We start from the raw sequence: 106708 nt of genomic DNA, 5'->3' as shown, positions 1-106708 counted from the left end.
AACTACTAAACTAAATTTTAATTTATCTTTCTATTCACCTATATAATATCAAGTAATTGTGAAGAGATACACTTAACGAACAGATGCGTTAGTTCAATAAGAAAAACGATCTTCAACAATCGGGCGCTTTAATGGAGGAAATATCATAGAAATGATCAAACTTTTTTATAAAAGAATGATTCAATAAAATATATTAAGAGCGTGATTTGATTAATCTTTTTTCAAAACACGCTCTTTCTTTTTGCTTGTTTATCAAGGCTATTAGTATTAATTTGATCAATCTTTATTCTAAAGCTATAATTGGGCTCTTTTTATATTTACTTATAGTGCAAAATAACTCATAAAGTGACAGACGGGATTGTAATAAGAAAGGTATTGCATTCCCAAAACCTATTGTTTTGGCAGGCCTCAGTGTCGGTATACTACATAGTTACTATACAATGATATTTAGGAAAAAAAGCGATATATAACAAACTATATCTTCATAACAGGTCATTCTATGTGCTATTTTTAAATGCTCCGGAAACATACAAAAAGACAACTCATCCTATTTTAGAATGAGTCGTCTGAAATTTTCACGTTCCTAAAAAATGAGGGGGGTTTTAGGCGCGTAATCATGAATTAGCAAACTTCTGGAGAAAAGTAGCTAAAGTTCATCCTCTCTACACTGTTTTGTAGAGGAGGAATAATCTTTATATGATAATGATAATCATTATCAACTTGGTTGTCAACAATAATCAAATAATTTTTTTATCTTCATTCAGTCAAAGTCTCCCACCTCCCAAATTCTTTCTGAATCAGAGCGCGAATATACGCCCTACCAACGGGTTGCAGCTATTGGATATTCTCTTGGGGATATTTTGTCACTGGGCATCCAACCAATTGGCGTCGATACAGAAATTATAATCACTGTCTCTTACAATAATTTATACCTTCAGATGGGAACCCTACTTCGAAGGGTACTTCTTGTGAAAGACATTTTGATACTGTTCTTTTTAAAGAAATGCCTGAAGCATCTGTAAATATTAGAAAAAAGTTATTGTTTAATGAGATAGAAGGATTAAATTATATAACTTCTGATGGAAATATTCTTCGTCCTTACCCTGATATAGATATTAACTACCATCAGACTGTTAGTCCTGATAGACAGTTTATTTCTTTTACTCCTTTAAAGGCACTGAAAAAGAATTTAGAGGTAGATATGCAATTTATGATGTTGAAACAAAAGAAACGGTAGCAGGCTGAAATACTTATATGCCAATGTCTCCAACTTACAAGGAACACTTACGATAAAGAAGGATAAATTTAGAGCCAGAAAAATAGCAAAAAGGTTGTGGGTGCTTTAGTACCTAGGGAATCTGTTAGGGTATCCGAATGGTGGATAGCCAAACGATGGATTCCTAAATGGAGGATAACCATACGAAGGATAGCCAGAAGGCATCCTGAAAACCATCATAGAAAAATTACATGTGCTATGTATCAAAAGCGACAGCGATTATTGCTTTCAAAAAGAAGTTAATTGAAACCACTCCAAATGAATATCTTTTCCTTCGAAATATACAAACTTTATATTGAAATCTTTGAAATGTAAGAATTGTAAAAATATTCATAATATCTTATTATAGTACTGTAAATGCTTTGATTGAAAAGTGAGGAGGATGAAGGTGCTAAGAGCTTTAAAAGTAGGTCTAGTTATTGAGCGAGCGAATCGGAAAAACTTAGTCGCACTAGTCGCTGTTGTTATTATCGTTTTTGGCTTTATGTTTTATATAAATGCACAAGCCGTTGGTAATCAAATTGTCGAGAAAAAGGGTGATTATTATTCAGCACAAGCTATACTTTCAAAGTTTCAAGTTAAAGATGCTTTAGAAACAGGAGACGGAAGCGACTTATATAAAAATTTAGTTAAACAAAAAAGCAATATTGCTTTACAAATAGCTGCATTAACGATGGACAAACAATCTATGTATTATGAGACTTCACTTCAACTCGCACAATTAAGACAAGAGGCATTCGAATTAGAAGGATATGAAAATGTTGCAGGATTATTACCTTCTAAATTGCAAAATTCTATGGACTATCTTTATTTTAAGAGGATGATTGATGAGGGAAAGGATACAATATCCGATTTATTTCAGTACATGCCGTTTTTATTATTTTTCTTTGTACACGTTGGAGCAGGGTGGTACATATTTATTAGCTTCCATACAAGTTCTATTTTACTTGATGACTTTGAGCATTCTAGTATAATTCAGGGCTTTCCTGTCCGATTTGATCACTATATTTTATCTAAATGCATTATTGCTTTTTTATCCATAGTTACAAGCATTTTGCTCATTTTTATTTGTGCAATTCCATTGTGGATCATAAATGGACTTGGAAACCCATTAGAGCCTGTAGGGATATATGTAGGAAATGCCACATTAATATCTACGATTCAATATATTGCTATGAGCGTTGGTTATATGATGGTAATTTCAATTTTTGTAATGCTGTTGTCGATTATTTTAAATGTGTTATTAAAAAATATGTATTTAACATTATTTGTACACTTTATTCTATTCTTTTTACCGATGATTTTTCCATCTCTTATTAGTTTAATCCCCTATAACCCTTTTAATTTCATGAACTTCAATGATATTTTACGAGGCTTACCGGTAGATTTAGCGAAGCCTGTTGATATTACTATGAGTTTAGGCTTAATCATCATATGTATAAGTATTATTTTAATGTTATTCGTTATTAAAACATTTTTCACAACAGGAAAAATCAGTAGGGCATAGGGGAGGTATTATAAGCATGTGGAGTTATTTTAAATTTGAATTCAAGCAGTTTTTTACGAATAAAAAAAACTTAGCAATATATATTTTGCTTGCTTTTGCAACCTTTTTTTATGTATTTAAAATAGCGCCAACTTACAATCCGATTGAAAGTGTTGATTATGAAGAAATTGAGGCGCGCTATTTAACACGTCAGGAATTTTTAGATCATATGGAGGGACAAGATTTAAATGATGTTCATCCTTCCGTTATTTATGCTATTGAAATATTTAAGGAAATAAACCCTATAGATAAAAAAAGATTAGATGCATTAGATGAGGGAAGTTTTAAAAAATATGCAGATTTAACTCGCGACTGGTACTACTTTACGAATTCGATTACATATAGAAATGAGGCATTTTCATATAACTCAAAGTATTTTATAAAAAATAACAAGTATGCAGAAGATGATGCCTTCTACGCCTATTTAGAGCAGGCTGTCCGTTATGATACTTATTCGAAAGCAGATTATGAGTTATCATTGGAAATTTTTGAACAACGTACAGCTCTTCAAACGTTCGAACGCTTATTAAAGGGAGTACTTCCAATTATTTTAATTGTCTGTGTACTTCTTTTATCAATTGATATTGTTAAAAAAGATCAACGTCATCAATCTATTTTAAAGGGATTTCCAATTAGTGATTGGAAACAGCTACTTGTGAAAATGTTAGTTGCACTACTAGGTAGCATGGTATTATTTGTTCCGCTTATAGTTGGCATCTGTATTATAGGCTTACAATCCGGTTTTGGGAATTTCAATTTACCATCTCCTGTGTATGCAGCTCATCTCGATTGGCGTGTGAAAGGTAAATTTGAAATGATGATATTAGGTACGTTTTTAGAACAATCCATAATTTTGCTTTTTACCTGGTTTATCGTCATTATCAACGTTGTGCTATTATGCAGTATTATATTCCGCAGTGAGATGGTAAATTTCGTTGTTGGCTTGCTCCTTATTTTTGGCGAGAATTTTTATTCCAGCCGTTACGTCGGCTATTTTTGGGACGTTCAATACTATCCGACATCTTACATTCAAGTAGGTCAAATTATTTCAAAAAGGCGAAATTTTTATTATATGAACGATCATTTAGATTTTATTTTAGGATTCCAGCTGTTACTTGGACTAGCAGGGGTTGTCATTTTTTTAATGATACTTATTTCATTGAATAGGCGATATAAGCTAATTAAATAGGAGGGGTAAAGGTGATTGAGCTTCAAAATATTACCGTGCAATTTGGGGGAAATAAAGTGTTAAATGATATTTCAATGACATTTGAGCAAGGTCAAATGATCGGGCTTGTTGCACCAAATGGAACGGGAAAATCCACATTTATGAATGTGTTAATGAATTATGTGAAACCTATGAAAGGAAAGGTAGTATTTAAGGATGGTCTAAGTTACTCGAATAAATCAAATGAAGTAAAAATTCATAAATTCGTGTCGATGATGCCAGACCAAAGTGACTTGTATAATCACTTAAGTGGGCGCGAGCATTTAAAAATGTTTGCAACAATGTGGCAATCCGATTTAAAACTGATTGATGAAACAATCGAAGCATTAAATATGGGGCATTATGTGAATAAAAAAACCGGCACGTATTCACTTGGTATGCGCCAACGTCTATGCTTTGCAATGCAAATTGTCACAAATACGGAAATTATGATGATGGACGAAGTAATGAACGGACTTGACCCAAATAATGTAGAAATTATTTCGAAAATATTATTAAAGAAAAAGGCGGAAGGTAAGATTATTATTATTGCCTCCCATTTACTTGATAATTTAGAGAAATATGCAGACCGAATTTTCTTATTTAATAAAGGAAAGCTAGTTGATACCAATCAAGTAATAGAAGGTTTTAGTCAAGCGCATATTAAAACTATTCGAGTAAAAAACATGGAGGATAATACTAAAAAACAACTCCGAGAGCTATTTCCAAATATAAAACTTCAAACACTTACAAACGGAATGTCACTAATTCATTTACCAAGTTCTGAGGCAAGTTTATTAAGTACGCTTACATCTTTTTTAGTTGAGAGAAATGTGGTGGATTTTGCATTTGGTAAAGTTACATTAAATGATTTGTATTCAATATATTATCATGAAGATAGAAATGAGACAGTTAGTTAAAAAAGGACAACCACTTAAAATATTATGACCACGAAGGAGGGGTACAATGAACATGACCAAATCGGAACCGGAGTTCACTATCATCCGCACCCTGAATGCCAGCCGCGAGCTCGTGTGGGGTGATGGAAACATCCGATGGCATTAAAGAAGTTTACGAAACAAATTATAAGGATGCCAAAAAAATAATTAACCATACAGATGCACATAACAACACCACTACTTTTGTACAAGATTTGTCTGGAAATATTACAGCATCTATAAATGGAGAACGCAATGAAACAAAGTATTCCTAAAATTTAAAGAATGAACTTGAAACTGTTGTCGATCCAAAACAGCAACAAACTTCTTACGAATATGATGGCAACGGTAATTTGAAAAAGATAACAAATGCAAGAGGGTTCGTAACAGACTTTAAGTACAATGGGAAAAATCAAATTACGGAAGAGAAAATCACCCCCTACTTGTAGAAATATGTTTGAGGCTGGTTGGGACTTAGATCTCGTATAACAAGCGAAGCTATAATACTAATTGGAGGTATAGGGGTTACTGGTGAATGCGCTGTAGGAGGAGAAAAAATGAACCCAGTAGTGGGTATTGATGTAGCTAAAGATGATCATTGGGGTAATTATAGTTGTTGTGAGTCTAGTTACCTTTTTTATTACAAATCTATTTGTCAGACTCTTAATTTCGAAGGAAGTTCAAGGGATTGCGATTATGAAAAGCCTTGGTTTTGCAAATGGGATGATTCGATTTCCGTGAAATCCAACAAGACGCACAAGAGGCAAAATTAAATATCTGGTCACATGATAATTACTTCCAAAAAGATGAATTTCACCCGGAAGTATTAAATTAAATTGATTAAACTATTTGCGAAAGATTACTCTATACTTTTCATTGATTTAAACGGTCTCCTTTTAAAGGACACTTTAAATTAGGCAAGCCCAAGAAGTTGCTGTCTGTATTTTGCAGACAGTATCTTTTTTTATTGCTCTATTTAGGACAATGATTATATAAAATAGACAATCCTTCACTTCTCGCTTAACCACCACATTCCATAACTTTTCATATTCGTTGTACAGTTTTCGCAATGAGACCTCAATTGCCCAAATTCTTTCCACCTTTTGTATTTATTGAAATGAACTTAGGGAGTGCACTTAAAACATATAAAAACTATAAGTATTTATTATGTTTTAAGTGGAATTTTCAGATAATTTAGTTTCGTAGGGGAAAAGTAACAAACGATTGAAAATTAGCTTGTAATAAGAGATATCAAGGAAAGTTAATTTTCAAATTATGTTTTAATAAAAACAAATAGTGATTTTGATTATTAGGAAATAGTCGTTACAATTTGAATACTCAGAAATAATGACTATATACCTGTTTTATGGGTGTATATGTTCGAAGAAAAGTTCTAAAGTTTATACATTAATAGAATTAACCTAATAGATCTATATTCCTGATATTAACTTTGATGATGTTATTAGTTTCAACGCTTTGTGGGATTAGAACTGTGAAATTACGGCATAATTCTATATATAAGTTGTATAAACTCGCTTATTGGAAACTATATGTAAATAGTTAGCATTACGCTGACAGAAATGTTAGTTGAAGACTTTGGGGTGAAACTATGTATAATTTTTTAGATCGTTCTACTTTACAAAAAGTACAAGTCCTACACCATATTTTTAATGAAAAACGATATTTTTCAAGTTTTGAATTAGCTCAAGATATGCAGTTGTCGGAAAGAACCATTTTGAAAATATTATCGGAGATTTCTTTAGACTTACAAATAATAACAGATTCTGCTTGCATAAAGGCAAAAACATCAAAGTATTATTTATTGGATTACAAAGATCATTTTTCTATTAAAACAGTAGAGCGACATTATTTGCAAAATTCATTAACATATAAAGCTTGTGATGAGATTTTTCATAATACATTTGATGATATTACTTCTTTCTCATTAAAGCACTTTACAAGTATGGCCTCTATGTATCGACGTATAAATAAAATTAAACCTCTACTTATACAATTTCAGTTAAAGTATACATCCCAACAGATGGTGACGCTTGAGGGGAATGAAAAACAATTTCGCTATTTTTACTATTTGTTTTATTGGAATTCGTGTTGGGGAGAAGTATGGCCATTTACACGAATTACCCGAGAGGACATTCTAAAAGTACTGAAGGAAGTGAATTTAGAACTTCCAGAATCGGTAATATATTGGCTCGCCATTTGTTTAACACGAGCTAAATTAGGTTTCTTAATTGACAATGATCCAATGTACACTACTTTTACAAAACATCATTATCATTATGACAATTATTCAAAAGCAGTCAGGCTAATATTTAAAGAACTAACAAATTTATCTGCTGAAGAGATTGAATTAGAATTGATGTTTTCATTTAATTTTATCAGTTGTTTAAAACATTATGATAAAAAAGATAAAGCAGTAAGTCTTATGATGAACTTTGCTCAGCACCATAATCAGGAATTGTTTGTGCAAGCAACTTTGTATTGGATAGAAACATTTATGGATCATTTTTCTATTGTCTTAAATGTAGAAGAATATGGCGTGTTATTTGTGAATTTACTTCATCTCCATTATTATATGATGATTTTTTCTGGACCGCTCTACTTGTTTAAAGAAGACCTTTATAAGAAGAGGTTTGAAATGCATGAAACTGATCAAATAGAAATTATGAATCAGTTTTATGAACGTCTTTTGGAAAATGAAGAATTCTCCATTATTTTTAAACGGCAGGATACTTTGATAGGAAGGTATCACAAATTATTAAAACAATCCATTGATGTTATGAATAGAGATGCCATTAAAATTGAAGTTGTTTCCATGTTAAATGACATTCCATATTTATTCGATCAGATTAAGCGAGTTTTTGTACATGTTGAGTTGTGCCCAAAAGATGAAGAGGCAGAGTTAATTATTACAGATTGTTTATATATGAATATTAATAAAGATACACAAGGAATATTTGTATGGAATTCTGTTCCCAAGAAAAGTGATTATGAAAGGTTAGGAAAAAGACTACAGGAAATTTATTTCAAAAAAAACCAGGTATCAAATAAACTTTTAAAAACTTTAATAAGTGAAATATAATAGCATGCATTTGAATTCCCTTATATTGATTAATAATAACTGATTAATAGATTTTCTATTGAAAACGCTTAAATTTATATATATGAGAGAAGAGAGAAGTAACCAATTAGGGATAGTTAAAAAAAGTATTAGGTTGGTACGAAGATATGTGGCCTTTGATGATACTTAATGAACCTTTAAAGCGAGTGCAGCGAAATGAATGTTATTCAAATTTAACAACATCTTAAATGAAAAAAACACGAAAACGCAATAACAATGCTTACGAATTAAACGAAGGATGAGGGCGCATATGATTAAAAGAAAAATTCCAGATGAGCTAACCTATTACTTAAAACTGGGTGACGCAGTTGTAATTACAGATGATAATCAAATAATTTTAGAGGTCAATAATCAATACGAAATTATCACAGGTCATAAGAGAGAATCTATTATTGGAACAACAGCTGAATTTTTAAACTCTAATATGAAGCCGATTATTTTATATAAGTCATTAAAAAATGCATTAAAGAATGGTAAATCCTGGTCTGGAGTGTTGGTAGATATAAAAAAAACATCAGAATTATGGTATTCTTTTATAACGATGACGCCCATTAAAGTACATGAACAGGTTTATTATGTAGGAATTACCCGAATTGCCGAACAGCTCGTAGTAGAAGAAAACAATCGAGCAAAGGAGGAACAAAAAGATTTATTTAAAGTGTTAGCAATATCAAGTGAAATACGTGACATAGGTATTGTAGAACATCTTTTAAGAGTACAAAAATTAACAGAGAAACTAGTGTTAGCCCTTAATGAAGAGCGAAAGAACAGCTTGCCAGTTGAGTATATTGATAAAATTATTTATTATAGTATATTGCATGATATTGGAAAATCAGGTATTCCCGAATCAGTACTTTATAAACCTGGGCCACTTACATTCTATGAGCGCAAAATAATAGAAATGCATCCACTTATCGGGATTGAAGTACTACATAAAATATCTGATGTAATGAATTATAATCTTTTTGAGAATATGGAAATAGCGAGTAACATTATTAAATATCATCATGAGAAATGGGATGGTACTGGATATCCTGAAGGACTTAAGGGAGAAGCTATTCCATTAGAAGCGAGAATAATAGCCATAGTAGATGTATATGATGCTTTAGTTAGTAAAAGATCTTATAAGGAGTCTTGGTCTAAAGAAGAAGCTTTGACATATTTGAACGAACAAAAGGGCATTCACTTTGAACCATCCTTAGTAGATGCTTTCATAAAAGTGATTGATAAATCTTAATGATTTGGAAAAATCATAGGAAATGCACATGTATCTGTCATTCGTATTCCAAAGCCTATTACCTTGTCTGCAAAAAGGTAATAGGCTTTTTTGCGGACAATAAATTAGATGGATAAACCCATTGATTGCCACTACGGGTAAACGTTTTCCGTGAGCGGGGCTGAACCACTTTCCTCGTCACTTCCAGTCAAGGTCTCGACTGCTCCGCTGGCGTCGCGTCCTCCACTCCACCCAATGTTGAGTCAGATGAAGAGCCATCATTGAACAAAATATTTTTTTACTCATATTATACTGAAACATGGTTAATCAGTTTTGAGGAGGTTGCAAATGCATTGGATCACCATCATTTTTATAGGTATTGCTGCTAATCTAGATAATTTAGGAATTGGTCTTGCTTATGGTGTAAAAAAGATGAAAATTCCAGTCCTATCAAACGCAGTTATTGCCGTTATGTCAATGATTGTCACATACGTTGCAGTAACAGCAGGAAGCACAGTAATTGAGTATATCTCAGCACATACGGCAAATCTTTTGGGAAGTCTTTTGTTATGTGTAATTGGGATATGGACGTTATTGTCCAATCGCTTTTCTAAAAAGGGGATAATGAGTAGTTCTGAATTGTTTGATGATGATAAAAATTATGTTATTACATTTAGGGAAGCCATTACACTCGGATTCGTCTTATCAGCCAATTGTTTAGCGGGGGGAATTGCAATTGGAGCGAATGGCATTTCAGCTATATGGACAGTTATATCTATTGGTACTTTCTCATTTTTATCAGTCGCAATTGGTAGTCATTGTGGATCTTTACTAACAAAAACATTCATAGGAAAGTATTCGACAGCAATTTCTGGATGGCTATTAATTATGATTGGTATTTTTGAGATATTTGCTAAATAGCTTTGTTTTCGTCTTGTTAATAGATTTATTAAAATAAAGAAGATGTTACTTTGAGATAACTTTAACTGTAATACCGTACATGTACATTGTGGATTCAACTCCACAAAATCAGGTTAAGAAGTGATTTTGTACATAGCTTCTTCGTTAAAGGTATTTACATAAAAAGAGCGCATGCAGAGACTTTTTGTAGTGCGCCTTTTTTGATTGGAGGAAATTTTGACATATTAAGGTCGATTTTGGTTTAGTAGTTGACAGACACTGGTATCAACGATTATTCTTGGAAATAACAATTGTAATTGAGAATGATTTTCGTTTAAGTGAAATTGCTTTCATGAATAACGTTGTGAATATAATTTATTTCAATTATAATGATTGATGGAAAATAGATAAAAATTTTCCATTATTAATAGAGGAGGCATGCAACTCATGAAGAAGATAATGATGTTGGTCATGCTAGTCAGTATGTTTGTATTTAATTTAGCTTTACCTCAAGCATCTGCTCAACTAGCTGATGGCACACATTCTGTAAAATATCAGGTGAATAAACCAGAAAGTAGCTCTGCGTCCATTGCGAATGATTATTTCGTAAAGCCTGCAAAGGTAACTGTGAAAAATGGGACAGCCACTGTACAAATTACCTTGAAAAATAGTGCATGGATTACTAAATTCCAACCACCTGGTGGTGCTTCTGTTGTAAGCGAAGATAAATCAGCTGACACTCGTGTTGTACAATTTACAGTAAAAGATTTAACAAAACCGGTAGTTACATCTATGAAAATTGATATCGATGATATTAATTATCACCATGAATATAGCGTTTCATTAGTATTCGATGCAGCGTCAACAGGAAGTTCGACTGTAACGCAAGCACACGATACTAAATCACCAACGCCGACTACAACCGAAAGTCAAGTGTCTAATCCTCAGACAAGCGATGCTACACCTTATTTATTCATCGTCGCTTTACTAGGATCAGCATTTTTACTTTATAGAAATAAACTACAAACAAAATCGGAGGATTTATAATGGCTAAAAAACGTCAATCACGCGCAACAAAAATCGTACTAGCTTCACTACTAGCTGCATCACTTTCAGTACCATCTTTTGCATCTGCACAAGCAGCTGATGTAACAACAGTGAACACTGAAGTGAAGGCAGAAACAACTAAATCAGAGAAAGCTGATACTACAGTAAATTTCCAAATTTTTAAACCTGGTACAACAGAAGCACAACCTGCTATTAGCTCTCATCTTGTAACGGAAGGTACAATGGTTGAGAAAAATGGGAAATTCGAGGCGAAATTAACAGTAACAGCGAAATCTGCACCGATGATTGCAGGCATACAAACAAAACAAGGCGATAAGTATGCAGATGCTACAGAAGTGAAAAATGCAGATGGCACAATTACATACAGTTTTCCAGTTGTAGCTGGTGAAGTACTATCAGCAAAAATTCATGTAGTTGCAGATACACCTAAAGGTAAAATGGATACATGGTATGACTTTGATTTGAAAGCAGTTGAAAATAAAGAAACAACAACTACTGAAGTGGTAGAAGAAAAGAAAGAAGAAACAACTGAAGTGGTAACAGATAAAGAAGCAACTGAAACTACTGAAAAAACAGAAGTGACAGATGAAGACGTAGAAGTATATGAAGGAAAAGTAACTGTTTATAAAGACGGCACTAAAGAAGAGTCAAAAATGAAAGATTACATTGACTCTACAGTAGCAGTAGCTAAAGCAGACGGCACATATGTTGTAGGTATGTTTTTCCCTAAAGGTCAATATGTTCAATCATTTAAAGTTGATGGTCAGGACGCTGAATTAGACGAGGAAGAAACAGGTACAGATGAGCGCCTTTACTTGTTTGAAGTAAAAGACATTAAAGCACTTACAACGGCAGAAATTCATATTATTGTAAATGAAGCTGGTGTGAAATATGATTCAGTTCACAAAGTTCAATTTAAATTTGACGTAAATTTTGACCAACCTGTAACAGAAGAAACGACTGTTGATAATCCATTCAAAGATATCGACAACAATGAAAACAAAGATGCAATCTTAAATTTACTTGCTTATGACATTATCGTAGCGCAAGATAAATTTAATCCGAACAATAGTTTAACTCGTGCGCAATTTGCATTAATGATTGCACGTACTTTAGAACTAGAAGCTACTGAAGTTGCTGGCTTCCAAGATATTAAAGGTATTGAAGCAGAAAATGCAATTAATGCCCTTGCTGAATATGGCATTGTTGAAACACGTGATAAATTCAATCCAAATGGAACATTAACACGTCAACAAGGCGCTTTAATGATCTACCGCGCAATTCAAGCTATTGAAGGCGAATTAAAAGTTGACATTTCATTGCCTTATGCTGACGCATCAACAATTGCTAATGATGAAGCGAAAGAAGCATTCTCATTACTAAACAAAGAAGGCATTATGACTGGTTCTGTTGCAAAAGATGGTAAAACTTACATCAATGCAAACAAACCATTAACGCGTGGACAAATGGCGAAAATACTAAATAATTCTTTACATTTCTTCTATGAATTTGAGGAATCACAATAAGCATTAAAATAGTAACTTCCTTTCTCACACAGTGAGGAAGGAAGTTACTATTGCTTCTAAAGAAAAATGGGGGAATTTCCTTGATGAAAATAAATAGAAAAAACTTTCTTTTGTTTGCGTTCAGTGCTGTTTTTTTAGCTTTTCTCCCTCAATTTGTTTGGATGCATGTACAAGCCGAAGAAAAGGCCATAGAAAATGGATCTTATCAAGTTGAACTAAGTTTTCCATCCATTGATGGAGTGGAACAAAGTCGTTTTTTCAGTAAAGAAGCAACACTTATTGTCGAGAATGGACACTATACTTTAGCTTTGTCGATAGAAAATAACAATAGCCTGACGAATTTACATATTGAACAAAGCGAAAGAACGCTTCCTTTCAAATTAGAGAGTACTGAAAATTTAGTTCAGTTTGATGGCATAGATTTAACGCAACCGATTTTTGTAAAGGGTTTAATGGCCCTTCCATTTGGAGAAGATAACCGTCCTTTTACCCAAGAGCTTCTAGTAAAAGTAGCGTCTATTAAACCAATAGAGATACAAAGTGAAGAGTCCATATTAGTTAATGAGGTAGAACAAAACTTACCAAATGACATAGCTGAAAAAGAATGGACAATGAACTATGTCCTTCTTGTGGATGGCAAAAAAGAGAGCTCAATTATGAATACATATGTAAAGCCAGTGGCAAAGATGATAGAAAAAGAAGGGAAAATCTTTGCGCAGATGTCGATAGAAAAATCGGCTTGGATAACAGGTTTAACGGTAGAGCGACAAGGGGAGCAAGTGGCACCGAAGCTTATCTCTCTTATAGACAATATGCGAATTATTGAATTTGAAATTGAGGATTTAGAGCAGCCACTAAGAATGTGGGTAAAGGTTGATATTGCGGAGCTTGACTATCATCATCAATATTTCGTAAATCTAAAATTTGACCAACTACAGGTCGATAAATTTTTAAACAAACCACAAGCGGAATCTTCAGAACAGATAGACATAGTGAAGCCCCCAGTCATTGTTAAAGAGAAAGTTAAGAGTACACCGGGTAAATTGACAGATGAGTCTGTGACAAAACCACCCCTACTAGCGCCATCATCAGTTCAACCTACCCCTACTGTACCAAAGGAAGAACTGTTAGCTTTTGACCGGACACTTGATGCAAATACTGCAGGAGATGCTGAAGATGAACCAAATGAAGCTGAAGTCAAAAAGGAATCAGCTACTAAAACGGTAGTGATGGACAGAAATACAACCCAGCAACTTGCTCAATTAGATAAGGTGAAAATGGCCTTGCTCATCATTATTTGTATTTTATCAGGGTGGTTACTTGTTCGCCGCATCAAAAATTCTAAAAAAGAAGCAACTCAACAGAAATAAGTAGGAGATGACAATATGCAAAAAAAGTGGAAAGCGCTCATGCTCTTCATGGCACTCATGACATTATTCTTAATTACTGGTTGTAGTGGTGGAGATGACCAAGACAAAACAAAGGAAACTGCTGAAAAAATAAAAACAACTACACAAAGCGAAAATCGTATTATTGCAGGCACAGTTGTCGTTGCGGACATTTTAGATAAGCTAGAGTTGGACGCGATTGCTGTGCCAGAAACTGAAAAAGTATTAGCTTCACGCTTTGATGGTTTACCGACTATCGGCAATGCAATGGAACCTGATATGGAAATTGTGAAATCTTTGAATCCAACAGATGTATTATCAGTTTCAACGTTAGAATACGATTTACAAGATAAATTCAAACAATTAAAGATTCCCGTAAACTTTTTAAATTTTCAAAGTGTAGATGCGATGCTTAGTGAGATTAAATCATTAGGCGAACGCTATGACCGTTCAGCTCAAGCTGAAGAATTAGTCACGGACTTACAAAAAAATATTGAAGCTGTGCAAAGTGTTGCGGCCAACAATGAGGGCCCTCGTGTATTAATTTTACTTGGTATTCCTGGAAGTTATTTAGTAGCAACTGAAAATTCTTATGCTGGAGACCTTGTGAAACGTGCGGGGGGGATTAATGTTATGGAAGGACAGGATGCAGAGTATTTATCTTCAAATACAGAATACCTGCATAATAGTAATCCAGATATTATTTTACGCCTTTCTCATGGTATGCCCGACGAGGTTGTAAAAATGTTTGACGAAGAATTTAAAACAAATGATATATGGAAGCATTTTGACGCAGTGAAAAATGACAAAGTATATGATTTGGAGGAAGAATTATTCGGAACAACAGCTTCATTACAGGTGCCACAAGCTTTAGGACAGCTGGTGGAGATCTTCTATCGTTAACAGCAACTAGAAATTGCCGCTCGTATCACAAGCTAAGCCTTGTATAGAGCGCTTTTCTTATATTTAAAGTTAAGCGTGAGTTTGACAAGAAAAAGGGAAATCGATATGACAAAAAAAATAGTAAGTTTTTCTATTGTAATAGTGTTGTTGCTTGTCACAGTGGTATATGCGGCGACAACTGGTAGCATTAAAATGGGCTTTTTTGCTTTTATAGGAGCATTATTTGAAACAGATAATAGCCAAATGGAGGCAATTCGTGATTTGCGCTTCCCTCGCATTATTGTTGCGCTATTTGCCGGGGCGGCTCTTTCGGTTGCAGGTGTGCTTTTGCAATCGGTAATGCGTAATCCATTAGCAGATGCTGGCGTTATTGGCATATCTTCTGGTGCAGCATTCGTCCAGTTATTCATTATTTCATTTTTCCCGGCATTATTTTTTGTGACGCCTGTTTTAGCGTTTATGGGTGGGGCCATGGCCTGTGCACTTGTTTTTGCCTTGTCATGGAAGTCAGGCTTGAGTCCACTGAAATTGATTTTAGTGGGGATTGCTATTAATGCAATGTTTACTGGTTTAACGGAGGCGTTTATAAGCTTAGGTGGCTCACTAAATACATCGGCTTCTAGTGTCATCGGTTCGAATTTAACCATGCGCACTTGGAAAGATGTCTCGACAATTGTCACTTACGGTACAGTGGGATTGGTTGGTGCCTTGGCGTTATATAGTTGGTGTAATCTTCTTGTCCTACAGGATAAAACAGCAAAAAGTTTAGGCTTCAACGTTGCACGCGCTCGATTACTTATAGCAGCCGTTGCCGTACTATTATCAGCTGTTTCAGTTGTCGTGGCAGGCGTTATTTCGTTTGTCGGCTTGTTAGTGCCACATATTGCCCGGCGTTTAGTAGGTTACGATCATAAGGTGCTTATCCCATTTACCGCATTAGCAGGAGCATTATTAATTTTAGTGGCAGATACGATTGGTCGTACTATTGTTGCACCACTTGAAATTCCTGCCTCCACCATTATGGCAATTATCGGTGGACCATTCTTAATATTCCTACTACGAAAAGAGTGACGAAACATGAAAATACAAGATATTATCGTATCTCATGATAATCGCCGAAATCATTTAGACGGTGTGACGACGGCCATTCAAAAGGGCAAAATAACAACAATTATCGGCCCAAATGGTTGTGGGAAGTCTACTTTGTTAAGTGTAATGTCCCGCAATAACTTGCCAAAATCAGGCCATGTATCATTAGAAAATAAAGATGTAGTGCATTATAAGTCAAAAGAGTTTGCAAAAAAGTTGGCGATTGTCTACCAGCAAAATGATGTACCCAAGGATTTAACCATTGAAAAGTTAGTGAGCTTTGGACGTCTACCACACAACTCGATGTTAAAGCGCAATCAGGAGAAAGATGCGAAGGTAATTGACTGGGCACTGGCTTGTACAAATTTACTGGAGAAGCGTGACAATGATTTAGATGCGCTCTCGGGAGGAGAACGTCAACGTGTATGGATTGCGATGGCGTTAGCACAGCAATCTGAAATTTTGTGTTTAGATGAACCAACGACGTACTTAGATATTTATTATCAAATTGAGCTATTGGAGCTTGTCAAAACATTAAACGAAAAGTATGGCATAACGATTGTTATGGTACTTCATGATATTAACCAAGCGATTCGCTATAGTGACCATATTATTCTGATGAACGCTGGTCATATTGTGGCTGAAGGAGTGCCGCGTGACGTTATTACTAAAGAAGTCATAAAAGAGGTATATGGAGTCGAAGCCATCTTCAATGAGGATGAACAACTGGGGCTTTATATGGTACCTCTGGGGATTTAAGTTGGTGGAATGATGAAAAAAAAGATATCTAAGCTATTAACATTTTTATATTTAGCCATATTTTTATATTCGGGCTTTGCACTTGCGAAGTATGTTTATACGTATTACGAGACGTCGAAATCACTTAAGGAAGTACAAAGTATTTATGAAGAAACTTTGGAGACCATTGAAAAACAAGCTGATGTTTCGTTAACTTCGACAGAAGATTTAATGAAATACACGGTACGCCCACAATTTAATGAATTATTAGCTGTAAATGATGGCATTGTTGGTTGGATTTCTGTGGATAATACGAAACTTAATAATCCAATTTTGCAAGCAGACAATAATGATTTTTATTTGAATCATAATTTTAAAAATCGTGAAAGTCGTGCGGGAAGTGTCTTTATGGATTATCGTAATGATGCACTCGATATGAGCCGTAATACTATTTTGTATGGGCATGCTATGAAGAATGGTACAATGTTTGGCAGTCTGAAAAATTATTTAAACCAAGATTATGCCGACGCACATCGTACGATTTATTTGGATACGCTTTATGAAGGATATGATATTGAAGTTTTTGCAGCATATGAAACAACAATTGATTTTTATTACATTGAAACAGAATTTAAGAGCAATGAGAGCTTTTTCCAATTTATAGAGCAGGTCCAAGCGCGTTCTACAATTGATATGAATATAGAAATTGGACCAGATGATAAAATCCTTACACTATCTACGTGTAAAGATTCCGTAATGAGCGACGATCATCGCTTTGTTGTTCAAGGAAAGCTAGTAAAGAGATAATGCTCGTAAGTCTGAAAAATATTCTTTTTTGCTTTAAGTGATAAGGAGTTGTCTCAAATAAATTTTTTTGAGATAACTCCTTTTATAATTATCATGAACAATCAGGACAAACTAACGAAAGAATAAGGGGGAAGGAAATCAAATTCATTGTGTAAAAATAATTACTTGACGTAATGTATTTATTAATATATAGTAAGTTACATAAAGTAATCAATTACTTTTGGTAACTATAATAAGTCATCATAGAAATACATCTAAAGTAACTGCAAATGTTTAACCTTTTTAGTAAAGGGTAACATAAAAAAAGTAGTTACTTCATATTTTAACATATATCTCGAAATCGAGATAAAAACAATTCATTGGAGGAATTCACAAATGGCAAAATGGAACATTGATTTAGGACACTCAGCAATTAACTTTCAAGTAAAACACATGATGGTCTCAAAAGTAAAAGGTGTATTTGATACTTACTCAGCACATATCGAAGCAGCGGATCTTGCAGATTTAACTACTGCAAATATTAGCTTTAGTATTGATGCGACAAGTATCAACACGCGTAGCGAAGACCGTGACAATCACTTAAAAGCAGAAGATTTCTTTGATGCAGAAAAATATCCAAACATTACGTTTAAATCGACTAGCATTACTAAAAAATCCGATGATACGTATAACCTTACAGGTGATTTAACGATTAAAGATGTAACAAAATCGGTAACATTCAATACAGAGTTTAATGGTAAAGGTACAAATCCATGGGGCCAAGAGGTTTATGGTTTCGAGGCAGAAACGACAATCAATCGTGAAGAGTTTGGTTTATCATGGAACGCAGCCTTAGAAACAGGTGGCGTACTCGTTGGGAAAGACATTAAAATCACAGTAGAACTTGAAGTAAATCCTGCTTAACTATGCAGACGTAGCTGTGCTCGGGAACTATATTCTCGTGCACAGTTTTTTTGTAAATGATAAAGTTTATATTTTGTAAGAATAATCCAAAAAATAAGTTGTTTGCATATTTTTAGTGAGTTATGCATATAAAACATCATATTGTTTTTGGGGGCGATGGGATGAATGTATTAGTGACAGGTGGTTATGGCTTTATTGGCAGTGCTGTGGCAAGGCGTTTCTTTGAGGAAGGTGCGAATATTTATATTATTGATAATTTAAGTACCGGGCATTTAAGAAATATAAACTTTGAGCACAAATCTTATCTATTAAATGTGGAAGATGAGGTTTGTGAGCATTTCTTTAAGGAAGTGGCATTTGATGTCGTGATTCACTGTGCAGCACAAACGAGTGTCCAAAGATCAATGCAAGAGCCTGTGAAGGATATTTTAACGAACATAGTAGGGCTTAGCCAGATGCTCTTTTTGTCGTCAAAATATAAGGTAAAGCATTTTGTTTTTGCCTCGTCTGCTGCTGTGTATGGTGATAGTCACTATCCTCCACTTGATGAAAGCGATATAAGCGAACCTGTCTCTATGTATGGTTTAAACAAAAGCATCGGTGAAACGTATTGTGAAAAGTGGCAGCGTGATTATCATTTACCTACACTAATTTATCGTTTTGCCAATGTATTTGGTCCTAGCCAATCCATGCAGGGAGAAGCGGCTGTCATCCCAAGTATGTTAAAAAGCAGTATAGAAGGCAAGCCTTTTACCATCTATGGTAATGGTGAACAGTCTCGAGATTTCATTTACGTTGATGATATTGCAGATGCCATTTATGCGGGTGTAAAGGTTGGGCTCAATGGCACATATAACGTATCAACAAATGAAGCATGGTCGATTCATCAGGTTATTTTATTATTACAGCATTTGAATCATCCTTTAGAAATTCAATATGCGCCTGCAAGAGATGGTGATATAGAGCACTCTTTTTTAAATAATGAAAAACTGGCGAAAGCAATTGGATGGAGACCGAAGATTTCCTTTGCTGAAGGCATTGAACGAACATTACAGGCATTACAGAATGAAAAAATAGTTGAAATTTAACTGTATTGAATAGCATTTTCACAGTTCTGCTGAGCTACTAGTGGAAGCTAGCTATTCGATACAAAAAATATCTACCAAAGGGGAGATGCTTCAGCTTGACGACAAAAGGTATTCGGAATGATCACATGCCGAATACCTTTTGATATTTTATCAGAAATAGTAATACCAAATAGCCACTATTCATGACAGTAGTACGCTACGAGTAACTAATGGATAGAAAAAATTAAAACCAATAGCAGTTTTTCGTCATCCTATCCATCACCTTCACCTCAATCATTTATAGACGTACACTAGTTGATTGGAGCGCAGGCGGCGACTTCTGCGGGAATAACATGGGCTGAAGACCCCGTAGGAGCGTAGCGACGAGGAGACTGAAGCCATGCCCACGAAAAGCGTCGGCCGTAGCGGAAATCAACGGATTTATATAGAGACTTCTATTTTTAAAAAAAGACTGAAGACAAACTCAATGTTTTGAGTTCGTCTTCAGTCTGAAGTATCTACTCCTTAGGAGTGGAAGCTTTTTGGGTTGCTATTTATTCGCTACTAATTTCGGTTTCTGCAACTTTTTTTACACGTTCTATAAATTCTACTACTACCTTGTCCGTAGCAAATAATAAAAATAATTTTACAAACCATTTTAACGGGCGATTAGTTACAGTATATGTAAAAGAAGTTTCTTTTTCATTTATTTTATCTAATTCATAAAAAGCCGTGATTTCAAACATATTTGCAAGTGTAAAACCTATTTTCATCTTTTTGTTATCAGGTGTATTTGTATATTCTAAAGTTTCTACATCATATTCTTCTATGCGCTTACCTTCTTTATATTTTTGGCGATATACACTACCAACCACTTCTTCTGTTATTTTAACAGGCTTGTTTTCAACTACTTGAGGCATAATCTTTTGCATTTCAGCTAAAGAACCGTCAAGAAATTTCCAGACATGTTCGATTGGGGCATTTATTTCAATACTTTTTGTCCAGGCTTTCATCGAAAAACACCTCGAGTTTCTATAATTAAAAAATTATTCATTTTAATAATACCCTATAAATCTTGTCTTCAAACAAAATAATGAAAGCTATTTTTAAACAGACTTATCATGTAAACGTACAAAACATTTGTAAAGTAATAAATCTATTTGAGCGTTAATAACTTTAACTAAAGGGCCATACTTTTAAAGGGCCATACTTTGGTAGTTAAAGTTATTTATCTAGTGATGCTATGCATACGCATTGTATGAATAATTACGTTACGTAAAATATCTTTGGTATATTGTATAATTAATGTTAATGGAATGTTGGGGAATTGATTGAACGGAGGCTATTTCATGCTAGTAGATTTTAGAGTGAAAAATTGTTTAAGCTATAAAGATGAGACATTATTCTCAATGATAGCAGGCAGTCGAATTCGAAAATTGAAGGATACACATACGATGAAAATCGAGTCATTACGTCTGGTGAAAAGTGCTTTTATATTTGGACCAAACGGTAGTGGAAAATCGAATCTATTCGCAGCTATTAAAGTTTTACGTTCGTTGTTGTTTAACTTTGAAAATTTAAATAATGTTAAACAGCTTCGTTTGCCATATCAGCCTTTTAAGCTAGGTGGATATCAAGGGACACCCACAGAATTTATGATTTCGTTATTAATAGACGATTCTCTTTATGATTATGAAGTACAATATAACGCAGAGCAGGTATTGTTTGAGCGTCTTATAAAAACATCGAAAATGAAAAAAGAGGAGCTATTTGTAAGAACGTGGGATGGCACGGAATACTCGTATGAAACTGCACAAAGTACGTCACTTGAGCTGACAAAATATACACGCAATAATACTGCCTTTTTATCGGTGCTAAATGTATTTAATGATACCGATGCAACGAAAATTTTTGATTGGTTTTTACATAAAATCTTATTTTTAGATGAAGCACATCGTTTATCGAGTCATCCGCTCATTCGTAAGCTGGAGGAGGAGCCATTTAAGGGAGAGGTCATAAAGCTACTAAAAATTGCAGACTTTTCTATTCAAGATGTGACAGCGAGACGTGTTGAGCGCAGAGAAAAGAATACAATTGGTTATGAATTTGATACGCCAGAAATTATTCAAGAAGTGGATATTGATTTACATTATTTATCGTTTGATGAAGCAGGTACACCATTGGGCACAGAAATAATTAACTGGACCATGGATTCAAAAGGGACTGTACGTATGCTTCATTTGGCATGTGTCATAGTCGATGCATACAATAAAGGGAAGACAATTTTTATAGATGAATTTGATACGGCTTTTCATGTGTCGATTTGCGAATTTTTAATGGCTATTATGAACAGCAAGCGCAATAAATGCAATCAATTTGTTGTGACGAGTCATGAAATCGATTTATTGGACCAACCACTACGCTCCGATCAAATTTGGTTTATCAATAAAAGTTTTAAAAATGAATCTGAATTGTATTCCTTATTCGATTTTGCTGATTTGCAGAAAAAACGAGGGGATATCTCGTACGCAAAGCGTTATTTAAAGGGAGAATTTGGCGCAACACCCGTTATAAATGAATACTTATCAAATCAATATTTAAGTGAATTGGAGGTATCTGAGCAGTGAGAGTACGTCAACAAGGAAATCGAACACTACGTAAAACAATCTTAATTTATTGTGAGGGTGAAACGGAGCGTATTTATTTTGAACAAATGCGTATTCTAAAGCGCTCAAAAATGGTGAGTGTCAAAATTAAAAATGTTAAGCGCTCCGCTATCAAGCTTGCACAGCATGCTTTTCGAGATTCAAGCTACCAATATTTTGACGAAGTATGGATTGTTTTTGATAAGGATGATTTAACAGAAAAACAGTTAGAGGAAGTCAATGTGTTCTGTGAGGAAAAAAATATTCATATCGCCTATACAAACGAAGCTTTTGAACTGTGGCTCCTGCTACACTTTGAAGAAGTCGATGTGAAAGCAAAATATCCGCGTGCTGTATTAAATGATAAAATGGAACTACATCTTGGTGTGGCTCGCTATTTCCGTCATAAAGCTGACGAGAAAATCATTGCTCCTATAGCGCTACGTCATGAGGTTGCTATAAAGAATTGTACAGATATGATGGCGCTTCGAAAAACAGAAAGTCGTGACAATCCTTATTGCAACATACATGAAATGATCCAATACATATTCTAAAAAAGTACAGCAAGTTTTCTGTCCATAGACGGCAAGCTTGCTTTTTTTTATTGAAATTAAGTTGTAATTTTAAACTGAATATAATAAAGTCGCAAAAATAAAGAAAAATACGTACTATTATCAACTTCAAACAAGGAAGTTTTAACAAATGTCTTCCTAACTTTCGGTGATGAATCTGCTGAAGGGAGAACCTGGGTTTTTGCTGAAAATTGGATGTGGGTCTTTTCCAGGTCAGTATTTCGTATTGCTCATCCTGTCGATTAACAACTTATCTTCCACCTCTAAATAATCCTCAGAATCCATTAACAAATGTGGATAAATAATTTATTTTAAATAAATTTTTAGTATTTGGGAATAAATAATATCAGAAAGCCATGACAATTGAATTGTACATATGACACGTCTTGAACCTATAACTGATAGAAAAGTGTATTTTGTATTCGTTATTCTTTGCGATTAGCTAGCTTGCCTTTTCTTTCTAAACACATTACAATGAAGTTAAGTTAATAAAAGGTTTGAGCGATTGAGAGACCATTAAAAACATATGTACATTTGTACATGTGATTTTAATGGTCTCTTTTTTTCGGTCCAAATAAGGAGGAAATTCATTATGAGCACAGCTTCAGCAATACAACGTCAACAAACAATTGAAGAATTACAAAGTAAAGAATACGATTTATTGGTTATCGGTGGTGGTATTACAGGTTGTGGTATTGCGTTTGATGCAATTGCCCGCGGATTATCTGTAGCGTTAGTTGAAATGCAAGACTTCGCCGCTGGTACTTCTAGTCGCTCGACAAAATTAGTACATGGTGGGCTTCGTTATTTAAAACAATTTGAAATAAAAGAGGTTGCAGAGTTAGGAAAAGAGCGTGCAATCGTTTATGAAAATGGACCTCATGTAACAACTCCTGTTTGGATGCTACTTCCATTCCATAAAGGAGGCACATTCGGCAAATTTTCAACGAATATTGGCTTACGAGTATATGATTTTTTAGCAGGTGTTAAACGTTCTGAGCGTCGCTATATGTTAAATGCCGCAAAAACAATTGAAAAAGAACCTTTAGTCAAAGCTGAGGATTTACGTGGCGGTGGTGTATATGTAGAATATCGTACAGATGATGCACGTCTGACAGTCGAAGTTGCCAAAGCTGCCATCGAAAAAGGCGCTACACTCATTAACTATACAAAGGCAGAAGGCTTTTTATACAATGACCAAAAGAAAATTAATGGAATCGTAGCACAAGATTTGATTGCCCAAAACACATTTAATATTCGTGCTAAAAAAGTTGTTAATGCCGCTGGTCCATGGGTAGACGATGTTCGTGATATCGAAGGGAAAGAAAATGGTAAACATTTAATTTTATCAAAAGGTGTGCACATCGTTTTTGATGAATCCAAATTCCCATTACACCAAGCTGTCTATTTTGATACGCCTGATGGTCGCATGGTGTTTGCGATTCCTCGAGATGGGAAAACATATGTTGGAACGACAGATACATTTTATCAAGGCGATGCACGTGAAATGAATATCCATCAAGAAGATCGTGATTATATTATGAAGGCAATTCATTTCATGTTTCCAAAAGTTAATGTCACTGATGAAGATATCGAATCCAGCTGGGCAGGTGTTCGTCCATTAATTCATGAGGAAGGTAAAAATCCATCTGAAATTTCTCGTAAGGATGAAGTATGGGAATCTCCTTCAGGTCTTGTGACAATTGCTGGTGGTAAATTAACAGGTTATCGTAAAATGGCTGAAACAGTCTTAAATAAGATTGCGCAAGATTTAGAGCAACAATTTGGCATTACATCTAAACCATGTCATACAAAACATATTCATATTTCTGGTGGAGATATTGGTGGCTCGAAAAACTTACATGACTTCGTATCTAAACGAACAAAAATGGGCGTTGATATCGGATTATCAGAAGATGAGGCAAAATATTTAGCCCATCATTACGGTTCTAATGTGGACACTGTTTTTGAATACGCTAAACAACAGCATCCTGTTTTACCACAAGGGCTATATGCTCAGTTGCAGTATGGTATTCATCATGAAATGGTTGTTCTTCCAAATGACTTTATGATTCGTCGTACAGCATATATGTTCTTTAATATCGCCCTTGTGAAACAGTATAAAGAAGCGGTATTAGATGAAATGTCAAAACAATTACATTGGTCTACTGAGCAACGCACGCAATATGAAAAAGATATAAATATAGAAATAACAAGAGCTACAACTGCATTATAATAAAAATGAGGAGCTGTCCTAAAAGTAAGTATATATAAAGGTGAAAACCCGCGTAGAAGACTCCAGTGAAATGTATTTACGGCTCCTACCTTGCCCGCGGAAAGCAAAGCGGATTTTTACCATATACAAATATGCCTGATTTCGTATGAAGGGCTTTTAAGACAGCCCAACTTTTTAACTAAAGGGGTAACCAAATGAATTTTAATAATCAACATATTATTCCCGCTGCACGTACAGTAAAGCAATTTGATGAAGTATTAAATAGTCGATTCGAATACATTGTTCTATTAGAAGTGCATATTAGTTTGCTTATTTCGATAAAGCGAGAGGCAGATCGTAACGGAAAAAAATTAATTATTCATGCAGATTTAATTCATGGTTTAAAAACGGATAATTTTGCAGCTGATTTTTTATGTAATGATATTCGTCCAGCCGGTATTATTTCCACTCGATCCAATATGTTAATAAAAGCAAAATCTCGTGGGATTATCGCTATTCAGCGTGTCTTTTTAATTGATACGATCGCGCTTGAAAAAAGTTTTACAATGATTGAATCAGCGAAGCCAGATTTTATTGAATTGTTACCGGGTATTATTCCTTCAATGATTTCAGAAGTACACCAGCGTACAAAAATCCCTGTTATTACAGGAGGACTAGTCCGCACTGTTGAAAGCATGGATGAAGCGTTACAAGCTGGAGCAGTAGCTATTACGACATCAAATAAAAATTTGTGGGAAAATTTCAAAAAATAGGTTGACTATGTATGTTATTTTCTCTACAATGTACGTAAGTTCATAAGCGCGTGGTTAGGAAAAGGAACCCACATTTATTCATCTGCATTTCAGCGTGCAGTTTGTTTAAGTGTGGGTTTATTTTTTTACTAGGTGCACTATAACAAAGGGGGCTTGTTGTATGTCTACATTTACAGCTGAACTTGTCGGCACGATGATTCTTATTTTATTCGGTGGCGGCGTTGTTGCTGGTGTATCACTGCACAAATCGAAAGGTTTTGGCGGTGGATGGGTAGTGATTACATTCGCTTGGGGTCTAGCTGTGGCCATGGCTGCATATGCTGTTGGTGGTATTAGTGGTGCTCATTTAAACCCTGCTTTAACAATCGCACTTGCTACAATTGGTAATTTCCAATGGGCAGACGTGCCTGCTTACATTGCTGCACAATTGATTGGTGCATTTTTAGGTGCGGTGCTCGTTTATTTTATGTATTTACCACATTGGAAAGGTACGAAAGATCCGGAAGCAAAATTGGCTGTATTTTCTACAATGCCTGCCATTAAACATCCATTATCAAATTTAATTTCAGAAATGATTGGTACATTTATACTTGTTTTAGGTATTCTAGCATTAGGCACAAATACAATTACTGATGGCTTAAATCCATTTCTAGTTGGTATGCTAATTGTAGTCATCGGTATGGCATTAGGAGGACCTACTGGTTATGCAATTAACCCTGCACGTGACTTAGGTCCACGTATTGCTCATTTTTTCTTACCAATCCCAGGTAAACGTGACTCAGGATGGTCCTATGCATGGGTTCCTGTTGTTGGTCCAATTATAGGTGGTACATTTGGTGCTCTATTTTTTCAACAAATTTTTGAGGGGAAAAATAGTATCGCATTTTGGCTATTAGCTATTATCGTTTCTATTATTTTTATCAGTGCTCAAATGACAGTGAAAAATATTCGAAGTGAAGAGTAATAAAAAATTATTTGGAGGTTTGTCCGATGTCAGAAAAAAAATATATTTTAGCCTTAGACCAAGGTACAACAAGCTCACGCGCTATTTTGTTTAATGAAAAAGGAAGCATTCTCCATATTGCACAACAAGAATTCCAACAATATTTCCCACAATCTGGATGGGTTGAACATCATGCAGAAGAAATTTGGTCTTCCATTCTTTCTTGTATCGCTACAGTACTTTCTGAAAAAAATATTGATTCAAATCAAATTGCTGGGATCGGTATTACAAACCAACGTGAGACAACAGTTGTTTGGGATAAAAATACAGGTAAACCAATTTATAATGCGATTGTATGGCAATCACGCCAAACGAACGCAATTTGTGAAGAATTGAAAGAAAGCGGTTACAATGACTTATTCCGTGATAAGACAGGTTTATTAATCGACGCATACTTCTCAGGTACAAAAGTAAAATGGATTTTAGACAATGTTGAAGGTGCTCGTGAAAAAGCAGAAGCAGGAGATTTATTATTCGGTACAATTGATACGTGGTTAATATGGAAGTTGACAGGTGGTAAAGTACATGTAACGGATTATTCAAATGCTTCTCGTACATTAATGTATAACATTTATGATTTAAAATGGGATGAAGAATTATTAAACATTTTAGGCGTCCCTGCATCTATGCTTCCAGAGGTTCGCCCTTCTTCAGAATTATATGGTTATACGGAGGAAGCGCTGTTCTTCGGCTCTGCTGTTCCGATTGCAGGAGCTGCGGGTGATCAACAAGCTGCTCTATTCGGTCAGGCTTGCTTTGAAGAAGGCATGGTTAAAAACACGTATGGTACGGGCTGTTTTATGTTGATGAACACAGGTGAAAAGGCAGTAAAATCAGAAAATGGCTTATTAACTACGCTTGCTTGGGGCTTAAATGGCAAGGTGACTTATGCTTTAGAAGGAAGCATTTTCGTAGCTGGTTCTGCTATTCAATGGTTACGCGATGGCTTACGAATGTTCCGCTCCGCTTCTGAATCCGAGCAATATGCTGCACGAGTGGATTCGACTGATGGCGTTTATGTAGTTCCTGCATTCGTTGGTCTAGGGACACCTTATTGGGATTCTGATGTACGAGGCGCTGTCTTCGGTTTAACTCGCGGTACATCTAAAGAACATTTTGTACGTGCAACGCTAGAATCGTTAGCTTATCAAACAAAAGACGTACTCGGTGCAATGGAAGCAGATGCAAATATTCCACTTGCGAAATTACGTGTAGATGGTGGTGCTGTTGCAAACGATTTCTTAATGCAATTCCAATCAGATTTATTAAATGTTCCTGTTGATCGTCCGGTCATTAACGAAACAACAGCTTTAGGTGCTGCTTATTTAGCAGGTTTAGCAGTTGGCTTCTGGAAATCAACGGATGAAATTAGTGAGTATTGGAATTTGGATCGTCAATTCACACCTAATATGGATGACTCACATCGTGAAGAAATTTATGCAGGCTGGAAAAAAGCTGTAGCAGCTGCTCAAACATTTAAATAATATTAGTTGGATTTAAAAGATAGCTGAATAGTGATGAAAATAACCTTGATAGGCTAATTTGAAGCGAACCCCGATTGTTAGACAAAATCTAACTTTTTGAGATCACTTCTTTTGCCAATCAAGGTTTTATTTCCTGTTTACACGACTTTTTGGCGGACTTCTATGTCGATACCACCATTTTTTGACGGTCTTCTCCTAGCGCCAAGTTTGTATGAAAAATTGAAATGATTGTGTCATTCTTTCAGCAATGCTTTTGAAGCATGTTTATTCTAGAGAATCATATAGTGTGTATAGAGCGTAATTAGTACTGGTACGAAAGGGGATTGCGTGGATAGATCTTGGTCAAATCAGGGCAAAGATGTAGATGGTAATGCAAAGGATAAGCAGCTAGAGCAGTTTCGTATCAATAATGATGGAAAAAAGATGAACACCAATCAAGGAATTAAAGTTTCAAATGATGAAGATTCATTAAAGGCCGGTGTACGTGGCCCAACGATCATGGAGGATTTTCACTTTCGGGAGAAAATGACACATTTCGATCATGAGCGCATACCAGAACGAGTTGTGCATGCAAGGGGCTTTGCGGCACATGGAGAATTTGAACTGTATGAGTCCATGAAAGAGTATACCAGAGCAAACTTTTTGCAAGACCCAAGTAAGAAAACACCCGTATTTGTAAGATTCTCTACTGTGGTTGGCAGCTTAGGTTCTATGGATACCGCTAGAGATGTTCGAGGGTTTGCAACGAAATTTTACACAGAAGAGGGAAATTATGATTTAGTCGGCAATAATATACCTGTGTTTTTTATCCAGGACGCCATTAAGTTTCCTGATTTGATTCATGCAGTAAAACCCGAGCCACACAATGAAATGCCGCAAGCAGCCTCCGCTCATGATACATTTTGGGATTTTGTTGCGAACAATCAAGAAATAGCCCATATGATTATGTGGCATATGTCCGATCGAACGATTCCTAGAAGTTTTCGTATGATGGAGGGCTTTGGCGTTCATACTTTCCGTTTCGTGAATGACAGAGGGAAGTCAAGATTTGTGAAATTCCATTGGAAACCAGTGTTAGGTGTGCATTCACTCGTTTGGGATGAAGCACAAATCATTGGGGGCAAAGATGCTGATTTTCAACGACGTGATTTATGGGAATCCATTGAAATTGGTGATTATCCAGAATATGAACTTGGTGTACAGATGATTGAGAAAGAAGAAGAATTTAAGTTTGATTTTGATATTTTAGATGCAACAAAGCTTTGGCCAGAAGAGTTGGTGCCTGTTAAAAAAATTGGCAAAATGACATTGAATCGCAATGTGGACAATGTTTTTGCAGAAACAGAACAAGTAGCCTTCCACCCAGGGAATGTTGTGCCAGGCATTGACTTTACGAACGATCCCCTTTTACAGGGACGGTTATTTTCTTATATAGATACACAGCTCATTCGTCTAGGCGGTCCAAACTTTGCAGAAATCCCGATAAACAGACCGATTTGCCCAATTCATAACAATCAGCGCAATGGCTTTAGCCGACAAACCATTAATCTAGGGAAAGTGAGTTATCATAAAAATTCACTGGCAGATAATACGCCTTCAACATCTACCGAGAAAGAGGGTGGCTTTGTCCATTATGAAGAGAAGGTTGAGGGACGTATTACACGAGCCCGCAGTAAGTCCTTTGATGACCACTTCTCACAAGCAAGGCTATTTTGGAATAGTATGTCACCCCCTGAAAAGCAGCATATTATTGATGCCTTTAGCTTCGAGGTAGGCAAAGTGAAAAGTAAATCAGTTCGGCAACAGGTTGTGGATATGTTCGTCCACGTCGATAAAGCGATGGCGACGACTGTAGCTGATAATATTGGTGTCAATCGACCAACTGGCGAACAATCGAAAGTCTCAGCTTCATCACCTGCACTTAGTCAGGCAAATACAATAAAATTACCGCAAACACTGAAAGTTGGTGTACTAATTGGTGATGGATTTGATGCTAATGAAGTGGGAGAGGTGCTGAAATATTTAACTAGGCAGGGTGTTCGATATAGCATAATCTCTGACAGGCTGGGTGTAGTTACAGGTAGTAACGGCGTTCAGTTAATGGCAAGCGAAACATTTATCACAACGGATGCGGTGTTATTTGACTCGTTATATGTTGTAGGCGTAAGAGCGGACAATCAGGCAAAATTTAATACACATATTGTGAATTATATCAATGAAGCATATCGTCATTATAAACCGATTGGTATTGCCGCATCGGGTATGACATTTTTTAATATGTCTAATGCTAATGTAGGACCGGGCATTGTCATGGCAACTGGCAACACTGAATTCGCTAAAAAATTTGTAGCAGCTATTGCACAGCAACGTTTTTGGCAGAGAAATATCTATTAACTCATTATGGCGTTATCATTTCTTAACTTACAAAGAGTGATGACTAAAAAGAATGATTCTATCGCGATCCTATCATAAATTTAGATAATGTTATTAAGCTATCAGAAATAGGATAAAAGGGACTATTCGACACTGAACAGTCCCTTTTATCATTTTAACGATCTAAGCAAAACAGTATAATAGTAAATCTTCCCTATGAGTCTCTACCCATTTCGTATATACTTAGATGGACTATATTTTGAGAAAGGGACCAATATAATGCAATATGTTAGGAAATTATTTTTTTATATGGCGACGCTCATCTTTTTTGTAGCCATTTCAGACCAGGCTTTGGCTGCCAAGTCGACGAATTTTTATGAGTCTAGTAATGCTAAAGGTGTTACGGTCATTAACTATCATTCGTTTGGAGATTACAAAGAAGTTGCCAACATTAATATTACAGCGAAGCTATTTCGTGAGCAATTAAAGATGCTAAAGGATAGTGGCTATACAACTATTACTGAAGAGCAGTTAATTGCTTATTTACAGGGGCACGGTCGTATTCCTGAGAAATCGGTATTTCTAACGATTGACGATGGATATGAAAGTGTTTATAAGATTGCTTACCCTATTTTAAAGGAAATGGGCATGCAAGCAACATTATTCGTTATTGTCAACGATGTGGAAGCGGGCTTAAGAAAAGGTGTACCCATGTTGAACTGGCAACAAATAAAGGAAATGTCAGACTCGCAAATTATTCAAATAGGTAATCATACATATGATTTACATTGGCGTGGCAACAAAGATGCGCCAAAGCACGAGGCAATGATACTAAATGTAACGAAAGATGGAAAGGCGCTTACAAATGAGGAACGTCAACGTTACATTCTTGAGGATGTGACAAAAGCACATCAATTAATAGAAAAACATACAGGGAAGGCACCTACTTCCTTTGCCTATCCATATGGTGTGTATGATCGAATTGCAGAGAAAGCTGTAAAGGAAGCTGGCTATCTGATCGACTATTCAACACAGGGCGGTTTTAATAAGTTCGGTGATGGCACGGTGCATATTAAAAGAATTGATTCGAGTAATCGTGTAAGCGCACACGACTTAAAAAAGATTTTAGAAAAATATCAGAAACAAGCAGAGCAGCATTATAATAATCGAGATATACAGGTTGAAGCACAAGTAACATCGAACAAAGTAGCACTTAAAGCGTGGCTGAAAAGTGATATGAAAAATGGGACACTTCAGGCAAAAGAAACTCGATTTGAGCTCTATAAAATGATTAAGGGTGAACGTCAACTTCAGCGTAATTTTGGCAGTTATCTTGTCACGGCGAGTAACAAGTCACGGGTCATGTCCACAGAAGAGAACGTAACAGATTACGAAGCAGGTGGCTATTCCGTTAAGACAATTATTACAAAGCAGGACGGAAGTAAAGAGGTTTTTTGGATTAATTTTAATCGATAACCTAGAAAGTGAAAGGTCTCTTATTTTTCTTTTTAAGGAGGATGAGAGACCTTTCTTGCGCCTATTGCTAATGTTCTGAATCGAAATTTGCATTACAAGTGATGATATAACGCCCTTTTGGAAAATAATCATCGGTGTTTGCTTGGATAAATGGTGTCCCATTGCATTCAAATTTTGGAAATGTTAAGGTGGGTGAAGAGGTGAATGTAGTGGAAAAGTTTGATATAGCAATTATTGGCGCAGGTCCAGGGGGATATGTGTCAGCCATCCATGCAGCTAAAAGTGGCATGAAGGTCGCTTTAGTAGAACGTGGTAAAGTAGGAGGTGCTTGCTATAATGTTGGCTGTATTCCGTCCAAAATTTTATTAGAGCATAGCAAGCTTGTACAAGAAATTAAACGTGGCAATGCGTGGGGCATTGAGACGAATACAGTGAATGTGAACTTTCCGCGCTTGATGCAACGGAAAGATATTGTCATTGATGAGCTATTAGTGAATATTGAGCATTTTATTGAAAGCAATCATATAACATTTTATCGAGGCGAGGCAACTGTTGCGAAGGATTTAACGTTAACTGTTGGAGTAGATACGTTTGTAGCGAAAGATATTATTGTAGCAACAGGCAGTAAGCCATTTGTACCACCGTTTAAAGGCTTAGAAACGTCTACATACTATACAACAGATACTTTTTTTGATATGAAAGAGTTACCAGAGCAGTTAACCATTATCGGCGGTGGTGTAATTGCGGTTGAGATGGCATTTAGCCTCGCACCACTTGGAACGAAAGTAACAATGCTCAATCATAGCGAAGATATTTTACAAACGGAAGAATCAGATGCACGACCTATTATTCGCGAAAAGATGAAAAAGCTAGGTATTGAGCTAGTGACAGATTTCCGATTTGAGCACTTCTATGGCAATGAAGTTCATACATCTAAAGGAATTTATACATACGAAAATTTATTATTTGCAACGGGGCGTCGTCCAAATACAGAAATTGCACAGCAATTAGGACTTGATTTTGATGGGCATTTAATTGCTGTGAACGAGCACCTTGAGACAAGTCAGCCACATATTTACGCCATTGGTGACTTAGTTGGTGGTTACCAGCTAGCACACGCTGCAAGTGCGGAAGGCATTCATGTCATTGAGCATATTTTAGGAAAAACACCTGCATTGATTGACCAAGCACTAATCCCTCGCTGTGTCTATACACATCCTGAGATTGCTACATTTGGTTTGTTAGAGGAGCAAGTTGACGGTGCATATACTGTAACAAAATTGCCAATTCGCACAAATGCAAAAGCGTTGATGGAAGGTAATACTGAAGGTTTTGTAAAGCTAGTGGCAACAAAAGAGGGTGGAGACATTCTAGGCGCATGTGTAGTTGCAGATGGTGCAACAGAAATGCTCAATGCAATTTTAGTTACAAAAAATGCAGGAGGGACAGCACAAAACTTAGCTGAGATGATTTTCCCACACCCAACAGTATCTGAGCATATCGGTGATGCAGCGAAGGCTATATATAAAAAAGCGATTCATCAATAAATAACAGGAGGTTGTCTTAAAAGTCAGTAGTGAATGACTTTTGGGACAGCCTTTTTTGATTTTATGCTTCAAGTGGAAAGATGAGCACGAGTGAAGGAAGTGGACGAACAACTGACCGTAAAAGCCAGATTGGTTCAATTACAAGGAGTGGGGATGAAGAAAACCCCACTCCTTGAAGTTTCACTTTATCCCGCGTTAACGGTCAGTAAGCCGCCCACCTAAAGTTGAAAGAAAGAATGAGCCTAGGCGGACGAGCAACTGTCCGTAAAAGCCCGATTGGTTCAACTAACAAGGAATGGGGATGAAGAAAACCCCACTCCTTGAAGTTTCACTTCACACTTTATTATGTGATGTTATATTTCGCCAGTATCATTTGAAATTTTCTGAAAACCTATTGACTTTATAGGGTATTGTGTTAAATTAAATTTATAAGAATACTTGGTATTTGGATAAAAAACAAGCTGTCTAGACAACTAGAGGCTTCTATTTTACACAGAGGATAGTCAACTGTGAAAATAGAAGCCTCTTTTTTTGGTATAGGAGGAAAGAACAACAATGAAATTAGGATTTTGGCTGCCGATTTTCGGTGGATGGTTACGGAATATAGAAGATGAAAATATGCCAGCAACATTTGATTATGCCAAACAGGTTATTCAAACAGGTGAAAAGCTCGGTTTTGATGTCACTTTAATTGCGGAGCTATATTTAAGTGATATTAAAGGTTTTCATCGTTCGTGATACAGAAGAAGAAGCACAGGCTGAGCTAACTCGTATTACAAATGTACAGGATGCAGCAGGCTATGTAGGCTTTAAGTAAATCAAAGCTTGAACAAGAAATTACATTGAAGGATTATTCAGTATCCAACCGAGGCTTACGTCCAAATTTAGTTGGGACACCACAGCAAGTTGCTGAGCGGATTTTAGCTTACGAGGCTGTAGGCGTAAACTTATTATTACTACAATTTTCACCACAGTTAGCGGAAATGGAACGTTTTGCAAGGGATGTAATGCCTTTAGTTAAAACCAAAAGAGCCCATTTTACAGTGAGGAGCGACAACATGACGGCAAAAATCTATATACTTCATGAAAATGATGATTGGACAATACATTTGATTAAGCGTTTAAAGGAGCAAAACCTCCCTTTTGAAACTTGGCATCTAGCGGAAGGCGTACTGGAGTTATCGGCAGAGCCGCCAGAAGGAATATTCTACAGTCGGATGAGTGCCTCTGCTCATACTCGGGGGCATGCGTTCGCACCTGAATTCACAGCAGCTGTGCTTGCTTGGCTAGAATTCCATGGTCGCACCGTTATTAATGGTAGTCTGGCGTTACAATTAGAAATTAGTAAGGTTAATCAGTATACAGCGCTTGAAGCTGCAGGAATTCAAACACCAAAAACGATTGCAACAGTCGGTAAAAATCAGCTAGTAGAAGCGGCTGAAAAAATTGGGACAGCATCGTTCATTACAAAGCATAATCGAGCAGGCAAGGGGTTTGGCGTACAATTATTTCACTCAGTAGAAGCACTCAAAGCTTATGCACATAGCTCTTCGTTTGAAGCGCCTGTAGATGGCATTACTCTAGTACAGCAATATATCAAGGCACCTGAGTCCTACATTACACGCTGTGAATTTGTCGGTGGTAAATTTTTATATGCTGTACGTGTTGATACATCAGAGGGCTTTGAGCTTTGCCCAGCTGAAACTTGTCAAATAGGTGATACCTATTGCCCGATAGGAGATTCTGTTAAGCAAAAACCAAAGTTCCATATTGTGAATGATTTCCCGAATGAGCTAATTGAGCGCTATGAAGCGTTTTTGACTCGAAATAAAGTACGTGTGGCAGGCATTGAATCAATTATTGATGAGGATGGCCATGTTTTTACGTATGACGTGAATACAAATACAAATTATAATGCCGATGCCGAAAAGGCAGCCAATCAATACGGTATGTTAGCTGTTGCAAATTATTTAGGCGCAACATTACATCAATATGAAAAATCATTACAAATGTTTTAAGGACGACGTTCAAAATATCTCTAATTCAAGTCGTTTTAGGAGTTAGGCAAGTAATTAGAAAAAATAACGAGTACAAATACAGTCATATAGGGAGTGGCGAAGATGACAAAAGTAGTGATTATTAATGGCAGTAATACAAGAGATTCACGTGTTACGGCAGTGCATGAAAAAGTAGAGCTCTTTTTCAAAAAACAAGGAACTGCGGTTCATGCCAATTATGTGCACGAATTACCGACAGCAGATTTAATCAAGGCCAATTTTGCCAGTGAGGCTATTATTGCGGAAAATAACCAAGTTGAGGAAGCGGATATTGTCGTGATCTTAACACCGATTTATAAAGCCTCTTACACGGGCATTTTAAAAACCTATTTGGATTTATTACCTCAAAAAGCGTTGGAAGGTAAATCGGTATTACCAATAGCGGTGGGTGGCTCAATCGGACATTTGCTTGCGTTAGAATATGCCCTTAAGCCGGTGTTAGCCGTATTAGGTGCTACAGATATTGCCCATTCGGTATTTATTGTTGACAAGCAAATTATTCGATTAGAAGATGGTGGGTTTGCGATGGAGGAAGAAGCTATTAAACGGCTAGATGTCGAATTAAACAAATTACAGCCGATTGTATCTGTAAATTAAAAAGGCTCTATCCAACTATAGCATAAATAGGCGTCTTGATGATTAACGACAAAAGAACAGCTAGACGGGGCATTCGCGAGGGATCACTTAATAAAGTGAAACTTCAATTAGAGGGGGTTTTCTCCATTCCCCACTGATTTGCGGGATAAAGTTTATTAAATAAAAATAATAGCGCATCATAGGAGGCAATATCCCATGATGCGCTACATATTAATTTGCTTCAGTTTCGTCCAGTAAAGTGTCCTTGTCCACGGTAGTTGAAGAAAGGTATAGGAAAGCTTCATCTTGCAATAACAATATTTTCTCTTCGCAAATACCATGCGCTAATGGTCCTGAAAAAATGGATTCCCACCAAGTTCCTGTTGTTGTTGTCATATCTACGCCCCCGTTTCAATTCTTTCATATGTAATTGTATATTTCCCGACATCAAAAAAGTAAAACATACCCTACACAACTTCAATTTTAAATCTTTACTCCACCACCACCAACTTCAGAAAGAGGATTTTTGGACCTCGATGTTGTATCGTATAGACAATGATAGTTTGTTTCAAAAAAACAAAACTATGTATGCCATTATAAAAAAAAGGGGTGTTTTTTATGAATTTTACGACGCAAGATGTTGAAAATATGATTGCAGAGCAACGCATATTTTACTTCTCTCGCGCGACGAAAGAAGTGAAGTTTCGAAAAAATCAATTAATGAAATTAAAAAAGACCATTTTAAAATATGAAAAAGATGTATTAAACGCATTATATTTAGATTTACGAAAAAGTGAATTTGAGGCATATGCAACAGAGGTTGGCATTGTTCTCGATAGCATTTCTTATATGGTGAAGCATGTGGAAGAATGGATGAAGCCAGAAGCTGTCAAAACCCCAATCCAATATCAAATGGGGAAAAGCTTTATTGTTCGAGAGCCATATGGTGTGACATTAATTATTGGACCTTATAATTATCCATTTCAACTCGTGATGGAGCCACTAATTGGCGCAATTATTGGTGGAAATACAGCCATAGTAAAGCCATCTGAAACATCAGTGCATACCGCAGCAATAATTAAAAAAATAATAGAAGAAACATTTGAGTCCTCATATATTCGTGTTGTGGAAGGCGAAAAGGAAGAAGTGACTGCACTTATTCATGCCTCATTTGATTATATTTTTTTTACAGGAAGCGTAGCAGTTGGGAAAGTAGTTGCAAGAGCAACTGCTGAGCGTTTAACGCCTATAGCACTTGAACTTGGTGGAAAAAGTCCAGCGATAGTGGATCAAACAGCGAATTTAGAAGTAGCTGCGAAAAGATTAGCATGGGGAAAATTCACAAATACGGGTCAAACATGTGTAGCACCGGATTATGTGCTCGTTCATAAAGATGTCTATGAACGATTTATGAAATTGTTAAAAGCTACGATTCGATCTTACTATGGGAAAAATGCTCTTAAAAGCCCTGATTATGGGCGTATTGTCAGCACTAGACAATTTGATCGCTTGCATCAGATTTTAGCGGAAGAGCGTGATGTGATTACGTATGGTGGTAGGTCAGATCGCGATGATTTATATATTGAACCAACGATTATTGAACAGGTAAAGTGGTCAAGCCCTTCGATGCAGGATGAACTATTTGGACCGATTTTACCCGTGATGATGTATGATGATTTAGGTCTTGCTATTCATCAAATTCGTCAATTACCTAAGCCATTAGCGGCTTATTTTTTCTCTGAGCATGAGAAAGCCATCCAATATTTTCTTGAAGAGCTGCCATTTGGCGGCGGCTGTATAAACGATACGATTACACATGTTGGAAATCTCCATTTGCCTTTTGGTGGCGTTGGTCCTTCAGGAGTAAAAGCCTATCACGGTAAGGCGAGTTTTGAAAATTTTACACACCCAAAATCAATCTTAAAAAAATCATCGAAGCTCGAAACGAATGTTCTTTTTCCCCCCTATAAACAAAAGGTTAAGCTTGTCCGTACCATTATGAAATAATGTGAATTGGGGGTGTCAGGTTAATGTCCTGAGACACCTCCATTTGTTAAATTTTTAATGTTGCCCAGCATTTTATCTTACTTTCAATGGTAAACTCACCATGATGCTACCCTCAGTAAAAGGTTCATAAATATGTCTTATTAACGGTTAAAGCATCCTAATACGATTGTTTTTGATTGAATCCACAATTAAGATTTCTTCATTTTTTCTACAGGAAATAAAAATTTCTCCTCATTTCATTGTCATTTTTGATGATATTTATCAATTCATGTTGCGAATAGCCACTATTATAGATGATTTGGCGTTGTCGATAAATGGCGATTTTTGATAAGAAAGGCAAAATTCAATATATTATTAAAATGGTAGCGTTTTCATCAAAAAAACGTATCGTGAAGCATTTCATTTCTAGGTGAATAAGTAGTAAAATAAATTCATTAGAATGTGGGGGTATTCAGTTTGTCATTTTTTGTCGAAAAAACATCAGGTGATGAATTGAGTGTTGAGATTGATTGGAGGACTATGAAATGTATGCAGAGGAATTGTTAAGTGCATTACCTTTGAAAAAAATTATCGGAGAGCTACCAGACCAAGTCAGTGATATTGTGATTGATTCTCGTAGTGTGCAACCCAATAGTATGTTTGTTTGCATTAAAGGCTACACAGTAGACGGTCATGACTATGCAGAGAAGGCTGTAGAGGGTGGCGCTACGATTGTGTTAACAGAACGTGAATTACCATTAGCGAATTCCATTGCACAAGTTATTGTTAAAGATACGGAACGCGCAGTTGGCTTACTAGCGGCTAAGTTTTTTGATTATCCATCCAAGGATATAACAATGATTGGTGTAACAGGAACAAACGGTAAAACATCAGTAACGGGTATAATTCAAAATATCATGCATGGTATAGGCGAGAAGTCTGCCTTATCTGGAACAATTGGCTTTAATTTGAATGGCATTTTATATGAATCTGCAAATACTACGAGCGATGCATTATCGACGCAACAAATGATTTTCCGTGCAAAAATGGAGGGCTGTCGTTTAATGACAATGGAAGTCTCTTCGCATGGTTTAGCACTTGGGCGTTTAGCTGGTGTCGATTATGACGTAGCTATTTTTACGAATCTTACACATGATCATCTTGATTTCCACGGTACGATGGAGGAATATGGCCACGCAAAAGGCTTATTATTTTCTCAACTTGGACAAGATTTAGAAAAGAATAAATATGTGGTGTTGAATGCTGATGATGCTTGGTCTGAGCGCTATGCAGCGATGACACCTTTTCCCGTATGGACATATGGTTTGAAAAATGAAACAGCCGATTTTCATGCCATTAACTGTCAGTATCATGACTATATGACTTCTTTTGACGTGGTTATGCCTGAAGGTACATTCCCTGTCAAAATGCAATTACTTGGAGAGTTCAATATTTACAATGTACTTGCAGCAATGATCGCTTTTTATGGCCGCGGCTACTCAATGGATACAATTATTGAGCAAATTGAACAACTACCGCCCGTTAAAGGACGAATGGAAAAAGTTTGTTCAGATTTACCAGTACAAATTTTTGTCGATTACGCCCATACACCTGATGCGATCGAAAAAGCGATTGCAGCGGCTGAGCCTTATAAAAAAGGGAAGTTGATTTTCTTGGTTGGTACAGGAGGTAATCGAGATAAGTCAAAACGTCCAGCAATGGCAGAGAAAGCATCTGCAGCAGATTATGTTATTTTAACGACTGATGACCCTCGCTTTGAGGATTACGATAGCATTACTGGAGATCTTGCAAAAGGAATGCTACATAAGAATTACGCATGTATCGGTGATCGTGCTGAAGCAGTCCGTCATGCAATTGCAGTAGCTGAACCAGGGGATATGATTATCTTTGCTGGTAAAGGTCATGAAGATTATCAAATTATTGAAAACACAAAATTTCCACATAGCGATGCTGAAATCGCTGTAGAGGCAGGACGTTTGAAATTTGTCTAATTTTATTTAGTTCAGATTGAGTGGGTAGAGGACTTCTATTATTTTGTTAACGCCTTTGAATTTTTTGAGAAACCTTTTAGTTAGTGACTAAGAGGTTTTCTTTTTTGGGGAATTCATGTAAAAAGGTTGTACGAAAGGCAAGTCTTCTTTTATTATTAGTAAGTATGAAAAAAGGAGAATGACGAGATGACTTCAAATTTAGAAAAAGATATATTAGCAAGACGAACGTTCGCCATCATTAGTCACCCGGATGCTGGGAAAACGACGATTACAGAAAAACTTTTATTATTTGGTGGTGCGATTCGAGACGCTGGGACGGTAAAAGGTAAAAAATCAGGAAAATTTGCAACATCTGACTGGATGGAAATCGAAAAGCAACGTGGGATTTCGGTAACATCTTCAGTCATGCAATTCGACTATAGCGGTTCACGAGTGAATATTTTGGACACACCAGGGCACCAAGATTTCTCAGAGGATACGTATCGTACTTTAATGGCAGTGGACAGTGCTGTCATGGTTGTCGATGCAGCAAAAGGGATAGAGGCCCAAACATTAAAACTATTTAAAGTTTGTAAAATGCGTGGTATTCCGATTTTTACCTTTATCAATAAATTGGACCGTCAAGGTAAAGAGCCACTTGAGTTGATTGAAGAGCTTGAAGAAGTACTTGGCATTCATGCTTACCCTATGAACTGGCCGATTGGTATGGGGAAAGAGTTCCTCGGTATATATGATCGTTATAATAAGCGCATCGAGCAGTTCCGTACAGAAGAGGGAGAACGATTCCTACCAATCGATGACAAAGGCGCTCTAGCTGTAGATCACCCGATGAAAGTCACTTCCTATTACTCTCAAGCAATGGACGATATCATGCTACTTAATGAAGCGGGGAATGAATATTCGGAAGAAAAAATTCGACGTGGAGAATTAACACCTGTATTCTTCGGTTCAGCCTTAACGAACTTCGGTGTACAAACATTCCTTGAAACGTATTTACAGTTTGCTCCAACACCACAACCTCGTATCACTGAGGATGAACAATTTATTGATCCGGTGGAGTATGAGGATTTTTCGGGCTTCATTTTCAAAATTCAAGCCAATATGAATCCTGCACACCGTGATCGCATCGCCTTCGTTCGTATCGTATCTGGTAAGTTTGAACGTGGTATGAATATGACTTTGTCGCGTACAGGTAAATCGTTCAAAGTGACACAGTCTACACAATTCTTAGCGGATGACCGTGAAACAGTTGACGAAGCAGTAGCAGGAGATATCATTGGTTTGTATGATACAGGTACTTATCAAATTGGTGACACTGTTGTAGGCGGTAAGAAAACATTCCAATTTGAAAAATTACCACAGTTCACACCAGAGTTATTTGTCCGTGTGACGGCGAAAAATGTCATGAAATCTAAGCAATTCCATAAAGGTATTCTACAATTAGTGCAAGAAGGTGCTATTCAATACTATAAAACGTTGCATACAGAAGAAGTTATTCTTGGTGCAGTCGGTCAATTACAATTTGAGGTATTTGAGCACCGCATGAAAAATGAATATAATGTTGAAGTAAAAATGGAGCCGATTGGTTCAAAAATTGCACGCTGGATTGAAAACGAGGAAGAAGTCAAAGAATCAATGTCATCAGGTCGTTCTATGCTTGTAAAAGATCGCTTTGACAATTATGTATTCTTATTTGAAAATGAATTTGCTATGCGCTGGTTCGCTGATAAAAACGAGCACATTAAATTGTATAGTCTATTGTAAAATAACAACACGAATCGACATTTAAGCGATTCGTGTTTTTTTACAAGGAAAAAAGGAGATATGTGTAGAATATATACAGTATTAGGAAAAAAACGACTGTCATTCAAAAAGAATGAAGGGAAAAGTAAAAATTTAATTACCTGGAAGTGTTTCCTAAATGATACATATTAAATGCTGGCTTCACACCTTGTGGCATGTGAGACACTACTTAATTTTGTTAGCTATTTAATTGAGAGGGAGAGAATAAAGAATACCTCCGTTAATTTAAATTACCCTTTATAAAAGATTCTCCTTTTCGGCAATCATAAGAAGGAAGAGAAGAAAAAGGAGTTTATACAGCATGAATATAAGTAATTTTTCAATTAAAAGGCCCGTTTTCACTATCGTTACGATGTTGCTCGTTATTATTTTAGGTGGCGTATCATTACTAAAAATACCGATAACCTTAATTCCTGAGTTGAATCCACCTATTGGTGTCGTCGTCACAACTTATCCTGGCGCAAGTCCAACAGAGGTGAACGAGAAAATAACCAAGCCATTAGAAACAACGTTGGCTACCTTACCAGGTATAAAGAAAATTCAGTCCACTTCACAGGAAGGATCGAATTTAATTGTTCTAGAGTTTAATTGGTCAACAAATATAGAGGATGTTCAGCTAGATATTTTGCAACGTATTGATATGACTCCACTACCAAATGATGCAGAGAAACCAAGCTTCTTAAAATTTGACCCATCGCAATTTCCAATAATCCAGCTATCTTTGCGTGCTGAAAATGACAAAGTAGACGTGCGGCTTTTAGCGGATGCTTTGGAAAAAGAGCTGCGCCGTACAGAAGGTGTTGCCAGTGTAAACGTCTCTGGAAAGCTAGTAGAGGAAGTCCAAGTTACATTGGATGAAACGAAGCTGAAAGACAAGGGTTTAACACAGTCCGATATTATCCAAATCATTCAAATGAATAATATTTCACTTCCAGGAGAACCGGTGTCAACAGTTGATGGAAAGATGCTGACGACACGAATTATTAGTACATTAACATCACCGGAAATGATTGCTGATTTAATCGTTTCGGTGAATCCAATAGACGGTCAATCATTAACAGTAGGAGATGTCGCTACCGTTGAACGGACGGAGCAAAAATCCATAACAGAAACACGCGCTAATAACCATCCAGCTGTATTGATGTCGGTTCTACAAGAATCGGGAGCTAATACTGCTGAAGTATCTAAAGCCTTTCAGCAGGCATTAGCTGATCTACTTGCCACAGAGCAATATAGTGATGTAGTGGCTGATGTATTAGTAGACCAAGGTAATTATGTGGATGCAGCAATTGGCAATATTAGTACTTCTCTCCTCGTAGGTGGCTTATTTGCAATGCTTGTTTTGTTTGTCTTTTTACGTGGTGTGAAAAGTCCGATTATTATTGGTATTGCTATTCCATATTCGGTTATTGTGACATTTGTTTTAATGTTTTTTGCCGATTTCTCACTTAATATTATGACGTTAGGAGCATTAGCTCTCGGTATTGGGATGTTGGTTGATAATGCCATCGTCGTAATCGAAAATATTGAACGCCATTTAGGTCTTGGCAAAGAGTCAGTAGAAGCAGCTAAACAAGGCACGAAGGAAGTTGCTTTAGCGATAACTGCATCAACACTGACGACAATAGCTGTCTTCATTCCAGTAATGTTTATAGAAGGCTTAATTGGGCAAATTTTTACGGAATTTGCTCTTACGATTTCCTTTAGCTTAATTGCCTCATTGACGGTTGCACTAACGGTCGTGCCGATGTTGGCAAGTCGTCTTTTAAAAATGAAAATCAAAAATATCAATGAGCTTCGTAAAGAATCATCATTTTATCAGCGTTACAAGGCATCGGTTGTATGGGTATTGCATCACCGAATACTTGTGCTAATGACGACAATTCTTCTTTTTGCCATTGCGCTGTTCGGCTTAATGAAAATTGGTACCGAGTTTTTACCAGCAACGGATGAAGGATTTGCATCGGTCAATGTGAATCTTGAAAAAGGTGCTGCTGTATCAGAAACAGAAAAGGTTGTTGCTAAAATCGAGCATCGATTGAAAGAAGAGCAAGATGTTGATGTATACGTTAGCTTAATTGGGGGGACGCAACAATCACAATCTCGAGGACAGACAAGTGCCAACCAAGCAGAAATGTATGTGAAACTGGTGCCACTAGCAAATCGAAAACGATCAATTTTTGAATTTGTTGAAGAGGTTGAACATGATCTGAAAAATGAACTTGGAGAACAGGTGGACATCACCTTTAATGTTTCAACGACTTCAGGTTCATCACCGAATACATTAACGTTCAGGTTAACGGATTCGAATGAGCAACGTCTTCATGAGGCAGTTGAAAAAGTACAGAAGGAGCTCTTGAAAATTGAGCCGGTCACAAATGTTATGACTGATTTAGATAATACGGTACAAGAAATTCAAATCGAAGTGGACCGTGAAAAGGCAAAGGATTACGGCTTTTTACCAGCACAAATTGCCCAAACAGTTAATCAAATGACAAAAGGTCAATTTACGTCGCAAATGATTGCAGAAGATGGAGCCGTATTATCAATCTTTACAGGCTTTGGACAGGCTTTTAATGGCAGTATCGAATCTTTAAAGGCAATGCAACTGCGTTCACCTGCTGGGCTATTTGTCAAACTAGAGGATATTGCATCTGTTGCGGTACAGGAAGGGCCAATATCAATCCGCCGTTCCGATCAAGCGGCTGCCGTTGCATTTTTTGTTGACTATGAAACGAAGGAATCACTAGGAAGCATTTCAGACAAAGTTGATGTAGCTCTTGACAAAGCGAGCTTACCTTCTGAAACTCAAATTGTCTTTAGTGGTGATCGAGAGCTTTATGATAGTGCCATCGATGATATGCTCTTAGCTGTTGCACTTGCTGTGGTGCTTGTCTATATCGTTATGGCTGCGCAATTTGAATCGTTTAAATATCCGTTCGTCATCATGTTCACTGTACCTTTGATGATTATTGGTGTTGCGATTGCGATGTTTGCTACAAACACGCTAATCGGTGTGACTTCTGTTATAGGTATCTTAGTCCTTGTTGGTATTGTAGTGAATAACGGAATTGTGCTTGTAGACTATATCAATCAGCAAAAGGAACAAGGGATGGCCCCTTATGAGGCTATTTTACTTGCTACACAAGATCGCCTTCGCCCAATTTTAATGACTGCACTTACAACTATTCTAGGATTGCTTCCACTTGCATTTGGCATTGGTGAAGGAGCAGAGCTGAATCAGCCAATGGGAATCGCCGTTATTGGTGGCCTCGTGACATCCACCTTGCTGACATTATACATTGTGCCGATTGTTTATAGCTTACTCGATAAAGAAACAAGAAAAATGCAGTAGAGATATGGGGGAAATGGGAGATGGGTGTTCATTTTTTTACAGGTTTTCCAGGGTTTATCTCAAGTCAGTTAATTCGTGAATTATTTCGGAAAAATAAAACACAGGAAGTCATTACGATTGTCCTAGCAGGTGAATTACTAAAAGCAGAAATAGAAAAAAATAACATACTAGCGGAGTTTCCGAATTGCTCAATTCGGATTGTAGAAGGTGATATAACGCTCCCCAATATAGGTCTAGAAAATCAACAAGTACAGGAAATTTTACCTCAAATTGAAGTGATGTGGCATTTAGCGGCAATTTATGATTTAGCAGTGCCCCGCGATATAGCTTGGAAGGTGAATGTGCATGGAACTGCAATGGTCAATGATTTTGTGCGCATGCTACCGAATTTAAAGCGTTATATGTACTTTAGTACAGCGTATGTGGCTGGCTTGCGTGAAGGTGTTTTACGTGAGAATGAGCTTATTCGTCCACGTGCATTTAAAAATTATTATGAGGAAACAAAGTATGAGGCTGAACATCGTGTGGAAGATTTAAAGTCGGAGGTTCCTCTAACAATTATTCGTCCTGGTATTGTACGAGGGCATTCTGAAACAGGAAAAACAATCAAATTTGATGGGCCGTATTTCTTTTTAAATATGGTTGATAAATTAAAATGTTTGCCATTCATTCCGTATATCGGAGATTCAAATTCAACGATAAATGTCGTACCGATAGATTATATTTTAAAGGCCTCTATATTTATAATGGATGAAAAAAGTGCCGAAGGGAAAACACTGCATTTGACAGACCCTACTCCTCATCCTGTACAGGAAGTATATCGAACAATGGTAAAACTATTGACCAATCACTACCCAAAGGGGCGCTTACCGCTGATTTTTGCAAAAAAATCGTTGCAAGTCCCATTCATTCGAAAAAAATTAGGGGTTGAGCAAGAAACCTTAGATTATTTAACATGGAATGCGATGTTTGATACAACAGAAGCGGTTGCTATTTTACAAAAAGGTGGTATAACATGTCCTGACTTTATACAGACTATGCCAATGATGGTTAATTTTTATTTAGTGCATAAAGAAGATGAAAGCTATCAAATACAGATTAAATAAGGCATAGATATTTTTGTCAGTAATAAATGATAGTGCTATAATAACATTACAGAAGAAAATTCCTTTGACATTTGTCAAAGGGGAGTAGCTAGCAGATGCGAGCGATGTATCTGGTTTCACATCCGTCAAAAACGGTGAAAACCATCGGGTGTGAGAGCATATGACTTAAGTGAAGATATAAAACCCACAATAGTGGAGATTTATGCACTAAAAGCGAAGTAACAGTTATAATTTGCTTAGCAAGGGAGGTGTCTCAAAGTCATTTGAGACACCTCCTTCTGTGCGGTGGGCATAGTGAATAGTACAATGGATGAACGAGGTGGTCGACAACTGACCGTAAAAGTCCGATTGGTTCAACTACCAATCCGTGGGGGAAGACCTCCCACGAATTGGAGTTTCACTTATCCTATTTGGCATATCAGGTAGCCTCCTTTTCTTTTGCGCGTGTAGTGATTGTAAATTATTTGGGGTATATAAAGCTTTAAGGAGGCACATTGAATGGAAGCAATATTATTACAATATGGCTGGGTACTCATTGTACTAGTAGTATTAGAAGGATTATTAGCAGCAGACAATGCAGTTGTGATGGCTGTAATGGTTAAACACTTACCACATGAACAACAAAAAAAAGCATTATTTTACGGACTATTTGGGGCATTAATTTTCCGATTCGCTGCTCTGTTTGTTATTACAGTATTAGTGAATTATTGGCAAATCCAAGCAATTGGGGCAGCCTATTTACTATTCATGTCCGCAAAAAATATTTATGACTTGAAAAAGCACAAAGATGAGCCTGAGCAAGAATATGAGGGAAAACCTAAAAAAAAGGGCTCTGGCTTTTGGATGACTGTTGTTAAAGTAGAATTAGCAGATATAGCTTTTGCAATTGATTCAATGCTAGCTGCCGTTGCTATTGCAGTGACATTGCCGCATCTAGGTGATTTTGATATAGGAGGCATCAATGGCGGGCAATTTAGTGTCATGTTACTTGGAGGCTTTATTGGGGTCATTATGATGCGTTTTGCAGCACAATGGTTTGTTAAAGTCTTAAATGACTATCCTTCACTTGAAACGGCAGCATTTTTAATCGTCGGCTGGGTAGGAGTGAAGCTTGTTGTATTAACATTAGCACATAAAAATGTGGGGATATTACCTGCAGAATTCCCACACTCAACTGCATGGGAATTAACCTTCTGGATTGTTTTAATAGCAATAGCATTAGGCGGATACTTAATTGGAGTGCGAAATAAAAAAACGAACTAAATAATTTTTCGAGGTTGTCCCAAAATTAAAAACAATAAGCTTAGAGGTATCCTATTATGTTATTTTTTGATACAAGGTAAAATCCGCGTAGACTCCTGTGAATCGTTTAACGACGAAAGCGGAGGGTCAACGGAGCGACAGCAGCAAATGTTCTATGTGGCGAAAGTGAAGCGGATTTTAACTATATAGGAAGACGGGCATTATTGTTTAAAGTACTTTGGGACAGCCCCTTTCTTTTTATTCCTATTTTTTCTATACTAATATCAAGTTTGGCATCAAGAGGTGGAAGGGGTTGGTGAAGTGCCGTGGAAAAAATCATCGAATAAACTCGTGACACCGTTTCAGGTACTTGTTTCTTATTATTTTATAGCAATAGCGATTTCCTTCCTGTTATTAAGACTCCCCGGTGTGCATAAAGAGGGTGTGGAGGTCTCACTATTAGATAGTTTATTTACAGCTGTGAGTGCTGTTAGCGTGACAGGACTGACGACTGTTAATATATCAGCGACCTACACAACATTCGGTCTAGTCATGGTGCTTGTCATTTTGCAGCTAGGTGCGATTGGCATAATGTCACTCGGTACATTTGTTTGGTTGCTCGTTGGAAAAAAAATTGGTATGCGTGAGCGTCAACTGATTATGATTGACCATAATCAGTACAATCTATCAGGTGTTGTCCAGCTTATTCGGGAAATATTGAAAATCTTAATTGGTATTGAATTAGTAGGAGCTATTATCCTAACGGCACACTTTACGAATTATTTCGATACATTTGAGGAGGCACTTATTCACGGTGTCTTTGCCTCTATTTCTGCTACTACGAACGGTGGCTTTGATATTACAGGGATGAGTTTGCAGCCATTTCATAATGACTACTTTGTGCAGCTGGTAACGATGGTGCTGATTGTTTGTGGAGCAATCGGATTCCCAGTGTTGATTGAAGTGAAAACGTTTTTACTCAATAGACATGCAAACTTCCGATTCAGTTTATTTACCAAAATTACGACCTCGACATATGCGATTTTATTTGTTGTAGGTGCACTTGTTATTTTACTGCTTGAGTCATTCCACTCCTTTAAGGGAATGCCTTGGCATGAGGCTATTTTTTCAGCAATGTATCATTCTGTTTCGACTCGTTCGGCAGGGCTTACCACGTATGATGTAACAACCTTTAGTGAAGCCACTGATATATTCATGAGCTTTTTAATGTTTATTGGTTCTTCTCCAAGCTCAGTTGGAGGTGGGATACGGACAACGACTTTTGCTATCGCTATTTTATTCTTAATCACGTTTGCAAGAGGGAGAGAAGATATTCAAGTATTTGGACGTGAAATCCATCTAATTGATGTTTTTCGCTCGTTTGTTGTTATTTTATTGGCCTGCTTCATGGTATTAACTGCTACAATTATTTTACTGATTACGGAGCCGCACGCGACACTCATTCAAATTATCTTTGAAATTACATCGGCGTTCGGAACATGTGGGATGTCCTTAGGAATTACTTCAGATTTATCGGTAATCGGTAAATTTATTATTATTATTTTAATGTTTATTGGTCGAGTCGGTTTAATATCTTTCCTTTATACACTCGGTGGTGGTGGAAGAGCAAAAAAATCAAGCTATCACTATCCAAAGGAAAGAGTCATTATTGGGTAAGAAGCCTAAATCATCGGTATAAAAGGTTTTTGCGGGGGGTGTATTCTTGAATTGCCCCCCTTTTTGCCCCTTAAAGGTTAGTTTTTAAGGTAAACTTCGAATTTTTTAAGAATTTCTTTCGTGTTCAGGTGTAAGGTGCAAGTAAGTGTTAACCGTAATGTCTATATTTTTATGGCCCAATCTTGTACTTACAGTTTTAATATCTACTCCAGCTTCTAAGTTTTTAATTATTTCATTTTCTTATTTCTAATTTAATCCATTAATTAAGTCGTCCTCTATAGTCATCGTCCGATAACTAGATTTTGATTTTGGCGGACCTAAACCTTTTGAAGTACGTTGCCGATTAACTGTAAGGGTTTTGTTTTCAAAATCAATATCTGACCAAAATAAACCTAATAACTCGCCACTACGTAATCCTTGATGAGGCAAAGTTATTACCATTCCACGTTTGAAAATATCTTCATCTTCATTTTTAATTGCAGTTAATAACTGTTTAACCCCATGTTTGTTTAAAAATACTTCCTCTTCTTTTGAAATTTGTATACCTCTTAATAAATTTTTCTCCAATTTATCAGGTTCTACAGCGCTGTTAATTATTGCTATATTTCACCGTAAATCCCGTCTACAGTGTGTTTTTTGCATAACCGTTTTCAAATAACAATTCGTTAATAAATAATCCGAAAGAATCAAAAGACTATAAATCATTCGTGAGATTAGTAGCCTCACAAGTAGGACCAGATGAACTTTTTACGGCAGAAATAAGATTGAGCAATAATGTTTATCGCAAGATACCTAAATCATTCAGCAAAAAGAACATCAGCAAGCTGGAAATGGCGCGTTACGACCTACAACTAAGCCAAGAAGGCATAGACAATCTAGTAAAAGGCATTAAAGACGGTCTGAGTAAGGTAATTCGGCATGACGATAGCCAAGTAACAGCGTTGATTGCTCGTAAGTTTTATTCAGATAATCCGTGAGCAGAGGTAACAATAGAATGGGGTGCTTAGAGGATGCATGCAAGGAAGTTAAACAACAGCGAGCAAAAAAGATTAATTAGCATAACCGCACATCTTCTCCTTTGATTGCAAGGGCTGCCAGAAACGAAAAGCTTATGATCCAACTAAAAAATGCAGAGGCTGCAAGACATATAGGCAGTTAAGAAGCATTGGAAAAGAGCTTGAACAGATTAGTAAATTGCGTAGGTGGGGGAAATAACAAAAAATACCTCGAGTACAAAAAATACTCGAGGTATCACAGAAGATTGACGAACAATTTTTTGAACTTTTTTTTTGTGAATTATAGATAAAAATATAACATAATTCAATCGTTAATCTGCTGCTTTCCACATATTTTGTTCAAATTATAATATTTTAAAATCTAAAATAATAGTTAAAATATATAATTTGTGAATAGAATTACTTATTTAAAGTATAATTTGCTAAATAATGTGTCTTTATCTAAAATTTATCTTATGGGAAAACACAAAAATATCCTACCAGGATATTTCCTAAAACTATAAGTTTATGGAGGTGTTAAAAATGTAATATATGTGAAGGTGAGTAATTATAGTATTTTTGAAAACAGCTACTATGTTTCTCATAAATTATTTAAAACAATTAAAATCTAATAATAATGGCATCTGTATCTCCTATTCAAGTTGTACATAATAATATTCTTCACTTATTTTATATATTTTAAATGACTGTGCAGATTATGGGGATTCCGATTTTTTACTAAGTCACTAGACTAAGAGTTAGTTTAAGCATTATAAAAGAACAAGTTTCTTCTTAATTATGTAGCTCCTTCATGGGCAACTATTAAAAAGATTGTATCAATTATGTCGGTTGTTATGAGTATCAAACAAGGCCACAATATAAATGCTTTTGTTGTGATTTGACATATTCACTTCATCTAAAAGTAGATGAATGGTAGTTTTTGTGAATAAAACGTGAAGGAGATAGTAATTATGGTGATATTAAAAAGTAAGAACGTAATAGCAAGTATGTGTGTTTTGTTTACAGTGCTTTTTTCTTCGGTCGGTGCCCATCAAACTTCTCTTGCAGCTTCTGAACGAGATAATATAAATTTATCAGAATGGATGAGAGAAATACCTAATTCTAACACATTAGCGGAAATTTCTATCCCAGGAACTCATGATAGTGGCACTTTCAGACTGGAAGACCCTATAAAATCAGTATGGGCAAAAACTCAAGAAAATGACTTTCGCTATCAAATGGATCACGGTGTTAGATTCTTTGACATCAGAGGACGTGTAACTGATGATAATACAATTGTTCTACATCATGGACCTATTTATCTTTATGTAACCCTCCAACAATTTATTAATGAAGCTAAAGAGTTTTTAAAAAGTCATCCGAGTGAAACAATTATAATGTCTCTAAAAGAAGAGTATGAATCCATGCCAGGAGCGAAAGAGTCATTTGCTAAAACCTTTGAAAATATGTATTTTGGGGATTCCATTTTCTTGAAGACAGAAGGGAATATAACTTTAGGGGATTCTCGTGGGAAAATTGTACTCTTAAGAAGATATTCCGGTAGTACGATGACTGGTGGATTTAAAAATTTTGGGTGGAAAGATAATGCAACATTTACTTCTACGACAAATGGTAATGTGAAAATAACGGTACAAGATAAATATAATGTGAACTATGAGGAGAAGAAAGCAGCAATTGATAGTATGCTAAAAGAGACAGTATTGAATAAGGATAACCCAAATCACATTCATATAAATTTTACGAGTTTGTCTTCTGGTGGTACGGCTTGGAGTAGTCCATATTATTATGCGTCCTACTTGAACAGCATTTCTGCGGCTAAGGTGAGATTAGATCATTTAAAGAATCTTGATACAAAAGCTGGGTGGATCATTATGGACTATATAGGTGATAGATGGGATCCGAAACTGTATGAAGAGATTATACGTGCTAATTTTCGATATCCACCAACGGATGAGCCACATTTATTTGAGCATATAGATGGAGAGGGAATCGATTTTACTAATCTTCCCCATTCTAAATGGAATGATCAAGTATCATCCATTTTATTAAAATCTTATACAGAAATAACTATATATGAGCATAGTAATTTTACAGGAAAAAGTGTGACGTTAACAAATACAACTAATTCAGCACAATTATTTAATTTAACAACTTATAATTTTAATGACAAAATGTCATCTTATACGTGGAAACTAATTCGTTAATCGAAAAAAACGCTTATCATCTTTATTAACCTTCAAATAACTGACTTGTTACGGTTTCCATACATGGTAATGACATCTCTCAGTTGACAAAAGAACGAACGAAACATGGAGGAAATCATAGGCAAACGAAGCGATTCAATTTATCGATTAAATCACCGATCACATAATTGGTTAAATATAAATACTTTAAAATTACTGATGTTGTTATTTTGGATTATAAAGAAAAACCTTTTACAATGTTGGTGGGCAAACAATTAAGTAACGATCAATATAAGCCACTTGCTAATGTGGAGTTTGGGTTTAAACCTGAAGAAAAGGAAGCTTCTAGACAAATAGCTAAACAAATTATTACAAAGCTAGACCGCAATATGATTTGGTTGGAGCCAAGTTTAACTTGTAAAGTTCAGTATCTCGAAAAGGCTAAAACAGGAATGCTAAGAATAACATCGTTTAAAGTGTTTAGTTTTGATAATCTTCCAGTAGAAAGTATCGCATGAGTTATTAACTAAATAGACCACCGAAAGTTGGTTTAAGAGAACAAGTTATACAGAGCATAAAAAGTCGCTCATTCGATAAATGGTGAGTGACTTTCTTCTATTATAATAGTTTAGAAAAACAATTAAGTTGTCGAATGTTGTCATTACCGAATTGTTGAAGCCCCCTTATTTACACCCTATAGTAAACTTAACGAAAGCTATTAAATCTTTTACAAAAAAATAACAAATTAATTTCATTACTGAAATACGCAAAAAATACAAAAGAATCCTCGCTAAAACAATAGTCATTATTAAGTAAATGATTGCAATGATTTTTCTGTTTCTTTTAGGAAGTAGATTAAATTCAGTGGGGGAATAACTCACTGTATTTAATCGGTCAAAATGCATTTTATGGTTCATTTTTTACCTGAAAGTGGCAGGGGTATATTAAAAAATCAGCAGTAGAAATAATGGCGTAACCACCCCGATGATTAATTTTGACAAATAATTGTCTAAAAATTTAAAATAATTTGTGGCACAATTCCCGATTGTGGTTTCTTTTAATGGGTATTATTTACAGTATATACACCTTATCGCGTTAAGGATTTTGCACTAAGCTTTTTTAGTAGAGTTGAGAAACCTCTACTAAGGTATTTTTAGTACGATAGGGTTTAATTTTAGAACCAATATTTAGCTATGTTCGCTTTAAAGAATTGTAAAGTTTATGAATAATATATGAATAACATATAAAAAAAACGCTATTCCTTTTATTTATTATGGGAATAGCGTTTCTTATTAAAGTGAATGGATTGTTGCAAAGTATGGAGCTTGACCATGACGGAAGTAGGTTAATAAGTATCCATGTTTTTGTATTATTTTGCCTTTTGTAAAATCATGGTAATCTAAGTGATGCGGGATAACAAGTGTATGTTTGAACAATTCTTTTTCGGAAAGTTTGAAGTTGGCAAACTCATCACCTGCAATTTCAGGATTTTCCCGTAACGCATTATAAATGGCTTTTTGTTGTTCCTCTGATGGTCGCTCCTTCCACCATAATTTTCGTGGTTGGAATTGTTGTGCCTTTAAATAATCAAGCTGCATTAAGCTTTGAATAATTTGTAAATCAGCATTTTCAACTGTGTCTAAAAACTCAAGTAAACGTTGGAATAGATCCTCAAGTTGATGTCCAATGCGTGACCATCCCTTTGTTTCCCAATACGTCCCAAAGTTTTGGAAGAAATCAAAAGGCGTTTCAAAGACTGTTGTCACTAAGTATTCAATCGTATGATCCATGCGGTGAGCGTTCCAATATTTCTCTAGCACATCCTCTGCATGCTTAATACGAACAATATCATCGAAGGTTAATACATTATTTGAGAAAATTTCATAGGGTGATAAATCCACATATGTGTAGCCAAACTTTTCAGCCTCTAAACGAAGTCCAGTACCGCGTAATAATTTCAAGAAACCAAGCTGTAACTCCTCAGGTCGCATAGCAAAAACATCATTAAAGGTTTGGCGGAAGCTTGCATAATCTTCTTCAGGTAGACCAGCGATTAAATCTAAATGCTGATCTATTTTACCTCCTTCTTTGACCATCGTTACGGTGCGTTTTAGCTTTTCAAAGTTTTGACGACGTTGCACGAGCGTATTCGTTAAATCGTTTGTTGACTGTACACCAATCTCGAAGCGGAACAAACCTACAGGTGCGTTGTCATTTAAAAATTGGATGACTTCAGGACGCATAATATCTGCAGTAATTTCAAATTGGAATACAACGCCTGGCTGATGCTCATCTATTAAAAATTGGAACATTTCCATCGCATAGCTACGGCTAATATTGAAGGTGCGGTCTACAAATTTAATGGTACGAGCACCGTTGTTCATTAGGAATCGAATATCTTCTTTTATTTTTTCACGGTTAAAGTAGCGTACACCTACTTCAATAGAAGATAAACAAAATTGACAGCTAAAAGGACAACCACGACTTGTTTCAATGTATTGAATTCGTTTGCTAAGATGCGGAAGATCCTCGTCGAAACGGAATGGACTTGGTATTTCACGTAAATCTATTTTCGGTGCCTGTGCGTGAATTCGTACCTTGCCATCTTCTAAATAACATATACCTGGCACATCTTCTAAAGCAATTTCTCCATTTAAGTGACGTAGTAATTGTTTAAATGAAGTTTCTCCTTCACCCATCACAATGAAATCGACTTCTTCAATACGACGTAACCAGTGATGGGAATCATAAGAAACTTCGGGACCACCTAGCAAAATTTTAACATCAGGACAGACTGTTTTTAACATTTTGATTACGTGGATTGTTTCTTCAATATTCCAAATATAGCAACTAAATCCTACAATATCAGGTTTTTTTTGAAACAAATCTGATACAATATTAAAAGCAGGGTCTTTAATTGTGTATTCTGCAATTATTGGATTAAATTCTGGTAAAGCAGCACCTTTTAAATAACGCAAGGCTAAATTTGTGTGGATATATTTTGCGTTCAATGTAGTTAAAATAGTATTCATGCACTTATCTCCTTTTCAACTTCTAATTGTAACAGTCAAATAGCTGACAAACAATATAATCCTTTTTACCTATTTATTTTGTGAACAGTTCGTGAAATAATTTTAAATACTTAAATTTACTAAATTTTGTAATAATAGAATTGCGCAGTCATAAAGTATAGTAAAGGCTCAAATTTGGAATTAGAGGTTTTTTACTCTTGTGAAAGGTTCGGTGAGAAAGTTGAAGCAAAATGATATGAATCAATGTTTTGGAAATCTTATGAAAAGTACTTCGTCACCAACACTTATTCTTAATAAAGCAGGAAAAATTTTAAATGTGAATGAGGCTGCTATTAAACTTTTTAACCTTAATCTAACGTATATTGGCTATTTATCAATGGACGAGCCATCTAATTTAAAATGGGCAAAATTCGTCAACCAATTACAAAGTGACTTAAGATCAGAAGAAATATTTAATATTCGAACGGCTGGAAATGATTTTGAAATGATGTCTTTTAAATGTTTTTATGATCCAAATACTGAAGAAATCGTCGCACAAATTGCTACATTAAATTATGATATGGCCCATGAATTGTATGTTAGTCAAGAGCAGGAGAAGTCACAATCTTTCAATGCTTATGATCATTTACCGTATGCTGTTATTGTAAGTGATGCTAGCGGTATTATTCTTGGGCTAAATAAGTATGCTGAAATGTATTTAAAAATAGAAAAGACTCAGCTTCTGCATAAGGCTCATCAACATATATTTGATTCATTTTCAATGAAAAAAGGACAAATTACAACTTATCTTTCTAAGCTCATGGGTGATAAGCATGCCAATATCCATGTTGTTGACGAAACACAAGTGAGTAGTACATGCTACTATGAAATTTCAAGCATTTTTGATGAATACAACAATATTATTGTCACAGTTATTAATGATGAAACTGAAAAGAAACAATTACAGCATAAAATTGAACATCAACAAGCTTTAAATGTTGTTGGTCAAATGGCTGCAAGTATAGCCCATGAAATTCGTAATCCATTAACTTCTTTAAAAGGCTTTACAGAACTACTAAAGCTGAATGCAGATGAAGAATCAAGCATGTACTTATCGGTAATTGATAGTGAGCTACAGCGGATGGAACAAATTCTATCTGAGCTTTTAGTATTGTCCAAGCCGACTAGTATGAAAGTGGAGTTAATCGAGTTAAATCATATTGTAAAACAAGTTATCGAGTTCATGTTACCTGATGCGCTTATGAAGAAAATAATGATTCAATATATTTCTTCATCGACTCAAGTGTATATTGGTGGCAATGAAAATCGATTAAAGCAAGTATTTATGAATCTTATTAAAAATGCCATGGAATCTATGCATAACGGTGGTACGATCACAGTAGAAATGAATGTTATAGACTGTGCACTAGTTGAATTGATGGTTAAAGACGAAGGCAGTGGAATGGATAATAATACGATTCAAAATCTATTTCAACCTTTTTACACGACAAAATCAACAGGGACAGGACTGGGCCTTGCTTTCGTGAAAAAAGTGATTGAAGAGCATGAAGGTGTAATTGGTGTGAACAGTGAAATTCAGAAGGGGACATGCTTCCATATGCAGTTTCCACTTTACACATTCAATCAGATTGACTCGTTAGATGTTTCAACGAAAGATTCTGCTTATTTAGTAACATAGGAAAGTAATAATGTTCGTATAGGCAATAACAAGATACAAATTCATGAATGCTTTTGACAATGCTTTTCTAAAGTCGCTATAATGGCATATAAAGAGCGAATTGAGAGGAATAGGCTATGAAGTCAGAAGATATAAAGCAATCTTTAAAATTATATATTGTCTTATCACGTGCGCATAAAGCAATTAATGAAACAACCAATCACTTTTTTCAAGCGAATGGATTAAATCCAACAGAATTTGCGGTTTTAGAGCTTCTGTATCATAAAGGTCGACAACCCCTACAGCAAATAGGAAATAAAATACTACTTGCCAGTGGTTCTATTACGTATGTAATTGATAAGCTAGAAAAAAGAGGTTTTTTATTGCGTGTTTCTTGTCCATCAGATCGCAGAGTTACCTATGCAGAAATTACGCCTGAGGGAGAAGCGTTTATGGGCGAATTGTTCCCAGAGCATGAACAGCATCTGCATAAATTGATGAGTGCACTTACAGTGGAAGAGAAAGATGAGGCCATTATATTATTAAAAAAATTAGGCTTGTCGATTAAAGATTTGTCTTATTAAAAAGAGTTGTCTCAAATAGACTTTTGAGGCAGCTCTTTTTAGTATGCGCAAAGCACCCTATGGCATGGATAATGAATTTGTCGTTAGGCATATTTAGTCGCATCCACTCTTAACCCGATAGAAGGGCCCAAAATGCGCGAAACAGTTCAATTCGATAAAATTATACTAGGTAAAAAAAAGAGGCCTTAGAAAGACTTCTAAGACCCTACAAAGACTGCATATTATTTTTTAGAGATAGTAGCTGCCATTGCAAGCATTGCAGCTGTTAAATCTTGTTGATCATTATCATGAATTGTAATTTTTGAAATAAGACCATCTTTCTCAAAAACAATACCGATTACTTTTTCTGTATCAAAGTCTACAACATAACCGTCAATGTTATTAACATCTTTGAAAGCGGCTAGTTCTTCAGTAGTTAATGCTACTGTTTCGCCGACTGCATTCATGTAATCTTGCATAGATGTTTTCACAGCGTCATAGCTTGTTTCAGAAGCAGTAGTTGTTTCAATACGCATAAATACTTCATCATCTTCGTTTGATACTAACATATCTCTACCTGGTTCTTCTTGTGAAAGTGTGAATCCTGGTAGCTGTTGTAATTTATAGCCTTGATCAACGCTATTTGACTCAGTTGCAGTTGCTGATTTATCTTCACCATTTTGTACGTACTTAATTTCTTGTTTTGGTTTAGCCTCTGCATTTGTTTTTGATTCATCTGTTGTAGGCGTTTCTTGCTCTTTGTCTGCAGTTCCACTGTCAGTAGGTTTTTGTTCTGACGCTGTGTTCGCTGGTTCATTTTGTTCAGCATCTGATTCCTCAGTTTTATCTGTCGTATTACACCCCACAAATAAAACGGCTGTTAGTAATAATGCAATCATTGAAAAAAATTTTTTTTGCATGAAAAGCCCTCCTTTTCTATATTAAACGTTGGTAAAAGATAAAATGTTTCCTAAATTTTTTGTTATGATGTTAAAGGTAACACCAAAAACAATAATAGTACAAAAACGACATGAGCGACAATCACTAGCGGCATACTTTTACGCCATTCATATAAGAAGCCCCAAATTAGACTTGTGACAAGTGAAGCAACCATCCCAAGCATAAAGCCACTTAATGCGATGGAAATGGCGCATAAAAATGCTGTTACAAGTACAGCAAAGCTAGGGCGCATAAAGCGTTTCATCTGTTGTTGTACATAACCACGCCAAAATAATTCTTCACCAATGGCTACAATGAATACAAGTAAAATGTAATGCCAAATATTTTGTGGACCATAAACCGTTAAAAACTTTTGTACGGATTTGACTAACTGGTCATTAATATATGGTGCGAGCCAATAACCAAAACGTATTATGCCGTATGTGATTGTGCCGTATCCAATACCAAAAAGTAAAAATTGCCAAGTAGGTATCTGATCTTCAATTTTACCGGCAAGAATAGCGATGGCAATGCATACGAGCAAGGTGAATGCATATAAGTACCAAAACACAGCCGGGTTAGCAAATGTAAAGGCAAGCATGCCATAAACGAATAATAAAGAAAGGAGAAGTATTATTGTTTGTTTCGAATTTGTAAGCATAATCCGACCTCCATACTTTAATATTATCAAAAAAAAAGTCCCTTATCATCTATTAAGACAAAAAGGGACTATTCAGACTATTAGGCTTCACTTGCATTTAAAATTTTGTAGCGTTTATGGTTGATGACCGTTTTCTCTTCAATTTCCAGGGAATCAAAATTCTCCATATATGTTAAATCAACGATCACCGAATTTTCATTTACTTTTTCAACAATACCTTGTAAACCATTTTTAAACTCGATAATATTTCCAACTTCAGCTATTTTCACAGACAGTCAGCTCCTTCATCGACTAATAATATACAGTTTGCATGAAAAAAAGGGAAACGTAAAGCTTTTTTTGAATAATTCATAATATATTACACAAAATAAGAAATAAGAAGGGAATAGTAAAAATGGATAAATATGAACTTATGCTTAAGCAATTACAAAATGGGGAAATAAACAGTATCGAAATTGATAAGGACGAGTTTTATGAATTTCGAGAAGTACTAGTAAATCATCCTTTCTTTAAACATTATAGAGGAGATGCACAACAAAATGGGCGCGTAATCTATACTTATTTGGAAATACCTAGAAGTTAATTTGTCGAACATTGTCGGAAGTTAATGCTGTAAGAAATGAAATATAAATGTATAATAATGGTATGATTATTTGTATGTTGGAGGGTTGTATGAATGGTCAATCTACTCTTGAAACAAATGGAACAAACTCGTGAGATGATGATTCGCTCCGGTGTAGAAAACGGGTTACAAAATGCAAAAACCATTCAACTGAGTCGCAGATTAGATCAGTTAATGAATACTTACTATAGACAGACAGCATTTGAAGAAAATGAAGATCATGATGATTTGTTTCAGTATTCAGAGTAAAAACTTTTAAAAAAGATGTTTAAAAAGCAGTTATTGGGGAATAATTATAATTGAACACAGCAACATTCTCATTTCCCCCTTTAGAGCAGTGATAACCCATCACCTGCTCTCTTTTTTTTGCTTATTCGGTATATATGCAATACGCGGAAATTTTAGTACAAGACATATGAAGAGTTTGAATTATTGCACTAATTCAACTACGCTGGAAACACATATAAAAGGCTAATCATTGTTCTCAGAGCGACAAGTAATATGAATTGTATCGGATCCGGGAATTTGTCGAATAGCTTTTATAACAAAGGAGTAGTTACATATGGGAAAAGAACGTATTGCATTTATTGGTGCTGGTGTTATGGGGGCTAGCATCATCAAGCATCTATTACAAAATGGTCATGAAGTTTCAGTTTATACACGGACGAAAGAAAAAGCACAGCCACTTTTGGTATTAGGCGCAAGTTGGGCAAGTTCACCTGCCGAGGCATTTAAAGATAAGGATATTGCACTTACAATGGTTGGTTACCCGGCAGATGTTGAAGAAGTTTACTTTGGTGACAATGGTCTATTCCAAACAGCCGAGGCTGGTAATATCGTCATTGATATGACAACCTCAGAGCCGACTCTTGCAAAAAAAATATATGCACATGCACAGACGATGAAAGTCGAGGCATTAGATGCACCCGTTTCTGGTGGAGATGTAGGTGCTCAGAATGGTACATTGTCGATTATGGTTGGAGGAAATCAGGCTACATTCAATAATGTCTTATCCGTTATGAGTCATTTTGGAGCAAATATTGTTTATCAAGGTGAAGCAGGTGCCGGACAGCATGCAAAAATGTGCAATCAAATCGTTATTTCTTCTGGTATGATTGGTGTGTGTGAGGCATTAGCTTACGGTTTAAAGGCTGGACTTGATTTGCCAACAGTATTAGAGTCGATTTCTTCAGGAGCTGCCGGATCATGGTCTTTAAGCAATCTGGCGCCACGTATGATTAAGGAAGACTATGCTCCAGGCTTTTACATTAAGCATTTTTTGAAGGATATGAAAATCGCTTTAGATGAAGCAAAGAACATGGGTATTGTGTTACCAGGTTTAGCTCTTGCGTATGACATGTACGAAAAGTTAATTGAAGCAGGTTATGGTGACAAAGGTACACAGACGCTAATTAAGGCTTATCGATAAATATTTGTATGAAAGTAATTTGTGTAATGTCACCATAGAGAAATAATGTATATTATTGAGTACGCTTTAAAAATTGAAATCTAAAATTAGAAAACCCGAAGTAATCATCTTTTTAAGAAAGATGGATACTTCGGGTTTTCATCTATAATAAGCTGCTACTCACTACCACACAGAAAATAGCGAGTTGCGAATGCATTACTCTTTTTCAAAAAGTTTTGCGTCTAAAGAATAACTTGATGCCCCAGCAAGCGCAAAGTATAAGGCCATTGCACCTAAAGCTAAATCTAATTCATAACCAGCTAAGCCGTCTGCACCGATAAAGCCCACGCTAAGTTTTGCAGTAAAAATGGCAACAATCATTGTCACTGTCAGTAAAGCGCCAAAAATTCTTGTACCTAAACCTAAAATAATTGCTGCTCCTCCGACTAGTTCTATAATGGCAACAATATAAGCCATGAAACCAGGTATACCAATCACATCAAAATAATCAGCTGTGAATCCGATACCTCCTTGAAACTTTTGAAAACCATGAACTGCAAAAATGATACCCAGTACGACACGTAAAATAGTTGATCCGATATTTTGCATAGTGTAACAACTCCTCTTATTCTTTTACTTACATTTCGTAACTTAGTTTATTTTTAAAAACAACTTTTGTCAAGTAACTAAATTTTATTTTTGTAACTGACCATGGCAAAAATGATATACTCTTAAATAGGTAAAAATATATTGGAGGCAGCTAAATTGGAGCAAAAAAAAATTTGTCCACGATTTGAAAAGGCACTGAAAATATTAAATCATCGTTGGAACACGTTGCTTATATATCAATTATTAGAAGGTCCTCAACGATTCTCAAGCATTAAAAATAACTTGAATATTAGCAGTCGTGTGTTAACGGAGCGATTAAAAGAATTAGAGATCGAGCATATCGTAATACGTACAGTTATTCCATCAACCCCCGTAGTGATTGAGTATGGGCTGACAGAAAAAGGATATGCACTCGCGCCAGTTCTTAAAGCTATTGAACAATGGTCTGCTATGTGGGTGGATTCAGAAGATTAGTGCAATGGATATCCGAGCGAGGGGGCTTGGATATCTTTTTTAATGAGTACATTCATTATCATGAAATATTTAAATGTATTTTTGGGGAGGCTGTTCCAAAGTTAAAAACAATAGGCTTAAAGTTTTTAGTGTGCTATTGTTTGAAGCGCTTTTTAGGTAGCTCCTATATTGTATAAATGTTAAAAGGCGTTCTTAAATGTGAAATCCGCACCAGTCCTTTGCATAACCATGCTGGTCAGATGTGATGTTATATCTGTCTTTCAGTTCACAATATATATTGTAAATAATATTAATTTTATTTAAACAAAAGGTATTTTTTAATACAGCATGGAATTAATTTAATATTATAAGAAAAGAAAAGGAGGGGTTTAATGAAGCAGAGGCCAGCAGGAGAAGCACAGCATCGCAGTCAGCTAGCACTTTATTTATCACTGCCAATAATGTCTTGGGCATTTTATGATTTTGCTAATACAATATTTTCTTCTAATATAAATACAATTTTTTTCCCATTCTACATGGATGAAGTGTTAGGGACGAATGAAGTGATGCAGCAAGTGGCCAGTACATTCATTTCTTATGCAAATGCCTTAGCAAGTTTTTTCCTTGTGGTGTTTTCACCATTATTTGGGGTATGGATTGATAATACCGGTTATAAAAAAAGATTTATCGTATGGTTTGCATCTATTTCTATTTTCTTTACCTTTATGATGGGTATTTTTGCGAATTCAGATTGGACAACAAATTTTTCAGGCGTACCACTTAGTTTATTTTTAGTAGTTGCCAGTTTCGTAATTGCGAAATTCTTTTTTAATTCAAGTCTCGTATTCTATGATTCCATGATGGGTGACTTAGGTTCAAAAGCTGAAATGCCACTTATTTCTGGCTATGGAGTGGCGATAGGTTATTTAGGTACAATTTTTGGGTTACTCGTTTATTTATATGTTGGCAGCAGTGATTTCCATCGTGCTTTTATTCCAACGGCGATTTTGTATTTATTATTTTCATTGCCATTATTTTTTATTAATAAAGATACGCCAATTCCAAAAGCGCGACGTAAAACAATTAAGTTTATCGATGGCTATAAGGAAATTATCCAAACTTTTAAGGATATGAAACAATATAAAGCAATTTTTACTTTTATGATTGCTTATTTCTTTATAAATGATGCTATTGCTACAACTATTGCAATGATGGCTGTTTATGCTACAACAATCGTTGGCTTTACTTCCGGTCAATTTATTATTCTCTATTTAGTGTCTACGGTCTCTACAATTATTGGCTCACTCGTATTTGGCTACATTACAAAAGCGATAGGAGCCAAACGAGCAATTACTATGGTAGCCCTCATCATGATTATTGCTTTATTCTTTGCCGTATTTGCTACGGAACAATGGATGTTTTGGATTGCTGGTAGCTTGTTTGGTATATCGTTAGGCTCCATGTGGGTAACTTCTAGAACGTATATTATAGAGCTATCACCTAATGACAAGCGTGGCCAATTTTTCGGATTATTTGCTTTTTCGGGTAAAGTATCTTCAATAATAGGACCAGCTATCTATGGAACGATCACATTATGGATGAGGGACTATGGTACCTTAGCAAGCCGCGTTGCATTATCCACATTAATTGTGATGACGGTAATTGGTCTACTGGTTCATTTAAAAGTTAATGATAATAATGGAAATAGCAAGTAGGAGAAATGTATCGCCTATGATACAATTGAATTATTAATAGAAGTTGAACAGAAAGGAGCGGGGTTGCTTTGGAACATAAAGGCATCTTATTAGAAAGTGGCACAAATGAGCTAGAGATCGTTGAATTTGAAGTAGCTAACAATAAATTCGGTATTAATGTTATTAAAGTGAAAGAAATTATTCAACCAATTCAAGTAACATTTATTCCACACGCGCACCCGCATGTAGAAGGAATTATTCAATTACGAGGTGAGGTATTACCGGTTGTTGATATGCTGCGAGTGTTGGGCATTCAAAATGCAGTACGTAATCCGCAACAAAAATATATTGTTGCGGAGTTTAATAAACAACGCGTTGTATTCCATGTAGATAACGTAACGCAAATTCATCGTATTTCATGGGATCAAATTGAAAAACCATCAGATATGTATCAGGGTGGGACTTCACAGGTAATCGGTGTCATTAAGCAAAATGAACAAATGATTCTATTACTTGATTTTGAAAAAATTATGGTGGATATCAATCCTGATTCTGGTATTAGTGTCGAATCTGTGAAAAAACTTGGTAAACGCGATCGCTCAGAAAAGCGTATTTTAATCGCTGAGGATTCACCTTTATTACGTAAATTATTATTCGATACGATGAATGAAGCAGGCTATGTGAATGTCGAGTTTTTCGAAAATGGCCGTGATGCTTATGATTACTTAGAATCACTTACGAAAAGTGGAAATGATGTTACGGAGCATATTCAATTAGTTGTAACAGATATTGAAATGCCACAAATGGATGGCCATCATTTAACACGTAAAATTAAAGAGCACCCAGACTTGCAAAAGCTGCCTGTTATCATCTTCTCAAGTTTAATTACAGATGACCTCCGTCATAAAGGTGACCAGGTTGGGGCAGAGGACCAAATTAGTAAACCAGAAATTGCAGAGCTTATTTTACGCGTAGATCAACTCATCGTATAGAGTTGGAGAAAAGATACTTCACAATTTTAATAATGGGTATCCTGAAAGTATATTAATAAACAAAAGAAAGTCGGATACCTTTTAGGTTCCGACTTTTTTGTATAAATCATGGTATTGCTAACACATGCTAATAAGACAAGGATGATTTTTCGGCGTAAAGGAAGTGTATTATTTGGATGGTTTGAAAATGGCTATTATTGATATTGGCTCGAATACCATTCGATTAGTCCTTTATCAATATGATAAAGAAGAGGGACTTCGAGAGCTTGGCAATATTAAAACGGTTGCTCGTTTGCGTACATATTTGCAGCCGTCAGGTGAAATGTCTGACGAGGGCATTCAGGTCCTTACAGAAACTTTGTTAACCTTTAAAGCGATGCTCGATGATTTTGAAGTTGTCGATGTAAAAGCTGCTGCCACTGCGGCAATTCGCCAGGCTACGAATAGAGAGAAGATTATTACTTTAATGCAGGAGCGGACAGGCATTCAAATTGAGTTGTTGTCCGAGGAAGAAGAGGCTTACTACGGCTATGTTGCTGTAGTACATTCCATAGGAACGCAATCTGCAGTGACCATTGATATTGGTGGTGGTAGTACGGAAATAACACTTTTCGAAAATAAGCAGCTAAAAAAAACCTACAGTTTTCCTTTCGGTACAGTATCTCTAAAGCAGCGTTTCGTTAAAGGTGACATATTGAACAGCAGTGAAAAAAAAGAGCTCGTTGCGTTTGTGAAGGAGCAGTTCACATCGCTTCCTTGGATTCAACAGGTTGGATTGCCGGTAATTGCAATTGGTGGTAGTGCGCGAAACATCGCCCAAATTCATCAACAACAGTGTGAATATCCTATCGCTAGTGTGCACGGCTATGAAATACCAAAGCAGGATTTAGATAAGCTAAGTTTGTTTTTAGGGAATTTAAGCTTTACTGAATTGAAACAGTTAGATGGACTATCCACTGATCGTGCGGATATTATTGTGCCGGCATTAGAAGTATTCCGTGTACTAATGGAAGTTGTAGGCAGTGATGTGTTCCAGTTAACGAAAAAAGGTCTACGTGAAGGACTTATTATTCACCGTATTTTACAAACTGATGAGAGTGCTTTTGATAAATACAATGTATTTGAGGGAAACGCAAGAAGGCTAGCAAGACAGTATGGACGCACCGGGGCAGAAGTTGATTATTTAATGCTTTTAGCAGATCAATTGTACCGTGAATGTTGCCATTTAAGTTATTTGCAATTTGACGCTATGGACTTGCAATTATTCAGAAAAGCCGCCATGTTCTTTAATATTGGCGAATATATAGAATTAAGCTCTGCTAGCCAACATACTTTTTATTTAATTGCCAATCAGTCTATCGATGGTTTGAACCACAAAGAACGTGTAAAATTAGCACTTTTGGCTTCGTATAAAAATAAAGATTATTATCAGCGATTCGCTACGCCATTTACAGAATGGATGAGTCGTGAAGAATATCGAAAAATACGTGATCTTGGTGCACTTTTAAAGTTTGTCTATTCATTAAATGTGTCAAAACGCAATATTGTCCATGCAATTGAGATGCATAAAGGTGACGGTTTTGCACAACTCGACGTTTATGTGAAAAATAATGCGGCCGCTGAAAAATATCAAGCGAATCGACATAAAAAGCATCTAGAGCGCACATTAAAGATACCTATCAAAGTTAACTTTATTGAAGAAGGGTGGAAAAATAATGACAACTGAAGTAACGAACGATCGCTTACACGAAGAAGAACATTCAGAAACACATAACCGATTACTGGAGGAAATTGCAAAGCCTCAATATTATAATAACCGAGAATTGAGTTGGCTTGCTTTCAATGAGCGTGTTTTAGAAGAAGCGGAGGATGTAAATAATCCTCTGCTAGAACGCTTGAAATTTTTGGCGATATTTAGTTCAAATTTAGATGAATTTTTCATGGTGCGTGTAGCAGGTCTTCAAGATCAGGTCCGTGCTGGTTTTCATAAGCCTGAAAATAAATCAGGTTTAACGCCAAAGGAGCAATTAGCAAAGATAGCCGAGCGCACGCAAGCGTTAGTAAGACGACAAACGGAAGTATATCGACACCTAATTTATGATTTATTACCACAACATAATGTACATATAGCAGACATGAAGGACTTAACAAGTACGCAAAAGGCGTTCATCAATGAAATGTTTGCTGAAACAATCTTCCCTGTTCTAACGCCAGTAGCGGTTGATGCGTATCGTCCTTTTCCTACACTATTAGGTAAGACATTAAATTTACTCGTATTATTAGAACAAGATGAATCGGATTCTGAAAATCGTGAAAGAGTAGCGATTGTGCAAGTACCATCTGTCTTGGATCGTTATATTAAAGTACCTTCATTGGAGGGAGAAACGGTTGTTGTGTTACTTGAGGATGTCATTGTAGCGCATATTGACAAACTATTCTACGGCTATAGTGTGAAGTCGGCACAGGCTTTCCGTTTAACGCGTAATGCAGATTTAACGATTCACGAAGAAGGTGCACGTGACCTATTGGTGGAAATAGAAAAAGAGTTGAAGAAACGCAAATGGGGTGTGGGCAGTCGTCTAGAGGTGCGTGTAGGTGAAATGAATGAAGAGGTACTTGCTTACTTACTAGAGGAATTTGAAATTGAAGGAACGGATGTTTTCCATATTGATGGGCCTTTAGATTTAACTTTTATGTTCTCGTTTGTAAAAGGGATTGCTGTAGGGCGTGAGCATTTAGAGTACGAAAGTTTTATCCCACAACCACCATTGGATTTACAATCAGATGAAAATATTTTTGAAAAAGCATTGCAACAGGATATTTTCTTCCATCATCCATACGAGTCATTTGTACCAATTGTCGATTTTATCGCGGAGGCAGCCGTCAATCCAAACGTATTAGCGATAAAACAAACTTTGTACCGTGTTAGTGGTAATTCCCCAATTATCCAGGCATTAAAGCTAGCAGCGGAAAATGGTAAGCAGGTGACTGTTTTAGTAGAACTAAAGGCACGTTTCGATGAAGAAAATAATGTACATTGGGCGAAGCAACTTGAACAAGCTGGGTGCTTAGTCATTTATGGTATGAACAATTTAAAGACGCACTCCAAAATAACACTTGTTGTCAGCCGTCGTAACGGTAAAATAGAACGCTTTGTGCATCTCGGTACAGGAAATTATAATGATGCAACTGCAAAAATTTATACAGATATGGGCATCATTACTTCAGATAAGGAATTTGGTATTGATGCGACCAATTTCTTTAACTATTTAAGCGGATATACTGAAAAGCCGATTTTCAACCATTTAGTTGTGGCACCATTTGATATTCGAGATGAATTTATTCGATTAATGGATGAGGAGATTGCTTGCCATAATAAATACGGAAATGGTTTTATCCGTGCAAAAATGAATTCATTAACGGATAAGGATCTAATGATGAAGTTATATGAGGCATCGATTGCGGGGGTGAAGGTAGAGCTCATTATTCGAGGCATTTGCTGTATTCGACCTGGCATTCCAGGGATTAGTGATAATATAACCGTAACAAGTATTGTTGGGCGCTTCCTTGAGCACTCACGTATTTATTGGTTCCACCACAATGGGGACAACAAAGTTTATCTATCTTCAGCGGATATGATGACACGTAATATGATTAAGCGTGTTGAAATTTTATTCCCTGTATATGCAAGTGAAGCAAAAGCCCGTATTATTGACATTATGAACAAACAATTAGAGGATACAGCCAAAGCACGTATCCAAGACTCGAATGGAAAATATCATTATAAGGAGTTTGACCGTAGTGAGGACCCCATTAATAGTCAGGAGATTTTTTTAAAGGATGCACTCAAGCCGACGCTAGACGAAGAATAATTTACATTTTTTAGATATTGAATAGAGTAAACACGCTACTTAGTGAGGGATATAATGAAAAAAAATAAAGTGAATGTAGCGCAATTTGCCAGCTATCATCAAGTGACACAGCTCAATCCATTTGATGCAGTAGTATGCTTAAGTAAAGTGAATACAGAAGCATATGATATCGTCGATTATAATGATAAACTACCGTCTTTTATTGAGCTACAGGATGCAAAAGCCATCAAAGCGAACTGTTTTTTTACAGAGCAAGGCTGGCAGCAAATATTAACTATTTTACAACAGGAGCTTAATGTTGTTCGAACGGTGGAACTCTATACGGGGCGCCAATTAAAAACATTTGCAGTTAGTGTGCAACGAATAGACGACGAAATTGTCGCTATAATACTACGTGAAGAACAGAACGACACGAAGCGCTATCTGCAATTTGTTGAACAGCATGTAAGTCCTGTGTTAACGACAGATTTACAAGGGCGTATTATTCATCAAAATATTGCTGCTACCTCCCTCTTACCAAAAGAAAACTGCCTGGTCGGATTAGATATTTTTTCATTATTAGAAAGCAAGTATTTAAACGAATTTAAATTGTTATTTTCAAAAACTATCAAGGGTTCTGCATATAGCATGCCAAAATGCTTATTCCATGGTCAATTGTTGAGTAACGAACCATTTTATTTACGTACGCATCCAACATATTATCATGGTGAAATAGTAGGCGTGCATCTATTTGTAAAAGATGCAGATTCGTTTATGAATGAACAAGAGGCTTTTTATTACCTTGCACTAATGGATGAATTAACTGGTATTTGGAATCGTAAGGCGTTTAAGGAACACTGGCTACATCATTTGAACGACAAGAAGAATGGCAATAGGCAGGTCGCCCTTATTTTAGTGGACATAGATCGTTTTAAAAAATTCAATGAATCCCTTGGTGAAGGGAAAGGCGATGAGCTTATGCGCAAGTTTAGCCAAAGACTGAGTGAGCTTTGCCACTCAAAGTGCTCACTTTATCGCTATAATAGTGATGAATTTATTTTCATCTTAAAAGATGCATCAATCAACAAAATTGAGCATATTGCGAATTCAATTTTAGAGGTGTTAAAACAACCATTCATGATTGATGGTCAGGAATACTTTATTAGCGTATCCATTGGTATCTCACTTAGCCCAGCGGATGGAAAAGATTTAGAAACACTTGTCAGAAAAGCAGATCAAGCACTATTTTCAGTTAAAGAGCATGGACGTTCACATTTCCGTTATTATCGAGAAGATATGACAACAGTTTTCCCTAATGAGGCATTGATGGAGGCGCATTTACGCCGAGCTATTGAATTTAATGAGTTGAGCATTCATTTACAGCCTCAAATGGATTTAAATAATAATAGTATAAATAGCTTCGAAGCGTTATTACGGTGGAATAATCGTAAATTTGGCTTTGTTTCACCTGCACAGTTTATTCCTATTGCAGAAGCATCTGGCTTAATAATAGAGATAGGTGATTGGATTATTGATGAGGTATGTCGCTATCAAAAAGAGTGGCATATGAAAGGCTATCGACCTGTGCGTATTGCTATTAATATTTCACCTAAGCAATTTAGAAAAGAAAACTTTGCACGGAAAATTAAAGCAGCTTTGAAGAAGTATAATGTCTCACCGGAATTAATAGAAGTAGAAATTACGGAAAGCTCAATGACAAATGTCCATGAAACGTTTTCCATTTTAACGGAATTGAAGCAGTTAGGCGTTTTTGTTTCAGTGGATGATTTTGGCACAGGTTATTCATCACTTAGTTATTTAAAACGTTATCCAATTGATATTATTAAAATAGATCAATCGTTTATTGCCGACATTGAAAAAGATGATAAAAACGAAGCGATAATTAAGGCTATTATTTCAATGTCTCATAATTTAGGACTTGAGGTGATTGCAGAGGGCATTGAAGAACCTTCACAAGTTGCCTTTTTAAAACGTCATCATTGTCAAAAAGGACAGGGCTATTTATATAACAAGCCATTGCCCGTTGAATCTATAGTAAAAAAATATTTTGTCAGTTAAAAACAGTAAATAAAAACAGTCGCACTTCACCACACATTTTAGGTGAATGCTACTGTTTTTTTATGTTAATTCACTTCGTATGACGATGAAGAAGCCTCCATTGTCATTCCATTTAATACAACTGCTGTAAAGTGTGCCATTTCAGTAACTAAATCAAAATCTTCATTATGAATTAACCAATCATAGACATTCGCTCGCATGCAACGTTGTATAATCTTTTGCATGTGTGTCGCTTGTAAATCTTGACGAAACTCACCAAGTTCAATTCCCTCCTCAATATAAGTATTAAGGATCTGGAAAATTTTACGGTGAGGGCTAATTAAATAATGTTCTTTTTCTACTTGGTTGGTCATTGCAGCAGTATAAACAGTCCGCAATAAATCCTTTCCAACAATGTTTGTTAAATACAGCATTTGCTCTTTGTAAAGCAAAAGTATTTTCTCGGTTGCAGGCAAGCTACGATCAATACTTTTCTCTACGGTGCTGTAAAAACTATCGAGCTCTTTAAATTTTTCTAAAATAACATCGTATTTAGAAGGGAAGTGTGTATAGAACGTCCCTTTTGATACATGACAAGCTTTGGTAATTTGTTCAACAGATACATGTTCGTAGCCATATTTATTAAATAAATTTAAGGATGTTTTTAGTAACTTGTCTCGGGTTTCTAACGCCCTTTTCTGGCGAGTAGTTAATGAATACATACTCCTTTTCCTCCCCCAAAATATACTATAATAATTTATATAACAATTTTTCAGAAAATAACAAATTTTAATTGACGTGATAGATTGACATTGATTATGATTTAATTGACCGCAGTCAATGACCATGGTCGTTCAAATTGTTTCGTTCTTAATGTTACGACAAAAAAATAAAGTTGGCTAGTGTATCATCCAGCTTAATTTGTGGTTTTTTAAGACACGAGGGAGTCAAACGAAGGAGAGTATAGGAATTGTCGGCTTAGGTTATATGAGATTATCGATGGCTATAAATTCAACACAAATCCATCATGCCAATTAGTGAATCTATCCAGCTATATATCAGCACAAGGCTATGAAAAAAATGATATGTCAGATGCTTATTTAAGTTTAAAAGAAAGATGCAAAATCAAACAAATTTAAAGGAGGACAATACGATGACAACAGCACAAGAAGTTAAAACATTAACGCATTTCATTGGTGGCGAAATGATCGAGGGAAAAAGTGGGCGATATGGTTCGGTATACAATCCAACAACAGGCGAGGTTATCGGAAAAGTTCCGCTAGCAACGGAAGAAGAGACTCGTGAGGCCATTGCGAAGGCACAAACAGCATTTCCAAAATGGCGAGATACATCAGTATCTAAACGTGCAGAAATCGTATTGAAATTCCGTAATTTGGTCACTGAGAATATAGATGAATTATTACAAATTATTTGTAGAGAAAGTGGTAAAACAGTAGAGGATGCGACAGGTGAGATTACAAGAGGACTTGAATCTGTAGATTTAGCAATTGGCGCACCTCATTTAGTAAAAGGCGAGTATTCTGTCAACGTTGGTGGTCAAATAAACGCCTATTCAGCTAAATATCCACTAGGGGTTGTAGCAGCAATTTCACCATTTAACTTCCCGATAATGGTGCCATTAGCCCAAACAAGTATGGCCATTGCTGTCGGGAATGCGGTTGTATTAAAAGCATCTGAACGTGTACCAATGACTTCATTGTATGTCAGTGAATTATGGAAAAAGGCCGGCTTACCAGATGGCATTTGGACAGTTGTCAATGGTGATAAGGATGCTGTAAATGAAATTCTAGCAAACCCTACAGTACAAGCAATTTCATTTGTAGGATCGACACCGGTTGCACAGTATATCTATGAAACAGGGGCAAAATACGGTAAACGTGTTACTGCGCTTGGTGGCGGTAAAAACAATATGGTCGTAATGCCGGATGCAGATCTTGAGCAAGTAGGGAATGCATTTATTGGTGCGGCTTACGGTGCAGCATCCCAACGTTGTATGGCAATTTCTACAATTATGCCTGTAGGGCAAGACACTGCAAATCGTCTTGTTGCTATTTTAAAGGAGAAAATTTCTGCATTAAAAGTGGGTTCATATACGGAGGCTGATAGTGATTTTGGTCCAGTGATTTCACAGCAATCTAAAGATGCCATTTTAGCAGCAATCGATCGCGGAGAGTCAGAAGGTGCGACTGTCGTATGTGATGGTCGTGACTTAGAAATTGTCAAAGAATCAAAAGGTTTCTTTGTAGGTCCAACATTACTAGATAACGTGAAACCAGGTATGGAGATTTATGAACAAGAAGTGTTTGGTCCAGTTCGTAATGTTGTACGTGTTGATTCATTAGATGAAGCGATTGAACTAATCAATCAGCATGAACTTGGAAATGGTGTCACAATTTTTACGAACGATGGTTTTGCTGCTCGTAAATTCACAACTGAAATTGATGTCGGAATGGTTGGTGTGAATGTTCCTATTCCGATTCCAGTCGGTTATCACAACTTTGCAGGATTCAAAGGGTCTCGTTTTGGCGAAGGTCATATGTTTGGGCCAGATCAAGCACGTTTCTTTACAAAAACGAAAACCGTTTCAGAACGCTGGATGACAAGTAATGCGTCCCCTGCATCAACATTTGCATTCCCAAGTAATAACGATTAACTAAGAAAGGAGCTGTAACTCTTGATAAATGAGTACAGCTTTTTTTACAAAGGCTTGTTATGCTTCGGTTTTTATAAATTGGTGGTACTTTAGTTATGGCTGATTTAGTATCGGGTGGTCAAACGAGTGCAATGCCTTTACTGGCACCCCACGGGATGGTATCGAGGTTGAGGAAGTACTTGAGCAAGTTCTTTACCCACTTGTTCCACAAAAACGCTTGCTAGATGTTTCAGAAATTACGGGACTTGCGCTCTATTTAGCGAGTGATGTGGCAAAAGGTTTAACGGGTCAGGCGATTGTATTGGATGGCGGATATACAGCACAATAGGTAAGGGGGAGACGTTATGATTCAAACGAAAACAATTTTCACAGTAAATTCTCCGGGGACGATGATTTATGGTCGAGATTCTTTTGAAGAAGTAGGGGTTTATGCAAAAAAATTAGGGACGAGAGCATTGATTATCAGTGATCCGATTATGAATAGTTTAGGTTTTGTCAATCAATGCAACACACTCTTAACAACCCAAGGATTGCATGTAGTTTCGTATTTAGGGGTAACAACTGAGCCAATTGATTCGTTTGTAACAGAAGGGCTTAATATTTTGCAAGCAGAGAACTGTGATGTCATCATTTCACTAGGCGGAGGCAGCTGCATTGACACAGCGAAAGCCATTGCGGTGGTCGCGACAAATGGTGGCTATATAGGGAATTATATGAAAATGAAAAAGGTTGCTGACCATACACCGATTCCACACATCGCGATACCGACAACTGCTGGTACAGGATCGGAAGCAACAGATGCAACTGTCATTACAAACACGAAAAATGACATCAAAATGATGATTAAGCAACCTGCGTTTATGCCAACTATTGCAATTGTTGATCCCATGTTAACAATTACTTCGCCGCCAGCAATAACTGCGGCAACCGGCATTGATGCATTGAGTCATGCAATCGAGAGCTATTTATCACGCTTATCACATCCATACTCTGATGTACTTGCATTATCTGCGATGGAGTTAATTGTCAATAACATACTGAAAGTTTATGAACATGGAGACGATATTGATGCCCGTGAGGCCATGTCACTTGGTTCAATGCAAGCAGGTCTCTCATTCTCCAATGCCTCTGTAGCCTTAGTTCACGGTATGTCTCGTCCTGTCGGGGCACTATTTCATGTACCGCATGGAATTTCTAATGCGATGTTACTGCCAGTAGTATTAGAATATTCAAAAGATGCATGTGTTGATCGATTAGCAGACCTTGGTAATTTTTTTAATAAAGATGGGACTTGGTTAACGCAAGATGAACTTGCCGATTTAGCGATTGTTTCAATAAAGGAAATGTGTAAGATCATGAACATTGGTAATTTACAGCAATGGGGCATTGACAAAGGTGCCTTTTATGCGGCAATTCCAAAAATGGCTGCTGATGCAATTGCCAGCGGTAGCCCAGGTAATAATCCGAAAGAGCCAACACATGATGAGTTAATAGAGCTGTATAAAATGGCTTATCATTTTGAATTTTAGAAAGATAATGAAAAAGATAATATCTTTCAGACAGTAGACAAACTCAAAAAATTGGTTTTGGTTACTGTCTTTTTTCTTTTCAATATAGAAGTATCTATATGAACCCGTTGCTTTCCGCGGGCATGGCTTCAGTTTCCTCGTCGCTATGCTCCTGTGGGGCCTTTTCGCTCATGCTATTCCCGCAGAAGTCGCCGCCTGCGCTCCAATCAACTCTTGTACGTTTATAGATGATTGAGGTGATGGATAGGATGACGAAAAATATAAATAATTGAAGCAAGAAGCAAAATCAATTAGAGATGCTTACATCTGAAAATCATTGAACGTACTATATGAAAAGATATTATCTTTTCATATAGTGACAAAAGGTATTCGTAATGCCCCGAATACCTTTTGAAAATTTATCAGAAATATTCGTTACAAATAGCCCCTATTAACGAGGTTAGTACGCTACGAGCAACTTCTTTTTCCATTTTTGGACGTAGCCATGTCTAATTAGCTGCTTCTTCAAATTCATGGCAGCAAAAATAAACATCGCCTGCAAGGACAATTTTTTAATCCGTCGTAAGTTTGTCCAACACATATCTTACGCAGCAGCAAATACACGATCAATCGTTTCTTTTCGACGTGCATAGATTTGTGTTATTCGTTGAATAGCTCGCTTTTTTTGATTGCGTTGTTTGTAGAGAAGGAAGTTTTACTTTATCCTGCAATAGCGGTCAGTATGATGCCAACTGATTGAAGCGTATTTTTGTAGAATTTATATGACATTTTCGAGAAAATATAGTAGAATTTATGAATGAATGGCTATTCATTTTATAAAGGGGGAATTAGTATGTTGCAAGGCAAAACAATACTTATTACTGGTGGCTCAAGTGGGATGGGGCTTTATATGGCGAAGCAATTCGTTACAGAAGGGGCAAATGTGATTATTACGGGTCGTAATGAAGAGCGTTTGCAAGAGGCCAAAGAATTTATCTTAGAATCAGGCGCAACAATTGAAACATTTCAAATGGATGTCCGAGTGCCCGAACATGCGGAAGCAATGATCGCATTTGCCGTTGAAAAATTTGGGCAAATTGATGGACTTGTGAATAATGCAGCTGGCAATTTTATTGTCCACGCAGAGGATTTAACGCCTAACGGTTGGAAAGCTGTAGTAGATATCGTGTTAAATGGTACATTTTACTGTTCATCAGCCGTTGGAAAGTATTGGATCAAAAACAATATAAAAGGTTCGATGCTTAATATGGTTGCAACTTATGCTTGGAATGCAGGCGCTGGTGTGATTCATTCAGCAGCAGCGAAAGCAGGTGTATTATCAGTAACAAGAACGTTAGCGGTCGAATGGGGCAAACAATATGGAATTCGTGTAAATGCAATCGCTCCGGGTCCAATTGAACGCACAGGCGGAGCGGATAAATTGTGGGAATCAGAAGCGGCAGCTGCTCGTACAATTGATTCAGTACCATTAGGAAGAATTGGGACACCTGAGGAAGTGGCCGATTTAGCTACATTTATGATGTCCGATAAGTCACGCTATATGAATGGTGAATGTGTCACACTTGATGGTGGACAATGGCTAAATCAATACCCATTTTAATCAATAATTTTTTTGCATAATGAAGAGCTGGATTGACGCATACTAAGGGTAAAGAAAGGAGTCTTGCCTTATGGGTATGTGGTTAATACCAGCTCTTATTGCGATTACCATCATTGCTGTCATTTCTTTCGTTTCCACTTTACGAATTGCCAAAATGACATCGGAACGAAATTCAGAAAAAGATACGCCAATTTCTGAAACTGTGGAAGAATATGCAACAATGCTGAATCCAATTGTTTGGGTGTATGCTATCTTCTTACTTTTTTTAGGCATTGTTATCTTTTACTACTGGAGTCAGGCAGGGTATTAAAAGTATAGTTAAAACTAAGTATCAAATTTGCGTGAGCAGATTTGATACTTAGTTTTGATCAAAATGCTAAAATCATTCATTGTTCTTGAAAAACTCTTCTCGACCTTGTCGTGGTCATATACGGAAAAATTATGATATGATAAAAGGGAAGCATCCTGTTCTGCAAAGCAAGGACAGAAAAGGAGAAGAAGTTCATGATTTCAACTAACAGCAAAGACTTATTAGCAATGCCAATTAGTGAATTTGTTATTTCATCCGAAAAGGTTGCACATGTACAGATTGGGAATAGTGCCGAACATGCACTCCTGGTACTGACACGTACAGGATATTCGTCAATACCTGTATTAGATTTGAAATATCGACTTCAAGGGTTACTCAGTATGAAAATGATTACAGAGGCGATTTTAGGGCTCGATCATATTGAATATGAAAAATTACCTGATATAAAAGTTGATTCGATAATGGATAAAAATATAGCTGTTATCAAACTGACGGATACATTTCAACGTGCATTAGATTTAGTCATTAATCATGCCTTTTTATGTGCAGTGGACGAAGAAGGTACGTTCGCAGGGATTTTAACGAGACGTGTTATATTAAAGCAGTTAAAAAAATATATTTATCAAACAGAAAAGTAGTTTAAGAGGGGACTCGGATGTAAATCATGAGGCCCCCTTTGCCTGTAATGGAGGTCTAGGTAATTGATGGCAACGGAAGCAGAAATATTGAAAATATTAGCTGAGGAACGTAATATGCGGAAAGCAGCTGAGCGGTTGTTTTTATCGCAGCCAGCGCTCTCACAACGGTTGCAATCGATTGAAAAAGAATGGGGTGCACAGCTTTTTATTCGTTCACAGAAGGGACTAACAGCGACACCAGCTGGTGAGCTAGTTATCGCTTATGCGATCGAGATGCTTGCTAAAAAAGAAGAAATTTTTGAAACGATTCAATCTTTAACAACAAAAGTCAACGGTACACTTAAAATTGCTTGCGCTTCAATTGTCGGACAAAACTGGCTTCCGAAAATATTAAAGGATTTTGTATCGAAATATCCTGAAGCAAAAATCTCGCTTATGACTGGTTGGAGCTCGGAAATTGTCAAGGCCTTGTATGAGGGAGAGGCGCATATTGGTATTGTACGTGGACAGGTCGACTGGAAGGGGGAAAAGATTCACCTTTTCCGTGATACTCTTTACTTAGTAGATCAAGAATTGAAAACCATTGAAGATGTGCTAACGACAGATCGCCCATTCATCCAATTTAAAAGTGATTCGAATTATTATCAGGAAATTCAACAATGGTGGCAACGACATTTTGCATCGAATCCGAGACGACAAATCTTGGTTGATCAGATTGAGACTTGTAAGCAAATGGCATTGAATGGAATCGGTTATGCCATTCTCCCTTCCATCACATTAAATGAGCATGATGGTATCAATAAAATTGCGCTGACTAACAATGAAAAAGAATTTGGTTTAACGCGAGATACATGGTTAATAGGCTATGAATCTTCTTTTGAGTTACGTCAAGTACAGGCTTTTGTAGAAGTCGTACAAGATCATGCGCGTTGCCTGTTTGATTATACAAAATAGAACATAGTTGAACAAAAAAAGAGGGGTAGTCCCAAGGTGATTTATGCATCACATTTGGGATTGCCCTTTTTTGTCTACCTATCTAAATCTTAAGAGTTTATGAATATTCATGAAGATATCATAAGAAATGGAACAAAATGCAATTTAAATCGTATAATTATGTAATCATCTATATGTTAAGTAAAAAAGGGGTTGAGCTTTTGAAAAAAACGAAGATCACGGCACTTATTCTACTATTAATGTTTGTTATGAGCTTTATGCTTCCTGTTTCACAGGCGACCGCCGCACCGACTTTAGAAGTGCAGGCGAAAGCTGGAATGGTAGGAAAAGCAAAATATCAATCTGTAGTGCCATTACAAGTAACAATAAAAAATAATGGTGCAGATTTTTCGGGGGACATGGCAATTAATGCCTCAAGTTCCTATGAGGCTGCATCGGCACTTGTACTGCCTCTAGATATAGCAGCAGGTGAAGAAAAAACTGTTGAGTTATATTTGGATGGACTAGCAGACTATAGTTATTCAGATGCGGATTTGTTTGCCTTTTATGAGGGGAGCATTGAAAAAGGGAAAAAAGTTGCCTATAAAGGAACAAAACGTTTACAAGCAAACTTTTTAGATCCATCAGCAATATTTGTCTATACGTTAACGGAGAAAAGCGATCGCTTATCTGCTTATTTGCGCTTATCGCAATTTATTCCATCAAGTAATGTGGAAGTTTTTAATTTGAATCAAATAAAAGATTTTACTTTGCCAGAGGATGCACAGGGCTACGCGATGGCAAATATTATTGCCGTCGATGAAATTTCCATTGTGGATTTATCTCAAAATCAACAAGAAGCTCTACTGAAATGGGTACAGGATGGAGGTACTTTACTTCTTGGTGCTTCTGATCAAGTAAATACAACAGCGGGCATTTTTAAAGATTATTTACCGCTTACTTTATCACAACAAATGCAGACGATTTCAGCAAATAGTTTAACAAAATTATCTGGCGGAGGTATTTTTACTAAGGATATTTCCGTCTATACAGCAACGGATAATGAAGGAAGCGTTCCTGTTTTAAAAGATAATGATACAACGCTAGCTGCAAAGAAAAAGCTAGGTAGTGGGGAAATTGTGCAAACAACGTTTTCGTTAGGGGATGAGCCTTTAGCTTCAATGGATGGATACTTAGCATTAACTGCAAACATGTTAAATATTCAAAGTTTGTCTCAACAAGGTATAATGCAAGGTCAATCAACAATGGATCAGATTTCTTATGAGCTACGTACCATAAATGAACTATTCCCATCATTCGAAGTGTCCGTCAGCTACATGTTAATCGTCATCGTTCTCTATATTTTAATTATCGGACCTATTTTGTATTTTGTCTTGAAAAAGATGGATAAGCGTGAACATGCATGGTGGTTAATACCGGCCATTTCAGTTGCATTATCTATTGCGCTCTTTATTTTCGGCGCTAAAGATCGTATTGTTCAGCCACAAGCACAGCAATCAGCTTTTTATAAAGTAAATGAGGATAGTAGTGTAAACGGCTACTATGTAGAATCGATTTTAACAAATCGTAGCGGTGATTTTGTTGTAGAGGCAGATAAAGATACAACTGCACTGGCATTACGTAGAAATAATAATTTTACTGGAACAATGGGCGATTTACATGAAACATCGTATATTAAGGAACATGCTAATGGTTCAACATTAACATTACGCAATTTAAGTTATTGGTCTGTTCAATCATTTGCAGGAAAAACAACTGCAAAAAACATCGGTAAGATGGATATCGATATTACGTTAAAAAATGAAAAACTTTCCGGGTCCATTAAGAATAATTTCCCGTTCAAGTTGAAAGATGTAACGTTAATCTCGGGTATTAAGGAAGTAAAGCTTGGTGATATAGAGCCGAACGGAACACTAAAGGTAGACAAAGAACTGAAGTCAACGGTCCTGCAAAAGCCGTCTTCGTTTAATAGTTACAATTATAATTACCCAACGAAGAAAGAAGATGTAGACCCACTACGTATCGAGCGCATGAAAACGTTCGCACTACCGCTTGCAGAAAGTGACAAGCAACCTGTAATTACGGCTTGGGCAGAGCAAGCAATTGTTGGCGTAGAGCTTGAAACAAGTGCTAACATGTCACCTATCTCTTATTTCATCCAGCCATTTGAAGGAAAAGTAAATCTGTCAGGTCCATTTACCATGAAACGTACCAACTTTACTTATACAGTGAGTCCGCAATCAGCGAATGCCTATTATGAAAAAATAGACGAGCAACTAAATAACTGGTATCTATCAGATGGTTTATTTGAAGTCACGATGGCTTTGCCAGATAATTTTATGGCATCCGTTCAATCATTAAATGAACTTGTTATTTCAAATAAGGACGTGAAGCGCATGCAGCTTTCCATTTGGAATAATGAAACGAGCATCTTTGAGCCACTAGTAGATACAAAGCAAGCATTTACAGAAAATATTACCCAATACTTAAATGAAAATGATGAACTACTTGTACAAATTAAATTTGGACCAGATCAAACTGGCGAACAGACAAAATTACCAGATATAGAGCTGAAAGGAGTGGCGAAGGAATGATTGAAATTCGTGATTTAACCAAAAGATATGGCTCCTTTACAGCGTTAGACCATTTAAACCTATCACTTGAGGAGGGGGTTGTGTTCGGCTTTGTTGGAGCCAATGGTGCTGGTAAATCGACAACATTTTCGATTTTAGCAACATTACTATCTCCGACTTCTGGCGATGCCCTTATCAACGGCAAAAGCGTCATCAAGGAACCAAAGGAAGTACGCAAGCAAATCGGCTATATGCCAGATTTCTTTGGTGTTTATGATCAGCTAAAAGTAGATGAATATTTAGATTTTTATGGTGCTAGTTATGGCATTGGTGCGACGGAACGGAAAGTGTTAATTCCACAGCTGTTAGAGCTTGTAAATTTAACAAATAAGCGTTTTGATTATGTAGATTTACTATCACGAGGCATGAAGCAACGGTTATGTCTTGCTCGCGCCTTAATCCACGATCCGAAAGTATTGATTTTGGATGAGCCAGCTTCTGGACTTGACCCGCGTGCGCGCGTAGAGATGCGTGATATTTTAAGAAATTTAAAATCCATGGGGAAAACCATTCTAATCTCCTCACATATATTGCCTGAACTGGCGGAAATGTGTGATGAAATTGGTGTTATAGATAATGGAAAACTAATTGCCCATGGCAATGTTGCAACGATTCAAGCGCAATTGCAAGGGGAAAAGCGCATTGTTATAAAAGTAGTAGAGCGTTTAAACGAGGTACGTGCATTTTTAGAAGAAGATCCACTTATTTCATCCATTGATGTTATGGACAATCGCTTAGAGATAGCCTTTAATTACCGAGGAACAGATGCGGAACAAGTAACACTTCTCAAAAAAGCAATACTGAAAGACTTACCAATTTATGCACTAAGTGAAGAAGAAAAGGATTTAGAAGATGTCTTTATGGCGATTACGAAGGGAGCGGACAATCATTGATGGAGCGATTTTATAATCCGGTACTCGTAAAAGAATTGAAGTTACGCTTTCGTTCTTTTAAAAGCTTTTCAGGCTTAATGTTTTATTTAGCGGTTATTTGTATTTTTATCGCAGGTTTTTTACTACTGACGACTGAATTTACAGGAAAGGGCTTCTTTAGACCCGATACGAGTTTTATGATGTTTGCTGTGTTAACGATTTTACAAATGGCGTTGGTTCTATTTATCACTCCAAGTTTAACAGCGGGTGCTATTAGTAGTGAACGCGAAAAGCAAACTTTAAATATTTTACTAACAACAACACAAAGTTCCACACAAATTGTGATTGGGAAATTATTTTCTTCGGTGGCATTTTTAGTATTAATGCTAATCGCAGGGCTACCTTTGTATAGTTTAGTATTTTTATTTGGTGGGGTATCACCTTCCCAATTAGTTTCTATATTTTTATTTTATTTAGTAACGGTTATTGCGATTGGTAGTATCGGGGTAATGTTCTCAACAATTACGAAGAAAACAATAGTTGCCATGATTGCTACGTACGGCTCGATTATCTTTTTAGGTGGAATCACAGCGTTTTTCTTCTTTTTAACAATGGCTTTCCATCAAATGGGGAATGCCATAGGGACGGGTACTTCCTATATGACTTACTTCTGGGCATCTATAAACCCAGGAGCATTAATGCTGACACTTATTTCACCAGAAATGGGGGATGCTTTAGCAGAACTTTCAGGTGTTGATTTACCAGTGTGGATTATTTATTTACTAGTTTATATAGTCATTATTGTACTTAGTTTAACAATTGCCATTAAAAAATTACGTGCCAACATGAAAAGCAATCGATGAGGAGGAAACCTTATGGAGCGTCGTAAGCAATTACAAAAATATATTCAGCGTGCAAAAACGAGTTTAACATTCGAAAGAAGTATTCCTATCGCACAGTACGGCTTGTTTTTGGCATTGCTCTCGAGTGCTTCACTCATCCTTGTTTCAAGGTTATTTGTCTGGACATATTACCGTCAAAGCGCATTAGCTGTTTTTATAGTTGGGATAGTTGCAACAATCGTCTTTGTGTGGTGGAAGCGCGTGAGAGAGAAAGAGGCATTACACACACTCGATCAATATTTTTCACATAATGAACTTGTTACAGCTTTGTCATTTAAAGAAGACGAAGATCCATTGGTTCAATCACTACTTGCAAAAGCAGTCCAAAAGGCAGAAAAAGCGTTCTCGGAATTTAAAGCAAGAAAGAAAGCGCTGTTTCGACCAAAGGCATTCATTGGACTATTTGCAACAAGTATCATGTTAGCGGTGCTCTATATGTTCCCGGCTACTACGCAAATTGAAGCCATTGAGGTAGAAAAAGAAAAGGCAGTCATTGAGGACATAAAAAAAGAAGTTGCTAAGTTAGAAAAAAAGGCAGAAACAAAAGAAGTGAAAGAGCAGTTAAAAGAATTACAAAACACATTAAAAGAGGCAGATACAGCTGAAGAGGCATTACGTGAAGTCGTGAAAAAGCAGAAAGAACTTGCGTTAAAGGAACAGCAATTGAAGGATAAGCAAACAGCAAGTAAAGAAGGTGCTGCTGAAGGTCAAGGCTTATCGAAGGAAGAAGTCGAACAGTTAAAAGAGCTTGCTCAAATGCAGCAGAACCTAACGCAAAATGCGAATGCTACTCAAACAGCAATGAGCAAGCTGGGTAAGCCTGCAAGTAATTCATTACAAAATGCTATTGCAAGTGCTAATAGCGCAAACAACAATCAACAAAACAGTAGTAATGCCAATCAAAATCAATCGGGCAATTCACAACCAAGCAGTCAACAAGGTCAAGCAGGACAAAATAATGCCAAAAATGGCTCGCAACAGGCAAGCGGGAATGGTCAGGCGCAAGGCTCTCAACAAAGCAATCAACAAGGACAAGGTAATGGTCAAGGCAATGGACAGGGTCAAGGTCAGGGTCAGGGTCAGGGTCAAGGAAATGGTTCTGGATCAGGTTCTGGCTCTGGCCAGGGTTCTGGGTCAGGTGGGAAAGGTGCAGGATCAGGCCAAGGCAGTCGTGATTTATTAACGACACCAAATAGAATTGGAGGCTCTAGTGAAACATCTGTAGATGGTGGAGCATTAGGAGACGGCTCGCATGTTTCAGAACAACAAGGAAATGGCCCTATTACAAAGGGATCGATTCGACCATATGATGAAGCTATAGGCGCTTATAAAGACAGTTTTTTAGAAAGCTCAGAGCGTTTGCAATTACCAAAAGATTTACAAAATGTCGTGCAATCTTATTTCACGTCAATTGAGTCGCAGTAGGAGGAAGAGAAATGGCATTTACAGAACAACAGTATGTTGAGATGAGTAAAAATTTACAACAAGTAAAAGAAGAAATCCATCGTTTTATAGTTGGTCAAGAGGAAACGATTGATTATACATTATACGCAGTTCTTGCAGACGGTCATGCACTGCTAGAGGGATTACCAGGATTAGGGAAAACAATGCTGATTCGCACAATTTCAGAGGTGCTTGATTTATCCTTCTCACGTATTCAATTTACGCCAGATTTAATGCCTGCGGATATTACAGGGACGAGTATGATTGAGCGAACAGCAGATGGCAAACAGCAGTTTACTTTCCAAGCGGGGCCAATTTTTAGTCAAATGGTATTAGCAGATGAAATTAACCGAGCAACTCCGAAAACACAAAGTGCCCTGCTTGAGGCAATGGGTGAAAAGACCGTAACAATTTTAGGGGATACGAAAAAAATGGCTAAACCATTCTTCGTCCTAGCTACTCAAAACCCAATTGAAATGGAGGGAACATATCCATTACCAGAGGCACAAATGGACCGTTTCCTTTGCAAAATCCTCGTTCCATATCCAGAGAAAAGTGAACTTATGGAGATTATGAAGCGAACAACTGGGGCGCAGGAAATCAGCCTGCAAAAAATAATGGACACAGAAGGACTCCTGCTGGCACAACAAATGGTGAAGGAAGTACTTGTAGCAGATGAAATGCTTGAATTTGCAGCGGACCTTGTTGTGGCAACACATCCTGAACGAGAGGGTGCGATAGATGAAGTGAAGCAATATGCCATGTATGGTAGTGGTCCTCGTGGCTTACAAAGTTTAATAAGGCTTGCAAAAGCAAGAGCACTGATGAATGGACGCTTCCATGTATCAGTTGCGGATATTAAATCCGTAGCGAAGCCTGTACTGCGTCATCGTATGCTGCTGAACTATGAAGGGGAGGCTTCAGGTAAAACAGCAGATGATGTGATTGACATTATTTTAGAAAAAGTACAGCAAGGCATTAGTCGATGACTCAGAAAATATTATTGCCCGAAGATTGGTTAGCGAAAATTAGTCGCTTCCAAGTGGCGACGGCCTCCAAATTGCGTGGACAACATAAGGGCTCGCACCGTTCGCAACGTTTCGGGGCATCGCTCGATTTCTCAGATTTTCGTGAATATCACTTAGGTGATGACGTAAGACAGGTGGATTGGAACGTCTTTGCAAGAACCAATAAATATTTCATTAAACGTTTCTTAGATGAACAAGAGATGCGTGTGCACATTTTATTAGACGCCACAAAATCAATGAATGAGCAAGCAAAATGGACTTTTGCTCGACAAATTGTAGCGTCACTTGGCTTAATGGTGCTTGGCCGTGATGATCGATTATCATTTTCGTTTGTACAACATGACGTCAAGCCACCGTTTCGTCGTAAAGGTGCCATGTATCGCCGTGCCTTTTTACAAGTAGTGACCGATCTTGAAGAAGCGACCTATACAAGTAGCTTTGCACAGGGAGCGTTAAAAGCAATGCCTAAAGATAGTACGGTGCTATTTATCGTGACAGACGGTCTAGAACCAATCGAAGAATGGGAACAGCTGTTGAAAAGATTGCCACGTTTTGCAGGGGATGTACGCATTCTACAAATCATCACGCAGGAAGAACTATCCCCCAATTATAGTGGTGATGTTCGTTTACTTGACCGTGAAACGGGCAGTGATGTCAATGTGACGATGTCATCAAAGGTACTTGATACGTATGAGGCAAGAAGACGTTTACACGAAGAAGAGCTTGAGGCCATTTGTCGACGCTTCGGCGTACGAAAATTACAACTCAAGGTGGAAGATGGACTTCAACATGCCGTTTTTCAACAATTATTAAAAGCACATTGGATTAGGTGAGGTGAGCTGTATTGGGCTTTAGTCAAATACTTTTTAGCTGGACGGCCATCATCCCGGTCATTGTCCTACTATATTATTTCTTTCGAAAAAAATATACCGATCAAACCGTGTCCTCAACACTCTTTTGGTCGGAAATTATGCAGGAGACACGTGTATCCCCATACTTAAAGCATTTACAGAAAAATGCATTGCTCTATTTGCAATTGTTAGCACTGCTGTTACTTGTACTCGCGTTGATGAATCCATATTTTAAAAAGTCAACGATTGCTGGTGCACAAACAATATTCATCGTTGATACGTCCGCGACGATGTTAGCTGGAAAAGAGCAATCAACATTTGATGCACATAAAAAGGAAATGTTGTCGTTAGTGAATCAACTTGATGGAAGACCAGTAACACTTATTACGACTGGCAATACGCCACAGGCTGTTTTACAGCAAGAAACAAATCCCAAAGATATTGAGAAAGCCGTCCAGGATTTGCAAGTGACATATGAAACCGCACAAATGAATAAAGCACTTGATGTGGCGCAAGCTTTTGTCGGTGACACACCGACATCAATTTATGTCTTTACAGATACACTCGACAAGAAGCAATTACCAATGGAAAAAGATTCGGTGAAATGGATTGTACAGGGGTCTGCGAAGGATTTAACGAATATAGCCATCACAAAATTTGCTGCTACAACAGACGGGAAGGCAACAATGGCACTTGTACAGTTGCAAAATGATACGGACAAGGAACACAATCTGACACTTACGCTACAAAATGCTGAGGATGAGGACGTTATAACGGAGAAGATAACATTGCCAGCAAACGAAGCTGTAACTAAAACATTTAAAGATTTACCATTAGCGGATTCGATGACGGCTATCATTGATGGACAGGATGATTATGCGATTGATAATACGCAGTCAGTATTGTTACAAACAGCCACTTCTAAAGTAGTAGTCGATCAAAGTATGCATCAGCTTATTCAAAAGGGATTCCAAACAATAAATAGCAGCGTGAAAATTGTTCCGTCCTTACAGCTGGTAGAGAATCAAGATGCGACCGTGGTGACAAATCAAACAGCACTCCTGGAAGATATGAACAAGCCGATTGTATTATTTGGGCGAGATGATATTGAAAAAATTGACATGAGTGGTGTGGTGAAAGCAACGAATGACGCTTTATTTGCATTCAGTGACTTAAATGATATTTATGTAAGTGCCATTTATCCTGCGTTTGATGGCTATAAAACAATTGCCACTGTTGGAGATAAACCATTTATTCAACGCTCACCACAAGGAGATATTATTGTACTGGCCGATATTGCTGATACAGATTGGCCATTACACCCATCATTCCCGTTATTCTTATGGAGTGCCCAACAACAATTATCTGAAGCAATTGGTTCACTTGGGATTTTCACACCAAATGAGCAGCGTTCAGTTGCTTTAGCGCAAGGAGAGTGGAGTGTTTATTCACAGGATGATGAGTTTTTATCAACAATCACCAATGGGTTATTAACAGCACCCATGAAACCAGGTGTTTACACAGCACGCGCAAATAGTGAGGAAAAACGCCTCATCGTGCAACTCCAAGCACAAGAACGTGTCATAGAAAAAGGCACAAGTTATACGCTTGGAGAATTACAAGAAAATGGCAAGGAAGAAGTATCAAAGACTTCATTTGTACCTTGGCTCATACTCATTATCTTAGTATTACTTGTGACAGAGTGGGAGGTGCAACGACGTCGTGGATTTACGAATTGATACGCCATTAGCCTTATTGTTATTACTGCCATTGTTTGCGTATTTTGTATGGACATATTGGCGCGCACGTCAACGTCTGAAAAACAGCCATCTCATTGTACTTGGTATTCGTATGGTAGCAATATGTTGTTTAGTCTTTGCTCTCGCAGCACCATATATTTTATTACCAATTAAAGAAGAACAGATACTGTATTTAGTCGATCGCTCTGCGTCCATGAAGGGCACAGAATTAGAAATGGTTAGTTTTATAGAGGAAAGTTTACAGTCGAAGAAGGATGAACAACTTGCAGGGATTTATTCTTATTCTTCGACATTACAAACAGAAACGATTTTATCTAATTCATTGAAGGAAGTACCTAAATTTACAGCTATGAAAGACACGGATCAAACAAATATTGAGCAAAGTCTTCAACTAGCTACTGGTATTGTCAATCCGAAAAAAGCTACAAGGCTGGTCTTATTAACAGACGCCAATGAAACACAAGGTGATGCATTGGCGTTTGCTACCAAATTAAAAGGCTCCAATATTAGTGTAGATGTTGTGCCATTCAGTCAGGCTGTTGCTAATGATGTATCGCTAAAAAGCTTTGTGACACCCCAGGTTGCTTATGTAGGAGAACAACAGCAACTTGTCACTGAAGTGAATGCAACAGCAGCAGGTCAAGGCGAATTATTGCTGTACGAAAATGATGCCCTCATTCATCGAGAGGCAGTGGCACTTGCAGAAGGATCGAATGTATTTACGTATAAGTATACGGCAACAGCAGAAGGATTAGTCAAATACGAGGCACTTGTTCAAGTAGACCAAGATGCCATATTTGAAAATAATAAATTAACGAGTGTCACGATGGTACAAAGTGAGCCTCACTTACTGATAGTGAACGGTTATGACACAGCATCACCTATTGCTGGGGCATTGGGGACGAAGTCAATTTCCTATGATGTGGTAGATGCAAGCAGTTTGCCAAATGAGCTATCAAGTTATTTACAATATAATGCGATAATTTTTGATAATGTTCCAGGGCATTTAGTTGGTGAGGCAAAGATGGGCGTTATTGAGCAAGCAGTGAAAAATTTCGGTGTCGGCTTTACGATGGTCGGCGGTGAAAATAGCTTCGGCTTGGGTGGCTATTTTAAAACACCAATCGAAACATTGTTACCTGTGGAAATGGAGATTAAAGGCAAGGAACAATTGCCGTCTTTAGGTCTTGTTATCGTGCTCGACCGTTCGGGAAGTATGCAGGGTACAAAGTTAGAACTTGCTAAGGAAGCGGCAGCACGTTCAGTTGAGATGCTTCGTGACGAGGATACGCTTGGCTTTATTGCCTTTGATGATCGTCCTTGGGAAATTATCGAAACCGGACCGCTTGGCAATAAAGAAGAAGCAGTCGATACGATTTTATCAGTGACTCCTGGTGGGGGTACGGAAATATATAACTCGCTTGCAAAGGCATATGAAAATTTGGCCGATCAGAAACTGCAACGTAAGCATATTATTTTATTAACTGACGGACAGTCACAACCAGGGAATTATGAGGATTTAATTGCAACTGGGAAAGACAATGGGGTTACACTATCTACAGTTGCGATTGGACAAGATGCAGATGGCAATTTACTTCAATCTTTAAGCGAAATGGGTAGCGGACGTTTCTATGACGTTATTGATGAACAGATGATACCTTCAATATTATCACGTGAGACAGCAATGATTTCACGTACGTATATTGAAGACAATCCTTTCTACCCAACAATTTATAATGCATCGGGCTGGAATGCATTATTTGCAAATGGTGTGCCACAAATGAATGCATATATTGGCACAACAGCGAAGCAGGGTGCTTCTGTTATTGCAGAAAGCGAGAAAGAAGACCCAGTTATTGCACAGTGGCAATATGGTCTTGGAAAAACGTTCGCTTTCACATCAGACTCTACAGGAAAATGGACAGGAGACTGGGCAAGATGGCAGGATTGGGGTACATTTTGGCAAACGATGATTTCGCAAATGTTACCAAGCTATAATGATGTTGCATATGATGTACGTCTGGATACAGATGGCTCCTTTGTTATTACAGATCCAACAAATGAAGCTGCGTTTTTAGATATTGTCGCTGTCAATGAAGCAGGTGAAGAGCTAGAGATGCAACTCGAAACGTTATCTGCTTCGCAAGTTCGTGCGATTGTACAGGCAGAACCAGGACTTATTTTCTTCCGAATAGCCGATGAAGAGCAGGCGATTTATCAGGCTGGATTAAGTGTACCGTATAGTGCCGAGTATGAATTACGTCCAGTAAATGAAAAACTAGTGGAAGAACTTACAAAGCAAACTGGTGGCAATGTGTTAGAGGAACCGCAGGAAGTGTTCCGCGATTTCACACAACAAGGGGCAGAGCGCCAAAATATTGCAACCTGGCTGCTACTAGCAGGGATGTTCCTATTCTTCATAGATATTACAATCCGACGTTTTGGCTGGAACTTCTTATCAAAAACGAAACGGAAAGTGCCAAGTGTGGAGGATGCACAAGCGCAGGTAGAAGATACAAACGTAGCGCAGCTGTTAAAAGGTATGAAGAAACGCCAATAAAATTTAATGTTCTATATTGAAATGCAGTGCAAAAGGTATGATTATTTTGCACTGTATTTTTTTGTTTAAAGAAATCGATAAAATTCTTCCTAATAAAGTGTCATGTTAAAGCTTTTGACAAGTACCGTTTTGCGTAGATTGCTGGCAACGACAATTCCTAGGACTGCCCCAATAACACTTGATGTTAAAAAAGCAGGCATGAAAAACAATGCTGTAACAGATGAACCCATTAAAAGATGTGCGTAAGGTACTGCTACGAGAGAAGCAAGAAGACCTGTGCCAAACATTTCACCAACACCTGCGAGCCACACCTTATTACTATATTTATAGGCAAGAGCTGCACACAATGCCCCGATGATACTACCTGGAATAGCTAATAGAGAACCTGTTCCTGTAAAAATCCGAATAAGGGCTGTGACAAAGGCAATGATAACGGTAGGTAGGGGGCCTAGTAAAATGGCTCCTATAACATTAATGGCATGTTGTACAGGATAGGCACGTGCAATTCCTGTTGGAATCGACACAAAAGCAGAGCCTGCTACAGCAATGGCAACTAATAATGCCATGATGGTTAATTTTCGAATTGGCATATTTTACACTCCTTTTTGGTAAATAGCTCTAACCACAAATAGAACCTGATATAACGTAGATAGATTACGAGAAATCGCTGATAGCATGTAAAGAATCGCTGATAGAACACCAAGAAACGCTGATAGAACGCAAAAAATCGCTGATAGCATATAGGAAATCGCTGATAACCCACAGGACATCACTTCAAGCGGCATCTGTTGAAAATGCCACAAAAAAGCCGCTTCCTCATAACGAAAGGAAGCGGCCTTGCATTTACATAGTTAAAAAGCAAGTGTCGCCACTTCCCTACGCTAGTGCGAACTAGATCAGGTTCAAAGGGTCCGTGTATATATACACGTCTCAGTCTTAGAAAGACACCCCTAGTGGTTTTGAAACGATTAAATTTTTTGAAATATATGTTTTCCCATCTAGGACTAGCCATACACGTCGCACGCTTAAAGTCACTTTGCACAAGCGCTGTCCACCTAATAATGTAACATACTACTAAAAGTAGTCAATAAATTTCCACACTATTTAGAATCAGGTTGCATAAGATGTGGAGCTTTTTTCAATGTCCAGATGAGGGCAAGGAAGAAGCAGGCCATTAAAATAATAGCCCCAAAAATATAAGGACTGTTCATATTCCAATCGAATAATATACCTGCTAAAGCAGGACCAATCATATTACCCAAACTCATATATGCATTATTAAGACCAGCGGCAAAACCTTGTTCGTTTTCAGCAAGTTTAGAAATGAGCGTGTTGACAGCTGGTCGAATCAATGTCGTCGCTGTTGAGAAAATCGTTGCTACAACTAATATAAGTGCAAAGCCAGATACAAATAAAATTAAGTAAATAGAAACGGCTGCAATAAATAAATTGACTAACACAACTTTCATTTCACCATAACGATTAAAAAGAGGTGTAATAATAAACATTTGTACAACAACACCAAAAGCACCACCAACAACCAATAAAATGGCAATATCAGTAGGTGTGTAGTTAAATTTGTTTGTGACAAATAATGATAATGTCGTTTGGAAATTAGCGATTCCGAACGAGAATACAAGCATAATGATGAGCATTACAAAGTAAGGCATTTGGACAGAGCGTACCATTTGCTTCGCAAGATTGTCTTGCTTTTGTGCCTTTTGTGATGTGCTTGGTTTTGTAGAAGGTAAAAGAAAGAATGATAGAATAGCTGCTAATATAGCTGCAGATCCAGCTGTATAGAATGGGAAGTGCAGACTAACCTTCGATAAAAAGCCACCTATACCAGGACCAATCATAAAGCCAAGAGACATAGCTGCCCCTAACATACCCATTCCCTTGCCTCGTTCCTCATATGTTGTAACATCCGCTACAAAAGCCATAATTGGAGGTGCAATGAAGGCAGAACCTAAACCTCCAAAGAAACGCGCGAGGAAGAGCATCCAAACATCCGTTGAAAGCCCAAATGAAATCTGTGCAAGACCAGTTACTATGAGGCCAAAAATAATTAAATTTTTTCGTCCATACTGATCGGATAGGTTCCCAGCAATTGGAGAAAATACAAATTGTGCCAAGGCGAACGTTGCGATAAGCATGCCAAGAACTTGTCCTGCAGCCCCAAATATTTTTAAATACTCAGGCATAACAGGAATAATAATTCCAATACTCCCCATTGCGATAAACATATTAAACATTAAAATATACAAAGCCGCCTTATTCGACTTCTGCTGGGTCATCCATAGCCCCCCTTTTTTTCTAATCAAATATACTACAGTCTATCATAAAGAAATGAGGCTTGGCTATTAGATTAAAGTATGAGAAGCTCGCCAAATGAAATTTGAAGTATATTGAGAAAATAATACATTATGCTACTTTTTCTACTGTAGTTCTATGAGTAAATCCCGCAAAAGAATGCGGGATTTACTTTTTTATTGGTATTGGATTAGGGGTTACAACGTTGATAGATATGTTAATCTTTTTATGTCGATGATTATTACAATTTTTGTAATAATAGTAAATTATCGTAGTTGGCTTTTGCTAAGAGTCAACCTTAAGAAGGCTTTATGGCTTCTATTAAAGATAATAAAAGAGGAGGACATGTATTATGGTATCGATTCAAACAGCTATGGAAAATTTAAAGGAATTAGGATTTAATCCTGTAACAACAGCAATTGGGGCAACGCAACAATTATTTCATTGGGATGAAGCAAAGGTCAATGAACTAAAAGGATATTTAATTGCTCAAAATTTTCAACATCATTACGAAAACAATAAGTTTTATCGAATGCTTTGTGAAGATAGTGGAGTTACGCCTGCCGATGTTCAGACTTTAGATGATATACAAAAAATACCATTAATTCCGGTGACAAGCTTTAAAAGACCTGACTCACATTTACTTTTGTCAACCTCTTTAGAAAATATTGAATTTGAAATGCGTAGTACTGGAACAAGTGGCATACCAAGTATATCTAGAAGAGATGCTGAAACATTAAACAATTGTGTCTTTAGTATATATGCGATGTATAGAGAAATGTTTGCCTTTTCTAGAGGAGCTGGTCTCTTCTTATTCCCATCTCCAGAAGAAATGCCAGAAATGGGCATGGTCAAGGTGTTAAATATGCTGTCAGGTTTATTTGATGCAACGAGATGTCTTGTTAAAAGAGCGTCGTTTAAACCTAAGGAGGCAATTGAAACATTAGAAAAATGGCAAAATATTCATACGCGTCACATTATTGGACCGCCATTTTTAATTTATAAATTAGTAAATTACCTAAAAACAAATAATATTCATTTAAAACTAGATAATAAGACGATGATTATTAATTTAGGAGGTTGGAAAAGATTCTCCGGTATGGAAATTCCTCGTGAACAATACAATAAAGAATGTGCTGAATACTTAGGTATCCCAGAAGAAAATGTTAGAGATATGTATGGATTAGTTGAATCAAATATTTTAGCCATTGAGTGCGAGAAACAATCGAAGCATGTGCCGCCTTGGGTTCACTTTTCTTTAAGAAATCCAAAAAATTTAGCTGAAGAAGTACCGCAAGGAAAAAGAGGGGTCTTAGCCATATTTGATCCTACTTCACTTTCATATCCAGGATTTATTCAAACAGAGGATCTAGTGTATTTAAAGAAAGAAAATACATGCGAATGTGGAAGAAACGGCCAAAAAGTTGTTTATCTATCAAGAGTAGCAGGAGCAGAAATTGGCTGTTGTGCTATTAATTTAGAGAAGCATATGGATGCGGCTGAAGAAAAAAATCAAATGACAGAAGTATAAGAGAGGAATCTAATATGTACAATTCTATCATTGTTGATTATTTCAGCAAACCTAGACATTCAGGAGATATGATTGATGCAAATAGAGAATTGAAAATTGGTAATTCTGTTTGTGGAGATACGATTTTTATGAAAATTAAAGTAATGGATGGAAAGGTAGTAGATGCAAAATATAAGGCATACGGATGTGCTACGTCGTTGGCAACGGCTGATATTTTTGCAGATTATATTATCGGTAAATCCATAGCTGAAATAGGTCAACTGTTAACGCATGAAATTGATCGTATGCTTGGAGATCTAGAACCTCCACAAATGCATTGTTTAAATATTCTACATGATTTATTTGAGCAAATACTTAGTGAAGCATAGGAGGTTTTTTATGTTAGGGAAGTATTTTGACTATAATGCCACTACCCCTCTTCGTGAGGAAGTGGCTTCAATTTTGATAGATAATTTATTGATATTTGGTAATCCCTCAAGCACACATTCTTTTGGTCAATTAGCAAAAGAAAAAATAGAGGAGGGGCGTTCACAAGTAGCTGCATTAATTAACGCAGATTGCTCAGAAATTTTATTTACTTCTGGCGGTACAGAGTCAATCAATACTGCTTTAAAAGGATTTTTCTTTGCCTGTGATAAGCGACCATTTCATATCATCACCTCTAAAATCGAACATTCGGCGACCTTAGAGCTGTGTCATTATTTAGCTTCACTTGGTGCAGAAATTACCTATTTACCTGTAGATGCTAATGGATTTATCGCTTTAGAAGATTTAGAGAATGCTATCAATGAACATACTGCATTAATTTCGATCATGTACGCGAATAATGAAATTGGTACCATTCAACCAATTAAAGAGATGGCGAAATGTGTTAAGCAAATAAATAAGGATATTTTCTTTCATGTAGATGCTGTACAAGCGCTTGGGAAAATCCCTATAAATGTTCAAGATTTAGAAGTGGATGCGCTATCGCTAGCGGCTCATAAAATATATGGTCCTAAGGGTGCGGGCGCATTGTACTTAAAAAATGGGACCAACCAGTTGGTTCAGCTACTTCATGGTGGTGGGCAAGAAAACGGCCAACGAGGAGGTACTGAAAATCTATTGGGTATCATTGGATTTGGTAAAGCTTGTGCTTTAGCGAGGGAAGACTTATTGCAACATAAACACAATACATTTGCTTTAAGAAACTATTTCTTAGATAAAATAAAAAATGCCATTGAACAAATTGAGATGAATAGTCCGGAAATTGAAGGTGATATCTTACAAAATACCTTTAATATATCCTTTACGAATATTAGAGCAGAAGCCCTGTCGGTTCTTTTAAGTCAATTATATGGAATTGCGGTGTCTATTGGTTCTGCCTGTAGTGCAGAAAAGGCTGAACTCTCCCATGTATTGCTTGCGCTCGGACTATCTGAAGAAAGAATTAAATCTTCTATTCGTATTAGTTTTGGCCTTTATACAGACTATAAAGATATTGATTATCTTGTTGACAGTCTGACAGAAGCTGTCACCCGTCTAAGGAGCATTCTCCCTGTAGGATAGAAAGGAAGAATAAAATGGATAATTTAAAAATGGTGGCACCTGTGCGCTCAAAATTTATGATGGAAGAAATGATAGAGGCGGGTGCAAATGAAATCTATTTTGGCGTCTCTAATCCACTTTTTCAGCAGATGTCTTTTGATAATAAGTTTCAGACAGTAGCTGACTACCCTGCCCACTTTTCGGATTGGGATGATTTAGACGACATTATGGCTATGGCTAAAGCTCATCAAATTAAAGTCATATTTATGGCAAATACCCCTTTCATTCCAAACAGCTTAGAGACAAGTTTTCAAAGCCATGTTTATAGAGCCCTTGAGAAAGGTGTAGATGCTATTACAATTTCTTCTATGCAATCTCTAAATCTTCTAAAGAATGTAGAGAAGAATATTCAAATGATTTCGGGTTCGCAATTAGCGCCAGTCAATAAATATGGGGCAGAAATTTTAACAGAATTAGGTGTAAGACGTATAACGATTTCACAGTCCATGACATTAGAAGAAATTCAGTCACTGCGAAATTTAGATGTAGAACTAATGATTACAGGCAATTTTGGAACAGGTAGCATAGCTAATTATTGTCGCTTATGGGAAAGTCCAAATAATAATGAAATGGGAGAAGGCGTTAGAACACTATATCGATTACTGTCCCCATTGAACAATCAAATAAATCAGCATCATATTTTAGATAGCGCAACGGATTGTAGCTTGTGTAATTTAGAAGATTTAGTCTCGTCTGGTGTGACTGCTATCAAATTTATCGGAAGGGAGGCGCCTAATCCTGTTACATTAGCTATGGTGGTCAATATGTTTAATGAATGGAAAGAAATGGGCGTTTCTGGATTCTCTATAGAACAAAAAATGAAAGTAATGGAGCAGGAGCAGTTAATGTGGATTATGAAATGGGTGCCACGCTTTTGTGAAAAATGCCGATGTAGTTACAAATCAACTGCTATTACAAAAACATACATTTAGGTGGTGCTTATTTGAAAACGCCATTAAAAGAACTACGGATTCACCACGAATATTTATATGAAATAACTGAAGAAATTTTAGGGAACTACCAAGTTGTTTCTTTAGGACATTCAGGGTGCCACTATAAAATGAATGGCATTGAAGAGCAACATATCCTTTATTTATTGGAACGAGATAAACGAGTCAAAATCGAAATGCCTATTTTATTCGAAACAGCTATGAATGAATTTTTTACGAGGATGCAGCGTTTTTTTCATTATGAAATAAATTTAATCATCAATGATTGGGGAACAATGCGTTTTTTAGCACAACAGCAACTGCCGTCAACAGTGTCCTTATCGGTAGGCAGACAATTAGCTTTTAGTTATGGGAACTGCCCATGGTATGAAGATATTTTACAGTACGAAGATCAGACAATTAAAGAGAATTACTTACAATTGAATATTGCAAATCCTGCAATGATAAAGCTACTAAAAGAACATGGTGTGGCAGAAATAGATGCAGATCTAAATGCTTACATGAAAAATTCAGTGAACCTGCTAAGAGATGAAGGGATAAAAGTTAATGGTTTTTTGCATTACCCAATGGTATCCACTTCGAGGTCCTGCCATACACTCAGACTCTATAACGAGCCATTAGGAAATTGCCAGCATTTATGTAATAACGGCATTACGATTGAGCCGAGAGAACGGTGGAATAGATTTGAGGATGTAACAGTAAAGATTTCCAAAGAAAATAGAGAAAAAATGGGTAATTTAATTATTTATGGAAATATCGTTGTCCAGGATATTAAGCGGCACAACGAAAGCATACCGTTTGAAGTGGATTCATTGTGCGACGATGCAAGATTTTCACCAATACTTCTTAAAGAGGAGGCAATAAAATGAGTAACATTCAGGAAAAGAGTTTAACGCAAGATATTTTAACAAAATTGGATGATATTATAGTTGATTTCGTTGCACCAAACGCGGCTCATATTGATAAAGAGAGAGCTTTCCCGAGAGAAAATATTAACGAGATTGGACGAAATGGCTTATTAGGCTTAATAATTCCACAGCAATTGGGCGGATTAGAAGCTCCTCTATCTTTATATAAAGAAACAGTTATCAGGTTAGCTCAAGCTTGTGCTTCCACGGCACTTATCTATGTGCAACATATGTCGGCAGTTTCTATTTTATTATATGGAAAAGATAGTGATTATATAAAAAATATTTTAAGTGAAATTGCACAAGGTCATTGTCTTACAACGATTGCACTGAGTGAAGCGGGTTCAGGCTGCTATTTCTTTTTACCTGTAAGCCAGGTACGTAGCACTGACAACGGCCTTCGCTTAAAAACTAATAAAATTATGGTGACAAGCGCAGGAGAGGCAGATTTGTATGTCATAAACTCCAAAGCAACATTTGCTAAAAATTCTATGCAAAGTAACTTTTTCGCAGTTTCGAGTAATTATGATGGAATTGAAGTAGGTGGCACATGGGAAGGCATGGGACTGAGAGGTAATCAAAGTGCACCGTTAAATATAGATGCGTATTTAAATCCAGAGATGCTTATTGGAGAAGAAGGAGAAGGCTTTAAAATTACGCGTGAAGCATTGCTTCCAATGGGACAGATTGGTATTTCAGCAGTAAATATTGGGATTGCTAAGGCGATTTATAACGAATCAGTAACCTATGTGAAGAAACGCTTTTATACACATATTAATACGAATCTCTCTGACTTCCAAAGTATTCAACAAATGGTAGGGGAAATGAAAGTACTATGTGATCAAGCGGAAACAGCTTTAAATGCCTTTGTGCAACGGATGGAAAACAAGGAAGTAGATATGGTTAGTACATTAGAGGTTAAAGTAATGGCTTGTCAAACAGCACTAAGAGTGGCAGAAATAGGTTTAAAAGTTTGTGGAGGCCATGCTTATTCAGCCAATACACCAATAGAGAGATACATTCGCGATAGTATGGCGGGAACAGTCATGGGACCGACGCCAGATGTGTTAAAAGAATTAATCGGAAAAATTGTATTGGATGTGCCTACGCAGCTGTAGTTGATTCAATATTCCATGTAATGGATGAAAGAGGGTTGAAAATGCCAAATCAAACTGAGCCTAAATATGGAGGTATGAAGCAAGTACTAGCGGTTAGTTTAGGTTTGTTTTTAGTATTTTTAGATAGTACGGTGGTCAATATTTCTCTCCCTAATATAATGAATGATTATCACATTAATTTGAATTTAGCTTCCTGGATAATCAATTCCTTTGTACTGACACTAGCGATATTGTTAATTACTTTAGGGAAAATAGCAGACTTTTTTGGAAGGATTAGAATTTTTTTAGTTGGAGTTATTGTATTTGCGATTAGCTCCCTTTTGTGCGGCATGGCACCTACGGTAGAAGTTTTAATAGCTGCTCGTGTCTTACAGGGAATTGGAGGAGCTATGATTATACCTACTAGTATGATGCTCGTAAGAACTGCTGTGCCACCTGAAAAATTAGGGCTGGCAATGGGCATTTGGGGAGCAGTTGGTGCGCTTGCAGTAGCTATTGGCCCAAGTCTTGGGGGAGTTGTAACTGAATTTATAAATTGGCGTTGGATTTTTTATATAAATGTGCCAGTTATCATGATAGCTTTCCCTTTCATCTTAGTAGCTTTTAAAGGAAGTAGAGACGTTAAATCACCATTTAAATTGGATGTACTAGGCGTGATCGTCGTTAGTATTGCGCTTTATTTTTTAACATTTGCCATATTACAGGGTGAAAAACTAGGCTGGACTTCTACAACCATCTATATATATTTCACTATTAGTTTAATTGCCACTCTATTATTTATCTTTATAGAGAAACGGACAAATTTACCTTTAGTTGATTTTACAATATTTAAAAATGAACACTATTTAGGTGGAATTCTTTCGAACTTTTTAGGTGGCATTTTGTTAATGGGAACGTTAATTTTATTGCCAATTTATCTTACTCAGGTGAAGGAGTTTACTACATTACACGCTTCGTTTTTAATTACACCATTATCAGCAGTAATGTTAGTAGTTGCACCAATTGTTGGAAGATTAATTGATAAAATTGGTTATCAGATTCCAATGCTTTTTGGCTATGTATTTACAGTTATAGGTTTTGTGTTCTTATTGAAATTAACACCTGATACAGAATTTTCTATGCTCATTACCATGATGTCTTTACTAGGTACGGGGTTAGGGATCATCATGGTTACAAGTGTAACTGTTTGTACGGTTTCTGTTTCAGAAAAGCATGTGTCTTTAGGGTCAGGTATTTTTGCCACTGCACGAAATCTTGGAGGAGCTCTTGGCGTATCTTTATTTGTATCCATTACACTAAGTTTTCTAAATCAATATGCGAATGATGTTGTTGCAGACGGGGTGGCACGCTTTGAAAATAGCAATATGCCTGATGCTGTAAAAACCATTGCGATTGAGAATCTGCAAGGAAAAAAAGATACGTTATTTGAAGGGGAAAGAAAAGTAGAGAATTTTGTAATTCCTCAGGAAATGCAAAATCAATTTGTTGCAAAGAAATTGGAGGAAACGTTAAAACAAATGCCTCAAGCAGTAGAAGTTAATGCTACTCCAGACATAGAAAAGAAAGTAACTGCGACGGTAAATGTAGAAATAGCAAATATAGAGAAGGAAGTTAATCATATTCAAAATACTATACAGAGTGACGCACAAGGTTATATTGCGGAGGCGATGACGAAAGCATTTTGGTGTGGATTACTTTTAACTTGTATCTTTAGTTTATCATTAATTTTTTTAAGGAAGAAACAAGTAGAAGAAATTCTTTAAGTTTTCGGTAGGGAGAAGTAAATCCCTACCGATTAAAATTGATTTTCGATATGTAGATAGTCATTATTTTATTCGCAATATTTCGATTAACTTTCATACATAATTCAAAGTGAGCAAAAAATAAGGAAAATTTTGAGTAGTAAGATACCATACTTTTGATAGAAAACAATTGTTATAATAGTAAATATATAGAAAAAGTTAAAAGATTGTTGTGGAGGATAACTGAAAAGGGTGAGAAAAGATGGAAAAATATTTGGAACCGACAGCAATGTTAAATTTTAATGATGAAATGTTTCAGCAACTAGTAAAACAACAGGGCTGGGGCAACTTAGATTATGAAGATAGAATCAGGCAGATTTATGATTTTGTCAGAAATGAAATTAAGTTCGGGTATAACCGAGGAGATGATATACCTGCTTCGGAAGTGTTGCAAGATGGCTATGGGCAATGTAATACAAAAAGTACACTGTTAATGGCTTTACTAAGAGCTGTTGGCGTTCCTTGTAGAATTCATGGTTTCTTTATTGATAAAAAGATGCAAAAGGGTGCATTAACTGGTATCACGTACCTATTAGCGCCCAATAAAATTGTCCACGCATGGACAGAGGTGCATGTAAATGATCAATGGATTGCCCTTGAAGGTGTAATTATAGATGATTCTTATTTGGAACAAGTAAAAAATAGACTTTGTAGTTTTAATGATGGTTTTATAGGGTATGGAATTGCTGTTAAAGATAAGGATAATATAAATCTATGTTGGACTGGTGAAAGTGTATTTGTTCAAAGCTTTTCTATAACAGATGATTTAGGAATTTTTAATAACCCGGATGAACTATTTTTGAAGTATAACAATACAGGAAATAAGCTAAAGCGCTTAATGTTTAATAGAAAAAGAAAAAAAATTAATCGAAGATTGGATATATTGAGAGATCAGTGAGTCGTCTTTATTTAAGGAAAAAAATGAGTCTACTTGCTAAGTTGAATGCATGTAGACTCCTATTTCTACACTATATGACATGATGCTAAAATTTTAGATTTATTAGCTTTTCGCGTGCTATGTTCGAGATAGGTAAACCTTCAATGCTATTTATAAATTTACGGTGGTAAATTTTTTCGATTACATTACAATATTGAATAGCTCCACCATGACGTATGATTTTCATAAAATGGACTTTTTCTGAATCTGCTAAATGAGTAAAGTTTTGCTTACTATTATAGTAATTTTTTATAGGGCGAAAATCGTCGTCATCTATGCAAAGATAGTAAAGGACTGGTAAAGTTATTTTTTTTATATGTAAATCACTTATATGGTAATCTGTTAACAAATCGTGCACATCATTGCGGATTTGAGCAATGATACCTAGATAGTTAGAATATGTTTTAATTATATCCAATGTTTTTTCTGAGACATTACCCGCTCCTAATACACAGGCCAATTGCATAAGTGAACCTGATTTCAAGCTAGCCATTTCTAAATATTCTGTTTCAGTAGTGATTCGATTGTAAATATCCTTTTGCTGTCCATTAATGGATTGCAACAATAGGCTATGAATTTGCTGGCTCATGAAATTTCTAACCTCGAAACAACAATCTAATAAAGTAATTTGATTGAACGCAGATAGTAAGAAACCAATAATTATATTTAAATTTTCATCAAAATTGACCTCAGACCAAGGATAAATAGCTGCATCTTTGTCTTGAATATCATCTAAAATGTCTGCTGCTAAAATAATGAGCTCCATAACTACTTGAAGCTCTCTTTTTTCCTTAAAAGTTTGCTGCTCTCTAAAGATGGAATAATGAAGTTCGGTTAGTAGGGCAAAATTAATACTTTGATGAAATTTAAAACTTACATAACTTTGGGCAAGATTTTGCAAGTAGTGATCTGTAAAAGATGTCTCAATTAGCTGATTTGCTATTAGTATTAATTCTTCACGTAATTGAATGTTGTAGCGTGTCTCCATTAAAAAATTCCTCCTTGTACAAAAACGCGTGACTACAGTAATAAAAATTATATTTGACTTTTGTTTAATACTTTTGCAACTGCTTCGGAACGAGAGGTGACACACAACTTTTTATATATTTTTGTTAGATTATATTCAACTGCACGAATACTCATAAAAAGTTCATCTGCAATATCTTTATTGCTGGAACCTTTTGCTAAACTCTCTAATATATCTAGCTCTTTTTGCGAAAACACTTGACGATGATCAGCAGTTAATAAACCTTGTGAAAAGTTTGAAGGTGACGACCGTATCAGCATTTCTCTCGGTACTAATACATAGCCGTTTAACACAGCCTGTATATTCAAAACTAAAACCTGATATGAGGCAGATTTACTTATGATTCCATAAATACCTAGTTCGATTAACGTATTAAATTGAAAGGAGTAGTCAAATCCTGTATAGAAAATGATTTTAGCATCAGCATGCGTTTTTAAGATTTTTTTTGATAATTCAATTCCCGAACAGTTAGGCATATTAATGTCTAGTAAGTAAATATCAAATGATTTTTTTTTAATGGCTTGTATAACCTGTTGACTATCTAACAAATAAGTAATATCAAAATTTGTTACTTCTTCTAGTATATTTTTTGTACCGAGACCAACCATTGGGTGGTCATCTACAATTAATATTTGAGTCATTGTTATCACCTCGGAATTGTTATTAGAATTTGTAATCCCTTATTGACTTGAGAAATAAATTCAATTTCACCATTTAAGATATGAATTCTTTCTTTTATGCCAATAAGGCCAACATGGTTTTCAGTATATTTTTCTATAGAATTGTTCATGCCCACACCATTGTCCTTATAGTCTAAAAATATATAATCTTTATCCTCCCACATCTCCACTGAAACAACAGCGGCTTTAGAATGTTTTTCCGCATTGTTTAGTAGTTCTTGAAGCACCCGATAAATAGAAATAGTTAAATTATGATTATTGGAGTAATTGGAAATATCATAGAATTCGTACTTCAAAATATAACTCACTTTCATTTGCTTTTTTTTACAGAATTCTTCTAACGAAGCTGTAAAGTCTGTATTCATCATAAAATTGGGGCGAAGCTCACTGCAAGTTTCCCTAAGCTGTTTGATAACATCCAATAAACCGTTTTTTACTTTAATTAATGTGGCTAATTCTTCTTCTTGCAAGGTACTTGAATTTTGTATTACCTTATCTAGTTTTTGATACCAAATTGTTTGATCTTGCAAAGCTGAATCGTGTAAATCAGACGCCAGTCTTATTCGTTCTTGTTCACCTAACTGTAATAAAAATCTAGAAAGAGTATGAGATGATTGATGATTAGTAGTATCTCTTTGTTCTATTGTTTTTATAATATTTTTTACTATATTTAAATTTTCATGGACCAATCTTACATACTTGACAATATTAATTAGCCACATTTTTTCGTGCATATTAAAAGTGGTATTATTTCTTTTTTGACTTATCCATAAATAGGTGACAAAGTGTTCAGTTTGATATAGTTCAATTCCTAGATAATTCGGGTTGCCAATTAAAGTATCAGTAGTATTGTTTTTTAGCTTTTTCTTGATGAAATCAGTAAGCTTATTCTCTGAATTATTGTTATTATAATCAATGCTTTGAAATTCTAGTGTTTCATTATTTAACCTTATTAATAGAAGAATTTGTGGCTCTAATATTTCTGTAATTTGATTAAGTAGTAAATTTTCTAAATCGTTTTCGTTCATAACAGAAGGTAATTTTTGAGCAAATTCATTTAAATTTTTTGACAAATAGGAATGATTATATATGAAACTATCTTTTAAATGAAAATCTATTTTTTCTTTTGAAAATAATGTAACAATATTAATAATAAGGATGGCCAAAAATAAAATCATAAAATACAGAACGATATTTTCTGTGTAAAATCTCTCGCTTATTACTAAAATAGTTAAAAGTAAAGTGGGGATAAATGTTAAGAATGTATAATATGGAATCTGTTTTAATATGAAATTTATGTCTATTAAACGGTTAGTTAAGACTATATAAGAATAACCTATAGGAATAATAAATAACGTAAAAGCTGCTACATCATCTTGCAGATAGGGAAGATTAAAAATATATGGTACAGCGTGTAAAAAAATAAATGGGATAAAGGCACATACATGAATTAATATTAACCATTTTAAAAAGACTTCATGATGAGAGCCTTTAGTGGCTAGATAAAAATAAAGTAAGAGCATTATTGAAAAACAAATATTGAGGCAAAAATAGCTTAAAATTAGTATAGTACTGATAACATCGAGAAAATTGTTGAAAGTAAGAGTCATTAATTTTAGAAAAATAACGAACAGACAAATGACACTATTGGTTTTATAAAAAGTTAGCCATTTATTTTTAGTTATGCCTTTTTCCAATAACAACATATGAATGAAAAGTGTAAGGAAAAGGGAACCAAGTGGGAAAAAAACACATATTAAAATACTTGAAACAATATCCCCTCGTCCAGATTCTGTAGAGGCAAAAAAACTAAGAGATACTGATAGAAGAAATCCTGTTAAATAAAAAGCAACTTTACTATTTTGTTGAAAAATAAATAAAGTAAGTATAAATACAGTTAAGGAAAATATGCTAGGAATAATAATTTCCTGAAAAGTATCATTAAGTGAGTTAGGTGGTGCTTGGATGTTTTTAATTTCATTATTTCTTATAACTTTTATTGAGGAACCATGAACAAAACAATTATTGTATTTATAATTTTTTATAGAGGTAATTTCTTTATCATCTACTGCTAAGATGATGTCTCCGGCTGTAAGATTTGTATAACGCGCCCAACCATCATTAGCATATACATTGGAAATGACAACATTATCATTGTTGTTAGATTGTATTTCTATGCCTATATAGGGTGTAAGCATGGTTAAGATTAAAAAAAGATGAGCTATTAAAAATATAAACTGTAAAACTAGTATTTTTCTTTTGTCATTCATAATTTTTAATCCTTCCCAGAATAAAAAATTTGCGGTTATCTCTAATATAATTGCGGTTATTACCTGCTTCTTTTATAGTATTATAATTGTAAAGAAATTGAAAGGAAGGGAATACTATGATGATGAAAATAGTTCATGCAATGCTTTCAGGAGCTAATAAAGAAATAGACTTCGAAAAAGTGGAAATGGTTGGGGATCTTTCGGCTTCAGAGTTAAACCTTATTCAAGAGGCTATCAATACTTCTGACAAGTCAGATGTTTTACAAAAATCTTCATCCTGGTTACCTAGATAAGATTTTTTAAGAATCCTTAAATAACAGTAATTTCTTTAGGTTTGCATGCTACAATTCTTAAGCAAAAAAGGTGATGGAAACATTTTTTTCATCACTTTACAATCTTTTTTCTTTTAATATAGAAGTATCTATACGAGCCCGTTGATTTCCACTCCGGCGGACGCTTTTCGCGGGCATGGCGTAAGTC

General features: G+C 36.3%; 85 protein-coding genes, 4 pseudogenes and 1 riboswitch. Of the genes and pseudogenes, 73 read left to right on the top strand and 16 right to left on the bottom strand.

The window, feature by feature from the left end; genetic code table 11:
* Positions 1 to 1658 precede the first annotated feature (1658 nt).
* The 16 genes from ACOMCU_RS17355 to ACOMCU_RS17280 all read left to right on the top strand — a co-directional run bounded on the left by ACOMCU_RS17355 (position 1659) and on the right by ACOMCU_RS17280 (position 19732).
* Positions 1659 to 2783: an ABC transporter gene (locus ACOMCU_RS17355; RefSeq protein ID WP_196228867.1), complete on the top strand. Its 1125-nt coding sequence runs from the start codon at positions 1659 to 1661 to the stop codon at positions 2781 to 2783.
* Between the two features lie 16 nt (positions 2784 to 2799).
* Positions 2800 to 4011: an ABC transporter permease gene (locus ACOMCU_RS17350; protein WP_421050852.1), complete on the top strand. Its 1212-nt coding sequence runs from the start codon at positions 2800 to 2802 to the stop codon at positions 4009 to 4011.
* An 11-nt stretch (positions 4012 to 4022) separates the two neighbouring features.
* Entirely contained in the window at positions 4023 to 4949 is a 927-nt protein-coding gene (locus ACOMCU_RS17345) for an ABC transporter ATP-binding protein (protein ID WP_421050851.1), read from the top strand.
* Between the two features lie 122 nt (positions 4950 to 5071).
* Complete coding sequence (locus ACOMCU_RS17340; protein ID WP_155242377.1) at positions 5072 to 5242, top strand: hypothetical protein; 171 nt, start codon at positions 5072 to 5074, stop codon at positions 5240 to 5242.
* A 1334-nt stretch (positions 5243 to 6576) separates the two neighbouring features.
* Positions 6577 to 8067: a helix-turn-helix domain-containing protein gene (locus tag ACOMCU_RS17335; protein ID WP_421050850.1), complete on the top strand. Its 1491-nt coding sequence runs from the start codon at positions 6577 to 6579 to the stop codon at positions 8065 to 8067.
* A gap of 289 nt (positions 8068 to 8356) precedes the next feature.
* Complete coding sequence (locus ACOMCU_RS17330) at positions 8357 to 9343, top strand: HD domain-containing phosphohydrolase (RefSeq protein WP_421050848.1); 987 nt, start codon at positions 8357 to 8359, stop codon at positions 9341 to 9343.
* A 327-nt stretch (positions 9344 to 9670) separates the two neighbouring features.
* A complete protein-coding gene (locus ACOMCU_RS17325) occupies positions 9671 to 10243 on the top strand; it encodes a manganese efflux pump (RefSeq protein WP_010858158.1) in 573 nt (190 codons plus the stop codon).
* A 426-nt stretch (positions 10244 to 10669) separates the two neighbouring features.
* Positions 10670 to 11269, top strand: coding sequence for a heme uptake protein IsdC (isdC, locus tag ACOMCU_RS17320; protein WP_010858159.1), 600 nt, complete (start codon positions 10670 to 10672; stop codon positions 11267 to 11269).
* A complete protein-coding gene (locus ACOMCU_RS17315) occupies positions 11269 to 12816 on the top strand; it encodes an NEAT domain-containing protein (protein WP_421050847.1) in 1548 nt (515 codons plus the stop codon). The genes isdC and ACOMCU_RS17315 overlap by 1 nt, the downstream gene beginning before the upstream one ends.
* Before the next feature lie 83 nt (positions 12817 to 12899).
* Positions 12900 to 14186, top strand: coding sequence for an NEAT domain-containing protein (locus tag ACOMCU_RS17310; RefSeq protein ID WP_421050846.1), 1287 nt, complete (start codon positions 12900 to 12902; stop codon positions 14184 to 14186).
* A 15-nt stretch (positions 14187 to 14201) separates the two neighbouring features.
* The gene (gene isdE, locus ACOMCU_RS17305) at positions 14202 to 15107 is read left to right on the top strand and encodes a heme ABC transporter substrate-binding protein IsdE (RefSeq protein ID WP_010858162.1); all 906 of its coding nucleotides are present in this window, start codon (positions 14202 to 14204) and stop codon (positions 15105 to 15107) included.
* A gap of 105 nt (positions 15108 to 15212) precedes the next feature.
* On the top strand, positions 15213 to 16178 hold the full coding sequence (locus ACOMCU_RS17300; RefSeq protein ID WP_421050845.1) for a FecCD family ABC transporter permease: 966 nt from the start codon (positions 15213 to 15215) through the stop codon (positions 16176 to 16178).
* Between the two features lie 6 nt (positions 16179 to 16184).
* Complete coding sequence (locus ACOMCU_RS17295; protein WP_421050843.1) at positions 16185 to 16955, top strand: ABC transporter ATP-binding protein; 771 nt, start codon at positions 16185 to 16187, stop codon at positions 16953 to 16955.
* 12 nt (positions 16956 to 16967) lie between these two features.
* Positions 16968 to 17741, top strand: a complete 774-nt coding sequence (srtB, locus tag ACOMCU_RS17290; RefSeq protein ID WP_421050841.1) for a class B sortase — start codon at positions 16968 to 16970, stop codon at positions 17739 to 17741.
* Positions 17742 to 18116: 375 nt separating this feature from the next.
* Positions 18117 to 18644 carry a YceI family protein gene (locus tag ACOMCU_RS17285; RefSeq protein ID WP_421050839.1) on the top strand — a complete coding sequence of 176 codons (528 nt, stop codon included), beginning with the start codon at positions 18117 to 18119 and terminating at the stop codon, positions 18642 to 18644.
* A 161-nt stretch (positions 18645 to 18805) separates the two neighbouring features.
* Positions 18806 to 19732 carry an NAD-dependent epimerase/dehydratase family protein gene (locus ACOMCU_RS17280; RefSeq protein WP_010858167.1) on the top strand — a complete coding sequence of 309 codons (927 nt, stop codon included), beginning with the start codon at positions 18806 to 18808 and terminating at the stop codon, positions 19730 to 19732.
* 533 nt (positions 19733 to 20265) lie between these two features.
* Here the strand turns inward: ACOMCU_RS17280 and ACOMCU_RS17275 are convergent.
* The gene (locus ACOMCU_RS17275; RefSeq protein WP_010858168.1) at positions 20266 to 20724 is read right to left on the bottom strand and encodes an SRPBCC family protein; all 459 of its coding nucleotides are present in this window, start codon (positions 20722 to 20724) and stop codon (positions 20266 to 20268) included.
* A 336-nt stretch (positions 20725 to 21060) separates the two neighbouring features.
* On the opposite strand from ACOMCU_RS17275, the gene ACOMCU_RS17270 reads away from it, so the two are divergent.
* From ACOMCU_RS17270 to ssuE, 12 genes and pseudogenes are all read left to right on the top strand, one after another.
* Positions 21061 to 22338 (top strand): AAA family ATPase, encoded by a 1278-nt coding sequence (locus ACOMCU_RS17270; RefSeq protein WP_421050837.1) that lies wholly within the window; start codon positions 21061 to 21063, stop codon positions 22336 to 22338.
* On the top strand, positions 22335 to 22910 hold the full coding sequence (locus ACOMCU_RS17265) for an RloB family protein (protein ID WP_421050836.1): 576 nt from the start codon (positions 22335 to 22337) through the stop codon (positions 22908 to 22910). Before ACOMCU_RS17270 ends, ACOMCU_RS17265 begins: the two co-directional genes overlap by 4 nt.
* Positions 22911 to 23520: 610 nt before the next feature.
* Positions 23521 to 25164: a glycerol-3-phosphate dehydrogenase/oxidase gene (locus ACOMCU_RS17260; RefSeq protein WP_421050835.1), complete on the top strand. Its 1644-nt coding sequence runs from the start codon at positions 23521 to 23523 to the stop codon at positions 25162 to 25164.
* Positions 25165 to 25358: 194 nt separating this feature from the next.
* Positions 25359 to 25916 carry a glycerol-3-phosphate responsive antiterminator gene (locus ACOMCU_RS17255; protein ID WP_010858172.1) on the top strand — a complete coding sequence of 186 codons (558 nt, stop codon included), beginning with the start codon at positions 25359 to 25361 and terminating at the stop codon, positions 25914 to 25916.
* A gap of 160 nt (positions 25917 to 26076) precedes the next feature.
* Positions 26077 to 26880, top strand: a complete 804-nt coding sequence (locus tag ACOMCU_RS17250; protein ID WP_010858173.1) for an MIP/aquaporin family protein — start codon at positions 26077 to 26079, stop codon at positions 26878 to 26880.
* A gap of 26 nt (positions 26881 to 26906) precedes the next feature.
* A complete protein-coding gene (gene glpK / locus ACOMCU_RS17245; protein ID WP_010858174.1) occupies positions 26907 to 28403 on the top strand; it encodes a glycerol kinase GlpK in 1497 nt (498 codons plus the stop codon).
* A gap of 327 nt (positions 28404 to 28730) precedes the next feature.
* The gene (locus ACOMCU_RS17240; protein ID WP_010858175.1) at positions 28731 to 30797 is read left to right on the top strand and encodes a catalase; all 2067 of its coding nucleotides are present in this window, start codon (positions 28731 to 28733) and stop codon (positions 30795 to 30797) included.
* A gap of 258 nt (positions 30798 to 31055) precedes the next feature.
* The gene (locus ACOMCU_RS17235) at positions 31056 to 32252 is read left to right on the top strand and encodes a polysaccharide deacetylase family protein (protein ID WP_010858176.1); all 1197 of its coding nucleotides are present in this window, start codon (positions 31056 to 31058) and stop codon (positions 32250 to 32252) included.
* A 209-nt stretch (positions 32253 to 32461) separates the two neighbouring features.
* Complete coding sequence (lpdA, locus tag ACOMCU_RS17230; protein ID WP_421050855.1) at positions 32462 to 33799, top strand: dihydrolipoyl dehydrogenase; 1338 nt, start codon at positions 32462 to 32464, stop codon at positions 33797 to 33799.
* 555 nt (positions 33800 to 34354) lie between these two features.
* Positions 34355 to 34830: pseudogene (locus ACOMCU_RS17225) on the top strand (hypothetical protein); the annotation flags it as partial.
* Between the two features lie 27 nt (positions 34831 to 34857).
* A complete protein-coding gene (locus ACOMCU_RS17220) occupies positions 34858 to 35817 on the top strand; it encodes an ATP-grasp domain-containing protein (protein WP_421050853.1) in 960 nt (319 codons plus the stop codon).
* A 102-nt stretch (positions 35818 to 35919) separates the two neighbouring features.
* Positions 35920 to 36453 carry an NADPH-dependent FMN reductase gene (ssuE, locus tag ACOMCU_RS17215; protein ID WP_010858180.1) on the top strand — a complete coding sequence of 178 codons (534 nt, stop codon included), beginning with the start codon at positions 35920 to 35922 and terminating at the stop codon, positions 36451 to 36453.
* Positions 36454 to 36663: 210 nt separating this feature from the next.
* Here the strand turns inward: ssuE and ACOMCU_RS17210 are convergent, their stop codons facing one another.
* Positions 36664 to 36828, bottom strand: a complete 165-nt coding sequence (locus ACOMCU_RS17210; RefSeq protein ID WP_010858181.1) for a hypothetical protein — start codon at positions 36826 to 36828, stop codon at positions 36664 to 36666.
* A 222-nt stretch (positions 36829 to 37050) separates the two neighbouring features.
* On the opposite strand from ACOMCU_RS17210, the gene ACOMCU_RS17205 reads away from it, so the two are divergent.
* The 7 genes from ACOMCU_RS17205 to ACOMCU_RS17175 all read left to right on the top strand — a co-directional run bounded on the left by ACOMCU_RS17205 (position 37051) and on the right by ACOMCU_RS17175 (position 49613).
* Positions 37051 to 38439: an aldehyde dehydrogenase gene (locus ACOMCU_RS17205; protein ID WP_421050834.1), complete on the top strand. Its 1389-nt coding sequence runs from the start codon at positions 37051 to 37053 to the stop codon at positions 38437 to 38439.
* A gap of 524 nt (positions 38440 to 38963) precedes the next feature.
* On the top strand, positions 38964 to 40430 hold the full coding sequence (locus tag ACOMCU_RS17200) for a UDP-N-acetylmuramoyl-L-alanyl-D-glutamate--2,6-diaminopimelate ligase (RefSeq protein ID WP_010858183.1): 1467 nt from the start codon (positions 38964 to 38966) through the stop codon (positions 40428 to 40430).
* 186 nt (positions 40431 to 40616) lie between these two features.
* Positions 40617 to 42194, top strand: a complete 1578-nt coding sequence (locus tag ACOMCU_RS17195) for a peptide chain release factor 3 (protein ID WP_010858184.1) — start codon at positions 40617 to 40619, stop codon at positions 42192 to 42194.
* A 340-nt stretch (positions 42195 to 42534) separates the two neighbouring features.
* A complete protein-coding gene (locus tag ACOMCU_RS17190) occupies positions 42535 to 45588 on the top strand; it encodes an efflux RND transporter permease subunit (protein ID WP_010858185.1) in 3054 nt (1017 codons plus the stop codon).
* A 20-nt stretch (positions 45589 to 45608) separates the two neighbouring features.
* On the top strand, positions 45609 to 46694 hold the full coding sequence (locus tag ACOMCU_RS17185) for an SDR family oxidoreductase (protein WP_421050833.1): 1086 nt from the start codon (positions 45609 to 45611) through the stop codon (positions 46692 to 46694).
* Positions 46695 to 47192: 498 nt separating this feature from the next.
* Positions 47193 to 47957, top strand: a complete 765-nt coding sequence (locus ACOMCU_RS17180; RefSeq protein WP_010858187.1) for a TerC family protein — start codon at positions 47193 to 47195, stop codon at positions 47955 to 47957.
* Positions 47958 to 48257: 300 nt separating this feature from the next.
* Positions 48258 to 49613: a TrkH family potassium uptake protein gene (locus ACOMCU_RS17175; RefSeq protein WP_010858188.1), complete on the top strand. Its 1356-nt coding sequence runs from the start codon at positions 48258 to 48260 to the stop codon at positions 49611 to 49613.
* A gap of 246 nt (positions 49614 to 49859) precedes the next feature.
* Here the strand turns inward: ACOMCU_RS17175 and ACOMCU_RS17170 are convergent, their stop codons facing one another.
* Positions 49860 to 50180 (bottom strand): tyrosine-type recombinase/integrase, encoded by a 321-nt coding sequence (locus ACOMCU_RS17170; protein ID WP_421050832.1) that lies wholly within the window; start codon positions 50178 to 50180, stop codon positions 49860 to 49862.
* A gap of 101 nt (positions 50181 to 50281) precedes the next feature.
* Here ACOMCU_RS17170 and ACOMCU_RS17165 point away from each other — a divergent pair, with 101 nt between their 5' ends.
* From ACOMCU_RS17165 to ACOMCU_RS17155, 3 genes and pseudogenes are all read left to right on the top strand, one after another.
* Positions 50282 to 50590 (top strand): RusA family crossover junction endodeoxyribonuclease, encoded by a 309-nt coding sequence (locus tag ACOMCU_RS17165; protein WP_080647633.1) that lies wholly within the window; start codon positions 50282 to 50284, stop codon positions 50588 to 50590.
* Positions 50591 to 51579: 989 nt separating this feature from the next.
* Positions 51580 to 52560: pseudogene (locus ACOMCU_RS17160) on the top strand (phosphatidylinositol-specific phospholipase C domain-containing protein); the annotation flags it as partial.
* 482 nt (positions 52561 to 53042) lie between these two features.
* The gene (locus tag ACOMCU_RS17155; RefSeq protein ID WP_421050831.1) at positions 53043 to 53330 is read left to right on the top strand and encodes a hypothetical protein; all 288 of its coding nucleotides are present in this window, start codon (positions 53043 to 53045) and stop codon (positions 53328 to 53330) included.
* Between the two features lie 774 nt (positions 53331 to 54104).
* On the opposite strand, the gene ACOMCU_RS17150 is transcribed toward ACOMCU_RS17155, so the two are convergent.
* The gene (locus ACOMCU_RS17150) at positions 54105 to 55844 is read right to left on the bottom strand and encodes a B12-binding domain-containing radical SAM protein (RefSeq protein WP_421050830.1); all 1740 of its coding nucleotides are present in this window, start codon (positions 55842 to 55844) and stop codon (positions 54105 to 54107) included.
* A 235-nt stretch (positions 55845 to 56079) separates the two neighbouring features.
* Here ACOMCU_RS17150 and ACOMCU_RS17145 point away from each other — a divergent pair, with 235 nt between their 5' ends.
* Positions 56080 to 57522 (top strand): PAS domain-containing sensor histidine kinase, encoded by a 1443-nt coding sequence (locus ACOMCU_RS17145; RefSeq protein ID WP_421050829.1) that lies wholly within the window; start codon positions 56080 to 56082, stop codon positions 57520 to 57522.
* Positions 57523 to 57638: 116 nt separating this feature from the next.
* Positions 57639 to 58085 carry a MarR family winged helix-turn-helix transcriptional regulator gene (locus ACOMCU_RS17140; RefSeq protein ID WP_010858195.1) on the top strand — a complete coding sequence of 149 codons (447 nt, stop codon included), beginning with the start codon at positions 57639 to 57641 and terminating at the stop codon, positions 58083 to 58085.
* A 221-nt stretch (positions 58086 to 58306) separates the two neighbouring features.
* On the opposite strand, the gene ACOMCU_RS17135 is transcribed toward ACOMCU_RS17140, so the two are convergent.
* The 3 genes from ACOMCU_RS17135 to ACOMCU_RS17125 form a co-directional block, all read right to left on the bottom strand.
* Complete coding sequence (locus ACOMCU_RS17135) at positions 58307 to 58984, bottom strand: hypothetical protein (RefSeq protein ID WP_421050828.1); 678 nt, start codon at positions 58982 to 58984, stop codon at positions 58307 to 58309.
* Positions 58985 to 59046: 62 nt separating this feature from the next.
* Positions 59047 to 59664, bottom strand: a complete 618-nt coding sequence (locus tag ACOMCU_RS17130) for a CPBP family intramembrane glutamic endopeptidase (RefSeq protein ID WP_010858197.1) — start codon at positions 59662 to 59664, stop codon at positions 59047 to 59049.
* An 80-nt stretch (positions 59665 to 59744) separates the two neighbouring features.
* The gene (locus ACOMCU_RS17125; RefSeq protein ID WP_010858198.1) at positions 59745 to 59933 is read right to left on the bottom strand and encodes a YkvS family protein; all 189 of its coding nucleotides are present in this window, start codon (positions 59931 to 59933) and stop codon (positions 59745 to 59747) included.
* A 125-nt stretch (positions 59934 to 60058) separates the two neighbouring features.
* Between ACOMCU_RS17125 and ACOMCU_RS17120 the strand changes: the two genes are divergently transcribed.
* The 3 genes from ACOMCU_RS17120 (at position 60059) to ACOMCU_RS17110 (ending at position 61715) form a co-directional block, all read left to right on the top strand.
* Positions 60059 to 60247: a hypothetical protein gene (locus tag ACOMCU_RS17120; RefSeq protein WP_421050827.1), complete on the top strand. Its 189-nt coding sequence runs from the start codon at positions 60059 to 60061 to the stop codon at positions 60245 to 60247.
* 93 nt (positions 60248 to 60340) lie between these two features.
* The gene (locus tag ACOMCU_RS17115) at positions 60341 to 60535 is read left to right on the top strand and encodes an aspartyl-phosphate phosphatase Spo0E family protein (RefSeq protein ID WP_010858200.1); all 195 of its coding nucleotides are present in this window, start codon (positions 60341 to 60343) and stop codon (positions 60533 to 60535) included.
* Positions 60536 to 60848: 313 nt separating this feature from the next.
* Complete coding sequence (locus ACOMCU_RS17110) at positions 60849 to 61715, top strand: NAD(P)-dependent oxidoreductase (RefSeq protein WP_421050826.1); 867 nt, start codon at positions 60849 to 60851, stop codon at positions 61713 to 61715.
* Between the two features lie 195 nt (positions 61716 to 61910).
* Here ACOMCU_RS17110 and ACOMCU_RS17105 read toward each other — a convergent pair whose 3' ends face one another.
* Positions 61911 to 62303: a DoxX family protein gene (locus ACOMCU_RS17105; RefSeq protein WP_010858202.1), complete on the bottom strand. Its 393-nt coding sequence runs from the start codon at positions 62301 to 62303 to the stop codon at positions 61911 to 61913.
* Between the two features lie 156 nt (positions 62304 to 62459).
* Between ACOMCU_RS17105 and ACOMCU_RS17100 the strand changes: the two genes are divergently transcribed.
* The 6 genes from ACOMCU_RS17100 (at position 62460) to ACOMCU_RS17075 (ending at position 71372) form a co-directional block, all read left to right on the top strand.
* Complete coding sequence (locus tag ACOMCU_RS17100; protein WP_010858203.1) at positions 62460 to 62777, top strand: winged helix-turn-helix transcriptional regulator; 318 nt, start codon at positions 62460 to 62462, stop codon at positions 62775 to 62777.
* Positions 62778 to 63148: 371 nt separating this feature from the next.
* The gene (locus ACOMCU_RS17095) at positions 63149 to 64471 is read left to right on the top strand and encodes an MFS transporter (protein ID WP_421050823.1); all 1323 of its coding nucleotides are present in this window, start codon (positions 63149 to 63151) and stop codon (positions 64469 to 64471) included.
* A gap of 68 nt (positions 64472 to 64539) precedes the next feature.
* On the top strand, positions 64540 to 65442 hold the full coding sequence (locus ACOMCU_RS17090) for a chemotaxis protein (protein ID WP_010858205.1): 903 nt from the start codon (positions 64540 to 64542) through the stop codon (positions 65440 to 65442).
* A 172-nt stretch (positions 65443 to 65614) separates the two neighbouring features.
* Positions 65615 to 67168, top strand: coding sequence for a Ppx/GppA family phosphatase (locus ACOMCU_RS17085; RefSeq protein ID WP_421050821.1), 1554 nt, complete (start codon positions 65615 to 65617; stop codon positions 67166 to 67168).
* On the top strand, positions 67158 to 69314 hold the full coding sequence (locus tag ACOMCU_RS17080; RefSeq protein ID WP_421050820.1) for an RNA degradosome polyphosphate kinase: 2157 nt from the start codon (positions 67158 to 67160) through the stop codon (positions 69312 to 69314). The genes ACOMCU_RS17085 and ACOMCU_RS17080 overlap by 11 nt, the downstream gene beginning before the upstream one ends.
* Before the next feature lie 54 nt (positions 69315 to 69368).
* On the top strand, positions 69369 to 71372 hold the full coding sequence (locus ACOMCU_RS17075; RefSeq protein ID WP_421050819.1) for a putative bifunctional diguanylate cyclase/phosphodiesterase: 2004 nt from the start codon (positions 69369 to 69371) through the stop codon (positions 71370 to 71372).
* 65 nt (positions 71373 to 71437) lie between these two features.
* Here the strand turns inward: ACOMCU_RS17075 and ACOMCU_RS17070 are convergent, their stop codons facing one another.
* Positions 71438 to 72073 carry a TetR/AcrR family transcriptional regulator gene (locus ACOMCU_RS17070; RefSeq protein WP_010858209.1) on the bottom strand — a complete coding sequence of 212 codons (636 nt, stop codon included), beginning with the start codon at positions 72071 to 72073 and terminating at the stop codon, positions 71438 to 71440.
* A gap of 431 nt (positions 72074 to 72504) precedes the next feature.
* Between ACOMCU_RS17070 and ACOMCU_RS17065 the strand changes: the two genes are divergently transcribed.
* The 3 genes and pseudogenes from ACOMCU_RS17065 to ACOMCU_RS17055 all read left to right on the top strand — a co-directional run bounded on the left by ACOMCU_RS17065 (position 72505) and on the right by ACOMCU_RS17055 (position 75554).
* Positions 72505 to 74025 (top strand): CoA-acylating methylmalonate-semialdehyde dehydrogenase, encoded by a 1521-nt coding sequence (locus tag ACOMCU_RS17065; RefSeq protein ID WP_010858210.1) that lies wholly within the window; start codon positions 72505 to 72507, stop codon positions 74023 to 74025.
* Positions 74026 to 74182: 157 nt separating this feature from the next.
* Positions 74183 to 74353, top strand: a pseudogene (locus ACOMCU_RS17060) (SDR family oxidoreductase); the annotation flags it as partial.
* A gap of 16 nt (positions 74354 to 74369) precedes the next feature.
* A complete protein-coding gene (locus ACOMCU_RS17055; protein WP_421050818.1) occupies positions 74370 to 75554 on the top strand; it encodes an iron-containing alcohol dehydrogenase in 1185 nt (394 codons plus the stop codon).
* Between the two features lie 439 nt (positions 75555 to 75993).
* Here the strand turns inward: ACOMCU_RS17055 and ACOMCU_RS17050 are convergent.
* Positions 75994 to 76197, bottom strand: a pseudogene (locus tag ACOMCU_RS17050) (IS5/IS1182 family transposase); the annotation flags it as partial.
* Between the two features lie 189 nt (positions 76198 to 76386).
* Here ACOMCU_RS17050 and fadH point away from each other — a divergent pair.
* From fadH to ACOMCU_RS16990, 12 genes are all read left to right on the top strand, one after another.
* On the top strand, positions 76387 to 77154 hold the full coding sequence (gene fadH, locus ACOMCU_RS17045) for a 2,4-dienoyl-CoA reductase (RefSeq protein WP_421050817.1): 768 nt from the start codon (positions 76387 to 76389) through the stop codon (positions 77152 to 77154).
* Between the two features lie 70 nt (positions 77155 to 77224).
* On the top strand, positions 77225 to 77464 hold the full coding sequence (locus ACOMCU_RS17040) for a hypothetical protein (protein WP_010858213.1): 240 nt from the start codon (positions 77225 to 77227) through the stop codon (positions 77462 to 77464).
* Between the two features lie 194 nt (positions 77465 to 77658).
* Complete coding sequence (gene cbpB, locus ACOMCU_RS17035) at positions 77659 to 78102, top strand: cyclic-di-AMP-binding protein CbpB (protein ID WP_010858214.1); 444 nt, start codon at positions 77659 to 77661, stop codon at positions 78100 to 78102.
* Between the two features lie 66 nt (positions 78103 to 78168).
* Positions 78169 to 79056: a LysR family transcriptional regulator gene (locus ACOMCU_RS17030; RefSeq protein ID WP_010858215.1), complete on the top strand. Its 888-nt coding sequence runs from the start codon at positions 78169 to 78171 to the stop codon at positions 79054 to 79056.
* 200 nt (positions 79057 to 79256) lie between these two features.
* On the top strand, positions 79257 to 81650 hold the full coding sequence (locus tag ACOMCU_RS17025; protein WP_421050816.1) for a hypothetical protein: 2394 nt from the start codon (positions 79257 to 79259) through the stop codon (positions 81648 to 81650).
* Positions 81647 to 82582 (top strand): ABC transporter ATP-binding protein, encoded by a 936-nt coding sequence (locus ACOMCU_RS17020; RefSeq protein ID WP_010858217.1) that lies wholly within the window; start codon positions 81647 to 81649, stop codon positions 82580 to 82582. The genes ACOMCU_RS17025 and ACOMCU_RS17020 overlap by 4 nt, the downstream gene beginning before the upstream one ends.
* Complete coding sequence (locus ACOMCU_RS17015; RefSeq protein WP_080647634.1) at positions 82579 to 83424, top strand: ABC transporter permease; 846 nt, start codon at positions 82579 to 82581, stop codon at positions 83422 to 83424. The genes ACOMCU_RS17020 and ACOMCU_RS17015 overlap by 4 nt, the downstream gene beginning before the upstream one ends.
* A gap of 12 nt (positions 83425 to 83436) precedes the next feature.
* Positions 83437 to 84888, top strand: coding sequence for a hypothetical protein (locus tag ACOMCU_RS17010; RefSeq protein ID WP_421050815.1), 1452 nt, complete (start codon positions 83437 to 83439; stop codon positions 84886 to 84888).
* Positions 84889 to 84899: 11 nt separating this feature from the next.
* Positions 84900 to 85895: an AAA family ATPase gene (locus ACOMCU_RS17005; protein ID WP_421050814.1), complete on the top strand. Its 996-nt coding sequence runs from the start codon at positions 84900 to 84902 to the stop codon at positions 85893 to 85895.
* Complete coding sequence (locus ACOMCU_RS17000; RefSeq protein WP_421050813.1) at positions 85892 to 86767, top strand: DUF58 domain-containing protein; 876 nt, start codon at positions 85892 to 85894, stop codon at positions 86765 to 86767. Before ACOMCU_RS17005 ends, ACOMCU_RS17000 begins: the two co-directional genes overlap by 4 nt.
* 11 nt (positions 86768 to 86778) lie before the next feature.
* Complete coding sequence (locus ACOMCU_RS16995) at positions 86779 to 88524, top strand: vWA domain-containing protein (RefSeq protein WP_010858222.1); 1746 nt, start codon at positions 86779 to 86781, stop codon at positions 88522 to 88524.
* Positions 88508 to 91105 (top strand): VWA domain-containing protein, encoded by a 2598-nt coding sequence (locus tag ACOMCU_RS16990; RefSeq protein WP_421050812.1) that lies wholly within the window; start codon positions 88508 to 88510, stop codon positions 91103 to 91105. Before ACOMCU_RS16995 ends, ACOMCU_RS16990 begins: the two co-directional genes overlap by 17 nt.
* A gap of 89 nt (positions 91106 to 91194) precedes the next feature.
* Here the strand turns inward: ACOMCU_RS16990 and thiW are convergent, their stop codons facing one another.
* The 3 genes from thiW to ACOMCU_RS16975 form a co-directional block, all read right to left on the bottom strand.
* Positions 91195 to 91695, bottom strand: coding sequence for an energy coupling factor transporter S component ThiW (thiW, locus tag ACOMCU_RS16985; protein ID WP_010858224.1), 501 nt, complete (start codon positions 91693 to 91695; stop codon positions 91195 to 91197).
* 3 nt (positions 91696 to 91698) lie between these two features.
* Positions 91699 to 91908, bottom strand: coding sequence for a hypothetical protein (locus ACOMCU_RS16980; protein WP_421050811.1), 210 nt, complete (start codon positions 91906 to 91908; stop codon positions 91699 to 91701).
* Between the two features lie 53 nt (positions 91909 to 91961).
* Positions 91962 to 92067: riboswitch (TPP riboswitch) on the bottom strand.
* A gap of 138 nt (positions 92068 to 92205) precedes the next feature.
* Positions 92206 to 93402, bottom strand: a complete 1197-nt coding sequence (locus tag ACOMCU_RS16975) for an MFS transporter (protein WP_010858225.1) — start codon at positions 93400 to 93402, stop codon at positions 92206 to 92208.
* A gap of 368 nt (positions 93403 to 93770) precedes the next feature.
* On the opposite strand from ACOMCU_RS16975, the gene ACOMCU_RS16970 reads away from it, so the two are divergent.
* The 8 genes from ACOMCU_RS16970 (at position 93771) to ACOMCU_RS16935 (ending at position 102212) form a co-directional block, all read left to right on the top strand.
* Complete coding sequence (locus ACOMCU_RS16970) at positions 93771 to 94949, top strand: LuxE family acyl-protein synthetase (RefSeq protein WP_010858226.1); 1179 nt, start codon at positions 93771 to 93773, stop codon at positions 94947 to 94949.
* Between the two features lie 14 nt (positions 94950 to 94963).
* Positions 94964 to 95317: an iron-sulfur cluster assembly scaffold protein gene (locus ACOMCU_RS16965; RefSeq protein WP_010858227.1), complete on the top strand. Its 354-nt coding sequence runs from the start codon at positions 94964 to 94966 to the stop codon at positions 95315 to 95317.
* A gap of 10 nt (positions 95318 to 95327) precedes the next feature.
* Positions 95328 to 96497, top strand: a complete 1170-nt coding sequence (locus ACOMCU_RS16960) for a cysteine desulfurase family protein (protein WP_010858228.1) — start codon at positions 95328 to 95330, stop codon at positions 96495 to 96497.
* A gap of 14 nt (positions 96498 to 96511) precedes the next feature.
* The gene (locus ACOMCU_RS16955) at positions 96512 to 97468 is read left to right on the top strand and encodes a peptidase U32 family protein (protein WP_421050810.1); all 957 of its coding nucleotides are present in this window, start codon (positions 96512 to 96514) and stop codon (positions 97466 to 97468) included.
* 11 nt (positions 97469 to 97479) lie between these two features.
* A complete protein-coding gene (locus ACOMCU_RS16950) occupies positions 97480 to 98355 on the top strand; it encodes a hypothetical protein (protein WP_421050809.1) in 876 nt (291 codons plus the stop codon).
* A complete protein-coding gene (locus ACOMCU_RS16945) occupies positions 98352 to 99512 on the top strand; it encodes an acyl-CoA dehydrogenase family protein (protein WP_421050808.1) in 1161 nt (386 codons plus the stop codon). The genes ACOMCU_RS16950 and ACOMCU_RS16945 overlap by 4 nt, the downstream gene beginning before the upstream one ends.
* 41 nt (positions 99513 to 99553) lie before the next feature.
* On the top strand, positions 99554 to 101275 hold the full coding sequence (locus tag ACOMCU_RS16940) for an MFS transporter (protein ID WP_421050807.1): 1722 nt from the start codon (positions 99554 to 99556) through the stop codon (positions 101273 to 101275).
* A 241-nt stretch (positions 101276 to 101516) separates the two neighbouring features.
* Positions 101517 to 102212, top strand: a complete 696-nt coding sequence (locus tag ACOMCU_RS16935) for a transglutaminase-like domain-containing protein (RefSeq protein ID WP_010858233.1) — start codon at positions 101517 to 101519, stop codon at positions 102210 to 102212.
* Between the two features lie 85 nt (positions 102213 to 102297).
* Here ACOMCU_RS16935 and ACOMCU_RS16930 read toward each other — a convergent pair whose 3' ends face one another.
* Genes ACOMCU_RS16930 through ACOMCU_RS16920 form a run of 3 tightly spaced genes read right to left on the bottom strand, consistent with a single transcriptional unit; the run spans position 102298 to position 106228 of the window.
* Complete coding sequence (locus tag ACOMCU_RS16930; RefSeq protein ID WP_010858234.1) at positions 102298 to 103239, bottom strand: polyprenyl synthetase family protein; 942 nt, start codon at positions 103237 to 103239, stop codon at positions 102298 to 102300.
* 47 nt (positions 103240 to 103286) lie between these two features.
* Entirely contained in the window at positions 103287 to 103919 is a 633-nt protein-coding gene (locus ACOMCU_RS16925; protein WP_010858235.1) for a response regulator transcription factor, read from the bottom strand.
* A gap of 5 nt (positions 103920 to 103924) precedes the next feature.
* A complete protein-coding gene (locus ACOMCU_RS16920) occupies positions 103925 to 106228 on the bottom strand; it encodes an ATP-binding protein (RefSeq protein ID WP_010858236.1) in 2304 nt (767 codons plus the stop codon).
* A gap of 116 nt (positions 106229 to 106344) precedes the next feature.
* Between ACOMCU_RS16920 and ACOMCU_RS16915 the strand changes: the two genes are divergently transcribed.
* Positions 106345 to 106521, top strand: coding sequence for a hypothetical protein (locus tag ACOMCU_RS16915; protein ID WP_155242378.1), 177 nt, complete (start codon positions 106345 to 106347; stop codon positions 106519 to 106521).
* Positions 106522 to 106708: the final 187 nt, after the last annotated feature.

The sequence above is a fragment of the Lysinibacillus sp. UGB7 genome, assembly GCF_049058285.1.
Classification (GTDB): Bacteria; Bacillota; Bacilli; order Bacillales_A; family Planococcaceae; genus Lysinibacillus; species Lysinibacillus sphaericus_B.
This window is presented reverse-complemented; position numbering and strand designations above follow the sequence as displayed.

Excerpts from the sequence above, each read along its gene's own strand:
- ACOMCU_RS17355 (WP_196228867.1), top strand. The coding sequence starts at position 1,659 with ATGAAGGTGCTAAGAGCTTTAAAAGTAGGTCTAGTTATTGAGCGAGCG.
- ACOMCU_RS17350 (WP_421050852.1), top strand. The coding sequence starts at position 2,800 with ATGTGGAGTTATTTTAAATTTGAATTCAAGCAGTTTTTTACGAATAAA.
- ACOMCU_RS17340 (WP_155242377.1), top strand. The coding sequence starts at position 5,072 with ATGGAAACATCCGATGGCATTAAAGAAGTTTACGAAACAAATTATAAG.
- ACOMCU_RS17335 (WP_421050850.1), top strand. The coding sequence starts at position 6,577 with ATGTATAATTTTTTAGATCGTTCTACTTTACAAAAAGTACAAGTCCTA.
- ACOMCU_RS17330 (WP_421050848.1), top strand. The coding sequence starts at position 8,357 with ATGATTAAAAGAAAAATTCCAGATGAGCTAACCTATTACTTAAAACTG.
- ACOMCU_RS17325 (WP_010858158.1), top strand. The coding sequence starts at position 9,671 with ATGCATTGGATCACCATCATTTTTATAGGTATTGCTGCTAATCTAGAT.
- isdC (WP_010858159.1), top strand. The coding sequence starts at position 10,670 with ATGAAGAAGATAATGATGTTGGTCATGCTAGTCAGTATGTTTGTATTT.
- ACOMCU_RS17315 (WP_421050847.1), top strand. The coding sequence starts at position 11,269 with ATGGCTAAAAAACGTCAATCACGCGCAACAAAAATCGTACTAGCTTCA.
- ACOMCU_RS17310 (WP_421050846.1), top strand. The coding sequence starts at position 12,900 with ATGAAAATAAATAGAAAAAACTTTCTTTTGTTTGCGTTCAGTGCTGTT.
- isdE (WP_010858162.1), top strand. The coding sequence starts at position 14,202 with ATGCAAAAAAAGTGGAAAGCGCTCATGCTCTTCATGGCACTCATGACA.
- ACOMCU_RS17300 (WP_421050845.1), top strand. The coding sequence starts at position 15,213 with ATGACAAAAAAAATAGTAAGTTTTTCTATTGTAATAGTGTTGTTGCTT.
- ACOMCU_RS17295 (WP_421050843.1), top strand. The coding sequence starts at position 16,185 with ATGAAAATACAAGATATTATCGTATCTCATGATAATCGCCGAAATCAT.
- srtB (WP_421050841.1), top strand. The coding sequence starts at position 16,968 with ATGAAAAAAAAGATATCTAAGCTATTAACATTTTTATATTTAGCCATA.
- ACOMCU_RS17285 (WP_421050839.1), top strand. The coding sequence starts at position 18,117 with ATGGCAAAATGGAACATTGATTTAGGACACTCAGCAATTAACTTTCAA.
- ACOMCU_RS17280 (WP_010858167.1), top strand. The coding sequence starts at position 18,806 with ATGAATGTATTAGTGACAGGTGGTTATGGCTTTATTGGCAGTGCTGTG.
- ACOMCU_RS17275 (WP_010858168.1), bottom strand. The coding sequence starts at position 20,724 with ATGAAAGCCTGGACAAAAAGTATTGAAATAAATGCCCCAATCGAACAT.
- ACOMCU_RS17270 (WP_421050837.1), top strand. The coding sequence starts at position 21,061 with ATGCTAGTAGATTTTAGAGTGAAAAATTGTTTAAGCTATAAAGATGAG.
- ACOMCU_RS17260 (WP_421050835.1), top strand. The coding sequence starts at position 23,521 with ATGAGCACAGCTTCAGCAATACAACGTCAACAAACAATTGAAGAATTA.
- ACOMCU_RS17255 (WP_010858172.1), top strand. The coding sequence starts at position 25,359 with ATGAATTTTAATAATCAACATATTATTCCCGCTGCACGTACAGTAAAG.
- ACOMCU_RS17250 (WP_010858173.1), top strand. The coding sequence starts at position 26,077 with ATGTCTACATTTACAGCTGAACTTGTCGGCACGATGATTCTTATTTTA.
- glpK (WP_010858174.1), top strand. The coding sequence starts at position 26,907 with ATGTCAGAAAAAAAATATATTTTAGCCTTAGACCAAGGTACAACAAGC.
- ACOMCU_RS17235 (WP_010858176.1), top strand. The coding sequence starts at position 31,056 with ATGCAATATGTTAGGAAATTATTTTTTTATATGGCGACGCTCATCTTT.
- ACOMCU_RS17220 (WP_421050853.1), top strand. The coding sequence starts at position 34,858 with ATGACGGCAAAAATCTATATACTTCATGAAAATGATGATTGGACAATA.
- ssuE (WP_010858180.1), top strand. The coding sequence starts at position 35,920 with ATGACAAAAGTAGTGATTATTAATGGCAGTAATACAAGAGATTCACGT.
- ACOMCU_RS17210 (WP_010858181.1), bottom strand. The coding sequence starts at position 36,828 with ATGACAACAACAACAGGAACTTGGTGGGAATCCATTTTTTCAGGACCA.
- ACOMCU_RS17205 (WP_421050834.1), top strand. The coding sequence starts at position 37,051 with ATGAATTTTACGACGCAAGATGTTGAAAATATGATTGCAGAGCAACGC.
- ACOMCU_RS17200 (WP_010858183.1), top strand. The coding sequence starts at position 38,964 with ATGTATGCAGAGGAATTGTTAAGTGCATTACCTTTGAAAAAAATTATC.
- ACOMCU_RS17195 (WP_010858184.1), top strand. The coding sequence starts at position 40,617 with ATGACTTCAAATTTAGAAAAAGATATATTAGCAAGACGAACGTTCGCC.
- ACOMCU_RS17190 (WP_010858185.1), top strand. The coding sequence starts at position 42,535 with ATGAATATAAGTAATTTTTCAATTAAAAGGCCCGTTTTCACTATCGTT.
- ACOMCU_RS17185 (WP_421050833.1), top strand. The coding sequence starts at position 45,609 with ATGGGTGTTCATTTTTTTACAGGTTTTCCAGGGTTTATCTCAAGTCAG.
- ACOMCU_RS17180 (WP_010858187.1), top strand. The coding sequence starts at position 47,193 with ATGGAAGCAATATTATTACAATATGGCTGGGTACTCATTGTACTAGTA.
- ACOMCU_RS17150 (WP_421050830.1), bottom strand. The coding sequence starts at position 55,844 with ATGAATACTATTTTAACTACATTGAACGCAAAATATATCCACACAAAT.
- ACOMCU_RS17145 (WP_421050829.1), top strand. The coding sequence starts at position 56,080 with ATGAATCAATGTTTTGGAAATCTTATGAAAAGTACTTCGTCACCAACA.
- ACOMCU_RS17140 (WP_010858195.1), top strand. The coding sequence starts at position 57,639 with ATGAAGTCAGAAGATATAAAGCAATCTTTAAAATTATATATTGTCTTA.
- ACOMCU_RS17135 (WP_421050828.1), bottom strand. The coding sequence starts at position 58,984 with ATGCAAAAAAAATTTTTTTCAATGATTGCATTATTACTAACAGCCGTT.
- ACOMCU_RS17130 (WP_010858197.1), bottom strand. The coding sequence starts at position 59,664 with ATGCTTACAAATTCGAAACAAACAATAATACTTCTCCTTTCTTTATTA.
- ACOMCU_RS17120 (WP_421050827.1), top strand. The coding sequence starts at position 60,059 with ATGGATAAATATGAACTTATGCTTAAGCAATTACAAAATGGGGAAATA.
- ACOMCU_RS17115 (WP_010858200.1), top strand. The coding sequence starts at position 60,341 with ATGGTCAATCTACTCTTGAAACAAATGGAACAAACTCGTGAGATGATG.
- ACOMCU_RS17110 (WP_421050826.1), top strand. The coding sequence starts at position 60,849 with ATGGGAAAAGAACGTATTGCATTTATTGGTGCTGGTGTTATGGGGGCT.
- ACOMCU_RS17105 (WP_010858202.1), bottom strand. The coding sequence starts at position 62,303 with ATGCAAAATATCGGATCAACTATTTTACGTGTCGTACTGGGTATCATT.
- ACOMCU_RS17095 (WP_421050823.1), top strand. The coding sequence starts at position 63,149 with ATGAAGCAGAGGCCAGCAGGAGAAGCACAGCATCGCAGTCAGCTAGCA.
- ACOMCU_RS17080 (WP_421050820.1), top strand. The coding sequence starts at position 67,158 with ATGACAACTGAAGTAACGAACGATCGCTTACACGAAGAAGAACATTCA.
- ACOMCU_RS17075 (WP_421050819.1), top strand. The coding sequence starts at position 69,369 with ATGAAAAAAAATAAAGTGAATGTAGCGCAATTTGCCAGCTATCATCAA.
- ACOMCU_RS17070 (WP_010858209.1), bottom strand. The coding sequence starts at position 72,073 with ATGTATTCATTAACTACTCGCCAGAAAAGGGCGTTAGAAACCCGAGAC.
- ACOMCU_RS17065 (WP_010858210.1), top strand. The coding sequence starts at position 72,505 with ATGACAACAGCACAAGAAGTTAAAACATTAACGCATTTCATTGGTGGC.
- ACOMCU_RS17055 (WP_421050818.1), top strand. The coding sequence starts at position 74,370 with ATGATTCAAACGAAAACAATTTTCACAGTAAATTCTCCGGGGACGATG.
- fadH (WP_421050817.1), top strand. The coding sequence starts at position 76,387 with ATGTTGCAAGGCAAAACAATACTTATTACTGGTGGCTCAAGTGGGATG.
- ACOMCU_RS17040 (WP_010858213.1), top strand. The coding sequence starts at position 77,225 with ATGGGTATGTGGTTAATACCAGCTCTTATTGCGATTACCATCATTGCT.
- cbpB (WP_010858214.1), top strand. The coding sequence starts at position 77,659 with ATGATTTCAACTAACAGCAAAGACTTATTAGCAATGCCAATTAGTGAA.
- ACOMCU_RS17030 (WP_010858215.1), top strand. The coding sequence starts at position 78,169 with ATGGCAACGGAAGCAGAAATATTGAAAATATTAGCTGAGGAACGTAAT.
- ACOMCU_RS17020 (WP_010858217.1), top strand. The coding sequence starts at position 81,647 with ATGATTGAAATTCGTGATTTAACCAAAAGATATGGCTCCTTTACAGCG.
- ACOMCU_RS17010 (WP_421050815.1), top strand. The coding sequence starts at position 83,437 with ATGGAGCGTCGTAAGCAATTACAAAAATATATTCAGCGTGCAAAAACG.
- ACOMCU_RS17005 (WP_421050814.1), top strand. The coding sequence starts at position 84,900 with ATGGCATTTACAGAACAACAGTATGTTGAGATGAGTAAAAATTTACAA.
- ACOMCU_RS17000 (WP_421050813.1), top strand. The coding sequence starts at position 85,892 with ATGACTCAGAAAATATTATTGCCCGAAGATTGGTTAGCGAAAATTAGT.
- thiW (WP_010858224.1), bottom strand. The coding sequence starts at position 91,695 with ATGCCAATTCGAAAATTAACCATCATGGCATTATTAGTTGCCATTGCT.
- ACOMCU_RS16975 (WP_010858225.1), bottom strand. The coding sequence starts at position 93,402 with ATGACCCAGCAGAAGTCGAATAAGGCGGCTTTGTATATTTTAATGTTT.
- ACOMCU_RS16970 (WP_010858226.1), top strand. The coding sequence starts at position 93,771 with ATGGTATCGATTCAAACAGCTATGGAAAATTTAAAGGAATTAGGATTT.
- ACOMCU_RS16965 (WP_010858227.1), top strand. The coding sequence starts at position 94,964 with ATGTACAATTCTATCATTGTTGATTATTTCAGCAAACCTAGACATTCA.
- ACOMCU_RS16960 (WP_010858228.1), top strand. The coding sequence starts at position 95,328 with ATGTTAGGGAAGTATTTTGACTATAATGCCACTACCCCTCTTCGTGAG.
- ACOMCU_RS16955 (WP_421050810.1), top strand. The coding sequence starts at position 96,512 with ATGGATAATTTAAAAATGGTGGCACCTGTGCGCTCAAAATTTATGATG.
- ACOMCU_RS16945 (WP_421050808.1), top strand. The coding sequence starts at position 98,352 with ATGAGTAACATTCAGGAAAAGAGTTTAACGCAAGATATTTTAACAAAA.
- ACOMCU_RS16940 (WP_421050807.1), top strand. The coding sequence starts at position 99,554 with ATGCCAAATCAAACTGAGCCTAAATATGGAGGTATGAAGCAAGTACTA.
- ACOMCU_RS16935 (WP_010858233.1), top strand. The coding sequence starts at position 101,517 with ATGGAAAAATATTTGGAACCGACAGCAATGTTAAATTTTAATGATGAA.
- ACOMCU_RS16930 (WP_010858234.1), bottom strand. The coding sequence starts at position 103,239 with ATGGAGACACGCTACAACATTCAATTACGTGAAGAATTAATACTAATA.
- ACOMCU_RS16925 (WP_010858235.1), bottom strand. The coding sequence starts at position 103,919 with ATGACTCAAATATTAATTGTAGATGACCACCCAATGGTTGGTCTCGGT.
- ACOMCU_RS16920 (WP_010858236.1), bottom strand. The coding sequence starts at position 106,228 with ATGAATGACAAAAGAAAAATACTAGTTTTACAGTTTATATTTTTAATA.
- ACOMCU_RS16915 (WP_155242378.1), top strand. The coding sequence starts at position 106,345 with ATGATGATGAAAATAGTTCATGCAATGCTTTCAGGAGCTAATAAAGAA.